This is a genomic window from Afipia sp. GW821-FHT04G03 (assembly GCF_059419985.1).
In genome coordinates, this window is the sequence record NZ_JBWKSV010000004.1 from 229,514 (window position 1) to 343,798 (window position 114,285).

The following is a 114,285-nucleotide window of genomic DNA, read 5'->3' on the forward strand; positions in this document are numbered from 1 at the left end:
GGCGTGACAAAGAAGACGGACATGCGCTCCTTCGAGGCTCGCGACAAACGTCGCTCACACCTCAGGATGACGCTGCGCGTCTTGAGTGACGCTTATTCTTTCCCGCCCAGCGAGATGTCCGGCGCGTGCGGATTCTTCATGCCGGTGACGTGATAACCGGAATCGACGTGATGCACTTCGCCGGTGACGCCGCGTGACAGGTCCGACAGCAGATACATCGCGCTGTCGCCGACCTCTTCCTGCGTGACGTTGCGGCGGAGCGGTGCATTCAGTTCGTTCCACCGGAGGATATAACGGAAATCGCCGATGCCGCTCGCCGCCAGCGTCTTGATCGGTCCCGCCGAGATCGCGTTGACGCGGATGTTCTTCTCGCCCAGATCGGCCGCGAGATAGCGCACGCTGGCTTCGAGCGCCGCCTTCGCCACGCCCATCACGTTGTAATGCGGCATCCACTTTTCCGCACCGTAATAGGTCAGTGTCAGGATCGAGCCGCCCTCGGTCATCAGGTGTTCGGCGCGCTGGGTGATCGCGGTCAGCGAGTAGCACGAGATCAGCATCGACTTGGTGAAGTTGTCCTGCGTGGTCTCGAGGTAGCGGCCGTCGAGTTCGTCCTTGTCGGAAAACGCGATGGCGTGCACGACAAAGTCGATCTTGCCCCACCGCTTCTTCAGTTCGGCGAACACCGCGTCGATGGTCGCCGGATCGGTGACATCGCAATGGCCGAGCGTGATCGCGCCGAGTTCCTTCGCCAGCGGCTCGACGCGCTTTTTCAGCGCATCGCCCTGCCAGGTGAACGCGAGTTCCGCGCCCTGGTCGCGGCACGATTTCGCGATCCCGTAGGCGATGGAGCGGTTGTTCGCCACGCCCAGGATCACGCCGCGCTTGCCGCGCATCAGGCCCACATTTTCAGCCATGAATTCACATCCAGATTGCCGGATAATAAGGACGCCCCTCATGACATAGGCGCCAAAGCGGTTCAAGCCGACAAGGGACGCAGACCCCTAACCTTAATGGCCGAAACCGCCGGAATACGTGGCCATTGGCGGTGTTTTATCGATAGAACGGCAGATGTGCCGCCAGACCACGACGACCTTCGCGGGCCATTGATGAGCAACGACTTCCGCCACAACGTCGAGACCATGATCCCGGCCCTGCGGCGCTATGCGCGGGCGCTGGCTCGGGACTCTGACATCGCGGACGATCTGGTGCAGGACACGCTGGTGCGGGCGCTGCGTTCGGAGAAGCTGTTTCTCGGCGGCGACCTGCGCGCCTGGCTCTATACGATCTTGACCAACCTCAACCGCAACCGCCGACGCTCGCTGGCGCGGCAGCCTACGTTGATGGAACTGCACGACACCACGGCGGACGCCTCCGGCACCGAAGCCGAAGGCCGCGACATCTCCCGCGCGCTTGCCACGCTCGCGGACGACCAGCGCGCGGTGCTGTTGCTGGTGGTGCTGGAAGGCCTGAGCTACCGCGATGTCGCCGACATTCAGGGCGTGCCGATCGGCACGGTGATGTCACGCCTCGCCCGCGCGCGGGCGCATGTGAAGGCGACGCTTGAGGGGGAACGTCCCGCCCTGCGGCGGGTGAAGTGAGACACGACAAGGAACGATGCGAGATGGAATCGATGCGCGACAAATGGGGAGATCCGCTTTCTTCTCCCTCTCCTTCGTGGAGAGGGTGGCGCGCTGAAAGCCATGCGATTGGCGCGCGGGGTGGAGGTGTTTGTACCTTGCGTAACCTCCACCCCACCTGTGCGAGCGGCGGGGTGCCGCGATTGCGACGAAACGACACTGGATCTGAGAGACAATGCCGATGACCGACACCAACATTCCCGTCACCGAGGACGAACTCCACGCCTACGTGGACAACGAACTCCCCGCAGAGCGGCGGGCCGCGGTCGAGGCATGGCTCGCGACCCACGCCGACGACGCCGAGCGGGTAACGTCATGGCGCGCGATGAGCGACGCGCTCCATGCCAAATACGACACGGTGATGGACGAGCCGGTGCCGGCGCGGCTGTCGGTCGACCAGTTGTCGCGTGCGCCGCGCCGCTGGATGATGGGCGCTATCGCGGCCTCCCTGCTGGCGTTCGCGGCGGGCGGCGGCGCCGGATGGATGGCGCATGGCGCCAGCGCGAAGCCGTCGATGTTCGCGAATTTCACCGGCGACGCGCTCGACGCGCACAAGCTTTACGTGGTCGAGGTGCGCCATCCGGTCGAAGTCGCAGGCAATGAGAAGGCGCACCTTCAGCAGTGGCTGACCAAGCGCTGCGGTTGGCAGGTTCGTGCGCCCGAACTCGACGCCACCGGGTTGAAACTCGTCGGCGGCCGGTTGCTGCCCGGCCCCAACGGCCCTGCGTCGTTCCTGATGTACGAGACGACATCCGGCGAGCGCTTCACGATCTACGCGTCGCGCGCAACCACCGACACGACACAGATGCGCTACGCGGCGAGCGGCAGCAACGGCGCAATGTTCTGGGCCGACCGCGGCGTGGGCTATGTCGTGAGCGGCGGCGCGGACCGCGACCGCCTCACGCAAGTCGCGCGGCTGATCTACGACCAGAACGAGAAGGCCGGACTGTAAGCCCGGCTTTTCTCCTCACTCCTTGCTCGCCAGCACCTTGTCGATGCGGCGTCCGTCGAGGTCCATGATCTCGAACCGCCAGCCATCCGCGTTGATGACTTGCCCGACCGCGGGAATTGCACCGAACTTCTCGAGCAGAAAGCCGGCAAAGGTCTGGTAAGGGCGCGACGCAGGCAGTTCGATGCCGAGCAGTTGCGCGAACTCGATCGCGGGCATCCAGCCCGCGATGAGCAACGATCCGTCATCGCGTCTGACGAAGGCCGGCTCCGCCGGACCTTCCTCGGTGTGAAAACTGCCGACGATGGATTCCAGAATATCCGCGCTGGTGACGACGCCCTGAAACGTCCCGTATTCGTCGTGAACAAGCCCCATGTGAACCGGCGAGTCGCGCAGGATGGCGACCACGTCGCGCGCGTCGACGGTTTCGGGAATGACCGGCGCTTCGCGGATCAGGTCGCGGATGTTGGGCACCTTGCCCGAGAGATACGCATCCAGCATGTCCTTTGCCTGCACGATGCCGAGCGTTTCCTCGCCGTCGAACACCGGCAGGCGGGAATGCGAACTGTCCCTGAACGCGAAGCGGATCGCCTCCGGCGGCTCCGACAGATTGATCATGCTGACTTCATGACGCGGCGTCATGACCGCGCCCACCGGAAGATCGCCGAGCCGCATCACGCCGGCGATCATTTCCTTTTCGCCGGGCTCGAGCACGCCCGCGTTTTCCGCTTCCACGACGAGCGTGCGGATTTCGTCTTCGCTGATTTTTTCCTCGGCATCGCCGCGCTGGCCGAGCAGCCAGAGCAGGCCCTTGCCCGAGCGATCGAGCAGCCAGACCAGCGGCGATGAGACTTTCGCCAGCATCACCATCGCCGGTGCGACCTTTACCGCGACCGCTTCGGGATCGCGCAACGCGATCTGCTTCGGCACCAATTCACCGATGATCAGCGAGGCGTAGGTGATCACCGTAACCACAATGCCGACACCCGCCGCATCGGCGACGCCCGGCGACAATCCAACACTTCCCAGCCACGCGCCGAGGCGCGCGCCGAGCGTAGCGCCGGAAAACGCGCCCGACAGCACGCCGACCAGCGTAATGCCGATCTGCACGGTGGACAGAAATTTTCCGGGATCGGATGCCAGGGCGAGCGCGCGACGCGAACCGCTCACTCCCTTTTCAACAAGTCCCATCAGCCGCGCGGGCCTGCTTGAGACGATGGCAAGCTCCGACATGGCGAGCAAGCCGTTGATCACGATGAGAACCGTGACGATTCCAAGTTCGAGGGATAACAAGGTGTGCCTTTTGTGACGAAACGCTCTGCCGTCGATCCCGAATACTATCGGCGTTTACAGGGTGAGGATAGGCGGCGCACCCGCGCACCTTACTCCGTGGAACCGGATCTGCGCCGACGGCGGGCGCGATTAAATCGCGCGTGATTTCAAATCTGAAATGCTGAAAAATTATCTCTCTGAAAGCGGCGGTATGCTCAGGCGCTGCTGCGAGGGCGCGACATCACGCCTCGCCGACCGCCTCCGGTTCGACAACTTCCACGAGCTTTTTCTTCGGCGCGGCCTTCTTCTTTTTCGGCTCGACCGGCGGCGGATTCAGTGCCTCTTCCGCTTCCTTCGCGAGACGCAGCGCGCGCAGGCGCTCCATGTTCTTGCGGACGTCGATCGACTGCTTGTCCACCTGGGCAAGCGCCGCCGCGCCCTCGATGCGGGCCACACGCTGCGTTTCGAGGCGGGCGAGTTGTTCGGGCGTCTGAATCTTGGGGGCTTTACTTGTCATCATCAATATATGGGTATTGGAACCCCGTTCCGCCACCGCTTGAGTGCAAATCGCAGCAGCGGCGGAACCGCGGGCGAGCGTTGACAAAATCCGGATATAAGATTATATTCCTATAATCCTGTTCGTGAGGGGCGCTTCTCGAGGGCGCTTTGAAGCGGAACAGGATGCGGCGCCTGCACGTGTGTTTCGCAAACACACGCTCGGGAGGCTGGGGTCACCGTCCGGGCCAACTACGTGGCTCTGCCGTTCGCGGCTGGACGCGGACAGGATGAAGGCGGGGAAATCCCGCCGGATAAAGACGCACCGCGTCCGTCCTGTCCCGGAAGTACGGTCCTCTCGCCCAAAATCGCCGCAATGGAGCGCCGTGAGGCGATGCGCTTTCGGAGACACGCCGCTTCGCACGCGGTGCCGGAAGCGAAACAAACACAAGGTGCGCCTCGCGGCGCTCCATGCCCCTCGTTGTTTAGAGCGGGCGAAACCAAAAACTCACCTCGCGCAACTAAAGCGCGGGAACGAACGCGCGTGCGTGAATGGACGTGGCTGTTTGAAAACTGAATCGAGAATGCGAGGTGGTGCGACACGTTCGCCACACCCACGATGTCGTCCCCGCGAACGCGGGGACCCATGCTCACTGAACTTGCGGAGAGCGGATCGCCGTCATCAACAATGTTTTCGAGGATTAATGGGTCCCCGCTTTCGCGGGGACGACGTGAAGAGAGATCAGGGACGGCGCGAAGAAAAATTGCGCGCGATGTTGCACCACCCATGATCGTCATCACCGGGCTTGACCCGGTGATCCACGCCTTGCGAACGTTAGGATAAGTCGTGGATGGCCGGGTCAAGCCCGGCCATGACGAACTTTAAGTCAGGCGAGTTCTGTGCCGCACTTGGGACGCCGCCTCGGGGACGGCGTGGAAAGATTACTCAAAATCCGTGCGCGGATTGGTCGGATGGTGGTCACGCCATTTCTCCATCAGCGCTTCCAGCTCCGCATCGTTGCCGTCGGGCAGCACGATCCGCGTGGTCGCAAACAGATCGCCAAAAGCGTCGGCCCCCTGCGCGCCCTTGATCGGCATCCCCTTGCCCTTCAGGCGAAACGTGCGCCCGCTCGACGTGTTCTTCGGGATCGAGAGCTGCACCGCGCCGTCGAGCGTCGGCACGCGGACGCGCGCGCCGAGCACGGCTTCATACAGCGTGATCGGCAGGTCGAGGCGCAGATCATTGCCGTCGACCTTGAAGTAGGGATGCGGCGCGATGTTCACGGTGATCAGCACGTCGCCCGGGCGATGGCCGGGCGCGGTCTCGCCCTGCCCCTTGAGGCGGATCTGCTGACCCGCGGTGACGCCCGCCGGAATCTTGACGTTGAGTTCCTTGCCGGTCGGCAGCCGCACGCGGCGCGTCGCGCCGTTCACCGCTTCCTCGAGCGCGACGGTCATGGTGACGGAGACATCGAGATCGGTCGCGAACGGCGTGTCGTATTCGAACGTGCCTGCACCGCCGCGCGGACCGCCGCCGCCCATGGGACCGGCGCCGGCCTGACCGCCAAACATGCTCTTGAGAATGTCCTCGAACGCGCCGCCGCCGCCAGCGCCGGCAAATCCGCCCGCGCCCGGCGCACCGCCGGTGCGGAACGAATACTCGAAGCCGCCCGGCCCCGCGCGGCGCGCGCCGCCGCCGCCGGGAAAGCCAGCGCCTTCAAAATTCTGGAACTTCGGTTTGCCCTCGGCATCGATCTCGCCGCGATCGAACTGCTTGCGCTTGTCCTCGTCACCGAGGATTTCATTCGCAGAGTTCAATTCGGCAAAGCGATCGGCCGCTTTCGGGTCGCCCTTGTTGGCATCGGGGTGGTGCTTCTTGGCGAGCTTGCGAAAAGCGCTCTTGATCGCCGCCGCACTGGCACCCCGCTGCACCCCCAGGACCTCATAGGGGTCGCGCATCCGTCAGGTCTCCTTGGAATTCAGGTGAGGACCGAGTGGCCCTTTGCCCTGATGTGGGGTTTTCGTGACAATCCCGCAACGGGTTTACCCGCGAAACTGCGATGGCCGCGGCGGTTCTGGCCACGTGTTCGATTTGTTAACCGCGCCTCAACCCTAGCTTCTTTTCCAGGGCTTCAGGTTACGGATTTCCCAAGAGCCCTTGTCCTGCTGACAGGCGGCGCCCTGCAGCCAGCCTTCATTACTGCCGCGCACATAGCTGGCAAGGAAATCCCGGCAGGTCCGGCCTTCCGCGGTGTAGGTCGAGGCCAATGGCGTGACCGAGCCGCGCGCGCCGGTCTCGGGATTCTCCCAGGGCTGGCTGACGTCCTTCTGGCCGCGGCTCAGCACGTCGGAGGCGGCGTTGCGGGCGAGCGCGAGGTCGGCGTCGGTGAGATTGGTGTCGTCGTGGGAGCGGATCACCGGCGTGATCGAGCCGGTCACGTCGGACGCATCGTCCTTCCGGGGGTCCTTGCCGAACATGGTCCCCATGCTGCACCCGCCGGCGGAGCAACCCACCGCAACCAGCGTCACCGCCGTGACAAGCCGCCCGATCGGCGATAGGCCACGGCCCCCACGTACCCTATATAGGGAACGCTCGAGAACAGACTTGGCACTGAGCGCCGCCAGGATACGCAACCGGATACTCCAGACATGAACGGTCCAGGATCCATCAAAACCCCAAGTGAGTTAATTTCAGGTGATTTCACTGCCGCGGACGAGCCTTTTGGGCTTTTTGCGGTGTGGTTTGCCGAGGCCGTGAAGTCCGAGCCGAACGATCCAAACGCCATGGCCCTGGCGACCGTGGACGGCGACGGGCTGCCCGACGTGCGCATGGTGCTGCTCAAGGGCTTCGATGCCGACGGGTTCGTGTTTTACAGCCACATCGACAGCGCCAAGGGCCGCGAACTGGCCGCGACCCCCAAGGCCGCCCTGTTGTTTCACTGGAAATCCCTGCGCCGGCAGGTCCGGATTCGCGGGACCGTCAGCCGGGTCACCGACGCCGAGGCCGACGCTTATTTCGCCACCCGGCCGAAGCAGGCCCAGATCGGCGCGTGGGCCAGCAAGCAGTCGCAGCCGCTGGAAAGCCGCATGGCGTTCGAGAAAGCCATCGCGCTCAATGCCGCGAAATATGCCATCGGCGACGTCCCCCGCCCCCCCGGCTGGAGCGGCTGGCGCATCACGCCGCAGGCCATGGAATTCTGGCATGACCGCCCCTTCCGCCTGCACGACCGCATCGAATTCCGCCGCGCCGCGCCGGATGCGCCGTGGGCCAAGGTGCGACTCTATCCATGAACGTTATTTTTTGAATGCGAACGCCGAAGGCGAGACCTCAATCCATGCCGACTTCAACTCCTCCCGATTCCAACGCGCCAAAACGCACGCTGCTGCTGACCGGCGCAAGCCGCGGCATCGGCCACGCCACCGTGATCCGCTTTTCCAGCGCAGGCTGGCGCGTCATCACCTGTTCGCGGCATCCGTTTCCCGAACAGTGCCCATGGGACGCCGGACCGGAAGACCACATCCAGGTCGATCTCGCCGACCACAAGGATACGGCGCGCGCCATTGATGAAATCCGCGAACGACTCGACGGCGGCGCACTTCATGCGCTGGTCAACAACGCGGCGATTTCACCCAAAGGAAAAGGCGGCGCGCGGATGGGCTCCATCGACACCGATGTCGATGTCTGGAGCCATGTGTTTCGCGTGAATTTCTTCGCGCCTGTGATGCTCGCGCGCGGACTGATCGAGGAACTGAAAGCCGCGAAGGGATCGGTGGTGAACGTGACGTCCATCGCGGGTTCGCGCGTGCACCCGTTTGCCGGCGCAGCTTACGCGACATCGAAGGCTGCACTCGCATCGCTGACGCGCGAGATGGCAGCGGACTTCGGCCGTGTCGGCGTGCGCGTCAATGCAATTGCACCGGGCGAAATCGATACGTCGATCCTGTCGCCGGGAACCGACAAGATCGTCCACGAGCAGATTCCCATGAACCGTCTCGGCACACCGGACGAAGTCGCAAAGATCATCTACGTGCTCTGCACGGAGACCAGTTCCTACGTGAACGGCGCGGAAATCCACATCAACGGCGGCCAGCACGTTTAACGCACTTCAAACGAAAAACGGCGAGGCCTAAGCCTCGCCGTTCGATAGGAACTAGCGTCAGCAATCAGACGACGGTGATCTTCACGTCGAGGTTGTTGCGCGTGGCATTGGAATACGGGCAGACCTGATGTGCAGTGGCGACCAGCTTCTCGGCGTCGGCGCGATCGAGACCCGGCAGCGACACCTTCAGCGCGACATCGAGACCGAAACCACCTTCCGAGCGCGGTCCAATGCCCACGTCAGCGGTGACGGTCGCATCCGCCGGAACCTTGATCCCGACCGTGCCGGAGACCGCCTTCATCGCGCCGATGAAGCAGGCCGAATAGCCAGCCGCGAAAAGCTGCTCGGGATTGTTGCCCGGCCCACCGCCACCGCCGAGTTCCTTCGGGGTCGACAGATTGACCTGAAACGTGCCGTCCGTGGTGGAGGCTTTGCCGTCACGGCCGCCGGTTGCAGTGGCCTGGGTGCGGTAGAGAACTTTTGTGGGCATGGGCTTTCTCCTTGGGTTTGAAAACCTGGGCTTGGAGCAAACAGCCTTTGGGCCGGCCCCGCCAGTATGGCTGAACGAGCGTTTTATATCGTGCACGATCTAATCGTGCAACAAGTATTTTGAATGGCAGGCCTGCAAAAATGCGTTGTGCGATTCAATCGTGCGCGCCTTAAATAACCGGCACGGGCGCAATGAGCGCCGGAAGGACAAGCCGATGGCAACCCGACCAACATCCGACGACCTTTTGAAGGTCGACAATTTCATCTGCTTTGCGCTGTATTCGGCGGGACATGCTTTCACGCGGCTGTACAAGCCTCTGCTCGATCCGCTCGGACTGACCTATCCGCAATACCTCGTCATGGCGGTGCTTTGGGAAAAGAACGGCCGGACGGTTGGCGAGATCGGCGAGAAGCTGCTGCTGGAGTCGAGCACGCTCACACCATTGCTCAAACGGCTCGAGACGGCGGGTCTGCTCAAGCGAACCCGCGATCGGGATGACGAGCGTGTTGTGCGTATCCAGCTCACGGCCGAGGGCGCAGCGCTGAAAGCGAAAGCGGTGGAAATTCCGGCGGCAATCGGTTGCGCCACCAACATCACTGTCCCCGAGGTGATGAAACTCACCGCCGAGATCAAGGCGCTTCGCAAGAAACTTCTCGACGCACAGGCCGCTTGAGGCTTCAGCTTCGTGAAGACGCTAACCGGCCTTGCGGTGCCGCGCGGTTGACCGAGCTGCTTTCTTGGGAGCGGTCCGGGGCGCGGCACGTGACGCCCGCGCCGGGCGCTGCGCAGGCGCCTTGCCCTTCAGGCTCTGCTTCAGGGCATCCATCAGACTGATGACGTTGTCAGGCTTCGCGGGACGTTCCACGGACTTGATCGTTTTGCCCGCTGCCTTTTCCTGAACCAGCTTTTTCAGGGCGTTTTCGTATTCGTCCTCGAATTTCGAGGCGTCGAAATGAGCTGCCTTGGTATCGAGAATATGCGAGGCCAGTTCGATCATGTCCTTCGAGATTTTCGGCGTCTTGATGTCCTCGAAGAAATCCTTCTCGTCGCGCACCTCGTAAGCGTAGCGCAGCGTGGTGGCGAGCAACCCCTTGCCCAGCGGTTCGATGGCGACGATGCGTTCACGGTTCGACAGCACAATGCGGGCCAGCGCCACGCGATCCTGATCCTTCATCGCATCGCGTATCACAGCGAAGGCATCGGCGCCGGTCTTGCCGTCCGGCACGAGATAGTAAGGACTGTCGAGATAGCGGCGGTCGATCTCGTCACGCGGCACAAAATTATCGATGTCGATGGTGTGATTGCTTTCGATCTGAACGGATTCCAGCTCTTCCTTTTCGATCGGGACATACTCGCCCTTGGCGACTTCGTAACCGCGACCCTTCTGCTCTTTCTCGACCACTTCGCCGGTTTCCGAATCCACCATCTGCTGCTTCAGGCGGTTGCCCGTCTCGGTGTTGATCATGTGAAACCGGGTCCGCTCAGCGCTGGTGGAGGCGGGATAAAGCGCCACGGGACAGGTGACGAGCGACAGCTTCAGCGAACCCTTCCAATACGCACGCGGCAACATCGGTAAACCTCCACTCAACACTTACATGACGAAGGAACTTCAACGAGGGTTTCAGGTTTTTGTTCCTGCCGCCCTGCCCTATGGCGCATGATACAATTATTCCGGATTTATTGCACCGTTGGGGTTTCGCTCCGTGGCCCAAAAGAAACTTAAGGTTTACCGAACAAAACGTGATTTCACGAAGACGTCGGAGCCAAGCGGCAAGGTCGCCGTGGGAACGTCGAAGGTGCGGCGCTTCGTCATCCAGAAGCATGACGCCAGCCGGCTCCACTACGACCTCCGGCTTGAGTACGGGGGCGTGTTCAAATCCTGGGCGGTGACGCGGGGACCGTCCCTCGATCCCAAGGACAAACGGCTGGCGGTCGAGGTCGAGGATCATCCGCTCGACTATGGCGATTTTGAAGGCACCATCCCCAAAGGACAGTACGGCGGCGGCACCGTCATGGTCTGGGATCGCGGCTACTGGTTGTCCGACGATCCAGAGCGCGGCTTTAAGAAAGGCGATCTCAAATTCGCGCTGGAGGGTGACAAACTCCACGGCGAATGGGTGTTGGTTCGCATGAAGAACGACCGCAACGGCGGCAAGCGCACCAACTGGCTGCTGATCAAACATCGCGACGCGTACTCACGCGAAGGCAAAAAGAACGATGTCCTCGACGACGAAAAATCCGCTGCGTCCGGCCGATCGATGGCGCAGATCGCGGCGGGCAAGGGCCGCGCGCCGAAGCCGTTCATGCTGAAGACATCGACCAAGGCAAAAGCCGATCAGGTATGGGATTCGAGCAAGGGACTTGCCGCTGTCGAACGTGAAAAGAAAAGCACGCCGGGATCGGCCCCGGCCAAGGAAGCAACCGTCGCGCAGCTGAGAAGCAAGACCGCAGCCAAGAGCACCGTGGCGAAAGCCGCCAGCAGCCGGCGCGCAGCAGAGCTTCCGGACTTCATTGCGCCACAGCTTTGCACGTCGGTCGAACGGCCGCCGGCAGGTAACGGCTGGGCGCACGAAATCAAGTTCGACGGCTATCGCGTTCAAATGCGGATCGAGGATGGTGAAGTCACGCTCAGGACTCGCAAGGGACTCGACTGGACGGAGAAATTCCCCGCCCTCGCAAAAAAAGGAGGCAACCTTCCGGACGCGATCATCGACGGCGAGATCGTTGCGCTCGATCACGAAGGCCATCCCAGTTTTGCCTCGTTGCAGGCGGCGCTGTCCGACGAGAAGACGGATGACCTGATCTTCTTCGCGTTCGATCTCCTCTTTGCAGATGGAGAAGACCTGCGGCCGTTGCCGTTGTCCGAGCGCAAGGCGCGGCTCCGGGTGCTGCTCGACGGCAAGCGAAAGCGCGATGAGGGAACCATCCGCTACGTGGAGCATTTCGAGTCCAACGGCAACGCCATCATGGAATCCGCCCGCGCGTTGTCACTCGAGGGCATCGTGTCCAAAAAACTCACAGCCCCCTATCGTTCAGGACGCTCGGAAAGCTGGACCAAGGCAAAGGTCCGCGCCGGGCACGAGGTCGTTATCGGCGGCTGGAAAAGCAACGCAGGCAAATTCCGCTCGCTGATGGTCGGCGTGCCGCACGGCGATCATCTCGCCTATGTCGGCGTGGTCGGCACCGGATACGGTCAGGCCGTCGTCAAGCGCATCATGCCCGAGTTGAAGGCTAACGCCGCCGCCAAAAACCCCTTCGGTGGCGAGAACGCACCGAAGAAAACCGCGGAAGTGCACTGGCTGAAGCCGGAACTGGTCGCTGAAATCGAATTCGCAGGCTGGACCGGCGATAACATGGTCCGGCAGGCAGCCTTCAAGGGCCTGCGCAAGGACAAGTCGGCAAGCGACGTGACAGCCGATAAACCCGCCAAGACCCATGTTGCGGCGTTGTCCGCGAAGACGAACGGCAAGTCCCCGTCAACACGCGCAGCTTCCCACAATAGCAATGTTGTCATGGGCGTCACGATCTCCAATCCAGACAAGGCGCTGTGGCCCGACAGCGGAGACGGCGAGCCCGTCACCAAGCTCGATCTGGCGCACTACATGGAGCAGGTCGGCGACTGGCTGATCGCGCATATCAAGGGCCGGCCCTGCTCGATCATCCGTGCGCCGGACGGCATCGGTGGCGAAACCTTTTTCCAGCGTCATGCCATGGCCGGCGTGTCGAAGCTGTTCGACCTCGTAAAGGTTTCGGGCGACCGCAAACCGTATGTGCAGATCGATCGCGTCGAAGGTCTCGTCGCAGCAGCCCAGATCGGCGGGCTCGAACTGCATCCGTGGAATTGCGCACCGAATGAACCCGACGTGCCGGGACGGCTGGTGTTCGACCTCGATCCCTCACCTGACGTTGCATTCTCCGCAGTGGTCGACGCCGCCCGCGAGATGCGTGAACGGCTGACGGATTTGGGGCTGGAAAGTTTTTGCAAAACAACCGGCGGCAAGGGACTTCATGTCGTCACGCCGTTGAAGGACGCGAAGAAAGACAAGATCGACTGGAAAACCGCGAAGGCATTCGCGCAGGCCGTGTGCCAGCAGATGGCAGAGGACAGCCCCGAACACTATCTCCTCAACATGTCGAAGAAGCAGCGCGAGGGAAAAATCTTCCTCGACTATCTGCGCAACGATCGAACATCGACGGCCGTCGCGCCGCTATCGCCCCGTGCGCGCGACGGTGCGCCGGTATCCATGCCAATGACATGGGCGCAGGTCCGCAGCGATCTCGATCCGATGAAATATACGTTGCGATCGGTGCCCGCGCTGCTCGCAAAAACGAAGGCTTGGGCCGATTACGATGCTGCCGCGCGATCGATCAAGGCCGCAATCGCGAAGCTCGCGAAATAATTACAGCCACCGCTTCCACTTGAAAAACATGTACGGCCCCGCCGCCGCGAGCAGCATCGCGAGCAGCGCCAGCGGATAACCCCACGGATGCTCCAGCTCGGGCATCATCTTGAAGTTCATGCCGTAGATCGAGGCGATCAGCGTCGGCGGCATCAATACAACGGCCATCACCGAGAACAGCTTGATGATGTTGTTCTGCTCGAGGTTGACCACGCCGAGCATCGCGTCCAGCACGAAGGTGATTTTGTTCGACAGATAAGACGCGTGATCGGTCAGTGATGACACGTCGCGCTGCTGGGTCTTGAACTGCGCTTTCTGTTCCTTGCTCCAGCGTCCCGTATCGGTCTCGACGAGAACGAACGAGATCAGACGCCCGATCGAGACCAGACTCTCACGCACCTTCGAGGTCAGGTCGCCCTTCTTGCCGATGGTCAGCAGGATTTGGGAATAGGTCCGTGCGTGACCGCGTTCGGCGGACGGCTCGAAGATTTGCGACGACACGCTGTCGACGTCCGCGCCGGCTCGTTCGAGGATGTCGGCGCAGCGGTCGATCACGCCATCGAGCAGTTCGAGCAGAATGCCGTCGCCAGTGATGTTCGCTGGACAGGAGCGCGCGAGCTTCGCGGCAATCAATGTGAACGGCTTCGGTTCATCATAGCGGACTGTCACGAGGCGATGGTCGGTGAGGATGAATGTCACCGGAGTGGTGCGCGGCGCCTGCGAGTCCGCGGCGCACATCAGGGTCGCGGTCATGTAGCGCGCGCCATTTTCGACGTAGAGGCGGCTGGACGCCTCGATTTCCTGCATGTCTTCGCGGGTCGGAATTTCGATACCGACCAGCCTTTCGACGGCCTTGTCCTCGCCGGGCGACGGCGTCTTCAGATCAATCCAGATCGCATCCGGGGGCAACGATTCAACGTCAATGTCGTCGATTTTCTTAAGGACAGAGGCGCTGGGAACGAAGACCGACAACATGGAGAACTCCCGGAATTTCTTTCGCGGACAACCTGTGATCCATCCGCTCTCAAAGCGCAAATGTTCTCGATTCCCGCAAGCCTTTCACGGACCGCCGCACGACATTCAACTGTCATGAAGGACGCGCCGACCATCCCGAACGATGGCATGCCGCCCGCCCGATAAGCGGGAAGCGCCCTGCCGGTGCGACGCCAAAGCCACAGTTGCGGGACCATCGCACGGGATCACAAGGGTATGACCCGAATGGCGTCCGCCCCGGCGGTTATGGGCTGGCGCTAAACAGAAGCTCGACGTAAATACCATGTGACCGAGCGACGCGCACCACGCACTGATCGGAAACCGTCGATGCCCTCTCCTGCCTCGAATCTTGCCTCTAAACTGGTTGTGCTGGCCGCCGGATTGATGCTCGCCGGCTGCATGCAAACCACCACCTACGAGGCCGCCTCGGACACGACCCTGAAGCCCCGCGACCGGGAGCTTCTCGCCAAGGTCAGTTACGACAAGGTGCCCGTTTCGACCCCGTTCCGGCGGGCGATCGTGGATTACCACCGCAAGGAAACGCCGGGATCGATCATGGTCGATTCCGACAATCACTATCTTTATTACGTTCTCGAGGGCGGCAAGGCGATCCGCTACGGCATCACCGTCGGCGAGGAGGCGATGGCCTGGTCGGGCATCGCCAAGGTCGGTGCGATGACCGAATGGCCGGACTGGCATCCGACCAAAAGCGAGATTTCCCGGCTCGGCGTCCCGACGTTCGTGAAGGGCGGTCCGGACAATCCCATGGGGTCGCGGGCGATCTACCTCTACTCCGGCGGCAAGGATACGCTGTTCCGGATTCACGGCACCAACCAGCCGGAATATATCGGCGCGTCAATTTCCTCGGGCTGCATCCGCATGACCAACGAGGACGTGATCGATCTGTATAGCCGGGTCAAAATGGGAGCGGTGGTGGTCGTGCTCGATCCCAAGCAGGGGGATTCCCCGTTCAATTCCAAGATGGCGCTACAGGGCGGCAGCGGGTCATTTTAGCGCCCGAGACCCGGCATCCGCCGGTCATTTGGGCAGCCGGTGGCGTTGAGGACGAGTCCTGAGGCGCAAATGCCACAGGTAGGATGCTGCATGGCAAAATCAGCATCGAAATGCTGGAAATACGGCACGTTTCGGCGCAGATAGAAGGTAACGGAATCGGAAGCATCTTCCGGCTAGATTCGGCGTGGAGACACGCCCAGCGCCCATTGGAACTTCGGAATGTCCTCGTTCGGCTCAAAAATTATCTTGCTCTTCGCAGGTCTTGCGCTTGCGGGCTGTATGCAGACCTCCACCAGCTTTGAGAAGGCTCCGGAAGCGAGCCTCAAGCCGCGTGACAAGGAACTGCTGGCCAAGGCCAAGTACGAAAAGGTCGCCGTCGCCGAGCCGTTCCGGCGGGCGATCGTCAACTATCATCGCAAGGAAACGCCGGGCTCCATCGTGGTGGATTCCGACAATCACTATCTTTACTACGTCCTCGAGGGCGGCAAGGCGATCCGCTACGGCATCACCGTCGGCGAAGAAGCGCTGGCGTTCTCCGGCATCGCCCGCGTCGGCAACATGCAGGAATGGCCGAAATGGACCCCGACCGCGGACATCCACAAGCGCATCGAAGGCCTGCCGCAATCGGTGCCAGGCGGCCCGGACAATCCGCTCGGCGCGCGTGCGCTGTATCTCTATCAGGGCAATCGCGACACGCTGTTCCGCATTCACGGCACCAACCAGCCGGAATATATCGGCGCGTCGATTTCCTCGGGCTGCATCCGCATGACCAATGAGGACGTGATCGATCTTTACAGCCGCGCTAAGCAGGGCAGCGTCGTTGTGGTGCTCGATCCCAAGCAGGGTGACTCGCCTTACAATTCGAAAATGGCGCTGCAAGGCGGCGGCGGAACAGCGCCGTTCTGAACGCTCGCCTCAATCGAGTTTGATTCCAAAAGCGCCGGTCGATCCGGCGCTTTTTATTTTGTGCCAGTCTGTCGAGACATCCTGCGGCGCGGCTTGGCAGGCGCTGCTGGTTTGTCACCCTCTTCCGTCGGGGTCGCCTGCGGTGCTTCCTCGCTGGATTTCGCCGGCGCAGCCTTTTCCTCTGCGGTCTGGCGTGGCGGCGCTTCCTCAGGGCGTTCCAACGGCATCAGCGGCGCAACGGCGGGCAGCGGGTCGTAGACGCCCCATTGGCACAGTTTGTAGTTGTTGCGGCGCTGGGCGAGGTCGAGATGGATATGGTCCTCATGATACCAGTCAGAGCCCGGACCCAGCACGGTGGTGAACCGCGTGCAGACGGAGGCCAGCACCTTCTCGCGGGTCTCACGCGACACCGTGCGGTCGGTGAGCGACAGCGTGTTGCCGTTCGCGAACTTCATGCCCCGGATGTCGAGCGCATTGGCGAGACCATGTTCGGATAGTTTCGCGTCCTTGACGCGGTTACGGCCACGGCATTCAAATGAATCGAAATTATCGAGTTCACTGATGGTCGTGCCAAGGCCCGCCGCCAGCGGCGCCATATCGGTACGAACCCATTCCGCCACGGCGGTTGCCATCGCGCAGCGCAAGATGGCGGCGGGTTTCAGCACCACACGCTGGGTCGGAGACAGCACGACTGCCTCCAGCCGCACGAGGTCTTCTCCGCCGCATCCGCCGGGGCCCTTGATCGACGGGATCGAGGGCGCGATCGCAATGCTCTCCGTCAACGCAAGGCGACATGCCGAAAGCTCGGGAGGCTTGGATTCCGAAGGTTTGGATTCCGGCGTCGGCTCCGCGGGCTGATCGGCTGCGCCGCCCTGCTCCGGCTGCGGACGGTAGGCAGCCGGCGCTTCTGCGGGCCGAGCCTGCGGCAGCGGCACTTTTGCGCTTGCCTCGATCGAAGCCGCACAGGTAAGGACCAGCCCGGCGGCCACAATGACGCGGGCCGGCAGCCCGCTCCTGGCATGCCAACCAGAAGGCCATTTGCTGGCCGCGTCGTCCGCGCTAGAGTTCATGCAGGTCCTTCGGGGCACACCAATCATAAAGACACAAAGTCACTTTCAGGAGGAAACAACGAATGCTCGGATTGATGCAAAATTGGCCCTTGTTGTGTCAGCGGATTATCGATCACGCAGCGGAGATTCACGGCAAGCAGGAAGTCGTGACGCGATCGGTCGAGGGACCCATTCATCGCACCAATTACGCCGAAATTCGTGCACGCGCGCTGAAAGTCGGCCAGCAACTCGACAAGCACGGTATCAAGATCGGCGACCGCGTCGCCACCATTGCCTGGAACACATGGCGTCATCTTGAAGCCTGGTACGGCATCATGGGCATCGGCGCCGTCTGCCATACCGTCAATCCCCGGCTGTTCCCCGATCAGATCGTCTGGATCGTCAATCATGCGCAGGACCGCATCATGATGACGGACCTCACCTTCGTGCCGCTGCTGGAAAAGATCGCGGACAAGATGCCTTCCGTGGAACGCTACGTCGTGTTCACGGATAAGGCGCATATGCCGCAGACCGCGCTGAAGAACGCGATCTCCTATGAAGAATGGATCGCGGAAGTCGACGGCGATTTCCAGTGGAAGGAATTCGACGAAAATACCGCAGCCGCGATGTGCTACACCTCGGGCACCACGGGCGATCCGAAGGGCGTGCTCTATTCCCACCGCTCCAATGTGCTCCATGCGCTGATGGCCAACAATACGGACGCGCTCGGCACCCGAGCCAGCGACACCATGTTGCCGGTGGTGCCGTTGTTCCACGCCAACAGCTGGGGCATCGCATTCTCGGCGCCCACCATGGGAACCAAGCTGGTGATGCCCGGCGCCAAACTTGACGGCGCATCGGTCTATGAATTGCTCTCGACCGAGAAGGTCACCTACACCGCCGGCGTGCCGACGGTGTGGCTGATGCTGCTGCAATACATGGCCGCCGAGAAGAAAACGCTGCCCGATCTGAAGGTCCTGATCTGCGGCGGCTCGGCGATGCCGCGCTCCATGATCAAGGCTTTCGTCGATCAGGGCGTCGAGGTTCGCCATGCCTGGGGCATGACGGAAATGAGCCCAATCGGCACCGTCGGCGCGCTGAAGCCTCCGTTCGCCAATCTCACCGGCGAGGCGCGGCTCGATATTCTGCAGACGCAGGGTTATCCGCCGTTCGGCGTCCAGATGAAGATCACCGATGACGCGGGCAAGAAGCTGCCGTGGGACGGCAAGACCTTCGGCCGCCTCAAGGTCAGCGGCCCCTCGGTGTCCAAAGGCTACTTCCGCATCGACACCAACATCCTCGACGACAACGGCTTCTTCGACACCGGCGATGTCGCGACCATCGATGCCGACGCCTACATGCGGATCACCGACCGCTCAAAGGACGTTATCAAGTCCGGCGGCGAATGGATTTCGTCGATCGATCTCGAGAACCTCGCCGTCGGTCACCCGAAGGTGCTGGAAGCCGCGGTCATCGGCGTCCATCATCCGAAGTGGGACGAGCGGCCGCTGCTGATCGTGCAGCTCAAGCCCGAGCAGAAGGCAAGCCGTGACGAAATCCTGCAATACATGGACGGCAAGATCGCAAAATGGTGGATGCCGGACGACGTGCAATTCGTGGACGCCATTCCGCACACCGCAACCGGCAAGATCCTGAAAACCGCGCTGCGGGATCAATTCAAGGATTACAAATTCCCGGTCGCGGCGGCCTGACGCCGCCCAGTTCATCATTCATCGAAATGCCCGGCTTGTACCGGGCATTTTTTTGCCCGTTCACCGGGTGATATTCCGCCTCGAACTGCTTCACAGCGGCCCCGGAAATGCGCTAGTTGACCGGCGCGCCCTTTCGCCCGGCGCCAGAACGGATTGACAAGGCATGGCCCGCCGGATCGCAGCCGCTTATCAGATGGAGCCCCTTTCGGCTCTTGCGTCGTGGACGCGCCGTCTTGCGGTGTTCTCACTGATCGCGACGATCGTTTCGGTCATTATCGTCCGTTTCGGATTTCTCGATTTCAAGCCCGCACTGGCGACATTCTTCGGCGCGCTCGCCTGCGCCGGACTGTCGATCCTCGTCGGCCTCGCTGCCTTTGCGGCGATCTGGCAAAACGGCTCGCGCGGCATGAGCCGCATCCTGCTGGCGTTCCTGATTGATGCCGCGATCCTCGCTTATCCGGCCTATCTCGCCTACCAGTACAACACACTGCCGGCCATTCACGATATCACCACCGATCCGATCGATCCGCCGCGCTTCGAAGCGCTGGCGCGGCTTCGAACAGGCGACGGCGCAAACCCCGCAGTCTATGCCGGTCTCTATTCGGCCGAGCAGCAGCGCACCGCTTATCCGGACATCGAGCCGATCAGCATCGACGTGCCGGTTCAAAAGGCCTACGAGTTGGCCCGGGCGCTGGTTGGACGGTACAAGTGGCTGGTCATCGACGAGCGTGCGCCACAACCGCCGCAGCGTATCGGCCGCATCGAGGCGGTGGCCCGAACGCCCATCATGGGTTTTCGAGAAGACATCGCGATCCGCATCATGCCGGATGGTGACGCCGCGCGCGTCGATCTTCGCTCGTCATCGCGTTACTTCGAGCACGATCTCGGCACCAACGCCGCGCGCATTGCCAAATTCGCCGAGCAGTTGAACGAGGCCGTGGACAACGCAAGGCCGGTGAAAAAGCTGATCACGCCGGCCAAGCCTCAGGCCAAGGGCACGACCAAACGATAATTGCCGTCGATGGTCGGATCGCCGTCGGTCGCCACGACATCGCGCGCGACGAGATCCTCGAGATGCGCGAGCACCGAATAGCCCGCTGCGCCCACCAGCCGGGGATCGATCCCGATATAACTTGCCCGCACGATGGTCGGAATGTCGGCCTCACCCTTGGCGAGACGATGCAGGATCGACGCTTCCCGCGCCTTGCGATGGCGAATGAGAAATTTCACGAACCGTACGGCGTCGGGAATCTCTGGACCGTGACCGGAGAAATAGAGCTGCTCGTCGCGCCGGGTCAGTCTTTCAAGCGATGCCATGTAATCGACCATCGATCCGTCGGGAGGCGCGACGATGGACGTCGACCAGCCCATGACGTGATCGCCGACAAACATCAGCTTGCGCTCCGGCCAGGCGAAAGCGATGTGGTTGGCCGTGTGTCCCGGCGTCGCGACGACTTCAAGCCGCCAGCCATCACCTTCCACGACATCGCCGTCCTTCAGCATCACGTCAGGACGGAAGTCCCAGTCGCCGCCGGACTCGGTGGCACGGGTCTCGCTGGCGTAAGCCGGACGCGACGCGCGATGCGGCCCTTCCGCATAGACCGTCGCGCCGGTCGCCGCCTTGATGCGAGCGACGCCGGGCGAGTGATCGTTGTGCGTGTGAGTGACAAGGATGTGTGAGACGGTTTCGCCGCGTACCGCGTCGAGCAGAGCCTGCGCATGGGCCTCGTTGACCGGGCCTGGATCGATGATGGCGACGTTGCCGCGGCCGACGATATAGCTCACCGTTCCGGTGAACGTGAACGGACTGGGGTTGTTGCACAACACCCGCCGCACGCCGGGGACAACTTCCTCCACGACACCGGGCGCGAGTGGAAAATCCCGGTTGAACGGAATGTCGTCGTTATCGCTCAAAGCCAGACCCTCAACCGGACAGATGCGCCTTACGAAAACGCCTGAATGCCGGTAATGGCGCGGCCGAGAATGAGTGCGTGGACGTCGTGCGTCCCTTCATAGGTGTTCACGGTCTCGAGGTTCTGCGCGTGGCGCATCACCTGATACTCGCTCGAAATGCCGTTGCCGCCGTGCATGTCGCGGGCGACGCGGGCGATGTCGAGCGCCTTGCCGCAATTGTTGCGCTTCATGATCGAGATCATCTCGGGCGCCATCTTGCCCTCGTCCATCAGGCGGCCGACGCGCAACGAACCTTGCAGGCCGAGCACGATTTCGGTCTCCATATCGGCGAGCTTTTTCTGCACAAGCTGGGTCGCGGCCAGCGGCCGGCCGAACTGCTTGCGGTCGAGCGTGTACTGCCGGGCGCGCTGGAAACAATCTTCCGCAGCCCCCATGACGCCCCATGAAATGCCGTAGCGGGCGCGGTTGAGACAGCCGAACGGACCGGCCAGACCGGACACGTTGGGCAGCAGCGCGCTCTCGGGCACCACGACGCCATCCATCACGATTTCACCGGTGATCGAGGCGCGCAGCGAGAGCTTGCCGCCGATCTTCGGCGCGCTCAGGCCCTTCATGCCCTTCTCGAGAATGAAACCGCGCACCTTGTTGTCGTGCGCGGCGGACTTCGCCCACACCACGAACACGTCGGCGATCGGCGCGTTGGAAATCCACATCTTGCTGCCGGTCAGGCGATAGCCGTCAGCGACCTTCTCCGCGCGGGTTTTCATGCCCTCGGGATCGGAACCGGCATCCGGTTCCGTCAGACCGAAACAGCCAACCCATTCGCCGGTGGCGAGCTTGGGCAGGTACTTCTTGCGCTGGGTCTCGTCGCCATAAGCGTAGATCGGATACATCACCAGCGACGACTGCACGCTGTTCATGGAGCGATAGCCGGAATCGACGCGCTCGATCTCGCGCGCGATCAGGCCATAGGCAACATAGCTCGCGTTGGCGCAGCCATATTCCTCAGGCAGCGTCACGCCGATCAATCCGAGTTCGCCCATCTCACGGAAAATCTCGCGGTCGGTTTTCTCTTCGAGATAAGCCTGCGTCACGCGCGGCTGCAGCTTGTCCTGGGCATAGGCGCGCGCCGTGTCGCGGATCATGCGCTCGTCTTCGGTCAACTGATCGTCGAGCAGGAACGGATCGTCCCACTGGAACGTCACCTTGGCGGGCTTGTCCTTGGTCTGCGGGCGGGCGCTCATGACAAAATCCTTTCAGCTCAAGTCCGCTGTTGTGAAATCACGATAAATCGTCGGCGTCAGGTTGCAAGCGCAAAACCAGTTCCCGCTTGCGTGAAGCCTAGCCGTCAAACGGCTCGTTGGCGACAATTTCGATGCCAAATCCGGAGAGGCCTTTGTAATCGTGCGCCGACGAAGTGAGATGCCGGATCGACGTGACGCCGAGATCACGCAGGATCTGCGCGCCGACGCCGACTTCGCGCCATTGCCGATGACGGTCGGCCTCCGCCGAATGATCTTCAGCAATCGGCGCAACAGGCACACCTGCAGCGCCGTCGCGCAGATAAACCAGAACGCCGCTGCCGTTCTTCTTGAAGTGATCGAGCGCGGCAAGGACGCGGCCCGACCCGAAGAAAATATCCTTCACGATGTTGGGCTTGTGAAAGCGGGTCAGGACGTTCTGGCCGTTGCCGACGCCCTTGTAGACGAACGCGACGTGATAGATCGGATCGAACGGCGACCGATAGGCGTAGCCGTCGAGCTGCCCGATCGGGCTGTCGACGGTGAAGGTCGATACACGTTCGATCAGTTTCTCACGCGCCTGCCGGTACGAAATCATGTCGGCGATGGTGACGTGCTTGAGATTATGCTGGGCCGCAAATTTCACGACCTGCTCGCCCTTCATGACCGTGCCGTCATCATTCATCAGTTCGCTGATGACGCCGACCGGCGGCAGGTCGCACAGCTTGCAAAGATCGACCGCAGCTTCGGTGTGGCCCGAGCGCAGCAGGACGCCGCCGTCGCGGGCGATCAACGGAAAGATATGGCCGGGCCGCGCGAAGTCGCTGGCCCCCGCGTTCGGATTGGCCAGCGCCCGGCAGCACAACATGCGCTCCTCGGCGGAAATGCCGGTGGTCATGCCGGGCTTGTAGTCGATCGACACGGTGAAGGCGGTGGTGTGGTTGGAATCGTTGTGCGCGACCATCGGATCGAGCCGCAAGCGCCGGGCATTGTCGCTCGTGATCGGCGCGCAGACGATTCCCGAGGTATGTCGAATAATGAATGCCATCTTCTCCGCTGAGCAAAGCGTGGCGGCGACAATCAGATCGCCCTCGCCCTCACGGTCATCGTCATCGGTGACGACGACGATCTCGCCGGCAGCAAAGGCTTTCAGAACTTCAGGAATGGGATGGGCCATGACGCTTACATACTCTCCGTCATCGTACACTCAATGGGACGCTGATCGTATGGCTCAGGGCGGGTTTGGGCGCAACTGCCCTGTCCACATGGCCGATATCCGCCGCCCATTATCGGCCCGGCGGCAGCTTGTTTCAAACGTTCTCCAGGCGAAATGAGCCTCGGGTGGCTGCCTTAAGGCAGGACTTCCCTGCGTTCGCTGAGCAGTTGATCCATCTCGGCGCGCTTGTCTTCGATCAGGCCGTTGTCGACCGCCTCGATGACCTTATACAGCTCCTCCGCGTCGGTGATACGGGTCACCGTCACGTAGTTTGCTCCCGCGGCGTAGAGGTCCTGGACATCCCGCAGCATATCCGCCGTCGAAATGATCTTCGCGTCCGGATTCATCGAGCGCACGTGACGAACGAGCTTTTCGTTGTTCGCACCCTTCAGCAGCGAATCCGGCACGCTCAGGATGATAATCTCCGCGTTGCCGACGCCGGCATGCATCAGCGTATCGATGTTGCTGATATCGCCGTAGATGACATGAATGCCGCGCGAGGTGAGCGTGCGGAATACATTAGGATTGAAGTCCACCACGCTGATCTGGTCGAGCAGGGATTTGTTCTGCCGCTCGATCTCGCTCAGCAACGCGCTTGCCGCCCGGAAAAACCCGAGAATAACGATGCGCCGGGCCGCGCCGTGACCGCCCTCGTGATCGGCGTCCGCGGTCTGGGTCTGGTCGAGATCGCGAAAGCCGATCCGCTTCAGAGGGCCGATGGCCCATCGGGTGATCTGGTCGCTGCGGGCGATCGCAAACGTACTGAGCACCGCAAGGATCACGAAGGCGAACGACGCCGCGCTCGATGTCTCCGGCGTGATATGACCCGCGATGATGCCGGTCTGGATGACGACCAGCGAGAATTCGCTGATCTGCGCGAGATTGATCGCCGGCAGCAAACTGGCGCGAAGACCCTGCTTCATGAAATAGAGCGGCAGGAACGTGGTCAACACCCGGCTGACGACAGTGAAAGCCGCGATGACGAGCGCCAGCGAGATGGTCGCCGAATTCGGGATGGGTATCGTCATCCCGACCGCGACGAAGAACAGCGTGATGAAGAAATCCCGCAGCGTCGTGACCTTCGCGGTCACATCCAGCGCGTAGGGGAAGGTCGAGAGCGAGACGCCCGCGACCAGCGACCCCATCTCGCGCGACAGGTGAAGCCGCTCCGCCACTTCGCCGATCAGGAAGCACCACGCCAGCGCTCCGAGCATGACGAGTTCCGGGCTTCGCGCGATCTGGTGAAAAATCTTCGGCAGCACGAAACGACTGAGCACCATTGCGGTGACAACCAGCAACCCGACACGGCCGATCGACAGCAGGACCACGCTGATCTGGAGATCCGCGAGGCTGGGCTGAACCGCGAGAAACAGGATCGCAAAGATGTCCTGAAGCACCAGCACGCCGAGCGTGATGCGTCCCGGCAGCGTGTCGAGTTCGCGCTTCTCGTAGAGCACCTTGACGATGATGACCGTGCTCGACAGCGCGCAGGCGACGGTCAGGTAAAGCGCGTCGAACTTGTTCCCGCCCATCGACAGACCGATGGCGACAAAAAAGACGATGCCGAGCAGGCAGGCGCCGATCAACTGCCCGCCGGCTGCGAACAGGATCACGCGCCCAGCGCGGATAATCTTCTTGAGGTCGATTTCCAGCCCGATCATGAACAGCATGAAAATCAGGCCCAGCTCGGAAATCGTCTTGATCGATTCCTCCGATTTGACCCACTGCATGCCGTAGGGGCCGATGAAAAATCCGGCAATCAGATAGGCAAGGATCAGCGGCTGCCGGAAAAAATGCGCGGCAAGGCCGAGTACCCAGGCAAACAGGATTGAAAACGTAATGTCGCGAATAAGCTCGTGCATGCCCTCGACCGGTTCGGCAGCATCAAAAATGATTTGAATCAGGCCTGTGTATAAGGACCAAAGAATGCTGCGAAAGCAACATCCATGGCATGCTTTACGTCACCGAAACGCCTTCACCGAACCGCGATCTGTCGTCGGAAGCGACCACCAAATGGTACCGGGGCACGACAGCGCCCTCCGGCGCGAAATGAGATGCCAGCAACCCGCCGGCGACGCGCCCCCATCGGATGGTGTCCTCGAAGTAACATCGTCCGAAAACCGGCCGATCCAAACGGATGGTCGGCTTGAATAACAGATCGGCCTGTATAGGTTCGATTCGGCGGGCCTTCAGAGCTTCACAGGTTGATCATGACTTCGAAATTGAGCTTCATTTTAACAACGGTATTTTTGCTTGGAGGCCAGACTTTCGCTGACAAGGCCTTCGCGAATGATGGATCGGTGTTCGGCACATGGCTCACGGAAAAAGGTGACGCCAGGATTCAAGTGAGCCAGTGCGGACGGGCGATTTGCGGAAAAGTCGTTTGGCTGCGTGAGGCGATCGACCCGGCAACCGGAAGACCCCAGACCGACGACAAAAATCCGAATGCGTCGCTTGCCGCACGTCCAATGGTCGGCGTGCAGCTTTTCATCGGGATGAACCCCAGCGGCCCGGGCACATGGACGGGGCGGATTTATAACGGCGACGACGGCAAGGTGTACGACAGCAAAGTGTCTCTGCTGGGACCCCAAACGCTGCGCGTCGAAGGGTGCGTCGGCGCACTTTGCGGCGGTGAAAACTGGACCAGGGTCGGCGGCCGCTGAGCCTCCCGTCAGGCTGTCGCGGCGGCAAGCGGACGCGAACCGCCGCCGGCGGCGCCGAACTCGGAATAATATGATTTTTCAGTGGGTTATGGTCGGAGTAGCAGGATTTGAACCTGCGACCCCCTGCTCCCGAAGCAGGTGCGCTACCGGGCTGCGCTATACTCCGACTTGGGCGCCGGTATAGCGGCGGCTCTCGCGGACCGCAAGAAGCTGTATAAGAGACTCCATTCAGCAAATGCGCCCGCAGGATATGCACCACGCGATGAAACTCGACCTGAATACGGCCATTGTCCCTGCCGCCGGCGCGGCGGACGCCGCCGCGCGATGTCTGGAGGACGGCGGGCTGGTCGCGTTTCCGACCGAGACAGTTTACGGGCTCGGCGCGGACGCCACCAACGCCCGCGCCGTCGCCCGGCTTTACGAAGCGAAAGGCCGGCCGTCGTTCAATCCCCTCATCGCCCATGTTAGCGATCTGCAGGCCGCACAACGTATCGCGCGTTTTGACAACAGAAGTCTTCGGCTGGCGGAAACTTTCTGGCCGGGACCGCTGACGCTGGTGCTGCCCAAGGCATCCGGCTGCCCGGTGTCCGATCTGGCCACCGCCGGACTTGAGACGCTCGCCGTGCGCGTGCCGGCGCATCCGGCGGCGCGCGAGATCCTGCGCGCGTTCGGCAAACCTGTGGTCGCACCCTCGGCCAATATTTCGGGGCATGTCTCGCCAACCACGGCTGCACATGTTTTTGGCGATCTTGCCGGACGTATCGATCTGATCGTGGATGGCGGGCCGGTCTCGGTCGGCGTCGAATCCACCATCGTCGGCTGCTTCGAGACCCCGATGCTGCTGCGCCCCGGCGGGCTTCCCCGCGACGACATCGAGCGCGTGCTCGGCGAAAAACTCGCACGAATGCCGGAAGAAGATGGAACGGACGCGAGCCATCCTCTGGCGCCCGGCATGATGGCCTCGCATTACGCACCGCGAACGCCGGTTCGGCTCGACGCGCGTCGATTGGAAGCCGGCGAATCCCTGCTGGCCTTCGGGCCTCACATGATCCCGGGTGCCGAACGCGCCAGCGTCGTGAATTTGTCGAAAGCCGGCGATCTGGTGGAGGCTGCGGCCAATCTTTTCGGTTATCTTCGCGAGCTTGACGCTGCCGGCTCCCGCGCCATCGCCGTGATGACGGTTCCAAATGAGGGGCTGGGCGAAGCCATCAACGACCGCCTGCGCCGGGCAGCCGTGCCGCGAAACTGATCACACGCTGGAATTACAACAAGAAACAGAGCACATGAACATCGTTCAGCCGCCGCCGTCTTCCGTTCTGACACCCGAATTGCTGGCGCGCTTCGCCGCCATCGTCGGTGACAAGTACGCGGTCACCGACCCGCATGAGGCCGCTCCCTATCTCACCGAGGAGCGCGGGCTGTTTCAAGGGCATTCGCCGCTCGTGCTACGGCCGGGCTCGACTGCGGAAGTGGCCGCGATCTGCAAGCTCGCCACTGAAACGAAAACCGCGCTGGTCCCGCAAGGCGGCAATACCGGGCTGGTCGGCGGGCAAACGCCGCACAACGGCGAGATCGTGATTTCCACGCGGCGACTCGACAAGATTCGTGCGGTCGATACGCAATCCAACGCGATGACCGTCGAGGCCGGCGTGATCCTCGCCAAGGCCCAGCAGTGCGCATCCGATGCCGACCGGCTGTTTCCGCTGTCGCTCGGCGCAGAAGGAAGCTGCACCATCGGCGGCAATCTTTCCACCAACGCCGGCGGCATCGCGGCGCTGGCTTACGGCGTCGCGCGCGATCTGGTGCTCGGGCTTGAAGTCGTGCTCGCGGATGGCCGCATCATGCACGGCCTGTCGAGCCTGAAAAAGGACAACACCGGCTACGACCTGCGCGATCTGTTCATCGGCGCCGAAGGCACGCTCGGCATTATTACCGCAGCGACGCTGAAGATGTTTCCGAAACCGCGATCCGTCGAGACCGCGTTCGCAGCCATCGCCTCGCCCGCCGATGCGCTGACGCTGCTGGATCTGTCGCGGAGCATCGCCGCCGGAAGCCTCACGAGTTTCGAATTGATCCCGCAGATCGCCATCGACTTCGTGGTGCAACACGGCCCGTCGATCCGCGCGCCGATGGCGGATCGCCATCCGTGGTATGTGCTGATGGAGGTTTCATCATCGCGCGACGATGCGCGCGACACCATCGAGGCGATCCTGACCAGGGGCATGGAACAAGGCATCGTCCACGACGCAGTGATCGCGGCCAATCTCGATCAACGTAACGGGTTCTGGAAATTGCGCGAGGTGATTTCGCCGGCGCAGAAGCCCGAAGGCGGGTCCATCAAGCACGACATTTCGGTTCCGGTCGCCGCCGTTCCGGATTTTCTGACCGAAGCCGACGCCGCCGTGACCAAACTTATTCCCGGCGCGCGCCCCTTTGCGTTCGGCCATCTCGGCGACGGCAACATTCACTACAATGTCAGTCAACCGGTCGGCGCCGACACCGCAGCCTATCTGGCGCGCTGGCATGATGTGAACGATGTCGTTCATGCCGTGGTGCGACGGCACGGTGGATCGATCTCCGCCGAACACGGCATCGGCGTTCTGAAGCGCGATGAGCTGCCGCATGTGAAGGACCCGGTCGCGTTCGACATCATGCGGTCGATCAAGCATCTGCTCGATCCGCTCAACATCATGAATCCGGGCAAGGTGCTGTGACCGCAACACCGGCTCCAAAAAGCAATCTGGCCGTCGCGGCCGCAGAAGACGCCGACATCCCGGCGATCGTCGCGCTGTGGGAGCGTTGCGAACTGACGCGTCCGTGGAACGAGCCGCTGGCGGACATTGCAAGAGCGCGGGGTAAGGCCAATTCAGAGGTCCTTGTCGGTCGCGACGGAAACACCATCGTTGCAACGGTCATGGTCGGGCACGACGGGCATCGCGGATATGTCTATTACGTCGCGGTCGATCCCGATCATCGCAAGGCAGGGCATGGCCGTGTGATCATTGCGGCTTCCGAGGACTGGCTGCGCGAACGCGACATCGAGAAGCTTCAACTCCTGGTGCGGCCCGGCAACACCGAGGCCCAGGCGTTTTATGAAACGCTCGATTACGAAGAGCAGGAGCGCGTCATTTATGCCAAGTGGCTCGATGGCCGCCCAATGACGCCGTGAGATACAAAAATCCTCCGCACTAAAACAAACTGCCCTGCCCGTCGTCCGGCTTCGCGGGCGGAGTCTTCGGTCGCAAGACCTTTGCTACTTGCCTCTCGTCGTCGCGCTGTTTTTTCTCGAGCAAGGCCTCGGCTTCCGCGTCTTCCGCGCTGAACGGCAGCAGCAGTTCCGCGCTGTCATTGGCGACGCGATTGACCGCCGTCGAAATCTCATGCCAGACGAACGTTCCCGGCGGCGGCGCGATCATCATGTCCATCGCGCTCTCCGCATCGGTGAGATTGCCGTCGAGCCAGCGATCGAAATCTCGCGGATCGATCGTCACCGGAACGCGATCGTGCAGCAGAGCCATTTCCGGGGCCGCCGCGGCGGTGACGATGGCGACCGTATCGACCTCCTCGCCGTTCGGCCCCGTCCAGGTTTCCGCGACACCCGCAAAACCCATCGGCGCACCGTCGCGCCGGCGAATATAGTGCGGACGTTTGCGCCCCGGCCACGCTTGCCACTCGTAGTATCCATCCGCCGGCAGCACGCAGCGCCGCCGCCTGATGGCATTCCGGAATGACGGCTTTTCAAGCACGGTTTCGGAACGCGCGTTGATGACCAGCGCGAATTTGCCGGGATCTTTCACCCATGACGGTAGGAAACCCCAGCGCATCAGTTTGAACTGGCGAATGCCGTTTTCGAGGATCACCACCGGCACGGGCTGGGTCGGCGCAACGTTATGCCGGGGCGGAAAATTCGGCTGCTCGTTATAGTCGAACAGCCGGCGCAGCGCTTCGGGGGACGAGGTAATGACGTATCGACCGCACATGAAAAGACTCAAAAAGAGCTCAAAAAATAACGTTCGGCGGCAGAAAGTGACACATAAACGGGACTTCTTCAGCCACCTTTAACCCCCAATGCCCAAACATCGGCGGTAATGTCGCATTCAGCCCTCCAAGCCGAGTCCCCTGACGACGAGATCGGCCCGGACGATGCCGCTCTGGCGGCGGACATGCGCGCGCGCCGTCTGCTCGAGGCCAACATCAATCCCCGCACCGGCCTTGCCACCGATTACCTGAATCATTTCAACGAAGCGATCATGCTGCTTGAAATGATCCCCGACATCCCCGAATGCGCCGACGACTTCCTGGAGTGGCATCCGCTGAGCTATCGCGAGCATTTCGCGGCGTCCAATTTCAAGGCCCGCGAGCTTGCCATCAGCGCCTATGATTCGAGCGATCCGGCCGTCCGCACCGAATTCGACAATATCACCGCGACGATGACCTCGATCCTGACCACTGTCGGAACGGCCATGCGTCAGGCCCGGCACACTGAAACCCGCACCATCCTCGCCGAACAGGCGGCCGGCTGGGTCAAGCCGCTGGTGACGCTGGCGGGCTCCATGATCAATGGCGGCAGCAGCGACGACGACGTCGACCGCATCATGAGCCAGTGACATGACCGCGACTCCGCACACCGGCCCGCAACTGGCCGTCAGCGCCGGCATCTTCCGTGACGGCAAGATCCTGCTGGTCCGCCGCGCCCGCGAGCCTTCGAAGGGCATCTACACCTTTCCCGGCGGCCGGGTGGAATTCGGCGAAAGCCTGACCGAAGCGCTGGCCCGCGAGATCCGGGAGGAAACCGGCCTCACGATCGAAATCGTCGGCCTGATCGGCTACCGCGAGGCGCTGCCGGCGAAAACCGGCGGCCACGGCCATTTCGTCATCCTGCCGTTTGCCGCCCGCTGGGCCGCGGGGGACGTCGTGCTCAACGACGAACTCGATGACGCCCGCTGGCTGACCCCCGGCGATCTGGGCGGCCTTCCTATTACCCACGGGCTGCAGGACACCATCCGGTCGGCCCGCGCCCTGCTCGGATTATAACAGCAACCAGCGCCTGCCTTGCTTCCGGCCCGTTGAACGGGCATATGGCGGCCTTCATGCTGAAGCATATTTTCGCGGTTTTTCTGGTGGTCGCAGTGGCTGGTTCCGGCTCGGTCCGGGCCCAGGATGCGGCTGCGCCGTTCGACGGCGACCTGCAACGGCTGGCCGAAATCCTCGGCACGCTGCATTACCTGCGGGGAATCTGCGGCACCAATGAGGGCCAGAAATGGCGCGGCGAAATGCAGGCCCTCGTCGACGCCGAAACCCCGAGCGGCGACCGCCGCAGCCGGATGATCGCGAGCTTCAACCGCGGCTATAACGGGTTCCAGCAGACCTACCGCACCTGCACGCCCGCCGCGAATGTCGCCATCCGCCGCTACCTCGAAGAAGGCTCGAAAATCTCGCGAGACCTGACGGCGCGCTACGCCAACTGAATTATCCACCGAATTTCTTGGGACGGTTTTCCGCGCTCCGAAGCGAATGCCGGAAATAACAGGTTAAGTTGAAATCCCGGCGTTAACCTTTCCTAAAGAACCGTCTCGCGGCCCTTGCCCTGCATGCTATTGCTCTGTGCAGTTCCAACCGCGCAGGCCCAACCTGCTCGCGTTCACAGGTCATTTGATTTCATGTCGCATCCTTCCCATTGGGTTTCCGCTCGCGATCTCCTGCCCGACCAGGATCAGAAGCGCGCCGCTCTCAATTACCTCAACGAGGCATGGGCGGAAGCACGTCACGATGGCGTCGACGGCGATTGCCTGGCGCAGGCCAGCCTGTTCGCCGCGTTCGCGGAACTCGTGAGCACCTACGGCGAAGACGCCGTGGCGAAGTTCGTCGAAGGCCTCGCCGGCCGCATCCGCAGCGGCGAATTCTCGGTGGTGGAATTCCGGCAGTAAGCGACTCATCCCGCGCAATCTCTCTCCACGTCGTCCCCGCGAAGGCGGGGACCCATACTCCCTGAGTCATCGATCGTCGCGATAGCGGGCCAACTCTTTCCTTCGTCATCACCACGTTTGGTGCTTATGGGTCCCCGCCTTCGCGGGGACGACATCGTGGGTGTGGCGAACGTCTCGCACCACCTCGCATTCTCGATTCTGTTTTCAAACAGCCACGTCCATTCACGCACGCGCATTTGCTCTCGCGCCATGCGCGAGGTGAGCTTTTGGTTTCGCCCCCTCAAAACAACGAGGGGCATGGAGCGCCGTAAAGCGCACCTTTGTCTTGTTTCGCTCCCGGCATCGCTTGCGAGACGATGAACTCCGGAAGCGCATCGCCTCACGGCGCTCCACTGCAGCGATTTTGGGCGAGAGGACCGTACTTCCGGGACAGGACGGACGCGGTGCGTCTTTATCCGGCGGGATTTCCCCGCCTTCATCCTGTCCGCGTCCAGCCGCGAACGGCAGAGCCACGTAGTTGGCCCGGACGGTGACCCCGCAGACAAGCTTGCGCCGTCTGCGTTTATCGCGCCTCCCGAGCGTGTGTTTGCGAAACACACGTGCAGGCGCCGCATCCTGCTCCGCTTCAAAGCGCCCTCGAGAAGCGCCCCTCACGAACAGGACGTGCTGAACATAAGAGAGGTCCGGAGCGCGGGGATGTGTATCCCCATCACGAAATGTTTCGGGCACATTCAGAGTCTCTCCACGTCGTCCCCGCGAAAGCGGGGACCCATACTCCCTGAGTTCTCGATTGAGGGAGATGCTGGAGCGGTCGTCTTGCCATCACCACGGTGCTCGGTGGTTATGGGTCCCCGCTTTCGCGGGGACGACATCGAGTGTGTGGCACTGTCATTCCGGGTCTGCGCCAAGAGCGCATCCCGGAATGACGGAGAATGGAAATCCGTACCTATAGCGGCCCGGCCACCTACGCCTTCAGCGTCTCCAGAAACCGCACCGTCTCACCGGTCGATGGCGTCGTGAGTTCACCCTGCCACATCACGCGCTTGCCGCGCACGAAGGTGCCGACCGGCCAGCCCTTGACCTTCACGCCGTCATACGGCGTCCAGCCCGCGCGCGACGCGACCCACTCGTTGGTGATGGTTTCCTCACGCTTCATGTCGACGACGGTGAAGTCGGCGTCGTAGCCCGCCGCGATCCTGCCCTTGCGGGCAATGTTGAACAGCCGCGCCGGACCGGCGCTGCTGAGATCGACAAAGCGCGCCAGCGACAGTTTCCCCGCGTTCACATGATCCAGCATGATCGGCACCAGCGTCTGCACGCCGGTCATGCCGGACGGCGATGCGGGATAGATCTTGTCTTTTTCTTCCAGCGTATGTGGCGCGTGATCCGAGCCCAGCACGTCGATGATGCCCTGCTCGATGCCGCGCCAGATACCGTCGCGGTGGGCGGCGTCGCGCACCGGCGGATTCATCTGCGCGCGGGTGCCGAGACGCTCATAGGCCTCGGGACCTGCAAGCGTGAGATGATGCGGCGTCGCTTCGCACGAGGCGACGTCCTTGTGGTCGCGCAGATATTCAATTTCCTGCCGGGTCGAGATGTGCAGCACGTGGATGCGCTTGCCGGTTTCGCGCGCGATGTTCACCAGCCGCTGGGTCGCGATCAGCGCCGCGTCCTCGTCGCGCCAGACCGGATGCGAGCGCGGATCGCCTTCGATGCGCAGATGCTTGCGGTCGTTGAGGCGATACTCGTCCTCGGCATGGAACGCGGCGCGGCGGCGGATCACCTTGAAGATGCGCCGCAAGCTGTCGTCGTCCTCCACCAGCAGCGAGCCGGTGGATGAGCCGATGAACACCTTCACCCCCGCGCAGCCCGGCGCGCGTTCGAGATCGGGCAGATGATTGACGTTGTCGCGGGTGCCGCCGATGAAGAAGGCGTAGTCGCAATGCATCCGGTGGTGCCCGGCCTTCACCTTCGCCGTGAAGGTTTCTTCCGTCACCGTTAAGGGATTCGTGTTCGGCATCTCGAACACGGCGGTGACGCCGCCCATCACCGCGCTGCGCGATCCGGTTTCCAGATCTTCCTTGTGCGTGAGACCCGGTTCGCGGAAATGCACCTGCGTATCGATCACGCCCGGCAGGATATGCAGCCCCTTGCAGTCGATGACCTCGCCGGCGCCGGCGCCGGCGAGCGAACCGATTTCCGCGATCCGGCCACTGGTAATGCCGATGTCCCGCACGCCCTCGCCATCCTGATTGACGACGGTGCCGGATTTTAGAATCACATCAAATGTCTGGGCCAATGCTCGAAACTCGTCTGGTGTTGGGACTGAATGCAGGCCGCGCAGGCCTTGTTGTCTGCACCTTAGCGCCTTACGTTGCGGTGTAACAATCGCGGGATTCATTTCCCCAAGAACTTCGAGAAATTCTGAGAAAACCTCATGAAAGCAGCGTTTCTGCCGGATCGCGGCATCGTCAAGGTCAGCGGCGAGGATGCCCGCAAATTCCTCGACGGGCTCGTGACCACGAATGTCGATCTGGTCAAACCCGGGCTCGGACGGTTCGGCGCGCTGCTGACGCCCCAGGGCAAGATCATCGCTGACTTTCTGGTGACCGAAGCGCCCGAGGCCCACGGCGGCGGCTTCGTGTTCGACGTGCCCCTGGCGCTGGCGCAAGCCTTCGCCACGAAACTCGGGTTCTACAAACTGCGCGCGAAAGTCACCGTCGAAAACCTGTCGTCGCAACTCGGCGTGCTGGCGGTGTGGGACGGCACGCCAGCGGTCAAGCCGGACCTCGCGTTTGAGGATCCCCGCGATTCGCAACTCGGCTGGCGCATTGTCGTGCCGGACGATCTCGTGGAGGAAACGGCGACCGCCATCGGCGCGGAGGTGAGCGACAGCGACGCTTATGAAGCGCATCGCATCGCCTGCGGCGTCCCGCGCGGCGGCATCGATTTCATCTATGGCGACGCCTTCCCGCACGAAACCAACATGGACCGGCTGCACGGCGTCGATTTCGACAAGGGCTGCTATGTCGGCCAGGAAGTCGTCTCACGCATGCAGCATCGCGGCACCGCGCGGACGCGAACCGTGCGCGTCCGTCTGGACGGGCCGGTTCCCGAAATCGGTCTCCCCGTGACCGCCGGCGACAAGTCCGTCGGCACCATGGGCTCGTCGGCCAACGGCCTTGGCCTCGCGCTGCTGCGGACCGACCGCGTCTCCGACGCGCTCGACGCCGGATTGCCACTGACCGCAGGCGGCCTTCCCGTCAGCATCGTGGCGCTCGACGACATCAAGCAGGCGCCCAAGAAAGCGTCCGCATGAAAAGCGCGCGGCTGCACGACGACGGATTGATCCGCTGCCCGTGGCCGGGCGAAGACCCGCTTTACATGGCCTATCACGACACCGAATGGGGCGTGCCGGAATACGACGACCGCGCGCTGTTCGAGAAGCTGATCCTCGACGGCTTTCAGGCGGGCCTGTCGTGGATCACGATTTTGCGCAAGCGCGACAATTTCCGAAAGGCGTTCGACGATTTCGAGCCTTTGAAAATCGCGCGCTACAGCGACAAGAAAGTCGCCGCGCTGATGGCCGACGCCGGCATCGTGCGCAACCGCGCCAAGATCGAGGGCACGATCAACAGCGCGAAGTCCTATCTGAAGATCATGGAAGACGGTCCGGGATTCTCAAAGTTCCTGTGGGATTTCGTCGACGGCAAGCCGAAGGTCAACCAGTTCAAGACGACCGCCTCGGTGCCTGCGTCGACGCCCGTCTCCATCAAGATGTCGAAGGCGTTGCTCGGGCACGGCTTCAAGTTCGTGGGACCCACGATCGTCTATGCGTTCATGCAGGCCACCGGCATGGTCAACGACCATCTCGTCTCGTGCCATTGCCATGAGACATGCAGCAAGTTGAAGAAGCCGAAGCGCAAGACAAGATGACCGCGAAGAAGTTCTCCCCGTCAAAGGTTGGACGCGCCTGGCAACGCATGCTGTCGGGCCGCCGCCTTGACCTGCTCGATCCCTCGCCGCTCGACATCGAGGTCGAGGACATCGCACATGGCCTGGCCCGTGTCGCGCGCTGGAACGGACAGACCCACGGCGCGCATATTTTTTCCGTCGCGCAGCACACGCTGCTGGTCGAGGCGGTGCTGCGCGCGCAGACCCCGCGTGTCGATCATCGCGTGCGGCTCGCGGCGATGCTGCACGACGCGCCGGAATACGTCATCGGCGACATGATCTCGCCGTTCAAGGCCGTGATCGGCGGCTCCTACAAGATCGTCGAGAAACGCCTCTTGTCCGCAATCCATATCCGCTTCGGGCTGCCGGCGGTCCTGCCTGCCGAGATCGAAGCGCAGATCAAGGCTGCGGACATGGGCGCGGCCTATCTCGAAGCGACCCACCTTGCGGGTTTCGGGGAGGCCGAAGCGAAGCGGCTGTTCGGCCGGGATCCGAAGCTGCCGGCCGCCACCGAGAAGGACTACGTGACGCCGTGGTCCGCCGGACGGGCCGAAAAGCAGTTTCTCGCGCGGTTCAAGGCGCTTTTGTCATAATCATCCACGGCATGTTTGCCGTGCAGCATGACGAGCGAAGTCAGCAAGCATATACTCGTGCGGAACATAAGGGACCGCCATGATTCATGTCTGCTCGCTTGCCGCCCTGCCCGCTACTGTCGAGGCTCTCGGCGCAAGCCACATCCTCACGGTGATGGCTAACGTCAATCAGGTCGTGCGTCCGGCCTCGGTTCTCGAAGCCAACCATCTGCGGATTTCGATGGACGACATCAACGAGCCTGCGGACGGGTTCACAGCACCGTCGCATGTACATGTCGAGCAGGCGCTGAACTTTATCCGCAAATGGGATCGCGCCGCGCCCATGGTGATCCACTGCTACGCCGGAATCAGCCGCTCCACCGCGAGCGCATTCATGGCGGCCTGCGCGCTCAATCCGCACCGCGACGAATCCTCCATCGCGCGGCAGATCCGCGCCGCATCGCCGACCGCGTATCCCAATCGCCTGATCGTGACGCTGGCCGATCAGGTGCTGGGCCGTGACGGGCGAATGGTCCGCGCGCTGGACGACATGGGTCCGGGCAACATGAGCATCGAGGGCCGTCCGTTCCGCGTGGAGATCGAATGAGATTGCTTCGTCGCTGCGCTCCTCGCGATGACGAGGCTCATGCGCGATGACCGATAAAGCCCTGACACCGATCGAGATCGGACTGACGGCGGCCATCGTCTCCATCGACGGCAACGAACCCTCGATCCTGACGGCGTCCGGCGGCGATGACGACAAACTCGCGGGCCTGCCGTTCGGCCCGTTCGATGCGGTCGCCCACCGCACGCTGGAGATCGGCCTGCGCGCATGGGTCGAGGAGCAGACCGGCCTGCGGCTCGGTTATGTCGAACAGCTCTACACATTCGGCGACCGCGGCCGCCATGCGCAGCGCGGCGACACCGACGCGCATGTCGCCTCGGTCGGCTATCTCGCGCTGACCCGCGCGGCCGACAACACATCGAAACCGCAGGTCGCAGGCGCGACGTTCGAGCCCTGGTATCGCTATTTCCCGTGGGAGGACTGGCGCGAGGCGCGACCGGCCATCATCGAAAAACAGATCTTGCCCGCGCTCGAGGCCTGGGCGGCGCAATCCGAAAAACCGGATGCCGCGCGCGCGCTGGCCCGCGGTGACCGCGTCCGGCTTTATTTCGGCACCCAGGGTGCGCAGTGGGACGAGGAGCGCGTGCTCGACCGTTACGAACTGCTCTATGAGGCCGGGCTGATCGAGGAATCGCGGCGCGACGGCCGTCCGGCAGCGCTGGCGCGCAAGCCGCAGCCCCCCCTCGGCACGCCGATGCGTTTCGACCACCGGCGCATTCTCGCCACCGCCATTGCGCGGTTGCGCGCCAAACTGAAATATCGTCCCGTGGTGTTTGAACTTCTGCCGCCGGAGTTCACACTAACTGAATTGCAGCGGACCGTTGAGGCCATCTCGGGGCGTCATTTGCACAAACAGAATTTTCGCCGTCTGGTGGAAAATGGCGCGCTGGTCGAACCGACCGGCGAGATGTCCACCCAGACCGGCGGACGGCCGGCTGCGCTGTTTCGCTTCCGCCGTGAAGTCTTGCAGGAACGGCCTGCACCGGGATTGCGTGTGCGCGGCCGGCGTTAGGGTGTTGTGACAGTTATTTCGCGCGATCCGATCCGCCGCCGATGCGGCAATGGATCGCGCAAGGAGGATTTATGGAATTCATTTCACTCGTTCTTGCCATTGTCGCAATTGCCATAGCGCGCAAGGCATCCATGCGCCTGAAAGAAATTCAGGCGCGGCTGACGCTGCTTGAAACCTCGCTCGCAAGCGGTGTGCGTCCCGCAACCTTGCCAACAGATGCGCCCCTCGCACCGCCGATTGTCCCCGAGACGACCGTGGATTCCGAACGGCCCGCGCCGGTGCCGCCGCCGCTTCCCGTCGATAGGCCGCGATATGAAGAGATTGCCGCCGCCACGCCGGATGTTTCGGCTTCCGCTGCCGCACAGCAGGGGCCCGGCCTTGAAGAAAGACTTGGCACCCGCTGGGTGGTATGGATCGGCGGATTGACGCTGGCGCTCGGCGGTCTGTTTCTCGTCAAATACTCCATCGAGGCGGGCCTGCTCGGCCCCGGCACGCGCATATTGCTCGGCGGCCTGTTCGCGCTGGCGCTGCTCGCCACCGGCGAATATGCGCGCCGCAAGGAAAGTCTCTTGCCGATTGCGGCGCTGCCAAAGGCCAACATTCCCGCAATCCTCACCGCCGCCGGCACCGCGGTGGCGTTCGCGACCGTCTATTCGGCATACGCGCTTTACGGCTTTCTCTCGCCTCCGGTCGCGTTCGTGCTGCTCGGCGCGGTTGCGCTCGGCACGCTCGCCGCCGCGCTGCTGCATGGACCCTCGCTCGCCGGCCTCGGCGTGGTCGGCGCATTCGTCACGCCGGTGCTGGTGTCGTCGGACAAGCCGGATTACTGGGCGCTCTACATCTATATCGCCATCGTCACCGCAGCCGCGTTCGGTCTGGCGCGGATTCGCCTGTGGCGCTGGCTGGCCGTCACCACGATCGCGTTCGGCGCGTTCTGGATGCTGTTTGACATTTTCCGTCCCAATACGTTCGGCCCTCAAGCATTCGATATCATCGCAAGCTTCGCACTTGCCGCGTTGCTGGTGGTCGCCGGATTCATGTTCGGTCCGCCGGCTGAACAGGGCCGTGTCGAGCCGGTGTCTACGATTTCGCTGGGCGTGTTCCTGTTCGGCGCAACGGCGCTGGTTCTCATCAACAACCATTCCGACCCCGCCATGATCGTGTTCACGTTGCTGGTCGCGGCCACCTTCGCCATCGCATGGCGCGCGGAAAGCGCGACCGGCACAATTGCCGCCGCAGCATTGCTGGTGTTCGCGGTGTTCGCGGAATGGGCGATCCGCGCCAATCCCGATCTCGCGGTCGCGCCCGGCGGTCCAATGCCCGGCATCGGCCCGCGCGCGGACGACGGTTCGATCACCATGCATCTGGTCACGGCGGCAGGTTTCAGCGCCGCATTCGGCGCGGCGGGTTTCCTGGCGCAGGGCCGTTCCATCGGCGCGATCATTCCCGTGATCTGGGCCGCGGCGGGTGTGTTCACGCCGCTGGCGCTGCTGATCGCGCTCTATGCCCGCATCGCGCATCTCGACCGTTCGATCCCGTTCGCGATCATCGCCATTGCGCTCGCCGCCGCATTCGCTTGGGCGACCGAGCTTCTGACCAAGCGCGATCCGCGGCCGGGACAGGCCATCGCGACTGCCCTGTTCGCCACGGGCACGCTGGCTGCGCTGGCGCTGGCGTTTACGTTCGCGCTGGAAAAGGGCTGGCTCACCATCGCGCTCGCCTTGATGTCGCTCGGCACTGCCTGGATTTCGATGAAGCGGCCGATCCCGTTCCTGCGATCGCTCGCCGCGATCCTTGCCGGCATCGTTGTGCTGCGGATCGGTTACGAACCGCGCATCGCCGGCAACGACGTCGGCACCACGCCGATCTTCAACTGGCTGCTGCTCGGCTACGGCATTCCGGCGGCGTCATTCTGGCTCGGCAGCATCTTCCTGCGCAGGCGCGGCGACGACGCGCCGCTGCGCAGCGTCGAAGCCGCGGCGATCCTGTTCACGGTGCTGCTCGCCTTCACGGAAATCCGCCACTACGTCAACAACGGCGACATCTACAGTAAATCGTCGAGCCTGATCGAGATCGGCCTGCAGGTCTGCGTCGCGCTTGCGATGGCCATCGGGCTTGAACGGCTTCGGATACGGACGGGCAGCGTCATCCACAACATCGGCGCGCTGCTGCTGACGTGCTTCGCAGGTCTCGCGGTTGTCCTTGGATTGTTCGGCATCGCCAACCCGCTGATGCGGAGCATCGAGATCACCGGACCGTTCATCAACCAGTTGATCCTCGGCTATGCGATCCCGGCCGTGCTCGCGCTGCTGTTGTCCTATGCGGTGGCGGGACGCCGCGCGGCGGCCTATGCCAACACCATCGCGGCGGGTGCGCTGATCCTTGCGCTGGCCTGGATCACGCTGGAAATCCGCAGGCTCTATCACGGCCCGTTCCTGAACAGCTTCCGCACCTTCGACGCCGAGCAATACACCTACTCGGTGGCGTGGCTGGTGTTCGGCGTGGTCCTGCTCGGGATCGGATTGCTGCTGCCGTCGCAGCGCGCACGGCTTGCCTCGGCGGTGATGATCGCCGTCACCATCCTCAAGGTGTTCCTGATCGACATGTCGAATCTGACCGGCGCCTACCGGGCGTTCTCGTTCATCGGTCTGGGATTGGTGTTGGTCGCAATCGGATGGCTGTATCAGCGCATCCTGTTCAAGCAGACGAAAGCGCCGCCGGCTCAAGGCAGCCCGGCGGCGTGATCGATATTCCAAAGTGGCGATAGATTACTCGCTGGCGGAGCGGCGCAACTCAAGCGGCGCTTCGCTTTGAACCGAAGCCGGACGCACCTCGGCACGCGACGCAGCGGCGTCGGCGGATCGGGTCACACCCGGCGCGCGAAGCGAACGCGGCTTCGAGATCGAACGCGCAAGGAAGACGCGCGCATTGCCGTGACGGCGGAAATCGCAATAGGCGAAGCCCATGCCGGACACCGAGCCGCGGAAGCTGACATTGTCGGTCTTGTTCAGGTTGAAGCACGGCTCGAACGGGATGCCCTTGATCGAGGCGCAAATCTGCTGGCCGCGTACCTGAAGCGTGTTGGACGGCAGCCGCATATGGCGAGGCTGGCCGGCGCCGCTGAACTGAACCGCACCCGCCGCGGCACCGTCGTCCGTGATCTTGCCGACGCCCTTGGTGCCGTCGAAGCAATTGAAGGAGAACATCTTGTTGGAAACGAACTTGCGCGCTTCGTCGGCATTCAGGTTTTCCGCCAGTGCCGGAACTGCGACTGAGCCGGCAAGAAGGGCTCCAAAAACGATGCGCACGAGCATGTTGCGACTCCAACTGACTGAACTTGCGGGTCTGGAAAACCGGCTCGGCTCCCGGCCGGGCGGTTTAGGCCTTAACCCGCTGATTACCATACCAACCATGGCAACATTGGCGCACCATGGTTTGTAAAGTCTGAACGTCCTCAGGAAATTCTCACCACCGTCCGGCCGCGCAACTGGCCGGCGAGAATCCTGGGGCCGGCGTCGATCACCTCGGCAAGACCGATTTCCGTAGTTATTTCAGCAAGTTTCCCATGGTCTAGATCTGTTGCGAGCCGGGCCCAGGCCGCCTTGCGCGGCCCGATCGGGCACATCACGGAATCGATGCCCAAAAGGCACACCCCGCGCAAAATGAAAGGCGCAACCGATGACGGCAGATCCATACCGGCGGCAAGCCCGCATGCGGCAATCGCACCGCCGTACTTCGTCATCGACAGCAGGTTGGCCAGCGTGATGGAGCCGACGCTGTCGATGCCGCCCGCCCAGCGTTCCTTGCCGAGCGGTTTACCCGGTGCGGACAACTCGTTCCGGTCGATGATCTCGGCGGCGCCCAGACCGCGCAGATAATCCGCCTCGGCGGCGCGGCCGGTCGAGGCGATGACATGGAAACCGAGCTTGGAGAGCAGCGCGACGGCAACCGAGCCGACGCCGCCCGCCGCGCCGGTGACCACCACCGGGCCGTCTTTCGGCGTGACGCCATGCTTCTCCAGCGCCAGCACCGACAGCATCGCTGTGAAGCCCGCGGTGCCGATCGCCATCGCCTGACGCGCGGTCATGCCGTCCGGCAGACGCACCAGCCAGTCACCCTTCACGCGCGCTTTTTCGGCATAAGCGCCGAGATGCGTTTCGCCGAGGCCCCAGCCGGTGGAAATCACCTTGTCACCGGCCTTCCAGCCCGCATGCGACGACTCCAGCACCGTGCCCGCGAAATCGATACCGGCGATCATCGGGAAACGGCGCACCACCGGCGATTTCCCGGTGAGGGCGAGCCCGTCCTTGTAGTTCACCGTGGACCACTCGACCGCGACGGTGACGTCGCCGTCCATCAGTTCAGCCTCGTCAAACTGCGTCAGCGCCGCCGTGGTGCCCTTTTCCGCCTTCTCGATCCTGATCGCCTTGAAAGTCGCCAAAGCCGTTCTCCGTGATGTCCGTATGCCGCGAGTCCGGCCCTGATTGGCTGGTCTGGTCCAATTTGCCAAGCGCATTTCCGCCATGCGGAAAATTCCGACGTCCCGTCTGGCAGAGACGCCAGCGACCTGTTATATTTGTTTTGCTCGATATGAGAATAAGCAAGAAAGGAATGCGGCTCGCCTGAGCCGTCACCTCGAAAACGGAAACAGAGTTTGGACGCCGGCCCAAAAGGCCGGATTTCTCGAAGCCCAAATATGCTCAACTTGAGTATATTTGACGACCAAGGAGGCTGCGATGCCGATTTCAGGAATTTACGGTCCCGACGATTTCGGGAATCCGGTTCACCGCCCCCCGGCGGGCGCCGTCCGCGCCCGCATCACCGATGCGGAACGTGCGCGCGCACTGCCGATGCCGTCGCTGGAATGGACGCCCGACGTGGAGCGCGCCACCGCGCATCTCTACGCCAAGGTGAAGAACGTCATTCCGGAAATCGAGTGGCCGTTCATGGCGCCTTACGTCAAGGCGATCAACGATCTCAAGGCGCAGCGCGATGCCGTGATCCTCGCGCACAACTACCAGACGCCGGAAATCTTTCACTGCGTCGCCGACATCGGCGGCGACTCGCTGCAGCTCGCGCGCGAGGCCACCAAGGTCAGGCAGAAGGTCATCGTCCAGTGCGGCGTGCACTTCATGGCCGAAACCTCGAAGATCCTGAACCCGGACAAGACCGTGCTGATCCCGGATTCACGCGCCGGCTGTTCGCTGGCCTCAAGCATCACCGGCGCGGATGTACGGCTGCTGCGCGAACGCTTCCCCGGCGTGCCGGTGGTCGCCTATGTCAACACATCTGCCGACGTGAAAGCGGAGGTTGATATCTGCTGCACCTCGTCGAACGCCGTGCAGGTGGTGGAAAGCCTGAACGCCGACACCGTGATTTTCCTGCCCGACCAGTATCTGGCGAAATATGTCGCCTCGAAAACCAGCGTGAAGATCATCGCGTGGAAGGGCGCGTGCGAGGTGCACGAGCGCTTCACGGGCGACGAGTTGCGCAGCTACCGCGAAGCCGATCCGGCCGTGCAGATCATCGCGCATCCGGAATGCCCGCCCGACGTGCTCGCGGAGGCGGATTTCACCGGCTCGACCGCGCACATGATCGACTGGGTCCGCAAGCACCAGCCCAAGCGCATCGTCATGGTCACCGAATGCTCGATGGCGGACAACGTGCAGGCCGAACTGCCGAACGTCGAGTTCGTCAAGCCGTGCAACCTGTGCCCGCACATGAAGCGCATCACGCTACCGAAGATTCTCGACAGCCTGATCCACATGCGTGAGGAAGTGACCATCGATCCCGCGATCATCGGCAACGCCCGGCAGTCGGTGGAACGCATGATCAATTTGAAGAATTGACGGCTCTCATGACCACCACCGCATTGATGCATTCTGACTCGGCCACCGACGTCATCATCGTCGGCGGCGGGCTCGCCGGTCTGTTCTGCGCGCTGAAACTCAGTCCCCGCCCCGTCACGGTGATTTCGGCAGCGCCACTCGGCGAAGGCGCGTCCAGCGCATGGGCCCAAGGTGGCATCGCAGCGGCTGTTGCAGACGGCGACAGCGCCGAAGCGCATGCGGCCGACACCATCGCGGTCGGCGGCGGCATCGTCGATGAAGTGGTCGCGCTTGGGCTGGCTCGCGAGGCCGGCGCGCGGATTCACGATCTGCTGCAATATGGCGTGCCGTTCGACCGCGACCTCGAAGGAAAACTGGCGGTGGGGCGCGAAGCCGCGCATTCGGCGCGTCGCATCGTCCACGTTCAGGGCGACAGGGCCGGCAAGGCGATCATCGCCGCGCTGATCGAGGCGGTGCGCAACACGCCCTCGATCCGCGTCATCGAGGGCTTCACCGCGGAAGCGCTGCTGACGGACGGCGGCGCGGTCACCGGATTGCAGTTGCGCAAGGCGGACGATGCGACGGCAAAGCCCGTCATGCTCGCAGCGCGCGCCATCGTGCTGGCGACCGGCGGCATCGGGCATCTCTATGCGGTCACGACGAACCCCGTGGAGGCCAGCGGGCTCGGCCTCGCCATCGCGGCGCGCGCTGGCGCGGTGATCGCCGATCCGGAATTCGTGCAGTTTCATCCCACCGCTCTCGATGTCGGACGCGACCCCGCGCCGCTGGCGACGGAAGCCTTGCGCGGCGAAGGCGCGACACTCGTCAACAGCAAGGGCGAGCGCTTCATGCTGGCGCTCGATCCATTGGGAGAACTTGCGCCGCGCGACATCGTCGCGCGTGGCGTGTTCGCCGAAATCACAGCAGGTCGCGGCGCGTTTCTCGACGCGACGAAAGCAATTGGCGCAAAGTTCCAGACAAAATTTCCGACGGTGTACGCAAGCTGCAAGGCGGCGGGCATCGATCCGGCGACACAGCCGATTCCAATCGCGCCCGCCGCGCATTATCATATGGGCGGCATCGCCGTGGACGAACACGGCCGCACATCGCTGAAGGGACTATGGGCCGGCGGCGAAGTATCCAGCACCGGCGCGCATGGCGCCAATCGCCTCGCCTCGAATTCGCTGCTCGAAGCCGTGGTCTATGCCGCGCGGATCGCGGACGATATCAACGGCGCCACGTTCGCAACACCCGCCGTGCGGATGGCGGAAACAACGCCGCGCAACTGCGCCATGCCGTCGCTGACGGAACGCAATCTCCGCGCGATGATGAGTTCGCATGTCGGCGTGGTCCGCAACGGCGGCCGGCTGATGGAAGCGGTGCAAGCGTTCGCAGCCATCGAGCGCGACACGGGCAATATCGCCTTGCGCAACATGGCGACCACAGCGCTGATCGTCGCGGCGTCCGCATGGTCGCGGCGCGAAAGCCGCGGCGCGCATGATCGATCCGACTACCCGGCGGAAGATCCGGCACAGCGGCATCGCACCATGACGACGCTCGCGGAAGCGCGTAAGATCGCGTCATCGATGACAGGCGATGAGCCTGTTGCAATATTCGCATCGGGAGCCCGCGCATGAGCATCAGCGACGTCCTCAATCCTGCGGTTCTGATGTATCCGAACGCATTCCTGTCGCCGCTTGCGATCGAGGAAGCCGTCACACGCGCGCTCGCGGAAGATCTCGGCCGCGCCGGCGACGTGACGTCGGCGGCAACAATACCCCCGGCGGTTCATGCCCACGCAGTTCTCGTCGCGCGGCAGGCCGGCGTGATCGCAGGGCTGCCGCTGGCCGTGGCCGTGTTTCAGCGGCTGTCGGCTGACATCAACATTCAGGCCCATGTCCACGACGGCAACGCCGTCGCCAGGGGCGTCCATGTGCTGACGATCTCCGGCCCGGCGCGCGCGGTGCTCGCGGGCGAACGGACCGCGCTGAATTTTGTCGGGCGTTTGTCCGGCATCGCCACGCTGACCTCGGATTATATCCGTCACGCCGGTGTGACGAAGATGCGGGTTTGCGACACCCGCAAGACCACGCCGGGACTGCGCGCGCTGGAAAAGTATGCGGTGCGCTGTGGCGGCGGTTTCAATCACCGCTTCGGCCTCGACGACGCGATCCTGATCAAGGACAATCACATCGCGGTGGCCGGCGGCGTGAAAGCCGTGCTGGAGCGCGCCCGCGCCCATGCCGGGCATCTGGTCAAGATCGAGATCGAGGTCGATACGCTCGATCAGTTGCGCGAGGTTCTGGCCACAGGCCTTGCCGATGTGGTGATGCTCGACAACATGGATATCCCGACGCTGCGCGAAGCCGTGAAGATCGCCAATCGCCGCGTGGTGCTGGAAGTGTCCGGCGGCGTGACGCTGGCGTCGATCGGCGAGATCGGGACAACCGGAGTCGATTATGTGTCGGCCGGCGCGCTCACGCATTCCGCGCCGAACTTCGACGTGGCGCTGGATATCGATGCGTAGCAACTGACAATAAGCTATCAGTTGTCATGGCCGGGCTCGTCCCGGCCATCCACGTCCTAAATCTGGATGAAAAGAAAGACGTGGATGCCCGCGACGAGCGCGGGCATGACGATAGTATTGGGAGAGCGGGTAGAGCTTTAGCTCAGGGCTTCCCGGTCATCTCGGCCGAACTCTTGGCCGCTTCGGCGAGCTTGGCGGAAATCGCCGCCGTCTCCGCCGCCGTGCCCCAGGTCGGCGCATCCTTGCCGTCGCCCCACGCGCGCGGACGATAGAAGGTATGCACGCCATACTTGTACATCTTCTTCATCTCGTTGACCCACGACGGGCGAACCCAATAGGCGTGATAGTGCGTCGACTTGCCGACTTCCGGCAGCCACAGCCGGCCGTCGAGCGTCGCCTGCGCGATCTTCTTCGCGCGCTCCCACATCTCGGGCTCTTTGACCACATCACGGATGCCATCGCAGGCGAAGGTGAACTGGCACGACAGATGGCGATGCGAATTCTGGTAGACGACGCCGCAGACCGTGGTGGGGTAGTAGCCGGAGAACGCGCGGTTCACGACAACCTGCGCCACGGCCATCTGGCCGCGCACCGCCTCGCCTCGCGCTTCAAAGTAGATCGCTTCAGTCAGGCACTTCTCGGACTTCGCGCGCGACTTGGCGTCGAGACCGAGACGCTCCGCCGGCGTTCGCGGACGCTGGCTCTCGCCGGTGACTGCACCCTTGCTAGCGACGCTTTCACCACCGGCCGACGGCGCGGCGGGATCGGCCGGCAATGCGGCAGGCTGCTTCATGTCCGGATCGACGCCGGGGATCACAATGATCGGCTCTTCGCCCGGCTGCCAACGCTCCAGCGATCCGCTCGACATGCCGAGCGAGGAGTTTCCGAAAAACAATGTGGCTGACTGGAACGAAAAACCGTCGCGGTTGAGTTCCGGCGTCACCGCGCTGGCTTCGCTGTTCGCATCCACCGGAGAGGCATTCAGGGGATGATCGGCGGGAAGCCCCTGAAGCGAGGTCGATTCGTATTGCGACAGACGTGGCGCGTTCAGTGCGGCTTCGAGTTCAGCGTCGAGCGGCGCGGCAGGATTCGTGACCGGGGCCGCGTCCGCGGTCTTCGCACCGCGCACCGAAGCGTTTGAATTCGGCTGCTCCTGCGTCGCCTGTGGCGGTGCTTCAGGTGCTGTGGGCTCCGGCGCGCGAACCGGCAGACGGTCGCCCTTCGACGAACGCACAACCTTTGGAAAATCCGATTTTTGCAGCGGCCGCAAAACCTGCCCGAGCGGCTCGTTGCCGATCGAGCCGGTGACGTCGACGCCCTGGCTGTCGAGACTGGCCAGACGATAAGGGGCGGTTTCGGACGTGTGCGTGCCCATCGGGCGCGGCAGATTGAACGACGCGACCTGCAACATGCGGCGCGAGGAGGAGAACATGTGCTGCTGCCAGCGCTCTGCGACGCCGGGCTGGCGCGCCAGCAACGAAGCGATATCCTGATAGCCGATTTCGGTCGGGCTCACTGTCAGAAGACAGAGAACAAAGCCGAAGGGCGCGAACCGCGCGCCCTTCGACCCGTTACGCAACACAGACATCGATACGCTCACGCAACTGTACGCTTATGCACACGCGATCGAACCGCACGTTCAGTACAATCCGATCAATTTCGTTGGTATCGAATTAAAGTTGCCGGGGGGTTAATCGCAGCGGCACGCGCGCCACACGCAAGAGCGCGCTTGAAATCGCATCATCACTTCGCAAGCGTTGGTAAATGGCGCGTCCAGCAATGTGGTAAAAATAACGTCAACGAAAATAATGAACGAGCGGATGCCGCAAAAGCAAATGCCGCCTCCTTGCGGAGACGGCATCCTGTCGTGAAGTGACGGTGGAACTCACGCCTGGCTGGCGACGGCCTTGCCGAGAGCCGCCTGTGCCGCGGCAAGACGCGCGATCGGCACGCGATAAGGCGAACACGACACGTAGTCGAGACCGATCTCATGGCAGAACGCGACCGATGCGGGATCGCCGCCATGCTCGCCGCAAATGCCCATCTTGAGACCGGGACGCACCTTGCGCCCGCGCTGCACGCCGATCTTCACCAGTTCGCCGACGCCGGCGCGATCCACCGAGATGAACGGATCGATCTCGAGGATGCCGCGCGCCACGTAGGTGCCGAGGAAGCTCGCCGCATCGTCGCGGCTGATGCCGTAGGTGGTCTGCGTCAGATCGTTGGTGCCGAACGAGAAGAACTCGGCGGTCTCCGCGATTTCACCGGCCAGCAGACATGCACGCGGCAGTTCGATCATCGTGCCGGTCTGATAGGCGATCTTCACGCCGGTGTCCTTGGACACGGACAGCGCGGTGGCGTCGATGCGCGCCTTGGTGATGTCGAATTCGGCGCGGGTCGCGATCAGCGGCACCATCACCTCGAGACCGACTTGCTTGCCGGTGCGCTTTCCGGCTTCGACGGCGGCCTCGAAAATCGCGCGCGCCTGCATTTCCGCGATTTCCGGATAGGCAATCGCGAGACGGCAGCCGCGGAAGCCGAGCATCGGGTTGAACTCCGCGAGTTCGCGGACGCGGTCGGCGATCCTGCGCGGGTCGGTATTCATCACACGGGCGACTTCCTCGATCTCGCTCTGCGAATGCGGCAGGAACTCGTGCAACGGCGGGTCGAGCAGACGGATCGTGACCGGCAGGCCCTTCATGATCTCGAACAGGTCGACGAAGTCGGCGCGCTGCATCGGCAGCAGCTTCGCCAGCGCCGCGCGGCGCGCGCCCTCGTCCTCGGCGAGAATCATTTCGCGCACGGTACGAATGCGCGTTTCCTCGAAGAACATATGCTCGGTGCGGCAAAGCCCGATGCCCTCGGCGCCGAACTTCAGCGCGGTGCGCGCGTCCGCCGGTGTATCCGCGTTGGTGCGGACCTTGAGCTTGCGAACCTGATCGGCCCAGCCCATCAATGTGGTGAAGTCGCCGGACAGTTCCGGCTCGATCATCGGCATACGTCCGGCCAGCACCTGGCCGAGCGAGCCGTCGATGGTGATGACATCGCCGGCCTTGAAGCTGCGATTGCCGATGGTCATCATGCCACGTCCATAGTCGACGCGGATGGTGCCGCAACCGGACACACAGGGCTTGCCCATGCCGCGCGCGACCACCGCCGCGTGGGAGGTCATGCCGCCGCGCGTGGTGAGAATGCCTTCGGCAGCGTGCATGCCGTGGATGTCTTCCGGCGAGGTCTCGACACGAACCAGAATGACTTTACGTCCATCGGCCTGGAGCTTGGCGGCTTCGTCCGACGAGAACACGATCTCGCCCGCAGCGGCGCCGGGCGAGGCCGGAAGCCCCGTGGCGATAACGTCACGCTTGGCGACCGGATCGATGGTCGGGTGGAGCAACTGATCCAGTGAAGCCGGATCGATGCGCGCGATCGCGTCCTTCTTGGTGATCAGGCCTTCGTTCGCAAGTTCGACCGCGATGCGCAGCGCAGCCTTCGCGGTGCGCTTGCCGTTGCGGGTCTGCAGCATCCACAGCTTGCCCTGCTCGACCGTGAATTCCATGTCCTGCATGTCGCGGTAGTGCTTTTCGAGCTGCGTGTAGATGCGCGTCAGCTCCTTGAACGCATCCGGCATGGCGACTTCCATCGACGCCTTGTCCGAACCGGAATCCTTGCGCGCGTATTCGGTGATGTCCTGCGGCGTGCGGATGCCCGCGACAACGTCCTCGCCCTGCGCGTTGATGAGGAATTCGCCGTAGAGGCGCTTCTCGCCGGTGGACGGGTTGCGCGTAAACGCAACGCCGGTCGCCGAGGTGTCGCCCATGTTGCCGAACACCATCGACTGAATGTTGACGGCTGTGCCCCATGACTCGGGGATATCGTGCAGGCGGCGATAGGTCACCGCGCGCGCATTCATCCATGACGAGAACACGGCGCCGACCGCGCCCCACAACTGCGCGTGCGGGTCCTGCGGAAAGTCATGGCCGGTTTCGCGAGCCACGGCGTCCTTGTATCGGCCGACCAGATCGACCCAGTCGTCCGCGGTCAGTTCGGTGTCGAGCGAATAGCCCTTGCTGTCCTTGTAGGTGTCGAGGATGTCCTCGAAGTGATGATGCTCGAAGCCGAGCACCACGTCCGAATACATCGTGATGAAACGGCGATAGCTGTCATAGGCGAAGCGGCGGTCGCCGGAGAGCGATGCCAGCGCCTCGACGGTCTTGTCGTTGAGGCCGAGGTTGAGCACGGTGTCCATCATGCCCGGCATCGACGCGCGGCCGCCGGAGCGCACCGACACCAGCAGCGGGTTCTTCGCATCGCCGAATGTCTTGCCGGCGATCTGGCCGACGGTGTCCAGCGCCTTCTCGACCTGCGCCTTCAGATCCTTCGGATAGGTTTTGTTGTTGGCGTAGAAGTACGTGCAGACCGACGTCGGGATCGTGAAGCCGGGAGGCACCGGCAATCCGAGATTGGCCATCTCGGCGAGGTTCGCGCCCTTGCCACCGAGCAGGTCGCGCATCCCGGCCTTGCCCTCGGCGCGGCCGTCACCGAATGTGTAAACCCACTTGCCGGCCTTGATGCCGGAAGCCTTGATGCCAGAAGCCTTGGACGCTGGCGCGGATGTCTTCGCGCTTGTCTTGCCAGCTTTGGCCGTTTTCGCTGCGGCTGGCTTCGCTTTCGAAGCCGGTCTGGATTTGGAAACTGATTTTGGAGAGGACTTCGCGGCGGATTTCTTCGATGAGGCTTTGGCCATGGCTTCCAGACGCTGCATGAGTGAAACGGCAGCGGCGTTACACCACGGTTGCCCGTTCGCGCGCAAGCGACTCCCGGCGGATATCCGCGTTTTCGGTCACGGACGGTTACAGATTGTTACAGATTCCGGGAAATTTCGGCTTTTGCCCCGAGAACTGTAACAATCTGTAATGTCCCGTTACTTAATTATCCCCAATCCGATGATGCCGACCAGAATGAGATAGATCGCGACGATGAAATTCAGCAGTCGCGGCATGATGAGAATCAACACGCCGGCAATCAGTGCGACGATCGGCTGAAGGTGGGTGCTGAGTGTCATCTGTTCTCTCCAGGGAGGTGGGTGGCAAGGACGATCTGAAAACGCGAATCGCAAGAAAGTTATCCTCACGCCGCGCGCAGCAACAGCTAATGGCGCAAATGACCTGTTGGTTCCCGTTGGCGCGCGCCTGCCGCTTCATCGCCTGCATTCCCATGAAAATGCCCCGGTGAAATCACATTCGCGCAGGAACGACGAGCGGCGGCATGGATTGTCAATCCGGTCGATCGGCCGTTGCCGGTTTCCAAGCGTGGCCGCATGAGCGCATCAATGCGCGCGGTTCATGCTCCTCGCATAAGGAGAACACCATGCGTACTCCCCTTCTCGCTGCAGCGCTGCTGACAGCCGCCACGGCACTGCCGCTCGCAGCGCACGCTCAGCAGCGCATTATCGTTGAGGAAGGCGTCACGACGGGCCTCGTGGGTCCGGGTGTCGGCATCATCACCGAAGACGAGCGTCCGCGCTTTCGTCAGTACATCGTTCAGGAGCGCGTGCCGTCTTACGCCATCGAGGCTCCGGTGAGGGTCGGCACCGTGCTGCCCGAAGCAGGCGTGACCTATTACGACGTGCCGCAGCAATACGGCGCGACCAGCTATCGATACACCGTTGTCAACGACCGTCCGGTTCTGGTCGAGCCGCGCACCCGCCGCGTGATGCAGGTGATCGACTAGTTGATCGACCAGGCAGTTTCGTTTGTGCGGAACAGGCTCCCCTCCCGTTTTGCACAAGCGGCATGACCCCGCTCCGGCACTCCCGGGCGGGGTTTCTTTGATCCGATGCTTACGATCCCTTCAGGATCGACAGAATGTTGCTGGTGGTCTTGTAGCTCTGGACCAGGTTATCACGGAACGCAGGGCTCCATCCCGATGCCTGACGTTCCTCATCGCTCATCGCCGAATAGCTTTGCAGAATGCCAAGGCTCAGCTGGCTGGGATCGCCGCTCTGCTGGCTCTGCTTTAGCGACGTGAGGATGCTGGCGCGCGTGCGCGAATCCAGTTCCTTCTTGGCCGCATAACTCTCAAGATTTGAGAATTTCTGATCCTGATTGAGCGCGATCGCCGACAGCGAGCGGTTGTCGATCGACGCGAAGTCCACAAGCTGGCCGGTCTTGCGCCCCGGATCGAAAACCAGTTCCTTGCCGGCGGCGGCGGCCACGGCCGCCTGCGCGTCGAGCGTGGCGCGCGCGCCGGTGGCGACATCCGCGAAACTTGCTGTCGATGTCGTGGGCGCCGAGCCGTCCGGATATTGCTTGAAGTAGGCGGCGACCGGATCGCCGGAAATGCCGGACGGCGCCATATCCGGTTTTTGCTTGGCGGCGTCGAAACCCTTCAGCACGGCGGCGCGCTGCGCAGCCCACGTCGCCGTGGCCTTTTCCTCATTGCTCGCGCCATCGAGATAATCCAGCGCGGCCTTGTAGACGACGGTGTAGTTCCTGGTCATCGACGTCGCCGCGGCAGCAGGCGCAAGCGCCGTGTCGAAGCGATTCTGCAACTCGCCGAAAGCGACTGTTTGCTCGTCGGGCGTGAACTTGCCGCCGCTGTTGGTGGCGATCGCAAACAGCGCGCGGCGATCCAGAGATGCCAGATCAATCGTGGTCTTGCCGTCGGCGCCGATCGGGCTGGTGACTTTTGCGTCGGCGTAAAGCTTGTCGAGCGTTACGCGCGCATCATTGGCGACGGTCGTGAAATCCGGAATCGCCGCATCGCTGGCGAGCCTGGCTTTCGCGGCATCCGACAGCGTGAGATTGGTTGCCGCGTTCGGATCGTATGAATTGCTGCTACTGCCTGCGTCCGCCGCGTTGAGCGCATCGGCCAACGACGGCTGCGCGGCGGCAGCCGCACGCGCATAAGCGGAGCCGTATTGGGCGTAAGGATTGGTGCCGGGATTGATCGACGTCATGGGTCGTCCGCCGTTAGCCGCTGTTAACGAAGGTTACCGGAACCTTTCAGAACATGGTTAACGGAAGGTAAACTTCTGCAAGCGTGCATCCAGCCCGCTGCTGTTTCACCTCGCCCCGCTTGCGGGGAGAGGTCGGAGCCGAAGTGCAACGAAGGCTCCGGGTGAGGGGCCAATCTGCGGTCGCGAGACGAAGTTGGCCCTCACCCCAACCCTCTCCCCGCACGCGGGGCGAGGGAGCGCATCGGAAACGCTCTCGCGCTTAATCCTGAATCTTCGAGAAATCCGCCACCGCGCGGGTTGCTTCTCGGATTTCGTTGAGCAGCTTCAGGCGGTTTTCGCGCACGGCCTTGTCGTCGTCGTTGACCTTCACCTTGTCGAAGAAGGCATCGACCGCCGGTCGCAGCTTGGCCATCGCGGTCATTGCCGATGCGAAGTCCTCCTTGGCGACGGCGGCACTGGCCTCGGTCTTCACCTGGGCGATCGCGCTGGCGAGCTTCTTCTCTTCATCGAGTTGATACAGCTTCGCATCGGGCGCGCCGTCGAACTTGCGCTTGTCCTTCTTCTCCTCGATGGCAAGGATGTTCGACGCGCGCTTGGTGCCTGCGAGCAGGTTCTTTCCGTCGTCGCTTTCCAAAAATTTGCCAAGCGCTTCGACACGGCGGACGACCATCAACAGATCATCCTGCCCGCCGAGCGCGAACACGGCGTCCACGAGATCATGGCGTGCGCCCTGTTCGCGTAACTGCGCTTTCAGGCGATCAGCGAAGAAGGTGAGCAGATCGTCGCCGTCATGCGGCTTTGCCGCTTTGGCGAAAGCAGCAAGCAATGGCACCCGGATTCCGTTATCGCTCACAAGGCGGATAACGCCGAGCGCCGCACGACGGAGTGCGAACGGGTCTTTCGATCCCGTCGGCTTCTCATCGATGGACCAGAAGCCAGTCAGAATGTCGAGTTTGTCCGCAAGCGCGACGGCAACCGAAACCGGATCGGTCGGCACGCGATCCGCAGGACCCTGCGGCTTGTAGTGATCTTCCGAGGCGCTCGCGACGGATGCATCGGCGCCCTGCGCCAACGCGTAATACTTGCCCATCAGGCCCTGAAGTTCGGGGAACTCGCCGACAACTTCAGTCAGCAAGTCGGCCTTGGCGAGTTTCGCGGCGGCTTCCACCTTCTTCGGATCAGCCTTCACCAGCGGCGCGAGTTCGACCGCGAGCCGCGTGATGCGCGCGATGCGCTCGGCCTGCGTGCCGAGCTTTTCATGAAACACGATCTGGTCGAACTTCTTCAGCAAATCGTCCGGCGACTTGTCTTTCCAGCTCTTCAGATCGCTTTCATAGAAGAACTTGGCGTCGCTCAACCGCGCGCGGATAACGCGCTCGTTGCCCGCGACGATGGCCTTGCCGCCGTCGCTCGCTTCGATGTTCGCGGTCAGAATGAACTTGTTGGCGAGCTTGCCGGTCTTCGGATCGCGAACGACAAAGCACTTCTGGTTGTTGCGGATGGTGGCGCGGATCACCTCGCCGGGGATCGACAGAAATTCTTCGTCGAACGATCCCATCAGCACCACCGGCCATTCGACCAGGCCCGCCACTTCGTCGAGCAGCACCTGATCCTCGACAAGCTCAAACCCCTGCGCGAAGGCAAGGTTCTTCGCCTCGGTCAGGATGATGTTCTTGCGGCGCTCGGGATCGAGCACGACTTTCGCCGCTTCCAGCTTCGACACGTAATCGTCGAAGCGGCGCACGCTGAATTCGGCGGGCGCCATGAAGCGATGGCCGCGCGTGGTCTGTCCGGCTTCGATGCCGGCGATGTCGAACTTCACGACTTCGGGTTCTTCGGTCTCGATGCCGAAAGTGGCGATGATCGAATGCAGCGGCCGCACCCAGGTCAGCGCGCCGTTCTTCGCGGAGCGCTCGCCCCAGCGCATCTGCTTGGGCCAGGGGAACGTGCGGATGATCAGCGGAATCATCTCCGCGATCACATCGATGGCCGGACGGCCCGGCTTCTCGATCAGCGCGATATAGAAATCGCCCTTCGGGTCGCGCTGGATCTTCGCCTCATCCAGCGACTTGAGGCCGGTCGCCTTGAGAAAGCCCTGCACGGCCGCATCGGGCGCGCCCATCTTCGGGCCCTTGCGCTCCTGCTTGAGGTCGGGCTGGCGCACAGGAATGCCGTGCACGGTCAGCGCGAGGCGGCGCGGCGTCACGAACGCTTTCGCGCCCTCATAAACGAGACCTTCGGCGACCAGCTTGTCGGTCACCATGCGGCGCAGGTCTTCCGCCGCCTTCGCCTGCATGCGCGCGGGAATTTCTTCGGAGAACAGTTCGAGGAGAAGATCAGGCATCTTACGCCACCCTGCCCGCTTCGGTGTGCATCCATGCCTGGCCGCAGGCTTTCGCAAGCTCGCGCACGCGCAGGATGTAGCTCTGGCGCTCGGTGACCGAGATCACGCCGCGCGCATCGAGCAGATTGAACACGTGGCTCGCCTTGATGCACTGGTCGTAGGCCGGCAGCGCCATCAGGTGCGCCTCGCGCTTGCCATCCTGCCAGCCCGCCTCGAGATATTTCTTGCAAGCTTCTTCCGCCATCGAGAATTGCTTGAACAGCATGTCCGCGTCGGAGTGCTCGAAATTGTGCCGCGAGTATTCCTGCTCCGCTTGCAGGAACACGTCGCCATAGGTGACCTTCTCGTCACCGTCGCGGCCGTTGAAGTTGAGATCGTAAACGCGATCGACGCCCTGCACATACATCGCGAGGCGTTCGAGGCCGTAAGTGAGTTCGCCCGCCACCGGCGCGCATTCGACGCCCGCGACCTGCTGAAAGTAAGTGAACTGCGAGACTTCCATGCCGTCGCACCAGCATTCCCAGCCGAGGCCCCACGCGCCCAGCGTCGGGCTCTCCCAGTCGTCCTCGACGAAACGCACATCGTGCAGATGCAGATCGACACCGATGGCTTCGAGCGACTTGAGATAGAGACCCTGAATGTCCGGCGGCGACGGCTTCAGGATCACCTGAAACTGATAGTAGTGCTGCAGGCGGTTCGGGTTCTCGCCGTAACGGCCGTCCTTCGGGCGGCGCGACGGCTGCACGTAAGCCGCGTTCCAGCGCTTCGGGCCGAGCGCGCGCAGCGTCGTCGCCGGATGGAACGTGCCCGCGCCCACTTCCATGTCGTAGGGCTGCAGGATGACGCAGCCATGGTCGGCCCAGTAACGCTGCAGCGTCAGGATCAGGCCCTGAAACGAGCGTTCGGGACGCATGTGCGGAGGCAGGGAATCCATCGGACGTCTTTGATCTTTGGCAGGGGGTGATTTGCGCGCGGACCGTATCGGCGCGGGCTAACGGAATCAAGGCGATAGCCTCAATTCCTGCCGGAATCGGCGCAATTTTAGCGGTCCCCCGAACGCCGGTTTAACCGCGCGAATGAACAGGCGCCCGCGCGTTCGTCTTTATTAGCAACCTCCCCTTAGCAAGGTCGCCATTGCAACCAACGGCCGGGTTTAACCGGCGGTGCTTTTGACGGGGATGGCAATGATTGTGTTTCAGGTTCTGCTTGCGGCCGCCGTGATGGCTGCGCTCTGCATCATGACCATCAACGACGTGCGCAGGCACGGCTGATCGTCTCGTACCCCGCTTTCGCGATCATGGCCTGTAGGTCCCGGTCTCGGGATCGCGGCGGAGTTTTGGAAGGCTCTCCTGCTCGGCGGGTTTGGCCTTGCGCGCATCGTCGAGTTCGCGATTGATGCGCTTGCCCTCGCGCACCGCGAAACGCACCAATGCCGCGCCACCCAGAATTCCGGCGGCAATCAGGATCAGCGGCGGCATCGTCGGTCTCCCGTTCTACAAACCGTAACGCGCCCAGACCGCGCGTTCTTCCAGCGTCGAAATCAGATCCTGTGAAAATCCCGTGAAGTCCAGCACGGACGATCCCGCGCCGGGCTTGCGGCCTGCAAGGCCCGACAGCAGTCCTGTCGGCGGCGCGATCACCGGCATCTGAACTTTCTCGCCGTATCGCGCGCGCAGCACGGTGCGCAAGTCGCCGATGGCATCGGCCAGACCGAGTTTCACCGCGCGCTCGCCCGCCCAGTATTCGCCGGTGAAAAGATAATCGCCTTCACCCTTGAGCCGCGCGCCGCGGCTGTCCTTCACCAGCGTGATGAAGGTGTCGTGGATCTCGCGCTGGATCGCCTTCAGCCGCGCGACATCCTCGGGGTTCTCCGGCAGGAACGGATCGAGCGTCGCCTTGTGATCGCCCGACGTATAGAGCCTGCGCTCGATACCGACCTTCTTGATCAGTTCGGTAAAACCGAACGTGCCGCCGACCACGCCGATCGAGCCGACGATAGACGACGGATCGCAGAAAATCTCATCGCCCGCGCACGCGATCATGTAGCCGCCGGATGCCGCCACATCCTCGACGAACACCAGCACGCGCAGTTTCTTCTCGGCGGCGAGCTGGCGGATGCGCTGATAGATCTGCCGCGACTGAACCGGCGAGCCGCCGGGCGAATTGATCACCAGCGCGACCGCTTTTGCGCCCTTGGTTGCGAAGGCGCGCTCCAGCGTCCGGGACACGCCGGACAGCGACATACCCGGCCGCAGCGGCGTCACCGCGCCGATCACACCAGACAAACGCACCACGGGCACCACCGCCCCGCCGCGCCATCGCGCCGGCAGCAGATTTCTCAATCTCGCGCCAAAGTGATCTCTGCCGTCATTCTCGGCCATGGAAAGCCCTTCATGTTCACGGTTTATTATTCGGTAACTGGCATCAGGAGCCATCAGCACATTCGACAATCGTTAAGCACGTCGTTTGTGCCGAAATTCCGTCTAAATATCTGATCGGACGGGATTTCCTTGAATTCTCCGGTTATTCGCCGGAGCGCGGCAAAACTGGAACGCACTTTGCTTTGCAACAATCACAACGGTTGCAGCAGCGCAGCCCTAAAGGTGCAAAAATGAAGATTTACCTCCTGATCTTGCTGATTAGCGTTCTCCTGACGACCATCCACTTCACCCAGGTGCCCGAAAAGGGACCAAAATCGGTAACCCAATAAGCAGACTGCTGGCCCGCTGAGCATTCAGCGGTCGGCATTCAACAGTTTATGGCGCCTTCGCCATCGGCAATGTGGCCTTTCCGCCCAGGATGGCCTGAGCTTTCGCTCCTGCTTCCCCATTCGTATCCAGAAGCACAAGGTCAGCGTGCAGCACCAGCGGCGCCCGTCCGCCTTTGACGGCGCTGACCAGCACACGGATCGCAGCCGCGCCAGGAGTGGGATGAACCGGCAGGATTTCGACGCTGCCGAATCCGCGTGCCAGCGCGGTCAACACCTCGGCCAGTCCGTCCGCCCGCCAGATCAGCGTCAGCGTCCCGCCGGATTTCAGCACGCGCCGCGCGGCATGGGTCCACTTTTCCAGCGTGTCGGCAGCCGCCACATGCGCAACCGCCCGCGCAGGGTCCGGTGAGGGCCGATGCCGACCCGCGTCGTGGAACGGCGGATTCATCAGCACCACATCGGCGCTGTCAGGACCAAGTCCAGACGCCGCGAAAGCATCGGCGCTGCCGGTGACATCGAGCATTGCGACATGCGCGTTGATGCCATTCACGTCCGCATTGGCGCGCGCCAATGACGCAAGCGCCGCATCGATCTCAACGAGCACCAGATCGACATTGGCGACGCGGCGGGCCACGCTGAGCCCCGCGGCACCGACGCCAGCGCCGAATTCCACCACGCGATGTCCGGGCCGCGCGGGCGCGGCTGCCGCGAGCAAGATCGCGTCATGACCCGCGCGATGGCCGCGCACCGGCTGACGCAGCCGCAATTGCCCGCCGAGAAACAGATCGTCCGTGACGCCAGTTGCCGGATTGGGGGCGGCGGGATCAGTCATTGTCCCGCAACTCATGGGCGAGGCCAGCATCGGAGAGCAGTTGCCGGGCTGCCATATTGTCGTCCTCATGGACGAGGATGCGCCGGGGGAGAACGCCCAGCGATCCGTCCATGATGCTCATGTTATTATCGAGAACGAGATGATGGATATTGGCCCCGTCCAGCAATGCGCCGATCGCAGACACCAGCACCACATCGTTGGTCCGCACCAGTTCCTTCAAAGCAGCCGTCTCCCGCAGTTGGAAACGATCCGGGAGGCCCGTTCGTTGCTCTTGCCGCATCGCACGGCAGTTTCTATTGTGCCCCTAAATTCATCCGGAGACCGGACGTGGCGGTTATTGTACCCTTTGAGAGCCACTCGACGCCATCGATAGATCGGCTTGTCGAGCTTGTTGCGTCCGACATGGAGCGCGTCAACAGCACCATTTTGTCGCGAACCGGCTCGGAAGTCACGATGATCCCCGAGGTCGCCAATCACCTGATTTCGTCGGGCGGCAAGCGTCTGCGTCCGATGCTGACGCTGGCGATGGCCAACCTCACCGGCTACACGGGCGAAGGCCATATCAAGCTCGCCGCGGCCGTGGAGTTCATGCACACCGCGACGCTGCTGCATGACGACGTGGTGGACGAAAGCGAATTGCGGCGGGGCAAGCTCTCCGCGCGCATGCTGTGGGGCAACGAGGCCAGCGTGCTGGTCGGCGACTTCCTGCTCGGGCAGGCATTCCGGATGATGGTCGAAGTCGGCTCGCTGCGCGCGCTCGACATCCTGTCGTCGGCGGCCGCCACCATCGCCGAGGGCGAGGTGATGCAGCTTGCGGCGGCGAAAAACACCGCCACCACCGAGGACGAATATCTCGCCGTGATCCGCGGCAAGACGGCTGAACTGTTCGCGGCGGCCTGTGAAGTCGGTCCCGTGATCGCCAACCGCCCGAAGGCCGAACAGACCGCCTGCCGCTCGGTCGGCATGAATCTCGGCATCGCGTTCCAGCTCGTCGACGACGTGCTGGATTACGGCGGCAAGGCCGCCAAGCTCGGCAAGAACCTCGGCGACGATTTCCGCGAAGGCAAGATCACGCTGCCGGTGGTGCTGGCGTTCCGCCGCGGCAACGACGTCGAGCGCGCATTCTGGATCCGCACCCTGGAGAAGGGCGAGATCGCGGACGGCGATCTCGATCACGCCATCGGCCTGATGACCAAGCATCGCACGCTCGAAGACGCGATGAACCGCGCCCAGCATTACGGCGCCATGGCCGTCGACGCGCTGGCGCTGTTTCCGTCATCGCCGATGAAGACCGCGCTCGAGCAGGTCGTCGCGTTCTGCCTCGCGCGCTCGCACTAGCTTCTTTTCAGCTCAGCACGCCGGCATGAACCCACCAGCCGGGGTGGGCTTGCGAAATGGCTTTCGCTGCCTGGCCCGCATCGCCGATGGTCTGGAAGATCGCAAAGCACGTCGCGCCCGAACCCGACATGCGCGCGAGCCGCACACCCTCCGTCGCACGCAGCGCTTCCAGCACATCACCAATGATCGGTTCGACTTTCAGCGCCGGCCGCTCCAGATCGTTGGTGCCTCTTCCAATCGCATCGAGCCACGCATCGAATGACGCACCGTCCGCCGGCCAGCCGGGTGACAGCATCACGTCGCCCGCGCCCGCAAGAAATTCGCCCTTGCCGAGCCCGAGAGCCGCGAACACATCCTTGGTCGCGACGCCGACGCGCGGATTGACCATCACGCATGGCATCGACGGCACGTCGAGCATCGACAGATTTTCGCCCACGCCGGTCATTGTGCAGGCCTTTGAAGCGAGACACACCGGAATGTCTGCGCCGGTTTCGCGCGCGACATCGACAATGCGCTGATCATCGCTTGCAATGCCGTTCGCCTGCGCCAGCAGCCGCAAGGCCGCCGCTGCGTCCGCCGAACCACCGCCGATGCCGGCCGCGACGGGCAGATGCTTGTCCAGCGTGAAGTGTCCAAGCGTCAGGCCGGGAATGCGCTCGCCGAGCAGCCGCGCCGCGCGAATGACCAGATTGTCGGCAGTATCTCCACAGGCCTCTGCTCCGGGACCGCCGGTCGAAAGATCGAGTTGCGGACCGGGCGTCAGCGTCAGCGTGTCCGCGCAGTCGGCGAACACCACGAGGCTTTCGATGTCATGATAACCGTCGGCGCGGCGGCCGAGAACGCGCAAAGTCAGGTTGACCTTGGCGCGGGCGGTTTCGGTCAGAAGGGTCATCGAGTTTCCGCCATTCCAGGCAACGACATATCGCGCACAGATTTGGCCTGCGCGCGCTCAGGAAGCTCAATGGTTATTGAGGAAGATGGATTGCCGGGTCAAGCCCGGCAATGACATGGAGGGACGCCGATCGTTGACGGCCGAAAGAACGGCCTGGATCAGCCGCCCCGGCCGTCTTCTTTCTTCTTCTCGGCGGCGGCCGCGTTCGAGGTATCCTCCGGCAGGCCGTCACGCAGCTTGGCCTCGATCTTCGGCAGCTCTTCCGCCTCGGGCTTGAGATCGCGCGCATGAGCCCACTGGAATTTCGCCTCAAGCGTCCGCCCGACGCGCCAGTAGGCGTCGCCAAGATGGTCGTTGATCGTCGGATCTTCCGGCTTGAGATCGATCGCGCGTTCGAGATTCTTCACGGCGTTCTCGTAGTCGGCGATGCGGTAGTAAGCCCAGCCCAGCGAATCCACGATGTAACCGTCATCCGGCCGCTGCTCGACCGCGCGGCGGATCATCTTCATGGCTTCATCGAGATTGATGCCCTGATCGATCCACGAATAGCCGAGATAGTTGAGAACGTGCGGCTGCTCGGGCTGCATCTCGAGCGCCTTCTTGAGATCGGCCTCGGCCTTCGACCACTGCTTCGAGCGCTCGCCGCAAATGCCGCGGAAGTAATAGAACACCCAGTTCGGCTTCTCCGTTCCGGCCTGGACCTCGATGCCCTTGCCGTAGGTCTCGCTGCAATCCTCGAACTTCTTGCGCGCACGCTCGATGTTGCCGAGCGCCATGATCGCCTCAAGGTCCTTCGGATCGTCGGCAACGACGGCCTTCAGAATCTTGATGCCTTCATCGGTGCGATCGACGGCGTCGAGATCGGTCGCAAGCTGGATCTGTGCGTTGCGCTTGAGCGGCGACGTCGCGGGGACGCGCTCATACACCTTGATCGCCATCTGCGGCTTCTTCACGGATTCATAGAGATCCGCCAGCGAAAGCAGCGCGAGAGAATGGTTCGGGTTGAGGTAAAGCGCGAGCTGAAGATAGACCAGCGCGAGATCCTCACCGCCGCGGCGCGTGAGCGACGCGCCGATGCCGTACAGCGCCTCGGCCGCGCCCTGCTGCGGCGTTTCCGCCAGCGGCGACAGCTTCTTGCCTGCCTTGGTTTCGCGGATGCCTTCCACCACCAGCGGATGGCGCGCGAGCTTCTTGTCGAAACCCTCATAGATGGCGGTCGCAGCCGCCGCGTCCTTGTTGCGCGACAGCCAGCGCGCATAGGCGTCCGACACCCGCAGCGCGGAATCGTCGAGCTTGTAGGCGCGCTCGAAGCGAACGCCCGCGTCCTTCTGCTTGTTGGCAAGCTCAAGGATCATGCCGGTGTGGAGATCCTTGAAGATCGGATACCATTCCGGTCCCGCCAGCTTGTCGATATTGGCGACCGCCGCCTGCGTGTTGCCTGCGCCGTAGCTCGCCCATCCCGACAGCAGCGTCGCAACCAGATCGGTGATCGGCCCGCGGATCGACTGATTGATGTTCTGCTGGGCGGCGGCGTACTGCTTCTGACGCAGCGAGCGCACGCCCGCGACCAGCCGCGCGACGCGATTGTTCTTGTCGATGGTCAGAATGCGATCGGCGAGCTTCACGGCCTCGTCGATGTCGCCATCGGCGAGCGACGCGATGAAGGCGCGGTCGAGCAGTTCGTTGTTCTTCGGATCGGAGCGCAGCGCCGCGCGGTAGAATGCAGCGGCTGCGGTAGCGTCGCGGTCGACGCTGGCGTGACGCGCGGCGAGATAGCTGCCGGACACGGTCAGGCCGATCAGATCACGCGAGGTCGGGAACGTTGCCTGCTTGGCGTCTTCGCTGGCGCTGGTGCGGGTTTGCGCGGCGAGCGGACCGGCATAGGCCAGCACCGACGTCAGAGCGAGTGTGGCAACGGCCACGCGACTGAAACGACCTTGGAACATCACGCTCGCCGGCTCCATGATTGGGGTGTGCGACCGGTCAGGCCAGCAGCATCGGGACAATGGCTCTTTTGGCTGTCATCCGCAAGGATTCGAGCCGTCAAACGACGAGCCCAGCCAGTGTGGCGCAATCGTGACGATCCGCCATCCTCGCGCAATCGTGCTTACATTGACTGATAATTAGGCCCGCCGCCGCCCTCGGGCGGAACCCATGTAATATTACCGTTCGGGTCTTTCACGTCGCAGGTTTTGCAGTGGACGCAGTTCTGGGCGTTGATCTGGAAACGCGGCCCGGACGATTCCTCGACCCATTCGTAAACGCCTGCGGGGCAGTAGCGATTCGAAGGACCGGCGAACACGTCGTGCTCCGAGGTCTTTTGCAGGTTCATGTCCGCCACCTTGAGATGGATCGGCTGATCCTCCTCATGGTTGGTGTTGGACAGGAAGACCGACGACAACTTGTCGAAGGTCAGCTTGCCGTCCGGCTTCGGGCCGGCAATCGGCGCATGCGCCTTGGCAGGATCCAGCGTCTTGCGATCGGGCTTGGCGTGCGACAGCGTGCCGAACAGCGAAAAGCCGAACAGTGTGTTGGTCCACATGTCGATACCGCCAAGGCCAACGCCGACGATGGTGCCGAACTTCGACCACAGCGGCTTGACGTTGCGGACCTTGAACAGGTCCTTGCCGACCGCCGAATCGCGCCAGCCGTTTTCGTATTCGACGATTTCATCGTTGGCGCGCCCGGCCGCGAGCGCCGCCGCGACATGTTCCGCCGCCTGCATCCCGGTGCCCATCGCGTTGTGGACGCCCTTGATGCGCGGCACGTTGACGAAACCGGCCGCGCAGCCGATCAGCGCGCCGCCCTTGAAGGTCAGGCGCGGCACCGACTGGTAGCCGCCTTCGGTGATCGCGCGCGCGCCATAGGCGATGCGCTTGGCGCCCTCGAAAACGCCGCTGATCTTCGGATGGGTCTTGAAGCGCTGGAATTCATCGAACGGCGAAAGGTAAGGATCGTCGTAGTTCAGATGCACGACGAAACCGACGGCGACGAGGTTCTCGTTGTAGTGATAAAGGAACGATCCGCCGCCGGTGGACATGTTCAGCGGCCAGCCGAAGGAATGCTGGATCAGCCCCTTCTTGTGTTTCGCCGGATCGATCTGCCAGACCTCCTTGAGGCCGATGCCGAACTTCGACGGCTCAGAATCCTTGTCGAGCGCGAACTTCGCGATCAGCTGCTTGGTGAGAGAACCGCGCGCACCTTCCGCGAACAGCGTGTACTTGCCGAGCAATTCCATGCCGCGCGTGTAGGACGCCTTGTGCGAACCGTCGCGCGCCACGCCCATGTCGCCGGTGGCGATGCCGCGCACCTCGCCATTTTCACCGTAGAGCACCTCGACCGCGGCGAAGCCGGGATAGATTTCAACGCCGAGCGCTTCCGCGCGCGGGCCGAGCCAGCGGCACACGTCGCCGAGCGAGCCGATGAAGCAGTGATGGTTGTTCATCAGCGGCGGCATCATGAAGTTTGGCAGCTTGATCGCGGAGCTACCCGTCATCCAGAAGAACTGGTCGTCCTTCACCTGCGTCTTCAGCGGACAGTCGGCGTCGTCGCGCCAGTCCGGGATCAGCTTGTCGAGCGAGACCGGATCGATCACAGCACCCGACAGAATATGCGCACCGACTTCCGAACCCTTCTCGACCACGACAACCGTCAGTTCCGGGTTGATCTGCTTCAGCCGGATGGCGGCCGCCAGACCCGATGGCCCTGCTCCGACGATCACAACGTCGAATTCCATGGAATCGCGCGGCGGAAGCGGCTCGGTGCTCATGATGTCATCTCGAAATGGCGTTTCAGAATGTTTCTAAGCATGGTTCTTCCCGATTTTCAGCGCAAGAACAACCCCGTTTCGCTGCAGCGCGATCCGTCCTAGATTGACGCCGTGCCGATGTCAGAACCCACGCCTACAGCCCGCGAACTTCTCGCCTTCTATCTGGAGGCCGGGGTCGATTGCGCGTTGTCGGATACCCCCGTCGATCGCCTGTCGGAAGAGCCGGCGGCGGAGGAAAAGCCGGCAGCCAAGCCCGCACTGTTCCGCACTGCGAACCCTGTTCCTCCGCCGATTCCGGCCGGGCCTGTGCCCGCGCCGGACGCCGCGATCATGTCGGCGCGCGAGATTGCGCCCCAGGCGGCATCGCTTGCGGAACTGCGCGCGTTGCTCGAGCGCTTCGACGGCTGCGCGCTGAAATCGACCGCGACGCGGCTGGTGTTCGCCGACGGCAACCCGGAAGCGAAAATCATGTTCGTCGGCGAAGCGCCAGGACGCGACGAGGATCTGGAAGGACTGCCGTTCGTCGGCCGCTCCGGCAAGCTGCTCGACCTGATGATGGCCGCCATCGGCCTCAACCGCAGCAATGCCTATATCGCCAACATCATCCCGTGGCGGCCGCCGGGCAATCGCGATCCATCGCCGCAGGAAACGCAGATCTGCCTGCCCTTCATTCGGCGGCAGATCGAACTCGTCGATCCCGATGTGCTGGTGTGTCTCGGCAAGCCGTCGTCACAGGCCGTGCTCGATCTCAAGGACGGCATCATGAAAACCCGCGGCCGATGGTTCGACTACGACACCGGCAAGCGAACGATCAAGGCGATGGCGACATTCCATCCGGCGTATCTGTTGCGGCAGCCGAGCTACAAGCGCCTGACATGGCAGGACCTGCGCGCGGTGCAAAAAGCGCTTCAGGGCTGACGGCGCTGACGCTCAGCTAACCTTCCTCATTCTTTCGATCGCGTCTTCTTTGGATCGCACCCGGGCTTTGCATGACGGCCATCACGGGATTGCACGTGGAAGAATCTCCTATTTCCATCCATAAGCATGAAAGAAATAACCAAGAAACAGCCCCGGGTGGAATGTGACGGCTAACACGGCAGAGACGACCAACGACACCCGCGCACGTGCAAACGTCAAACGGCTTGCGGCAGCGCAAGCTTTGACCGGCGCCAATGCGGCGGTCATTTTTGCAACCGGCTCGATCGTCGGCGCAACGCTCGCCCCCAGCATTTCGCTCGCGACCTTGCCGCTCTCGATCTACGTGCTGGGGCTCGCTGCCGGCACGTTGCCCACGGGCATGATCTCGCAAGCGTTTGGCCGGCGCGCCGCATTCATCGCAGGCACCGGATGTGGGGCGCTGTGCGGTGTCGTCGCCGCTGTCGCCATCCTGCAAGGCTCATTCGTCCTGTTCTGCTTCGCGACATTTCTCGGCGGACTCTATGGCGCGGTGTCGCAGTCCTACCGTTTTGCGGCGACGGACGGCGCCAGCGCCGCGTATCGCCCGAAAGCGATTTCGTGGGTGATGGCCGGCGGCGTGTTCGCCGGCGTACTCGGTCCGCAACTTGTGCAGTGGACCATGGATATCTGGCCGCCGTATCTCTTCGCCGTAAGCTTTCTGGTTCAGGCACTGGTCGCGCTGGTGGCGATGGCCGTGCTGTCGACCGTCGATGCGCCCAAACCTCCTCCTGCACATCTGGCGGGAGGACGACCGCTGCTGGAGATCGTGCGGCAACCGCGATTCATCGCGGCGGCGGTGTGCGGCGCGGTTTCCTTTACGGGCATGAACCTGCTGATGACATCCGCGCCGCTGGCGATGAAGTTCTGCGGACTGAGTCTCAGCGATTCCAATTTCGGCATCCAATGGCACATTGTCGCGATGTTCGCGCCGAGCTTCTTCACCGGTTCGCTGATCTTGCGGTTCGGCGCGGCGAAGATCGCGGCACTCGGCCTTCTGCTGGAGGCGACCGCCGCGACGATTGGATTGTCTGGCATCACCGCGCCGCATTTCTGGGCCGCCCTGTTCATGGTCGGCATGGGCTGGAATTTTTCGTTCGTCGGCGCATCGGCACTGATTGTCGAGACGCACCGTCCGCAGGAAGGCAAGAAAGTTCAGGCCTTCAACGATTTCATCGTGTTCGGGCTGGTGGCGATCGGCTCGTTCTCATCGGGCCAGTTGCTCGCCAGCTACGGCTGGTCGATGGTCAACATCGTCGTGTTCCCAGCGGTGGCCATTGCGCTCGCAGGCCTCGCTCTTTCCGCGATGATGCAGCGGCGAGTATCCGTGTAACCCCGCTCTCGCCTATCGGGATGCCTGCGGTCGCACGATGCCCCAGCCGATCCGCAGCAGCGCCTGACGGCCCCGCACCTTGTGCTCGAACGCGCGCGGCACTTCCGGCACAAGACCGGGAAACCGTTTCACGATGTCAGCGGGTGGCGTGCCAGCCGTATCCGCCGCGCGCCAGACCACCACGCCGCCGGTCTCGTTGAACGATGCCGGGGTAATCCAAGGCGTCTGTTGCGGCGTCGCATCGAGCATCACATGCGGACGCGAGGGTGCTGCGAAACCGATCAAGGTCGCGATCTGCGGATCGCCTGCGACTGCCGCAAGCGGACGGCCAGTGCGCCGCTCGAAATTCTCGCCGAAGAAAACGCCGATGTCGCGCGCGGGAAGCGATGTTCCAACGTCAGCGCTGCCAATCCACGGCTGGATGAACGTGATGCCCAGAACGACGACGACCGGCGCCGCCATGATGACGAGCCAGACCGAGCGCAGCCACTGTTGCCGGCGCAGCGGAATGAGATCGCCCGCGGTGACCACCACCGCGAGCCCGGAAAGCAGCAGCGCAATGCCGTCACCGCCGATGATCTGGTCCTTGCCGAACAACGCCGACATGAAACTGAGCGTGATCGCGGGGACCAGTACGAAAACATAGACGAACAGCCGCGCGAAGGGATCGAGCGGCGGGCGATAGATGATCGGCGCATCTTCCGCCTTGCGTTCCAGATAGCGGGAATTGGCGATCACCAGCAGCGCCACGCCAAACAGCGCGAACAGCAGGCCGGAGAGAAGCCCGATCCAGCCGAACAGCCTGTCCTGAAGTTCGGCCGCCGCGGGCAATGGCGGCAGCGCGGTCGTATCCGCGCGCAGCCACCACACCGCATAAGGCAATACCAGCACGATGACGACGACAGCCGCATAGAGCGGATCGGTCGATGCGAATGCGCGCCTGCCCCTCGCGGTCGCCGCCGCGAAAATGGCCAGCAAGGCCAGCAGCGGAATCGCCGCCGGCGTGGTCAGCACCAGCAGGCCGACCTCGACCGGCAACAGGAACCACGCGTTGCGCCGCCCCTGCCCGATGATTTGCCATGCATGAAGCAGCACCAGCGCCCACAACGGACGCGCCAGAATGAGTGGGCCGAATTCGATGCCGGGAAAGGAAAAGGCGGTGATCGTCGCCGTCAGCAACACGGCAAGCACCGCCTGCTGCGCTCCGACAATGGCGCGGCTGAGTTTGAACAGCGCCCAGAACGTCACAATGAAGCAAAGCTGCGACAGCAGGTAGACGCCGAAGATATGATTGCCGGACAGACGGAAAGCGATGTCCGCGAGCCAGAACGCGGCGGGCGGCCCAAGATGTGTGCCGACCTGATACTCCCGGCCGAAAGCCAGCACGGTCGCGACCTCACCCGGCGGGCTTCCGTACAGCAGCCACGGCAGGACCAGCCACACCGCCGCCTGCGCCAGCACCACGATCCAGAAGATCAGGCGCGGCCGGGCGCGAACCAGTTCAACGATCAGGGAGGTAAAACGCATGAAACGTATGAACCGGCATTCTGAGGGACTGCCTCACTGATAAGGCGCATCAAGCCATCCGGCAACCGAACCGCTCAGATGGCCGCAACGGCATCCTCAGCCACAACCGCCGCCTCGATTTCAACAGGCTCCGCCGCACCGTCCTGATCCGCGCCGTGTTTCTGCCGCGCGGCGGCAACAGGCGCGAAAAAGCGGCGGTGATGGACCGTCGGCCCGAGCCGGTCGAGCGCTTCGAGATGGGCCGGAACGCCGTAACCCATGTGGCGCTCGAAACCGTAGCCAGGGTGGTCGAGCGCCAGCCGGCACATCAGCCGGTCACGCGAGACCTTGGCGACGATCGAAGCCGCGGCGATCGAGATGACAATGCCGTCGCCGCCAATCACGGCCTCGCTTTCGCACGACGTATCCAGCCGGTCGCGTCCGTCGACGAACACATGCTGCGGCATTTCGGGCAAGGCATGAACAGCCCGGGCCAGCGCCCATAGCGACGCGCGAAGGATGTTGTCGCGGTCGATCCGCGATGGCGGCGCGACGGCGACCGAGACCAGCGCGGTCGCGCAAATTTCCTCGAACAGCGCCTCGCGGCGCTCCCGCGTCAGGCGCTTGGAATCGTCGATGCCTTTTGGAATCCGTTTCGGATCGAGGATCACGGCAGCGGCGACCACCGGACCTGCCAGCGGACCGCGACCGGCCTCGTCGCAGCCCGCGACCGGCCAGACGCCGCGCTTGATCAGCGCGCGCTCGCGCCGAAAGCTCGGCGGCGCCACGGCAACCACGCCGTTGCGCGGCGCGCGTTTCGCTGCCTGTGGAACCGCTGCGGATTTATCCCGAATCATGCGGCGATGCTGCGGGCGCGCGTGCCGCCCCGCAAGCCGGAATTTTCATTCTTGCCCGCTATTCAACCGAGCCGGCTTTAGAACAAATCAAGCTGCGCGTTGGCGCGCCTGGGCCGCGCGAAGTGGGCGGTCGTGAGTTTCGAGCGCCGCTTGTTGAGGCCGAGCTTCTCGCACGCGATCTCGAACCGCCGTCCGATCATCCACGCCATCGGGCCGGTGCCCTTCATGCGCGTTCCCCATTGCGAGTCGTAATCGCGGCCGTCACGCATGTCACGGATCAGCGTAAAGACATGGCGGTATCTGTCCGGATAGTTCGCCATCAGCCATTCACGGAACAGGTCGCGCACTTCAAGCGGCAGCCGCAGCAGCACGTAACTCGCTTCCTTCACGCCGGCGTGGGCGGCGGCATCGAGAATGCGCTCGATCTCGGAATCGTTCAGCGCCGGAATCACGGGCGCGACCATCACGGTCGAGGGAATGCCCGCATCGGCCAGCAGCCGCAGCGCCTCCAGCCGCTTCGGCGGCGTCGCCGCGCGCGGCTCCATGGTGCGCGCCAGCTTCGGGTCCAGCGTTGTCACCGAAATCGCGACCTTGGCGAGATTGCGCTTCGCCATCCGCGCCAGAATGTCGATGTCCCGTGTCACCAAGGCAGACTTCGTCACGATGCCGACCGGATGCCCGGTTCGCTCCAGAACCTCGAGAATGCCGCGCATGATTTTATGCTCGCGCTCGATCGGCTGATACGGATCGGTGTTGGTGCCAATCGCGATCATGCGCGGCTCGTAACCCGGTGCGGCCAGTTCCTTCTCCAGCAATTCCGGCGCATCAGGCTTGGCGAACAGTCTGGATTCGAAATCCAGCCCCGGCGAGAGCCCAAGATAGGCGTGGGTCGGGCGCGCGAAGCAATAAACACAGCCATGCTCGCACCCACGATAGGGATTGATCGAGCGGTCGAAACCGATGTCGGGCGAGTCGTTGCGGGTGATGACCTTGCGCGCGGTGTCGAGAGCGACAGTGGTCTGGAACGGCGGCAATTCTTCGAGGCTTTGCCAGCCGTCGTCGAAAACAACCCTGGCTTCGGCCTCAAACCGCCCGCTGGCGTTGGATTGCGCCCCGCGGCCCCTGCGCCGCTGGCGGTCGATGGCGACTTCGATCTCGGGAAAAGGAGAAGGAACACCCGCCGGCTCGGAGGGCGACGTGACCGGCGGGTGTTTGAGGGCATGGGATGCACGGCTCATGGGGTGAACATAGCACCGAATGAGAACAAAACAAGAACTCTCGCGCAGCGCTCACAGGAAATTTTGGAGCTGATTTTTCAGCCTGATTTTTCAGCGCCGATTTTTCGGAGCTTTTGTTTGCCTGCCGCGTTGACCGCCCGACGGACCATTGAAGGGAGACGATTATGCGAGAATTGCTTTATTCGACCGCCGCAGCCGCCGCGATTGCCGGCTCGGCTCTCTTGGCGACGCCAGCCTCCGCAGGCGCATTCTGCGCGACGCAAGCTGATGGACAGAGTTTCCGCAGTTGCGGCTATCCGACCTATGCCTCGTGCGCACGCACCGTGAGCGGCGCCGGCGGCCAGTGCGTGTCCAATCCCGGATGGCGAGGCGGTTATGGCGGATATGAGGATTCCTACGCCTATGCGCCGGGCCCTGCTTACGGCGCCGGATATTATAATGATGGACCGGGTTATTACCGCCAGCCCGGCATCGGGATCACCATCGGCGCCTACTGACCGATAGTCTCGACATCAAAAAGCCCCGGCGAACTTTCGCCGGGGCTTTCGTTTGGACCGGGCGGGTCCGCCGTTAACAAATGCCGCAAAAAGCTGCACCTGACGGGCTGTCCTGAGTGTGACAAGATGATAACGGTTCCGCACTAGGCATTGACGGACGAGCATTCCAGCCCCGGCCCATGATCAGCGTTGTCATTCCCACCGAAGGCGTCGAGCAACCTGTCGTTGCCACCCTCGCTGCCCTCGTTCCGGGGGCGGCCGCCGGAATCGTGCAGAAGGTCGTGCTGGTCGACCGGCCGGGCTCCGACACGATCGAGCGCGTGGCCGACATCGCGGGATGCGACTTCCTGAAATTCGACGGCTCGCGCGCAGCGGCCCTCGCGGCAGGGGCGGAGCAAAGCCGGTCGCCGTGGCTGCTGTTCCTGCTTCCCGGCGCCGTACTGGAAGCCGGCTGGATCGATGAGGCCGCCCAGTTCATGCAGCGGGTGTCGCTGAGCGGACGTCAGCGCGCAGGCATCTTTCGTTATGCGCGCTCGCCTTATGAGGAGGCGACGGTGCGCGACGGGATGAAATCCCTCGCCCGGTTTATTTCCGGCCCATCCGCTGACCAAGGCCTGCTGATCTCCCGCGACCATTATGAGCGCGTCGGCGGCTATGCCCCGGCTACGCGCCGCGCCGAGGCTAAACTGATCTCGAAACTTGGCCGCACCGGCCGCGCGGTGCTCAGAACCAAGATTTTCGTGGCCGCCTGAAGTAGTTGACCGCGTCAACAATAATACTTGACCGCGTCAACAATTTCATGAGAATGCCCGTCTGGACAAGACGAGGCACGTTCGCCGATGCGCGCACCTTCCAAAGACGGTCAGGACACGCGGATCGCGGCCGTCCGGCAGTTCAACCGGTTCTACACGCGCAAGATCGGCGTGCTCGAGCAGCACCTGCTGGAAAGCCCCTTCACGCTGGCCGAAGCCCGCGTGCTGTTCGAACTGGCGCATGGTGATGGCGCTCTCGCCAAGGACATCGGCGCCGAGCTGGGCCTCGACGCCGGCTACCTCAGCCGGATCGTTCAAGCGTTCACCGAACAAGGGCTGATCACACGCAAGCCGGTTCCGTCGGATCGCCGTCAGTTCAAGCTGGCATTGACCGCCAAGGGCAAGCAGGCCTTCGAGCGCCTCGACCGCACATCGCATCGGGAAGTCGGCAAGATGATCGACGCGCTTCCCGGCGATGGCGGGCAACGTCTGGTCGAGGCGATGACCACCATCGAACGATTGCTTGGCGACGAGCCGGCGGCCCGTCCGGAGGCGACGCTGCGCACGCACAGGCCCGGCGACATGGGCTGGGTCGTGCAACAGCACGGGTTTCTCTACGCGCAGGAATTTGGCTGGGATATTTCATTTGAAGGCATGGTCGCCGAGATCGTCGCGCAGTTTCTGAAAGATTTCGATCCGGCCCGCGAACGCTGCTGGATCGCCGAGATCGACGGCAAACAGGTCGGCTCGGTGTTTCTGGTCAAGCATTCCGACGACATTGCAAAGATTCGTCTGCTGCTGGTTGATCCGGCGGGACGCGGCATCGGCCTCGGCAAGCGGCTGGTCGATGAGTGCGTCGCCTTCGCGCGCCAGTCCGGCTACCGCAAAATCACGCTGTGGACGCAAAGCATGCTGCTTGCCGCACGCGGAATCTACCAAAACGCGGGGTTCAGACACGTCGCAAGCAAACCGCATCACAGCTTCGGTCATGACCTGACCGGCGAGACCTGGGAGCGCGACTTGTGATGCACGGGCGTGACGAGCGCGAATATCGCGTCACGCCCGAAATCATCGCCCTCCACACCGCCAAGGCCCGGCGGTTGCGGCTGCGCGCCTATCGCAAGGCGATGCGGATGATCCTTGCCGGCCTCTCGAAGGCCGTCAGCAAGGTTCGCCGCTGATCGGCGTCAGCTTCGCGCCTTGCCGCGCTTCAGGTGCTCGTCCAGCCGGGGCATGATCTCGACGAAGTTGCACGGCCTGGTGCGGTAGTCGAGCTGGTGCGCGAGAATGCCGTCCCATCCATCGCGGCACGCGCCCGGCGAACCGGGCAGACAGAAGATGAAGGTCGCACCGGCGACGCCCGCCGTCGCACGGCTCTGGATCGTCGACATTCCGATTTTCGCGTGACTCATCATGTGAAACGCAATCGAGAAACCGTCCATCCGTTTCTCGAACAGCGGCTCGACGGCTTCGGGCGTCACGTCGCGGCCAGTGAAGCCGGTGCCGCCGGTTGTGACGACAACGTCCACGCCTTCGTCGGCGATCCATGTTCTTAGTTTTGCGCGGATTGCCTCGACGTCGTCGGTGACGATGTCACGCGCGGCAAGGACATGCCCTGCCGCCGTGATGCGATCCGCAAGCGTGGTGCCGGACTTGTCGTCGGCAAGCGCGCGCGTATCGGAAATCGTCAGCACCGCAATATTGAGCGGGATGAACGGCGACGCGTCGTTGCTTGCAGACATGGCGGTTAAAGCTGTACGCCGGGCGCGAACGTATTGCAGGCCTGCACGCTGCCCTGCTGATAGCCGGTCATGAACCAGCGCTTGCGCTGCGCGGCCGAGCCGTGCGTGAAGGAATCCGGCACCACGCGGCCCTGCGTCTGACGTTGCAGCGTATCGTCGCCGATGGCGGAGGCGGTTTGCAACGCCGCGTCGATGTCGCCGGCTTCGAGGAAGCCCGGACGCTTCTTCTCTTCGCGGTTGACCCAGACGCCGGACAGACAATCCGCCTGCAACTCGACGCGCACCTGAATGGCGTTGGCTTCCGCCTTGCTGCTCGCCTGCTGCTGCATCTGCGTCGCCTTCGACAGGATGCCGAGCTGATTCTGGATGTGATGACCCGCTTCATGCGCGATGATGTAGGCCGCGGTGAACTTGCAGGCATTGCCCGAGCAGCCGCGGAATTTGGTCTCGATCTCGCGGAAGAATCCCGTGTCGAGGAAAATCTGCCGGTCCGGCGGACAATAGAATGGTCCCATGGCCGACTGCGCCATGCCGCAACGTCCGCCGTTGGTGGCATTACGGAACAGCACGATGCGCGGCCCGCGATAGGTCTGCCCGCTGGCCTGGAAAATTTCGGTCCAGCGGTCGTCGATTTCGCCGAGCACGCCCGCGATCATGCTGCCCATCTCGTCGGAGGGCGCGCCGGCCTTTGCGGGGCCGGTCTTGCGGTCGGTCTGGTAAGACGGTGCCTGCTGCTGGCCCCCGGTGAGAATTTCCGCGCCGCCGATCAGGATGCGCGGATCGATGCCGACCGCCCAGCCGATCAGGCCGAGAACGATCACGGTTCCAATACCGAGCCCGCCGCCGCCGCCCATCGGAAAACCGAAGCCGCCGCCTCCGCCGAAGCCGCCACCGCTGTCGTCACGGCGATCGTCAATGTTATCGCTGCGGCGGAAATCATCGTAACGCATCGGAAATCTCCTCGACGGGCGCGTCGTGATCGTAGCACGAGCGGGCCGCAACATATCCTGTTAACGATTCATACAGCGCCCGGCAAAAATTGCCTAGTGCGGCGTTTCGATGTGTTTCGGCTGAATGACATGAACGCCAGCTGAATTTCCAAACGAAATGCGCGCTGCGACAGCGTTTCCCCACAACGAGTGGATTTTTCTCCGTGCCGCGCGTCTTTCATCCGCGATGCAAGTCGGTTTCGGAATCAGTTCGAATTAATGACAAACCTGTTTTCGATTAAGCCGATTTTTACCTTGGACGATCATGGTGATCAAAGTCGGATTTGTTAGTCCCGCGTCGCCGACTGCGTCGCCTGAGTCAGGTTTTGAGTCATGGTTGTGTCGCGTCGCGGGGCGTCTGCAAGGGCGCCCCGCACTCAATTTGAAGTGCCATCCAGTTCGCATATCGTCATTGGCGATTGCGTCGCCGAGATGTCGAAGTTGCCGGCCGGTTCGGTCGATCTGGTGTTCGCAGATCCGCCGTACAACCTGCAGCTCAAGGGCGATCTGAAACGCCCCGACGAATCTCATGTCGATGCCGTCAACAACGACTGGGACAAGTTCTCATCCTTCGCCGCCTATGACGACTTCACGCGCGCATGGCTGCTGGCCTGCCGCCGCATCATGAAGCCGTCGGCAACGTTGTGGGTGATCGGCTCCTATCACAACATTTTCCGCGTCGGCGCGATCATGCAGGACCTCGGCTTCTGGGTTCTCAACGATATCGTGTGGCGCAAGACCAATCCGATGCCGAATTTCCGTGGCCGCCGCTTCACCAACGCGCACGAGACCATGATCTGGGCGGCGCGTGACGAGAACGCCAAGGGCTACACCTTCAATTACGAAGCGCTGAAGGCCGCCAACGAGGACGTGCAGGCGCGTTCCGACTGGCTGATCCCGCTTTGCACCGGCGACGAACGCCTCAAGGGCGGCGACGGCAAGAAGGTTCACCCGACGCAGAAGCCGGAAGGCCTGCTGGCGCGCGTGATCCTGTCCTCGTCGAAGCCCGGCGATCTCATCATCGACCCCTTCAACGGCACCGGCACCACCGGCGCTGTCGCAAAACGCCTCGGCCGCCGCTACATCGGCTTCGAGCGCGACAAGACCTACGCAGCCGCAGCCGAAGCGCGCATCGCCGCCATCGAACCGCTGCCGGAAGCGACGCTCGCTCCGTTCATGACCGCGCGTGGCGCACCGCGCGTCGCATTCTCCGAACTGGTCGAGCGCGGCATGATCCTGCCCGGCACCAAGCTGGTGGATTCCAAGAAGAAGCACGGCGCGCTGGTACGTGCCGACGGCGCCATCATGCTCGGCGACAAGGTCGGCTCGATCCATCGGATGGGCGCGATCGCGCAAGGCGCGGAAGCCTGCAACGGCTGGACCTTCTGGCATGTCGAGACCAAGAAGGGTCTCAAGCTGATCGACGAGCTGCGCGCTGAAATCCGCAGCGAGATGGCGGCGGTCTAAGCCGCCGCTTTCTCGCCTTTCGCAATTGCCCCCTTTCCCATTCCTGTGTCATGACGTTTCCGAACTCGGGAGCGTTCATGACAGTTCTTATTGCAGGTGGCGGGATCGGCGGGCTCACGCTCGCGCTCAGCCTTCATCAGATCGGCATTCCGTGCCGCGTGTTCGAGAGCGTGCCGGAACTGAAGCCGCTCGGCGTCGGCATCAACGTACTGCCGCACGCGGTGCGCGAACTGATCGAGCTTGGACTGCTCGACAAGCTGGACGCGGCCGGCGTTCGCACCCGGGAGTTGTCGTATTTCTCCAAACACGGCAAACCGATCTGGAGCGAGCCGCGCGGCCTTGAAGCCGGGTACAAGTGGCCGCAGTTCTCAATTCACCGTGGCACCCTGCATCAGATCCTGCTCGATGCGGTGATTGAACGCCTCGGCGCCGACAGCCTGCTGAACAGCCACCATCTGTCCGATTTCACCGACACGCCTGACGGCGTTCGCGCGAGTTTCATCGACAGGGCTACGGCTAAGGACGCCGGCACCTATGACGGCACGCTGCTGATCGCGGCCGATGGAATCCATTCCGCCGTGCGCGCGAAGCTTTATCCCGATGAAGGCCCGCCGATCTGGAACGGCCGCATTCTCTGGCGCGGCATCACCGAAAGCGACGCGTTCCTGTCCGGCCGCACCATGATCATGGCCGGTCACGAGATTCTGAAATTCGTCTGCTATCCGATTTCCAACGCGCCGCTGCCGAACGGAAAATTCCGCATCAACTGGATTGCCGAGCGCTTCATGCCGCCGACCTATTCATGGCGGCGCGAGGACTATAACCGCACCGCGAATCTCGACGAATTCCTGCCCTGGTTCGAGGACTGGACATTCGACTGGCTCGACGTCCCCGGCCTGATCCGCAACTGCCCGCACGCCTACGAATATCCGCTGGTGGACCGCGATCCGATCGACCGCTGGACCTTCGGCAACGTCACGCTGATGGGCGACGCCGCGCATCCGATGTATCCGATCGGCTCCAACGGCGCATCGCAGGCCATCCTCGATGCGCGTGTCATCACGCGCGAAATTCTCAACCACGGCGAGACGGCGGCGGCGCTTCAAGCCTTTGAAGCCGAACGCCGCCCCGCCACCACTGAACTGGTGAAGCTCAACCGCCGCAACGGCCCCGAGCAGGTCATGCAGATCGTGGAAGAGCGCGCGCCGAACGATTTCGGCGTCGTCACCGACGTGCTGTCGCGGCAGGAACTGGAAGACGTCGCCAACACCTACAAACGTGTCGCAGGCTTTCAGGTCGATGCGCTCAACGCCAAACCGCCGATCGTGCCGCGCCCCGAAACATCGGCGCTGTCGAGCGCGGGTTAATCGCCGAGCCCGTGCGCGATCACCTTGCGCATGACATTCGGCAGCGCCTCGTCTTTCAACGTCGCCACCGGCACCCAGCGCATGCCGTCCGGCGCGCGGGTGCGCGCAGTAACGTCTGCGGTGTAAATCACAAGCTCCAGCGGAAAATGCGTGAACACATGCGTCACCACGCCCGCCTTGCGATGCCAGCGTGAAACAGCTTTCAGGTCGGGCGCCTGACTGCGCGCCGCCTTGTCGTCATGTCCAGCCAGCCATTCGGATGTCGGCACCTCGGTCATGCCGCCGAGCAATCCTTTTTCGGCGCGCGTGCGGACCAGCAACTCGTTCCCGCGCGTGACCACGAACGCGGCGCCGCGCCGAAGCGCGCCGGTCTTCTTTGCGGCCTTGCGCGGGAATGTGTCCTGATCGCCGCGCGTCCGCGCCGCGCAATCGTCTTTAAGCGGGCACAGCACGCAGGCAGGCTTCTTCGGCGTGCAGATCGTGGCGCCGAGATCCATCAGCGCCTGCGCGCTGTCGCCTGCACGCACAGGCCCGAGCAATGTCGACGCAAGCGACTGGATCAGCGGCTTCGCTTTCGGCAGCGGATCTTCCACCGCGAACAAACGCGACACCACGCGCTCGATGTTGCCGTCCACCGGCATGGTCCGGCGGCCGAATGCGATCGCGGCGATCGCCGCCGCCGTATAGGGGCCGATCCCCGGCAACGCACGCAGACCGTCCTCGGTGTCGGGAAATACGCCGTCATGGTCGCGCAGCACCGTGGCAGCACACGCATGGAGATTGCGCGCGCGGGAATAGTAGCCGAGCCCGGCCCACATTCGCAGCACGTCATCCAGCGAGGCCGCACCAAGTGCTGCGACAGTCGGCCAGCGCGCGGTGAATTTCTCGAAATACGGCCCGACCGCTTTCACCGTGGTCTGCTGCAGCATGATTTCCGACAGCCACACGCGATAGGGATCGCTCGTCTGATCCGGCAGCGCACGCCAAGGCAACTGGCGGCGGTGGCGGTCGTACCAGGCGAGCAACAGCACCGGACGACCGGTTACACCGTCATCCTGAGATTTCTTTCGTCGCAGTGCTGCACCTGATAAGGTCATGGCACACTATGTACCGACGACAACCACCCATGAACAAGCCCGGTCGCATCCACGCAAAGCCGTTATCCGCGTTGCTCGGCGGCGCGATCAACGACGTCTTCGCCAAGCAGGGCTTTGCGTCGCGCGAACTCGTGACGCGCTGGGCGGATATCGCAGGGGCGGACGTCGCAGCGCATTCGGAACCGCTGAAAATCCAGTGGCCGCGGCCCGTCGAAGGTCAAGACCCGGAACCGGCCACGCTGGTGCTGCGCGTGGAGGGTCCGATGGCGCTGGAAATCCAGCACACCTCGGATGTCATTCTGGAGCGGGTCAACCGCTTCTTCGGCTGGAACGCGGTCGGGCGGATCGCGCTCCGTCAGGCCCCGCTGTCGCGCCGGCCGGCACCGAACGTCCGGAAAAAACCCGATGCCGCAGAGGTCGCCAGGATCGCGGACGGCCTTGGGACCATCGAGGACGAGGCCTTGCGCGGAGCGTTGGCGCGGCTTGGCGCATCGATCAAGCGAAGTTGAGGGTCCGGCAGCCCGCCCATGGACGGCCCGCCATTGCCACAATCATCGTTTCAAGTTAGCGAACGTGCCCGACAGGCGTTATCCGACGCCGTTCGCACGCCTTTCCGGAGCAGACCGTTGAACATCACGCGCCGCACCTTTAACGCCGCCCTTTCCCTGACCGCCGTTGCCGCAGCCATCGGCGTGTCGCCGTTGCGGCTGTTCGGAGAAGCCAGCGCCCAGTCGGCCGAGGACATCAACAAGGCAGGCGCGCTGGGCGACATGGCGCTCGGCTCCAAGGACGCCTCCGTCACCATCATCGAATACGCCTCGATGACCTGCCCGCACTGCGCGGCGTTCACCAAGGATGTCTTCCCGAAGCTGAAGACGGACTACATCGATACCGGCAAGGTGCGCTTCATCTTCCGCGAATTCCCGCTGGATCAGGTTGCGCTCGCCGGCTCCGCGCTGGCGCGCTGCGTGGCGAAGGATGATGCGCCGAAGTATTTCGCGGTCGTCGACATGCTGTTCAAGCAGCAGAACGATCTGGCGTCCGATGCGCTCGGCACCATCAACCGCGTCGGCAAGCAGGCCGGCTTCAGCGAGCAGATGATCAAGGATTGCGTACAGGGCGATCCGGCGATCCAGAAGGGCATCCTGGACGTGCGCGAGCACGCCTATACCAAGCTCAAGGTCAACTCGACGCCGTTCTTCTTCGTCAACGGCACGCCGGTGAAGGGCGAGACCTCGTTCGAGGGCTTCGAGAAGCTGATCAAGCCGCTGCTCAAGAGCTGAGAGTGGTTCGGGAACTCCGCGAATATCCGGGAACGCCCGCCCGAACGCTCTGAAATCCCTTATAAACGCCCGAAATCCCTTGGGAAAAGCCCCGAGGGCCGGTTGCCCTCGGCAGCCAGCATCGCCATTGTGCGGACAGTCCGAGGCGCATCCCGCGACTCAGCTATACTGGCACAGGGCTGCTATGACCTTGCCCCGGCTGAAGATTTCAGCCCGGCCAACAGAGCATCAGTTGCATGAAACTCACGCGTCTTCGCCTTCACGGCTTCAAGTCCTTCGTTGAGCCGACCGATTTCCTGATCGAGCCGGGTCTGACCGGCGTTGTCGGTCCGAATGGTTGCGGCAAATCGAACCTGGTCGAAGCACTGCGCTGGGCGATGGGTGAAACCTCACACAAGTCGCTGCGTGCCGCCGACATGGACGCCGTGATCTTTGCCGGCTCCGGCAACCGGCCCGCGCGCAACCACGCCGAAGTGGCGATGACCATCGACAATTCCGATCGCTCCGCGCCGTCCGCGATGAACGATCAGGAATTTCTTGAAATCTCGCGCCGGATCGAGCGCGAAGCGGGCTCGGTCTATCGCATCAACGGCCGCGACGTGCGCGCGCGCGACGTGCAGATCCTTTTCGCGGACGCCGCGACCGGTGCGCGTTCACCGGCTCTCGTCCACCAGGGCAAGATCGGCGAAATCATTCAGGCGCGGCCCGACCAGCGCCGCCGCGTGCTGGAAGACGCAGCCGGTGTCGCTGGACTTCACGCCCGCCGCCATGAAGCCGAACTGCGCCTCAAGGCAGCCGAAACCAATCTGACCCGTGTCGAAGACGTTATCGGCCAGCTGGCCGGTCAGATCGACGGCCTCAAGAAGCAGGCGCGTCAGGCGATCCGCTATCGCGAAGTCGCCGCCAAGGTCCGCAAGGCCGAGGCCATGTTGTTTCACCTGCGCTGGGTTCAGTCGCACGCCGATGTCGCGGAAGCGGGCCAGACCCATGACCTCAACGTTCGCGAACATGCAGAACGCGTCCAGCACCAGGCAGAATCCGCGCGCATTCAGGCAATCCGTGCGTCCGAACTGCCGGGCCTGCGCGAGAACGAAGCGCGTGCCGCCGCCGGATTGCAGCGGCTGACCAGCGCCCGCGAAATGCTCGATCGCGAGGAAGCGCGCGCCAAGGAACGCGTGACCGAACTCGACCGCCGCCTCACCCAGTTCGCCGCCGATATCGAGCGCGAACAGCGTCAGTTGTCCGACGCCGACGTGGCGCTGGCGCGGCTCGAGTCCGAAGACACCGAGCTCAAGGACGAGATCAAGTCGCGCGTCGAGAAGCGCAGCGGCGCGGATGAGCGTGTGGCCGAGGCCGAGGCGACGCTTGCCGCTGCCGAACGCACCTTCTCCGAATTGACCACCGCGCTGGCCGACCTCACCGCCAAGCGTAACCAGTTCGAAGCCAATGTCCGCACCCATCGCGACCGTCTCGCACGGCTCGATCAGGACATCGCCAATGTCGAAAGCGAAGTCGCAAAGCTCGCCGCGGAAACCGGCGGTCTCGGCGATCTGAACGAACTCGCGGCGGCCATGGAAACCGCGCAAGAGACGCTGTTGGAGTCCGAGGCGGCCACGCAGGCCAGCGAATCCGCTCATGTCGCCGCGCGTGCCACGCTGGAATCCTCGCGTGCTCCGCTCGCGGACGCGGAGAAGCGCGTGCAGCGGCTGGAAACCGAAGCCAAGACGATCTCCAAGCTCGTCAACGGCGAAACCAAGAATCTGTGGCCGCCGATCATCGATGGGGTGAGTGTCGCCAAGGGTTTCGAGAAGGCGCTTGGCGCAGCGCTCGGCGACGATCTCGACGCACCGGTCGATCCGACCGCGCCGATGCGCTGGTCGAGCATTGGCATCGTCGCGGGCGATCCGTCGCTGCCGGCGGGCGTCGAAGCGCTGGCCGAGCATGTCATGGCTCCGCCGGAACTGGCGCGGCGGCTGGCGCAGATCGGCGTCGTCAGCCGCGAGCGCGGCGCGCAGCTTGCCTCGCAGTTGAAGACCGGCCAGCGGCTGGTATCGCGCGAGGGTGATCTCTGGCGCTGGGACGGCTTCGTCGCGGCAGCCCATGCCCCGACCGGCGCCGCGCGCCGGCTGGCGGAGCGCGCACGTCTCAAGGACATCGAAACCGAAATCGAACAGGCCCGCGCCGATGCCGCCGCAAAGCGTCAGGCGCTCGAAACTGCCGACGCCGAACTCAAGGCAGCTTCCGCCGCCGAGAGCACCGCGCGCGAAGCCGCGCGCAACGCCCAGCGCGAAGCCAACACCGCGCGCGAGCGTCATGCTGCCGCCGAGCGCGAGATCAACCGCCACGCGTCGCACCGTTCCGCTCTCGATGAACGCGGAACACGACTCGCTGCGGATCGCGCTGAAGCTCACAGCGCGCATGAAAGCGCCATCAGCACGCTCAGCGAATTGCCCGGCAGCGCGGAGAACGAAGAAAAGCTCGCCGCCGTGCGCGCCGACATGGACGGTCACCGCCGTCTTGCGGCTCAGGTGCGCGCCGAAGCGCAGGCCCTGGCCCGTGAAGCCGAACTGGCCGACCGTCGCGTGCAGGCGATTGTCGCCGAGCGCAACGAATGGCAAAGCCGCAAGGAAAACGCCGCATCGCAGATCGCGACCGTTGAAACCCGTATCGGTGAAGTCAAGACCGAGCGCGCCGAGCTTGAAAACGCGCCGGCCGTGTTCGCCGAAAAGCGCAGCGCGATCATCAGCGAAATCGAGTTCGCGGAAGGCGAACGCCGGACCGCCGCCGACGCGCTCGCAACCGCCGAAACCCTGATGGCGGAAACCGACCGGGCGGCGCGCGCCTCGCTCGACGCATTGTCCGCCGCACGTGAGGCCTGCGCCCGCTCCGAGGAGCGCATGGACGGCACGCGGCGTCGCCTCGAAGACATCGAACGCGAAATCCGCGACATGCTCGAAGTCGAGCCGCAGGGCGTTGCGGCACTGGCGGAGATTGCGCCCGACACCGAGCTTCCCGCCGTCGGCGACATCGAAACCGATCTGGAGAAACTGCGGCGCGACCGCGAGCGTCTCGGCGCCGTCAACCTGCGCGCCGAAGAAGAACTCCGCGAAGTCGAGGCCCAGCATCTCACGCTCACCACCGAGCGCGACGATCTGGTCGAAGCCATCAAGCGGCTGCGGCAGGGCATCCAGAGCCTCAACAAGGAAGCGCGCGAGCGCCTGCTGACTTCGTTCGAGGTGGTCAATGGTCACTTCAAGCGGATGTTCACCGAACTGTTCGGCGGCGGCCAGGCAGAGCTGACCCTGATCGAGAGCGAAGACCCGCTCGAAGCAGGTCTCGAAATCATCGCCAAGCCACCCGGCAAGAAGCCGCAGACGCTATCGCTGCTTTCCGGCGGCGAGCAGGCGCTGACCGCGCTGGCGCTGATCTTCGCGGTGTTCCTGACCAATCCGTCGCCGATCTGCGTGCTGGACGAAGTCGACGCGCCGCTGGACGACCATAACGTCGAGCGGTTCTGCAACCTGCTGCATGAGATGACCTCGTCCACCGAGACGCGCTTCATCATCATCACCCACAATCCGATCACCATGGCGCGCATGAACCGGCTGTTCGGCGTCACCATGGCGGAGCGAGGTGTGTCGCAGCTCGTCTCCGTCGACCTCGACGGCGCGATGAAGGTTCTCGACCAGAACGTGGCATAATGCCCCTCAGGCCGGACCGGCCTGAGGACTCCCATGACGCCTGATCTCCCCTCCGAGCTGAAAGCCGCGTTAGCCCGCAAGGCCGAAGGCCTGTCGCGCAACGATGCTGCGCAGCGCGCGGACGCGATCTCGCAGACCTATCGCAGCGGCGGCGGATCCGCCCGCATCAGGACCGGTGAGGATGCGCTGGCCTATGCGCTGGCGCGGATGCCGGCGACCTATGCCGCCGTCACCGCAAGCCTCAATGCGCTGGTGGAGATCAATCCAAACTTTGCCCCGCAGAGCCTGCTCGACATTGGCGCGGGACCCGGAACGGCGACATGGGCTGCGAGCGAAGCTTTCGCATCCATCGCAACCTTCACGCTGCTGGACGCCAACACGGCGCTGCGCCATCTCGCCATTGATCTCGCGCAATCCGACCCGCGCCTTGCCGCCATGCGCTACGACACAGGCGATGCACGCAAACTGCTCGCCGCGGCGCCGGATGCCGATCTCGTCATCGCGAGCTATGTGATCAACGAACTCGGCGACGGCGAACGCGCGGCATTCGCCGATGCGCTATGGACGAAGACGCGCGATACGCTGCTGGTCGTCGAGCCCGGCACGCCGGCGGGATATGTACGGATCATCGACCTGCGAGCCCGCCTGATCGCGGCGGGTGCGCACGTGATCGCACCCTGCCCGCACGACGCGGCATGTCCGCTGACCGCACGTGACTGGTGTCATTTTTCACAGCGACTGGCGCGGTCGCGCGCGCATAAACACCTCAAGGGCGCAGACCTTCCCTATGAAGATGAAAAATTCAGCTACGTCGCCTTGTCGCGCACGCCGCCCGCACGACGCCCTGACCGCGTGCTGGCGCAGCCGCTCATCACCAAGATCGCCGTGACCGCAAAAATTTGCACGACCGATGGAATAGAAGCCGCAAGCGTCCCGCATCGGGACAAACTCGAATACAAGCGCGCGAAAAAATGGAGTTGGGGCGATGCTGTTTTTCGCGACGGGAGCGCGGAACCGGAATAATTCTCAGCTGCCGGAGTTTGTCCTGATGACGCGTTCGCGTCCGACACAGATTCATCAGGAGTAAACTGCGATGTCCAAAACATTCGCCGCGATTGCGGCTGTGACCTTCATGCTCGCATCATCCGCCGCCTTCGCGCAGGCCGCGAAGGTCGCAGACACGCCGAAGGGCAAGGTCTATGTCGATGCCAAGGGCATGACGCTCTATACGTTCGACAAGGATACGGGCGGCAAATCGGCCTGCAACGGTCCTTGCGCCACCAACTGGCCACCGCTGATGGCCGCCGCTGACGCCAAGGCGTCGGGCGACTGGACCATCGTCACGCGCGACGACGGCAGCAAGATGTGGGCTCTCAAGGGCAAGCCGCTCTATACGTTCGCGAAAGATACCAAGCCCGGCGACACCACGGGCGACGGCTTCCTCAACGGCGCATGGCATATGGCCAAGCCTTGATCGGCTGAACGGCTTCGATCAGAAATCCCGCTCCTGCGCTCAGGGGCGGGATTTTTCATGAATTCCATCAAATCATTGAACCATTTTACCTTGAGGACGATCTAACGGTAATCGGGCCGCCCCTGCCGTGCGGGCGGTTTTTCGTCTACGGTGCATCTCTTCGTTGTCCTCAAGGAGTTTCCCCCTCATGTCTTCCGGCTGGATTTTACTCGGTGTCCTCGTCGTCATCGCCCTGTTCGTGTTCGGCGCCTACAACCGCCTGGTCGCACTGGCGCAGCGCGTCAGCCAAGCCTTCGCCGACATCGACGTGCAGCTCAAGCAGCGCCACGATCTGATCCCGAACCTCGTCGAAACCGTCAAGGGCTACGCGACGCACGAGAAGGGCACGCTGGAAGACGTGGTGAAGGCGCGCAACGCCGCAATGTCCGCGCAGGGACCGGCGCAGGTATCCGCAGCCGAAGGGCAGCTCGGCGCAGCACTGGGCCGGTTGATCGCCCTGTCGGAGGCCTATCCGGACCTCAAGGCCAACGCCAACTTCCAGCAGTTGCAGTCCGAACTGTCCGACATCGAAAACAAGCTCGCGGCCAGCCGCCGCTTCTTCAACAACGCCGTGCAGGAATACAACACCGGCATCCAGCAATTGCCGGCCGCCCTGTTCGCGGGCGCGCTCGGGTTCACGAAGAAGGACTTCTTCGACCTCGGCGAAAGCCGCGGCCAGCTCGAGCAGGCGCCGTCGGTCAAATTCTGACCGTCTGACCGGGCCTCAGGAACGGGCAGCGCATCATGGCCGCGTATGGTCTTTACACGCATATCGCATCGAACAAGTTTCGTTCGGTGCTGCTGCTCGGCGGCCTGTTCGTGCTCGTCTATGTCATGGTGTTCGCCGGCGCGCTGCTGGCGGAAGTGGCGCTCAACAGCAACCGTCCGTTCGAGGTGTACATCAGCCTCGCGGCGCGCGACCTCATCAAGGCGTTTCCCCTCGCCACGATAGGCGCGGCGGTGTGGATCGTGATCGCCTACTTCTTCCACCAGAAGCTCATCGATGCCGTGACAGGCGGACACGACGTCACGCGGCAGGAACAGCCGCGACTGTACAATCTGCTTGAAAATCTCTGCATCTCGCGCGGCATCCCGATGCCGAAGCTCAAGATCGTGGACAGCCCGGCGCTCAACGCCTTCGCGACCGGCCTGAACCGCAAGCAATACGCCATCAGTGTCACCACCGGACTGATGAACGCGCTCAACGACCGCGAGATGGAGGCGGTGCTCGGCCACGAGCTAACCCATATCCGCAACGGGGACGTGCAATTGCTCGTGGTCGCCGTCGTCATCGCGGGCGTGGTCGGCTTTTTCGCCGAACTGTTTTTCCGCATCTTCTTCAACTCCAACTGGAGTTTCGGGGGCGGTAGTAGCGGCGGACGGTCCTCGTCGTCCTCGGACGGCGACAAGAAGGGCGGCGGCGCATTCGCTATCGTGCTTCTGGCAATCGCCCTGATCGGCCTCGCATGGGGCCTGTCGCTGGTGGTGCGCTTTGCCCTGTCGCGGTCGCGCGAATTGCTGGCAGACGCGGGCTCCGTCGAACTCACAAAAGACCCGGATGCCATGATCTCGGCGCTGCGCAAGATTGAGGGCCGCGGCGAACTGCCGGGCGCAACCTCCGCGGTGATGGAAATGTGCATCGACAATCCGCGCGAGGGCTTCGCCGACCTGTTCGCCACCCACCCGTCGGTCGATTCCCGCGTCAAGGCGCTGGTGAAGTATGCCGGCGGTCGCGACCCCGGCCCACTGCCACTGCCACTGCCACTGCCACTGCCACTGCCACTGCCACTGCCGGGCTCCAGCGGCGCCGAGCGGGAGAATGCGCCGGGTAGGTCAGAGGACGATCCCGCACCATCTCAATTGCCGCCAACCGGCGCGCAATCGGACCCACAATCCGGCCCCTGGGGCAGTTCCCCCCAACCGTCGCCCTCTTCCATCGGTCCGTGGAGCCGCAGGTAGCCGCCGGTATTAACAAAGCCGGTAGTTATTAAGCATAACCGCGAGGTCAAGAATTGAATTATCCCTCGTTTCTGCCATGTTCCGGCAGAAAGCAGGCTAAGCTTTCGTCGTCAGACGGATGTGTTTAGCGCGTAAAAGGGGTCTTATGGCGAAACCGGCAGTCATCGTGGTAGGCGCAGACAAGGGTGGGGTCGGCAAGACCACCGTTTCGCGCACCGTTCTCGACTATTTCAGCGCAAACAACATCCCGACCCGCGCCTTCGATACCGAATCGCCGCGCGGTACGCTGATGCGCTTTCATCCGGACATCACCGAGATCGTCGACGTGACCTCGACGTCCGATCAGATGAAAATCTTCGACACCCTGAACACATCCGGCACCAGCGTCACCGTCATCGACGTCCGCGCCGGACTGCTGTCCCCCACCCTCGCAGCGCTCCGCGACATCGGCTTTCTCGATGCCGCGCGCTCCGGCCAGATCACCTTCGCCGTGTTCCATATTCTCGGACCCTCGATCGCCTCGCTCGACGAGATCGCCGAGACCGCGAACTTCATGGACGGCGCGAAGTACTTCCTGGTGAAGAACTTCATCAACAACACCAGCTTCTTCGAGTGGGATCAGGCGACCTACAATTCGTATTTCCATCGCATCAAGAACGCGACCGAGATTACCATTCCGAAGCTGAACGAAATGGCCTACGAGCAGGTCGAAGTCGCCTCCGTGCCGTTCCTGAAGTTCGTCGCCAACAAGGGCACCAAGGATGAAGCCGCCAACTACTCGTTCGTGCTGCGCGGCTATGTCCGCCACTGGCTCGGCAACGTCTGGGGCGAATTCGACCGCATCAAGCTGACCGAAATCGTCGGCTCCAAGGACAAGCCGCGGACGCCCACAAGCGAGATCTGATCCGGTGGTCCGGTCCTGACATTCGGACATCGCACAGATGCGCCGCACGCCGCTCTATATCGTCTGCTCTCCCCGTCCCGCGGTCGGCAAGACGTTGATCGCGAGGTTGCTGACCGAGTTCTTGCTGCTCAAGCACGGGGCAGTGTCCGCCTTCGACATCAACCTGCGCGAGCCGTCGCTGCTCAACTATCTGCCCGGCGTCACCGAAACCGCTGTCATCAACGACACCTTCGGGCAGATGGCGCTGATGGATCGGCTGATCGTGAATGACGGCGTTCCGAAGGTCATCGACCTCGGCTTCCATGCATTCGACGATTTCTTCAAGATCATCGCCGAGATCGGCCTGATGAAGGAAGCGGAGCGCCGCGGCATCGATCCCGTCGTTCTTTTCATCCCGGATCGCGACCGCGCTTCGGCTGTCGCCTGGACCATGCTGCGTGAAACGTTTCCGAATGCCGCGCTGGTGCTGGTGGAAAACGAGCATGTACTGTGGGGCGAACTGCCGAAGACATTCGGCCGCGTCCGGACGTTCAGGATCGCGGCGCTGCCGGGTTTCCTGAAATCGATCATCACGCGGCTGAATTTTTCGTTCACGCATTATCTGCGCAGCAACAGGGATCAGTCATCCGAACTGCATCAGTGGGTGCGCGACAACTACACGCGCTTCCGCGAGCTGGAGCTTACCCTGATCCTGCACAGGTCATGACGGCTCAGTAGTAGATGCTTCCGGGGACGCCGCCGCCCGCCGCGATGGCGTCGCCATTGATGGCGATAGATTTCGGCGACGCGAGAAACGCGACGATATGGCCGATCTCCTCCGCCGTCACAAGACGGCGGATCGTATTGAGATCGTTCATCGCCTTCTCGACCTCCTCCTTCGTCTTCTTCTGGGTGCTGGCGCGCCATTCGATGACGCCAGCCGTCTTCTCGGTGCGCGTGAGACCCGGATGAACGCAGGTCACGTTGATGCCGCCCGGCCCGAGTTCGTCGGCGAGGTTCTTGGTCAGCGCCGCGACACCGACATTGCGGATGCTGCCGACGGTCACGCCGGTCTGCCGCGCGCCGAGCCCACTGATATTGATGATACGGCCCCAGCCCTGCTTCATCATCAGGGGTGCCACTTCCCGCGCCATGCGCAGATAGCCCATCACCTTGACGTTGACGTCGCTCCAGAAGATGTCGTCGGTAATCTCGCTCAGGGTCGGCGGCTTCGCCTGCCCGCTCGGCTGCGCGGCGCTGTTCACCAGTACGTCGATCCGGCCGAAATCCGAATGGATAGCGGCGACTGCGGCGCGAACCGCGTCATCCTTGCCGGTGTCGGCTGAATAGGCGCGTACGGTACGGCCCGTCTCGCCCGCAATCTCCGAAGCTGTGGCGGTCGCAGCGGACAGATCGCGCCCGACAATCGCAACATCCATGCCTTCGCCGGCGAGCGAGCGCGCGATGGCCTTGCCGATCCCACGTGTCCCGCCGGTGACGACCGCGATCTTTCCCGTGAGCTGAAGATCCATCTGTCAGTGTCCGTCGAATGTCATCAGCGTGCGCACCGGCACGTCCATCGCGCGCAGCTTGGCTGCTCCGCCGAGTTCCGGCAGGTCGATGATGAAACACGCCGCCACAACATCCGCGCCGATCTGGCGCAGCAGTTTCACGGCGCCCTCCGCTGTACCGCCCGTGGCGATCAGATCGTCGATCAGGATCACTCGCTCGCCGGGCTTGATGGCGTCGGCGTGCATTTCCATTTCATCCAGACCGTATTCAAGCGAGTAAGCGATCCGGACGGTGGTGTGCGGCAGCTTGCCCTTCTTGCGGATCGGCACGAAACCCGCCGACACCTGATGCGCCACCGCACCGCCGAGAATGAAGCCGCGCGCTTCCATGCCCGCAACCTTGTCGATCTTGGAGCCAGCCCACGGCTGCACCAGTTCGTCCACCGCGCGGCGGAACGCCCACGCGTTGCCGAGCAGTGTGGTGATATCCCGGAATATGATTCCGGGCTTCGGATAGTCCGGAATGGCGCGGACCGTCGCTTTCAAATCATCTTCAAGTGTCATATGGCGTCTTTCAAAATTCCATCATCACAGATCGTTCAGGCATTGGCCTGCCGGCCGAGCTTGAACGCGTTTTCCACGATCCTCAATCCGACATTGCCTTCGAGCGACATCAGCGATTCCGGGTGAAACTGCACGCCGCCGACGGGTAAAGTCTTGTGCTCGATCGCCATGGCGATGCCGTCCTCAGTGCTGGCGGTGATCTCCAACACATCCGGCATCCCGTCGCGCTCGACATAGAGCGAATGATAGCGGCCGATGACGACCTCATTGGGAAGATTGCCCATCAGCGTACCGCCGCGTACCTGAACCCGCGAGGGACGGCCATGCGCCGGCATCGCAAGTTGTCCGAGCTTGCCCCCGAAGTATTCGCCGATGGCCTGCACACCGAGGCAGACGCCGAACACCGGAAGCTTTTTCTCCAATGCCGCCCCGATAAACTTCGAGATGCCGAAATCTTCAGGCCGGCCGGGCCCCGGTGACAGCACCAGCAGATCGTATGTTTCGGTCTTCAGCAGTTCGAGCGCATGATTATGCCGGGTGACGCTGACAGTCGCGCCGACCTGACGGAAATAATCCGCCAGCATGTGCACGAACGAGTCTTCGTGGTCGATCAGCAACACCTTCTTGCCGGAGCCTGTCGCATCCGGCGCCAGCGCCGACAGCGGCTTCGGCGGATCGCCGCGCAACGCCTGAAACAGCGCCGCGGCCTTGGTCTGGCATTCCTTCTCTTCCGCAACCGGATCGCTATCGAACAGCAGCGTCGCTCCGACTCGCACTTCCGCGAGGCCATCCTTCATGCGGATGGTGCGGATGGTGAGGCCCGTGTTGATGCTGCCGTCGAACCCCAGAAAGCCCAGCGCGCCGGCGTACCAGCGTCGCGACGAGCGTTCATTGTCCTCGACGAACTGCATCGCCCACAGCTTCGGCGCGCCGGTGACGGTCACGGCCCATGCGTGGGTCAAGAAACCGTCGAGCGCATCGAAGCCCGGACGCAACATGCCCTCGACATGATCGACGGTGTGGAACAGCTTGGAATAGGTCTCGATCTGCCGCCGCGCCAGAACCTTGATCGAGCCCGGCACGCAGACGCGCGCCTTGTCGTTGCGGTCGACGTCGGTGCACATGTTGAGTTCGAATTCGTCTTTTTGCGAATTCAGCAATTCCTGAATCTGTTTCGCGTCGCTGATGGCATCGACACCGCGCGCGATGGTGCCCGAAATCGGACACGTCTCGATCCGCCGCCCGTCGGAGCGCACGAACATTTCCGGCGACGCCGCCACGAGGAATTCACCGTCGCCGAGATTGATCAATGCGCCGTAAGGCGACGGATTGATCTTGCACAGGCGCTGGAACACTTCGGCTGGCGTGCGTTCGCACGGCTCAGCGAACAACTGCCCCGGCACCGCCTCGAACAGATCACCGCGCGCGAACGCCTTGCGTGCGGTTTCGACGGTGGCCTGATAAACGCCGGGCGCGTGATCGGCAAAGCCTTCGCGCTTTGTCCTGGCGTAGACGCTTTCCGGAGTTTCGCGCTCAAGACCTTTGGTCGATTGACCGTTCCACGCGAACTCGTAACTCAGGATAACGCCGCGTCCGGTGGCGCGGTCGTAAGCCAGGATGCGATCAGGAATGAACAGCACGATATCGCGTTGATCTTTTTCTCGCGCGCGCTTCTGCTTGAGATCCTCGAACTGAAAGACGAGGTCGTAGGCGAACGCGCCGAACAGGCCGAGCAGCCCGTCATTCGGAGAATTGAGCGCCGCGATAATGTCCCGCACCAGCGACACCACCGAGGCGCGCCGCGTGCGCTGGTCCTCGTCCACCGGTGCATCGCCGCGCACGATATGACCTACGAGGCGCGTCGCGCTCTTCTCCGTAATGACCGCGCAGGGCTCGTTCAGGGTCGCGCCGAGAAACGCCACCAGCACCTTGCCGCGCGCATTCAACGCCTCGATGACAAAATCCGTGCCCGTGGATTCCAGCCGCAGCGGCGGATCGGAAAAGCCGAGATCGAAGCTCTCATAGCGGCCCGGCACCGTGGTGCCCGACGACAGCACCACACCGCGGCGGGTATCGAGTTGCTCGATCAGCCGGTCGAGCGCCGTGCCCCCGGTGAAATGCGCCACCGAACGCGCCACATCGAGGCCCCGGGCGGTCCGGTATTCACTCTCGGCGGGAAGGGAAAAAAGCGTCCTGTTCATCTGGTCCTCTTACGAAACTTGCTGGAGGAACGCCACACAGGACAAACGAAAAGGCCGTCGCTCTGCGATGACGGCCTCGACGATTGTGATAAAAGAAATCGCACCGGCCACCTTCAGAAGGTGCGCCACCAAAGACGGTTCGGGAGGGCCAGGGTGCTCATGGCGGGCAAATCATCACCCGCGGGGGATGATGTCAAGGCCCGGCTTGCTTGACAAAAACCGTGACCTTCCGCTCCCCGACATTCTCCTCGATCGGGGCCCACCCCTGCCGGGTATAGAAGCGCCGTCTTTCCTTCTGGGCGCAAAGATAGACCCGCCGGACATTGAGCGCGAAAGCGTCCTCCGCCGCGCGCCCGACCAGCGCCGTTCCGATCTCCTGCATCCGGAATTTCGGGTCGACCCAGACCGCCGCCACCCATGGCGAATATTGCGGAAGATCCTCAAGGTCGGACGTGATGACCGACGCCGTGCCCAGAAACGTATCGCCCCGATGCGCCACCAGCGCGAACGGGATCGGCGACGGGGTCATGTTTTCCTTCAGGCGGCCGGTGATGTAATCCGCCGGAAATCCCCGCTCCTTCCACCATGCCCGCCAGATGCGATCGGCAACCGCGTCGAAGAACGCAGGCTGCCGGCGCAGGTCGGAGATGGTGAACATTTACCCCAGATGCTTCTTGAAAAAGTCCGTGGCGCGGCCCCAGGCGAGTTCGGCGGCTTGGCGGTCATGCACCGAGGCACGTTCCTCGTTCACGAAGGCATGATCGGCGTCATAACGAAACGCCTCGAACTCATGTCCGACGTTTCGCATCGCCTTCTCGAACGCGTCCACCGCCGCCGGCGTGCACCAGTCATCCTTGTTGGCGAAGTGGCCCTGGAGCGGAATCTTGATATCGGCAGGCTTCGCGGCCTGCTCCGGCGGAATGCCGTAGAACGCGACGCCTGCGCTCAGTTCAGGAATTTTCGCAGCACCGATGATGGTCACCGCGCCGCCCATGCAGAAGCCGGTGAGGCCGACCTTGGCCCCGTTGCGCTTCAGATACTGCACCGCGCCGCGCACGTTCTGCTCCGTCGCCTCGATGAAATTCAGCGAGTTCATCTCTTTGCCTGCCGCGTCCGCATCGTGATACGGCACGACGACGCCGTCATAGAGATCGGGCGCAAGGGCATCGAAACCGGCAACGGCGAAGCGGTCGACAAGTCCCTTGATGTTCTCGGACAGGCCCCACCACTCCTGGATGACGACAACGCCCGGCGCATTGCCGCGCGCGGCATTGGCGAGATAACCCTTGGCATCCTTGCCGTCGGGACGCTTGAAAGTGATGGTGGTGCCCATGATGTCCTCCGGAACGCTTTGATTGTCTTATACCGCGGGCGAAGCGACGCTCAAGCTCGCGATGGCCTTCTCGAGATCACGTTTGTATTGCAGGAAGTCGACAAAAATCCCGTGTTCCCCGCGGTTCTTGTTCGGCGGCCTTGCGTAAAATGCGGCGATCCTGTCGCGGAAATCCGCGGTTGTATCGGCGCTTTCCTTCTGCGCCTTGATATAGGCGGCAATCAGATCGGCCTGCAATGCGCGGCCCGGCCAGCCGACGCCCGCGCCTTCAAGCAATCCCGCGACGAAAAGCCCGTTCTCGCGTGACGGGAAGATGTTGAGATACAGGCGCGGCGCGTTGCTCTCCGGCTGCCAGTTCAGTTCGCTGAGGTCTTCCAGAAATGGAAACGTGATCTCGTAACCCGTCGCAAGCAGCACGAGATCGACCTGATCTTCCTGACCGTCACTGAAAACAACGGTATCGCCGCGAAACTCCCGGATCGGCTTGCGCAAGGCGACATCGCCCTGCCCGAGATGCTGGAGCACCAGCGAATTGACGATCGGCGTCTTGTCGTACAGCCGGTGTTCCGGCTTCGGCAGACCGAAGCGTTCCGGCGGTCCGACCATAAACCGCAGGATCGGCTCATGCAGCATCGAGCGCAAACGCTTCGGAATGATGAAACGTTTCGGCTTGTGGTTACCTTCGTCGGCGGGTTTTCCGGCGAGGAACTTCGGCACGAAATGATTGCCTCCGCGCACGCTCCACAGCACCTTCTTCGCCCGGTGAATGGCATCGACCACGATATCGCAGCCGGTGTTGCCCATGCCGACCACCAGCACGCGCTTGCCCTCGAAAATGTCGGCGGTCTTGTAGTCCTTCGCGTGTATCAGCGTGCCGCTGAACTCACCGGGAATTTTCGGCTTCAGCGGATCGCTGAGATGGCCGTTGGCGAAAATGACGCTTTCATAGTCGTCCGCAGTGCCGTCACTGAGTGTCGCGCGCCAGCTCCCGTCGCGCTGCTCAATCTTCTGCACATCCGTGTTGAGGCTGATCGAAGGGTAAAGATCGAAATGCCTGGCGAAGGATTTGAAATATTCCGACACCTGCGCATGTCCGGGATAGGCCGGCCAGTCCTCCGGCATCGGGAAATCCGCATAGGCCGTGGTGCGCTTCGAGGAAATCAGATGGGTCGAGGCATAAACCGCGCTAGGTGCTGCGCCGTAGAGCCACTGCCCGCCAACGTCCGCGTTCTTCTCGACGCACTTCACCGGCAGACCGGCTGCTTTAAGGCTTTTGACGGCGGCGAGGCCCGCCGGACCTGCGCCAATGACAAGCGTGGTCATTTCACATGCTCCGCGCGTCCGGCGCGATACCGCTCGAATACTTCGAGCGCGTTGTAGCGTGGCGCGAATCCGAACTCCGTCTTGAGCTTCTCGTTGGAGAGCACCGGACGGTACTGGATGAACTTGGCGTGCCCGGGACCGAGTTTCGTGACGCGAAGAAGATGCAGCAGCCACAGCGCCGCTTTCAGAACCACGGGCGGAATGGCAACATACGGCTTGTTGTTCAGTTTCGCGATGTCCCGCAGGCTCAGCGTGCCGTCCCCGGCAAGATTGTAGGTGCCTGGTCTCGGATGGCGCACGGCCTGCACCAGTGCTGCGACCACGTCCGCATCGGAAATCAGCGAGAACGGCGTCACGGTGCCGCCGACACCCACCACCACGGGACGCTCGAAGATCGCAGTGATCTGGTTGTTCGTCGTGGGACCCAGCACCGTGCAGGGCCGGAACACGGTCTGCTGGAGATGCGCATGCAGATCGTGCCATTCAATCAGCATTTCCTCCACTTCGAGCTTGTTGCGCGCGTAAGGGAAATCCGGATTGCCGCGCAGCGGATCGTCCTCGTGCAACGGCACCGGATTGTCGGCGTGATAGCCGTAGGCCGAGCCGCTCGACGTGACGATCAGATGCTCGACGCTGGCGTCGAGCGACGATTGCAGCACATTCTTGGTGCCGAGCACGTCGATTTCCCAGTCGCGTTGCTCGTCGCCGCCGACCGCAACCACCGAGGCCAGATGCACCACGGTTTGCGGACGATATTTCAGGAAAATCTCCCTGAGCGCCGGATCGCGAATGTCCGCGGTCACATAGGTGACATTCGGCAGCCGCTCATGGGCGACCACTTCGCGCATGTCCAGCGCAATGACTTCCGAGTTCGCGCCGCCCCGTGCCAGTTCGGCGATCAGCGATTTGCCGATGAAACCCGCCGCGCCGGTAACCAGCACGCCGCCTTTCATGGCTTCAAATCCCACATCCGCCTCGCTCATGCCACCGTGTCCGTGCGTTGACTCATGTACCCGGCCGGATGCGGATCGCGGCGCTTCCACCACGCCGCCAGCGCCCATCCGGAAATCAGATGCCAGACGCCCCACCCTGCCGCGACCAGCGCCGCGCCGCCGACACCCTCGAACTGGTTGAGGATCAGTGCGAGGCCGAGCCCCGAATTGTGCATGCTGACTTCAATGGTCATGGCGCGCGTGTCGTAGTTGCTCAGGCCGAGCACGCGCGCGGTGCCCCACCCGAGCGCAATCGCAATGGCGTTGTGAAGCACAACGAACGGCAGGATCGACGTCACGAAGGTTGTGAGATAGCGCGCGTTGGTGAAGATCGCGCCGCCGATGAACGCCACCAGAAACAGGAAGGACAAGATCTGCAACGGACGTCGCAGCAGATGGCCGAGGCGCGGCCAGTAGTGCACCGTCGCGAGACCGAGAGCCATCGGCAGCCCGAGGATCGCCATCGTCGAGCCCAGGAACGACAGCGGCTCGATGCTGACCTGCCGCAGCAGTGCTGCGGTATCCGGATTGAGCGCAGCCCAGAACAGGATGTTGAGCGGCGTGGTCACGATCGCCAGCAGGCTGGAGACGCCGGTCATGCTGATCGACAGCGCGGTGTTGCCGCGCGCCATGTGGGTGATGAGGTTGGAGATGTTTCCGCCGGGGCACGCGGCCACCACCATCATTCCAAGCGCGATGCTCGGCTGCGGTTTCAGCAGCATGGTGATCGCCCATGTCACCGCCGGAAGGATCGCAAGCTGAGCAAGAAGCCCGGCCAGCGGTGCGACCGGCTTGCGAAATACCTCGATGAAGTCGTCGATCCGCAGATCGAGCGCTACGCCGTAGATGATGAGCGCAAGCACGCCGCCGAGCACAAGCTGGCCCGTCGGATTGATATTCAGCAGAATGTCGTCGATCGGTGCGCCCGTCATGTGCCCCCCAGCCCGGCCCCGGATTGCCAAGGTTAGTGGAGCGGATCGCGGGACGCCAGCCTTGCGGATTGCCTTGGAGTGTCATGCTGCATCGAAGCATTGGCGCAGCAAAAAGGCCCCTCGTGAGGGGCCTTTCGCAATTCAGATTTCAAGAAAGATCAGTGGGCGTCGGCCCAGACTTTCTTCTTGGTGAAGTAGAGCAGACCCGACAGCACGATCAGGAAGATCATGACCTGCAGTCCGAGGCGCTTGCGGGCCTCGAGATGCGGCTCGGCGGTCCACATCAGGAACGCGGAAACATCCTTGGCGTACTGCTGCACGGTCGCCGGCGATCCGTCATCGAACGTCACCTGACCGTCATTGAGCGGCTTCGGCATCTTGATCGCGTGGCCGGGGAAATACTTGTTGTAGTACGACCCCTCCGGCAGCGCGAAGCCGGCCGGCGCCTTGTCCTCATAGCCCTGCATCAGAGCGTCGATGTAGTTCGGTCCCTTCTCCTGAAACTGGATGAAGGCGTCGAAAATGAACTGCGGAAATCCACGCTCATATCCACGGGCCTTGGCGATCAGCGACAGGTCCGGCGGATAGGCGCCGCCGTTGGCTGCGCGGGCCGCCTGTTCGTTCGGGAACGGCGACGGGAAGTAGTCGGCCGGACGGCCGGGGCGCTCGAACATATCGCCCGCATCGTTCGGGCCGTCCTTGACCTTGTACTCGGAGGCGAAGGCGGCGGCCTGCGCCGGCGAATAGCCCGGACCGCCCGCGTCGCTCAGGTTGCGAAAGGCGACATAAGACAGGCCGTGGCAGGAGGCGCAGACTTCCTTGTAGATCTTCAGGCCGCGCTGCAGCTGGCCCTGGTCGAACTTGCCGCGAGGACCGGCAAACGACCACTTCAGCGAGGGCGGCGTCAGTCCATGCGAATCGTCCGCCGCGCGCGCCGTGCCGGCAGCCCCCAGCAGCAGTGCGCCGCCGACCGCAATCGCGATCATGCTGGAGACCATCGGCGCTTTCGTCGAGCCGGTTTTCCGCAGCACGTCTTCGGCGATCGAGTTCGGCAAGGGACGCGCCTTCTCGATGCGGCTGAGGACAGGCAGCACGATCAGGAAGTAGGCAAAGTAGCAGAACGTCAGGACGCGGCCGGCAATGACGTAGATGCCTTCCGCGGGCTTGGCGCCGAGCCAGCCGAGCAGCAGGCAGACCAGCACGAAGATCCAGAAGAACTGCTTGGCGAGCGGGCGATACTTCGACGAGCGCGTCCGTGCGCTGTCGAGCCATGGCAGGAACGCCAGCACAAGGATCGCCGAGAACATCGCGATAACGCCGGCGAGCTTGTTCGGGATCGAGCGCAGGATCGCGTAGAACGGCAGGTAGTACCACTCAGGCACGATGTGCGCCGGGGTCACCGCAGGATTGGCGGGGATGTAGTTGTCCGGATCGCCGAGATAGTTCGGAATGTAGAAAATGAACCAGGCGAAGAACAGCAGGAAGCAGGACATGCCGAACGCGTCCTTAAGGGTCGCGTAAGGCGTGAACGGCACAACGTCCTTCTCGGTCTTCGGCTCGACGCCGGCCGGATTGTTCTGACCAGCAACGTGCAGCGCCCAGATGTGCAGCACCACAACGCCCGCGATCACGAACGGCAGCAGGTAGTGCAGCGAGAAGAAGCGGTTCAGCGTCGGGTTGCCGACCGAGTAGCCGCCCCACAGCAGCGTCACGATGCTGTCGCCGACATAAGGAATGGCGCCGAACAGGTTGGTGATGACGGTGGCGCCCCAGAAGCTCATCTGGCCCCATGGCAGCACGTAGCCCATGAAGCCAGTCGCCATCATCAAGAGATAGATGATGACGCCGAGGATCCAGAGAACCTCGCGCGGCTCCTTGTATGACCCGTAATAAAGGCCGCGGAACATGTGGATGTAGACGGCGATGAAGAACATCGACGCGCCGTTGGAATGCAGATAGCGCAGCAGCCATCCGTAGTTGACGTCGCGGACCAGCAGCTCGACCGACTTGAAGGCCAGATCGACATGCGGCGTGTAATGCATCGCCAGGATGATGCCGGTGATGATCTGGACGCCCAGCATCATCGAAAGGATCGCGCCGAACGTCCACCAGTAGTTGAGATTGCGGGGAGTCGGATAGGCGACGAATGACGAGTGGATCAGTCCCCCGAGAGGGAGACGCCGCTCAACCCATTTCAAGACTGGATTTTGCGGCTGGTAGCTGGATGGTCCGCTCATGATGCGATCCTGACAAAGAAGAAGCGACGCAATCGGTTCAACGAAAGTTAGCCGATTTTGATTTTGGTATCGGAGACGAAGGCGTAAGGCGGCACCGGCAGGTTCGACGGCGCCGGACCCGAGCGGATGCGGCCGGAACTGTCGTACTGCGAGCCGTGGCACGGGCAGAAGAAGCCATCATAGTTGCCTTCATGCGCGATCGGGATACAGCCCAGATGCGTGCAGATGCCGATCACCACGAGCCACTGATCGTGGCCTTCCTTGACGCGCGACTGGTCGCTCTGCGGATCGGGAAGGCTCGCGGTGGGAACAGCGCGCGCCTCGTCGACCTGCTTCTTGGTGCGATTCATGATGTAGATCGGCTTGCCGCGCCAGAACACCTTGATGTCCTGTCCGGAGGCGATCGGAGCCAGATCGACTTCGATCGGGGCGCCGGCGGCGATGGTCGAGGCGTCCGGATTCATCTGAGAGATCAGCGGCCAGGCCACTGCGGCGGCGCCGACGGCGGCCACGGATCCTGTCGCTACATATAGAAAATCACGGCGTGTCGGCTCGGCCGAGGATGAAGACGTCACGATTGCAAACCCTTTCCGAACTGCAACCGGTGGAACCATCCCTTCGACGCAATGCACTCGCCGGGAGAGGAAGCCGGTGCCCGCGGGCCCCCGCGGTGGCAGAATGACCACTTGTCCCACTCAACCGGGCGGAACATACGATCTAGAATCGATCTATTGGCACCCTTGCCGAGAGAGCGCAAGCCCGCTATCGGGCACATTTAGTGCGACGCACTAAAACCGCCCATCGCAGGGATTTTTCCTCACGTTGTCCACCGGGGCCAAGGGCCGTTTTCCGATGCGCGTCGTTCTTTTTCAACCTGACATCCCGCAAAATACCGGGACGATTCTGCGGCTCTGCGCCTGCCTCGGCGTGGAGGCACATATCATCGAGCCCGCCGGATTCCCCATTTCAGACCGGCATTTTCGCCGTGCCGGGATGGACTATCTGGACCAGGTCACCATCGTGCGGCACGATTCCTGGGCCGCCTTCGAGACATGGCGGGCCAAATCGGGCAGCCGCCTGGTTCTTTTTTCGACAAAGGCGGCAACGCCCTATCTCGATCATATCTACCGGGACGACGACATCCTGCTGTTCGGCCGGGAATCCGCTGGCGTTCCGGACGACGTGGTAAACGCAGCGGACGAACGGCTGGTTATCCCGATTGCGCCGGGAATGCGCTCCCTGAATGTCGCCATGACGGTGGCGATGGCGCTTGGCGAGGCACTCAGACAAACGCGCAGCGTGTTTTCAAGCGAAGTGGGGACCGGTTCGCGTTAAGAAACACGCCAAACCAGAAGGAACGAAGGCTTGAGCTACGCGGTCAAAGAAATCTTTCTGACATTGCAGGGAGAAGGCGCCCACGCCGGGCGCACGGCCGTGTTCTGCCGATTCAGCGGGTGCAACCTCTGGACCGGCCGCGAGCAGGATCGCGCTACCGCCGTGTGCAAATTCTGCGACACCGATTTTGTCGGAACCGACGGCACGCTCGGCGGGCGGTATGCGGACGCTCAGGACCTCGCCGCGGCCATCGCCGCGCAGTGGATCGGTCCGCATGATCATCGCTATGCCGTTCTGACCGGCGGCGAGCCGCTGCTGCAGGTCGATATCGCGCTGATCGACGCCCTTCACGCGCACGGATTCACCATCGCGATCGAGACCAATGGCACCATCGAACCGCCGCCCGGGCTCGACTGGATCTGCGTCAGCCCCAAGGCCGGATCGGACCTTGTCGTCCGCAAGGGCCACGAGCTGAAACTGGTTTATCCGCAGCCAGAAAACACCCCCGAGGATTTCGCGGGTCTGGAATTCGAGCGGTTCTCGTTGCAGCCGATGGATGGACCTGACATCACGCAAAGCACGCAGGCGGCGATTGATTATTGTTTGCGTCATCCGCAGTGGCGACTCAGCGTCCAGACGCACAAGACGCTTGGCATCAGATAAAACCGGATACGACCAATGTGGGAATTGACGAAATCGTTTCGTTTCGAGGCCGCGCACGCGCTGCCCGGTACGACGCTGGGCGAATCCAGCGACGAAATTCACGGTCATTCGTTCCGCGCCGAGGTCTCAATTCGCGGCAGGCCGGACCCCACGACGGGAATGGTGATGGATCTCGGCGTACTTGAACAGCGGATGACCGAGGTGCAGAAAATGCTCGACCACAAGCTGCTCAACAAGGTCGAAGCGCTGGGACCGCCGACGCTGGAGAATCTGACGCGCTTTATCTGGGAGCGCGTTCAGCATACCGGGCACGTGACCCGCGTCAGCGTCCACCGCGACAGTTGCAACGAAAGCTGCACATATTTCGGCCCGCAGAGTTAGGCGCGCATAACGGAGGCATTCCCTTGGAAAAGCCCGTCACGATGCTCGAAGAGCGCAAGCAAACTTCCCGCGCGTGGTTTGAAAACCTGCGTGACGAGATTTGCGCGACACTGGAACAGCTTGAGGCCGATGCGCCGGCAGCACTTTATCCCGGCCATGCCGGACATTTCGTTCGCACGCCCTGGGATCGCACCGATCATTCGGGAAAGCCCGGCGGCGGCGGCGTGATGTCGGTCTTGCGCGGGCGGCTGTTCGAAAAAGCCGGCGTGCATTGCTCGACTGTGCATGGCGAATTCGCGCCCGAATTCCGCGCGCAGATTCCGGGGGCTGCGGACGATCCACGGTTCTGGGCTTCGGGGATTTCGCTGATCGCGCATCCGCGCAACCCGAATGTGCCAGCGGTTCACATGAACACCCGCTTCGTGGTGACAACCAAGGCGTGGTTCGGCGGCGGCGCGGACCTGACGCCGGTGCTCGACCGGCGGCGAAACCAGGATGACCCCGACGCTGCAGCCTTCCACGCCGCCATGAAATCGGCCTGCGACGCTCACGCAGCGGTCGCGCCTTACGAGAAATACAAAACCTGGTGCGACGAGTATTTCTACCTGCCCCATCGCAAGGAAGCCCGCGGCATCGGCGGGATCTTCTACGACTGGCTCGATTCGGGCGACTGGAGTGCCGATCTGGCCTTCACCCAGGAGGTGGGCCGGACTTTTGCCAAGGCCTATCCGGAGCTTGTGCGGCGGAATTTCGGGGACGCCTGGACGGCCCAGGACCGCGAGGAACAGCTCGTGCGCCGGGGGCGCTATGTCGAGTTCAACCTGCTTTACGACCGGGGCACCATTTTCGGCCTCAAAACCGGCGGCAATGTCGACTCCATCCTGTCCTCCATGCCCCCCGAGGTGAAATGGCCGTAAAGCCGTCCCGCGGGCCGATAAAGTCCGGAAAGCTCAGGAAATAGGCAGGCTTTTTGGCGAGCTCGACCTGTCACCGAGAGAACACACCCGCCAAATAACGGTTCCGGACACCGTCCAGCCAACTTAAATCCATTTGAGACTATCCCTGTCCCGACGTACTTTCCCTGCCATAGGTGTGGCGGAATCGTGCCGTCACCGATGTTTTTTAAGGGGCTTCGATGCGCAAGATTGCTGTTCTCCTTCTCGCTGCCGCAGGCATCAGCCTGGCAGGCGCGGCTTCCGCGGCCGATCTCGGCACCGCCCCGATCTATCGCAAGGCTCCTCCCGTCGAAGTCTTCACCTGGACCGGATCCTACGTCGGTCTCTACATCGGTGGTGCTTCGGGCAACACGGTCAGAACGACGGACTCGTTCCTCGGCGCAACCACATCGTATGACCTCGGCTCGAGCGTCATCGGTGGTTACACCGGCGGCTACAACCTGCAGCTCTCACCCAGCTGGCTGATCGGTTACGAAAGTGAAACCGGTTACATGAAGCTGAAGGGTTCGGCCCTTTATCCTGGCACGGCCCTGAATGCGGCAACCGAAACCGGAAGCCTCTACAGCGTCTGGGCTGCCCGCCTCGGCTACGTCATGGACAAGTCGCTGCTGTACGTGAAGGGCGGCGCGGTTCTGACCCGCTTCGACAGCTCGTCGCGCAACGGCACGGTCAGCGATCACGAGTTTGAGTTCGGCTACGCCGTCGGCGGCGGCTGGGAATATGCTTTCGCTCCGAAGTGGAGCGTCAAGGCCGAGTATCTCTACCTCGGCTTCGACAAGGATCTGTCGTTTGGACCTCCGGGCCTGGTGGCGACCAGCCACTTCGGCGGCGTCCACACCGGCAAGGTCGGCGTGAACTACAAGTTCGACTGGTTCAGCCTGCTGCGCTGATCTCAGCGCACGGCGCAAAAAGTTCAAAACCCCGGACACAGTCCGGGGTTTTTCTTTTTCCGCAGATCTTTGTCAGCCTCGCTTTGTCGGCATGTCATGTCGCGCGGCTAGGTTGCGGCTCCTCACCCCACCAAGGAGCCGATCATGGAACTGAAAGCAGGCGACGTCGTCATTCTCAAATCCGGCGGTCCGGCTTTGACCGTTGCCGAAGTCACCGACGAGTTGGTCGAATGCGTCTGGATCGGCGAAGAAGGCGATCTGTTCCGCGAAAAACTTCCCGCCTCCGTTCTCGAAGTCGCTCACATCGACACCTCCGACGATGAGGATGAGCAGGACGAAGACGAGGAGAGTGAAGACGAGGACGAAGACGAGGATCACCACGCGAAAAAAACGGCGGAACTCGCCTAAGTCGCGGCGGCAACCGTCACATCAAAGCCGATGATCCCGCGTGAATCGCCCGACGGTGTCATCGGCGATGGTTTTCAGCGCCGACTCGTCGAGCGGAAACTGCATCGCCAGCCAGGCGTCCTCGGCGAGTGTCAGAACATGACCGAGCGCCGGTCCCTCGGCGATACCGCGCGCGATGAAATCGGCCGCCTTCAGCGGGAACGCCGGAGCCATCCAGCGATCCGGCAGCGTCGCAAACTCACGCCATGACGGCGAAGCTGCGTCACGCCCCGCCCGTGCCCAGGCCAGCATGATCCGGTCCCGATAACGCGCGTCACCGAGGCGATACAACCGCCGCTGGGCGACGGTCTCATCCATGCCGACAAGCCGCCACCAGCGGTGGCCCATCGAATCCAGCCGCTTGGTCTCGATATTGGACAACCGCCAGCGCTGCGACAGGCGTTTCGCATCTTCGGTCACCGCAATCGTCAGCGCGCCGAGGCGACGCACCGGATCCGCCTCGAGACCGAGTTCGCGTTCCGCGGCGATCATCCCGGCGAACGCGCCGTGATAAACGACACCCGCCGTCAGCCGCAGCAGCAAACCGGCATCGTCCATCATCACCAGCGCCGATGCGGCCTCCTTCGCGACCACGAGCTTCAGCATTTCCATGCGGATGCGCTCGGCGGAAAGACCGGCAAGACCGTCGCGTCCGGCGATACAGGCCTCGTATCCGGCACGATCCGGCGCGCCCTCGCCGTAAGCCGCATGAATGCGGAAAAACCGCAGGATGCGCAGATAGTCCTCGGCGATACGCTGCGACGGCTCGCCGATGAAGCGCACGCGCCGCGCCTCGATGTCCGCCAACCCACCGACCTCGTCATGAACCGCACCGTCCTGCGTCACCGACAATCCGTTGATGGTGAAGTCGCGGCGCAGCGCGTCGCGTTTCCAGTCGCGCCCGAATGCGACCTTGGCCTTGCGCCCAAAGGTCTCGATATCTTCGCGCAGCGTCGTGACTTCAAAAGGCTGGCCATCGATCACCAGCGTGACCGTGCCATGCTCCACACCGGTCGGAACACTTTTGATATGCGCGAGCCTGGCGCGGCGGATCACTTCCTCGGGTAGCGCCGTGGTTGCAATGTCGATCTCGCCCACCGGCAGTCCAAACAGCGCATTACGAACCGCGCCGCCGACCACGCGGGCTTCCTCACCATCTGCGTTGAGAAGCGCGAGCACGCTCGCGGCCGGGCCGGACGTCAGCCACGCAGCGTCACGCAGCACGCGGGCGGCGCTCATTTCTCGGTCCCCGGAACAAGCTTGCCGTTCTCGATGCGTGCCGGAGTGTAGGTCGCGCCCGGAGGCGCGCCGGAGAAATGCGCCAGCAGCACCAGACTGACGATCACGAGCACGAACGCTCCGACCGCCAGCTTGCCGACGACATGCAGCGGCCATGACGACTTGACCCAGACGTTCGATCGGCTCGCGAAAAGAAACACCGCATAGACCGCGAATGGAATGAGGAAAATCGCGATCTCGGTGAGAACAGGACGGATCATGAAAGATAGATCCGTTCGTAAAGCGCGCGCAGCATGCCAGCGGTCGCGCCCCAGATGTAGCGCTCCTCGAACGGCATCTCGTAGAACGAGCGTTGCATCCCGCGGAATTCCTTGCTGCCGAGCTTGTGATTGACCGGGTCCATCAGAAACGCCAGCGGCACCTCGAACACATCGTCCACTTCATTCGGGCTGATGGTGAGATCGAATCCCGGCCGCACCCTCGCCAGCGTCGGCAATATCCGGAAGCCGAAACCGGTCGCGTAGACATCGAGATACCCGACAGGATCGATGAAGTCGCGCTTGAGTCCGATTTCCTCATCGGCCTCGCGCAACGCCGCGTCCATCGGCGAGGCGTCGGTTGCGTCGATCTTGCCGCCTGGAAACGATATCTGCCCGGCATGTTCGTTGAGATGTTCGGCGCGTTTGGTCAGCAGCACGGTCGGCACATCCCGCTCCACGATCGGTATCAGCACCGCCGCGGGACGCACCGGGCGCTCCTTCGCGATAATCTGCAGCATGGCGTCGGTGCCGAAATCGCCGGTCGGCGCGAGCACGTCGGCATCGGTCAGTCCCGGCGGCACATCGAAGTTCAGCCGGGCGCGGGCCCGGCGGAAGAATTCGCCGGAGCTCATATCGAGCGGAGCGATGCTGGCGGATGCAGCGTCCTTCAAAACACTTTTCGTCAACCCAAACCCTCGTTCGTCAAACCGGATCTCTTGCTTGCGCCGCGTCGGCCATCGAAAAGAACTCGCCGCCGGACATGACCCCGAACATCTCGTGGCCGTCCACGACTCGCACCTCACCCATCTCGACCAGATCATAATAGAGCGCGCGCGTGACCTTTGCCCACAAATCGGCGCGAACGTGAAGATAGGGCGTCAGTCCGCCACCGGCGGCTGCCTCGAATCGCAGGCGATGATCGCTGTCACATGACACCCAGTCCTCGACATTGGTGCGAAAGCGCAACGTCCGCGCCGCACCCTCGCCGTCCTTCTCCATTTCCACCGCGAGAAACGGCGCGTCATCGACGCGGATGCCGACCTTCTCAACCGGCGTCACCAGAAAATACTTGCCGTCCTCGCGCTTGAGAATTGTGGAAAACAGCTTCACCAGCGCCGGCCGGCCGATCGGCGTGCCGAGATAGAACCAGGTGCCGTCGGTTGCAATCCGCATGTCGAGATCGCCGCAGAACGGCGGATTCCACAGATGGACCGGCGGCAGACCTTTTGTCGCAGCACCACGCGCCGCCTGGGTCAGGCCGTCGAGGCGCTGAACCGGATTCGGTTCCTGTTTCTGCCCTTGGTTCGCCATTGTTTACCCTGACCGTTGACGCTTCTGTTTGGCACGTTTGCCGCTGTTTGGCACGGATGGTGCAAGTCCGAACCAGACGTGGAACGGTGAAAACAACGGGCAAATTCTCAACACTGCCCTGCGGGATTACTCGCCACATCGTGATGAGTTTCAAGTCCCCCGGCCGGTAAGGTGGGGACAGCCTGAATCCGGGAATACATAAGAGAATACATGGCCTTTGCATCGGTTTAGCATGGGTCAACACGAAGCAAGGAGCGACCAATATGTCTGGCGCAGACGGTGTCGAGAAACTGGAAGACGTGATCGTACGCTCGGCCGAGCAGATCGCGGGCAACATCAGGACGGCCCGCGAAGCGGTCTCGACCGTCATCTTCGGTCAGGAACGTGTCATCGAAAATGCGCTGGTCACGATCCTGTCAGGCGGACACGCCTTGCTGATCGGCGTCCCCGGTCTCGCAAAAACCAAGCTGGTCGAAACGCTGGGTATCACGCTCGGCCTCGACGCCAAGCGCGTGCAGTTCACGCCAGACCTGATGCCGTCAGATATTCTCGGCGCGGAAGTGCTGGACGAAAGCGCGACCGGCAAACGCTCGTTCCGCTTCATCGCGGGACCGGTGTTCGCACAACTCCTGATGGCGGACGAAATCAACCGTGCCAGCCCGCGCACGCAGTCCGCGTTGTTGCAGGCGATGCAGGAGCAGCACATCACGGTGGCCGGCGCGCGGCACGATCTGCCGAAACCATTCCATGTGCTCGCGACCCAGAACCCGCTGGAACAGGAAGGCACCTACCCGCTGCCGGAAGCCCAGCTCGATCGCTTCCTGATGGAAATCGACGTCGAATATCCCGACCGCGATGCCGAGCGCCGTATCCTGTTTGAAACGACAGGCGCCGAGCAGGCAGTGGCGAAAGCCGCAATGACGGCAGACACACTACTCACCGCGCAGCGGCTGGTGCGCCGTCTGCCGGTCGGCGACTCCGTGGTTGAAGCCATTCTGTCGCTCGTGCGGTCCGCGCGTCCGGGCGACGACAATGGCGACATCGGCAAATCGATCGCATGGGGACCCGGTCCCCGCGCCAGCCAGGCGCTGATGCTCGCCGTCCGTGCCCGCGCGCTGCTCGACGGCAGGCTCGCCCCGTCGATCGACGACGTGCTGGATCTGGCGGAACCCGTACTGAAGCACCGCATGGCGCTGACCTTCTCGGCGCGCGCCGAAGGCCGCACCATTCCCGAAGTCATCAAGCAGTTGAAGGCACGGATCGGCTGATGGCAGCACGGCCGCAACCAGCACTCCAGGAGATCGAAGCAGTCCGACGTGCCGATGGTGAAAGCCGTTCGCTCGCCGCGTCCCTGCCGCGTCTCGTGCTGGAAGCGCGCCGCATCTCGGCCAACGTCATCCACGGCCTGCATGGACGCCGCCGCGCCGGCACCGGCGAGAGTTTCTGGCAATACCGCCGCTTCGTCTCCGGCGAAGCCTCGCAGAACGTCGACTGGCGGCGTTCGGCACGCGACGATCACCTGTATGTTCGCGAGCAGGAATGGGAAGCCGCGCACACGGTGTGGCTGTGGCCGGATCGCTCGAAGTCGATGGCGTTCGCATCGAAGACCGCGCGCGACAGCAAACTCGAACGCGCGCTGGTGGTGACCTTCGCACTGGCGGACCTGCTGGTGGCCGGCGGCGAGCGCGTCGGCATTCCCGGCCTGATGAATCCGAGTTCGAGCAGCAACATCGTCGACAAGATGGCGCAGGCGATCCTGCACGACACCGTCACACGGTCGAGCCTGCCGCCCGCGTTCGTGCCGTCCGCGCTGTCGGAAGTCGTGGTGCTGTCGGACTTCTGGTCGCCGATTGGCGAGATCCGAACCATGCTCGGCGGGCTGTCATCGTCGGGCACGCATGGTACGCTGTTGCAGGTCGTCGATCCCGCTGAAGAAACATTTCCCTATTCGGGCCGCGTCGAATTCGTCGAACCCGAAGGCGGCGAGGTCATCACCGCGGGCCGCGCCGAAGCCTGGGCCAAGGATTATGTCGCGCGGGTCGATGCCCATCGCACCGCCATCCGCGAGGAAACCAACAAGCTCGGCTGGCTGTTCTCGACCCACACCACGGATCGCTCGGCTGCCGAACTGCTGCTCTATCTTCACAGCGGCATGATGGTCGCCAAAGGAAGTGGAGGCCGCGTTGCCACCACCGCGGGGCGCTCCGCATGATGGGCCTGCCGCTGTCCTTCGCCGAACCTTGGCTGCTGGCTGGCCTCCTGAGCCTTCCCGCTTTGTGGTGGCTGCTGCGCGTCATGCCGCCGCGCCCGCGCCGCATCGATTTTCCGCCGACGCGGCTGCTGTTCGACATCGCACCGAAGGAAGAAACCCCGTCCCGCACGCCGTGGTGGCTGACACTGCTACGCCTGCTTGCGGCCGCACTCGTGATCCTCGCCGCGGCGGGACCGATCTGGAATCCGAGCGAAGGCGTGACGCGCTCCAGCGCGCCGCTGGTGTTGCTGCTCGACGACGGATGGAGCGCCGCCGCCAGCTGGGAGGCGCGCATCAAGAGCGCCGACGAACTGATGTCCAACGCGGAGTCCGACCGGCGCGCCGTCGCCATCGTGCCGCTGTCGGAGAGCACCCGCGACATCACGCTGATGCCGGCCGGAACCGCGCGCGTCGCGCTGCGCCAGCTTGCGCCGAAGCCTTACGCCGTCGAGCGCGTGGAAACCCTGCCGGCGCTGGCGCGTTTTCTCGCCAAGACCGGCGACGGCGAGATCGTCTGGCTCAGCGACGGCATCGATACCGGACGCGGCAGCGAGTTCACCGAAGGATTGACCAAAACGATTCAGGATCGCGTCTTGACAATCGTCGAGGGCGGCACGCCGCCGGCGCATGCGCTGGTCGCAGCCGAGAACGCCGCAGCGAAGATGACGGTGAAGGTCTTGCGCGCCAACGGTAGTGGCGGCGACACGGGTCTGGTGCGCGCGCTCGACCAGAAAGGCTCGCCGATCGGCGAGGCGAAGTTCGCATTCGGCTCGCAGGATCGCGAGGTCGAGGCGAGCTTCGATCTGCCGGTCGAACTGCGCAACGACATCGCGCGGCTTGAAGTGAGCGGCGAGCGCTCGGCCGGTGCTGTTCAACTGCTTGACAAGCGCTGGCGGCGGCGCGCCATCGGCATCGTCTCCGGTGCGACCAGCGACACCGCGCAGCCGTTGCTCGCCTCGACATTCTATCTCACGCGCGCGCTGGCGCCGTTCGCCGATGTGCGACTCGGTGAGCGCGGCGCGCCCGCCGTGGCCATTGGACAATTCCTCGATCAGAAGCTGCCGATGATCGTGCTGGCCGATGTCGGCACACTATCGCCGGACATTCGCGACCGCCTCAACGCATGGATCGCGCAGGGCGGCGTGCTGGTGCGCTTCGCCGGGCCACGTCTCGCGGCGGGCGATGACGATCTGGTACCGGTCAAATTGCGCCGCGGCGGACGCAGCCTCGGCGGCAGCCTCACATGGGAGAAGCCGCAACCCCTCGCCTCCTTCGCTGCCGATGGGCCTTTCGCCGGCCTTGCCGTGCCGAAGGACATCACCGTGACCCGTCAGGTCCTGGCCGAACCGGACCCGGCGCTCGCATCGCGAAGCTGGGCTTCGCTGGCCGACGGCACGCCGCTGGTCACCGGCGAGCACCGCGACAAGGGCGTGGTCGCGCTGTTCCATATCAGCGCCGATATGCGCTGGTCGGATTTGCCGATGTCTGGCACCTTCGTCGAGATGCTGCGACGAATCGTCGATATGTCCGGCTATACGGCCAACGCAGGCGCAGGCGTCGCCACCGAGGGCAGTGCGGAGACTGTTGCGCCGATCCGCACCCTCGACGGCTTCGGCGCGTTCGGGCCGCCGCCGTCCACCGCGAAGCCGCTGCGCGCGGACTATCGCGACCGCGCCACCCTCGATCATCCGCCCGGCTTCTACGGACCCGCCGACGGTCCGCTCGCGGTGAATACGCTCGCAGCAGCAGACCGGCTCGCACCGCTCGACACGTCCGCATTGAAGGCGCAGCGCGCGACTTACACCAATGCCGAACCGCGCGACCTGCGCGGCATCCTGCTCTCGACCGCGCTGGCGCTGTTTCTGATCGATGCGATCATTGTCGCTATTCTCGGCGGCGGGCTCGCAGCGTTAATGAGACGCCGTGCCGCGACAGCGGCGCTCGCGCTCGCATTCGCGCTCGCCTCCGTCGCGGGCATGCCTGCACCGTCTCATGCGCAAGCGCCGAAAGCTCCGCCCGCAACTGCGCCGGCAAGCAAGTCCGCGCCTGCAAGCAATCCCGCTGCGGATGACTTCGCGATCAAGGCCGTGGCCCAGACCCGCCTCGCCTATGTCGTCACCGGCAACGCTGACGTTGATTCCATCGTCAAGGCGGGCCTCTCCGGACTGACGCTGTTCCTCGCGCAGCGCACCGCGCTGGAGGCCGGCGAGCCGGTCGGCGTCGATCCGGCGCGCGACGAACTCGCCTTCTTTCCGCTGATCTACTGGCCGGTGGTCACCGGCGCACCGAAGCCGTCGCAGGACGCCATCAACAAACTCGACGCCTATATGAAACAGGGCGGCACCGTGTTGTTCGACACCCGTGACGCGGTCGAAGCGCCGCCGGGTCCGGGCGGTGAATCGCAGACGCCGGGCATGTTGACACTGCGCGAAATTCTTTCCTCGCTCGATATTCCCGAACTCGAGCCGGTGCCGCGCGAGCACGTGCTGACCAAAACGTTCTATCTGCTGCGCGACTTCCCCGGCCGGTTCAACGCCGGGCAAACCTGGGTCGAGACCCTGCCGCGCGTCGAGGACGAGGATGCCGCCGACCGGCCCGCACGCGGCGGCGACGGCGTCTCCCCGATCATCATTACCTCCAACGATCTCGCCGGCGCATGGGCGATGCGGGCCGACGGCCAGCCGATGCTGCCGCTAACGCCAGGCGATCCGCGCCAGCGTGAGTTCGCGTTCCGCGCCGGCGTCAACATCGTGATGTACACGCTCACCGGCAACTACAAGGCCGATCAGGTGCACGCTCCGGCGCTGATCGAACGGCTCGGGCAGTAATATGCAGTACGGTATCGCTTTCGCTCCCCTCGTCCCGACGCTCGTGCTGTGGATCGGCCTTGGCGCGATCCTTGTCATCGCGGCCGTACTTCTGTTGGCGCGGGCGCGCGGGGCTGCGGTGCGCGTTGCAGCGCTGGCGCTCATCCTGCTGGCGCTGGCCAATCCGTCGTTCACGCGCGAGGAGCGCGAGCCGCTAACCTCGGTCGCGGCCGTCGTGGTCGACAAGAGCCCGAGCCAGAATTTTGGCGAACGCACCAAGGAGACCAACGAGGCACGCGAGGCGCTGGTCGCCCGGCTCAAAGACGTCAAGGGACTTGAGGTCCGCGTGGTCGAGGCAGGTCAGGCCGACGGCGAAACCGACGGCACGAAACTGTTTTCCGCCGTTCAATCTGCACTGTCCGACGTACCCACCGATCGCGTCGCCGGTGCGTTTCTCGTCACCGACGGCCGGGTGCATGACATTCCCGCCAATGCCGCGGCCATCGGCTTCAACGCGCCGGTCCATGCGCTGGTCACCGGCCGCAGCAACGAGCGCGACCGCCGCATCGCTATCGTCGCCGCACCTCGTTTCGGCATCGTCGGACAGACCCAGTCCATCACCTATCGCCTCGACGATCAGGGCGTGACCAACCAGAGCGCACGCGTTGTCGTGCGCCGCGACGGCGATGTGCTCAGCGAGCGCGCGGTGCGCAGCGGCGAGCAAGTCAGCGTCACCATCGACATTCCCCATGCCGGCCCGAACATCGTCGAGATCGAAGCCTCGAAACTCGAGGGTGAACTGACGCCGGTGAACAACCGCGCCGTGGTGTCCATCGACGGCGTGCGCGACAAGCTGCGCGTGCTGCTGGTGTCGGGCGAGCCACATTCCGGCGAGCGCACCTGGCGCAATCTTCTGAAGTCCGACGCCAGCGTCGATCTGGTGCATTTCACGATTTTGCGTCCGCCCGAAAAACAGGACGGCACGCCGATCAACGAACTGTCGCTGATCGCTTTCCCGACGCGCGAACTGTTCCAGCAGAAGATCAACGAGTTTCAGCTCATTATCTTCGACCGCTACGCGCGGCAGGGGGTGCTGCCGATCTCGTATTTCGACAACATCGCGCGCTATGTACGCGGCGGCGGCGCTGTGCTGGTCTCGGCTGGTCCTGACTATGCCAGCCCCACCAGCATCTGGCGCACGCCGCTGGATACAATCTTGCCAGCCGAGCCGGTTGGCGTCAGCGAAAAGGCCTTTACGGCGCGGCTCAGCGACATCGGCAAGCGTCACCCAGTGACACGCGGACTGGAAGGCGCCAACAGCGAGCCGCCGCACTGGAGCCGCTTCTTCCGCCTGATCGACACCCGCAATCCGACCAACCCGCCGATCATGGAAGGCGCCGACGGCAAGCCGCTGCTGCTGCTCTCGCGGCAAGGCGAAGGCCGCGTCGCGCTGCTCCTGTCCGATCACATCTGGCTGTGGGCGCGTGGTTATGAAGGCGGCGGCCCGCATCTCGACCTGTTGCGGCGGATGTCGCACTGGCTGATGAAACAGCCCGAACTCGATGAAGAAGCGCTGCGGCTGAAAGTCGAAGGCCACGATCTCGTCGTGGTGCGTCAGACCATGGCGGACACCGTGCAGCCCGTCACAGTCACCTCACCATCGGGCACCACGCGGCAAGTGACACTCGCGGCCGGCGACCCCGGCGAGTGGCGCGCGTCAGTCAATGCCGACGAACTCGGCCTGTGGCAGGCCACCGATGGCGCACTGAAGGCGCTGATCAACGTCGGTCCGGTGAACCCGAAGGAATTCGCCGAAGTGACGTCGACGACCGAAGCACTGCGTCCGCTGTTGCAGACCACGGGCGGCGATGTGCGCCGCGTGGCCGACAGCGGAAGCATTGATTTGCCGCGCGTGTTGCCGGTCCGCGCCTCGACGGTGTTTCGCGGCGAAGGCTGGCTTGGCGTCAAGATGCGCGACGCCAGTGTCGTGCGCGGCATCGGCGTGCTGCCGATTTTCGCCGGCCTGATCGGACTGCTGCTGCTGCTCGGCGCGTTCGCAAGCACGTGGTTGCGTGAGGGACGCTGAGCCGCTCGACATCAGCCATTGACCGACTGGGCCAATGGCCGGGCAGCGTGGATTGGTGACGGCAAAACCACACCCGCCGGTCGCTGAAC

General features: G+C 63.1%; 106 protein-coding genes and 1 tRNA gene. 56 read left to right on the forward strand and 51 right to left on the reverse strand.

The window, feature by feature from the left end:
* Positions 1-92: 92 nt before the first annotated feature.
* Positions 93-914, reverse strand: coding sequence for an enoyl-ACP reductase FabI (gene fabI, locus AC07UB_RS19220; protein WP_494654003.1), 822 nt, complete (start codon positions 912-914; stop codon positions 93-95).
* Between the two features lie 192 nt (positions 915-1,106).
* On the opposite strand from fabI, the gene AC07UB_RS19225 reads away from it, so the two are divergent.
* Complete coding sequence (locus AC07UB_RS19225; protein WP_492792191.1) at positions 1,107-1,598, forward strand: sigma-70 family RNA polymerase sigma factor; 492 nt, start codon at positions 1,107-1,109, stop codon at positions 1,596-1,598.
* A gap of 220 nt (positions 1,599-1,818) precedes the next feature.
* Positions 1,819-2,589 (forward strand): anti-sigma factor family protein, encoded by a 771-nt coding sequence (locus tag AC07UB_RS19230; protein WP_492792190.1) that lies wholly within the window; start codon positions 1,819-1,821, stop codon positions 2,587-2,589.
* Between the two features lie 15 nt (positions 2,590-2,604).
* Here AC07UB_RS19230 and AC07UB_RS19235 read toward each other — a convergent pair whose 3' ends face one another.
* From AC07UB_RS19235 to AC07UB_RS19250, 4 genes are all read right to left on the reverse strand, one after another.
* Positions 2,605-3,879 carry a hemolysin family protein gene (locus AC07UB_RS19235; RefSeq protein WP_492792189.1) on the reverse strand — a complete coding sequence of 425 codons (1,275 nt, stop codon included), beginning with the start codon at positions 3,877-3,879 and terminating at the stop codon, positions 2,605-2,607.
* A 220-nt stretch (positions 3,880-4,099) separates the two neighbouring features.
* A complete protein-coding gene (locus tag AC07UB_RS19240; protein WP_494655285.1) occupies positions 4,100-4,378 on the reverse strand; it encodes a hypothetical protein in 279 nt (92 codons plus the stop codon).
* 917 nt (positions 4,379-5,295) lie between these two features.
* Positions 5,296-6,312, reverse strand: coding sequence for a DnaJ C-terminal domain-containing protein (locus tag AC07UB_RS19245; protein ID WP_494653999.1), 1,017 nt, complete (start codon positions 6,310-6,312; stop codon positions 5,296-5,298).
* A 153-nt stretch (positions 6,313-6,465) separates the two neighbouring features.
* Positions 6,466-6,987, reverse strand: coding sequence for an RT0821/Lpp0805 family surface protein (locus tag AC07UB_RS19250; protein ID WP_494653997.1), 522 nt, complete (start codon positions 6,985-6,987; stop codon positions 6,466-6,468).
* 15 nt (positions 6,988-7,002) lie between these two features.
* Here AC07UB_RS19250 and pdxH point away from each other — a divergent pair, with 15 nt between their 5' ends.
* Both pdxH and AC07UB_RS19260 read left to right on the forward strand, forming a co-directional pair.
* Positions 7,003-7,644, forward strand: coding sequence for a pyridoxamine 5'-phosphate oxidase (gene pdxH, locus AC07UB_RS19255; protein WP_494653996.1), 642 nt, complete (start codon positions 7,003-7,005; stop codon positions 7,642-7,644).
* A gap of 44 nt (positions 7,645-7,688) precedes the next feature.
* Complete coding sequence (locus tag AC07UB_RS19260) at positions 7,689-8,453, forward strand: SDR family NAD(P)-dependent oxidoreductase (RefSeq protein ID WP_492792184.1); 765 nt, start codon at positions 7,689-7,691, stop codon at positions 8,451-8,453.
* Between the two features lie 64 nt (positions 8,454-8,517).
* Here the strand turns inward: AC07UB_RS19260 and AC07UB_RS19265 are convergent, their stop codons facing one another.
* Positions 8,518-8,943, reverse strand: coding sequence for an organic hydroperoxide resistance protein (locus AC07UB_RS19265; protein WP_492792183.1), 426 nt, complete (start codon positions 8,941-8,943; stop codon positions 8,518-8,520).
* A 214-nt stretch (positions 8,944-9,157) separates the two neighbouring features.
* On the opposite strand from AC07UB_RS19265, the gene AC07UB_RS19270 reads away from it, so the two are divergent.
* The gene (locus AC07UB_RS19270) at positions 9,158-9,616 is read left to right on the forward strand and encodes a MarR family winged helix-turn-helix transcriptional regulator (RefSeq protein WP_492792182.1); all 459 of its coding nucleotides are present in this window, start codon (positions 9,158-9,160) and stop codon (positions 9,614-9,616) included.
* A gap of 21 nt (positions 9,617-9,637) precedes the next feature.
* Here AC07UB_RS19270 and ku read toward each other — a convergent pair whose 3' ends face one another.
* A complete protein-coding gene (gene ku, locus AC07UB_RS19275) occupies positions 9,638-10,513 on the reverse strand; it encodes a non-homologous end joining protein Ku (protein WP_494653994.1) in 876 nt (291 codons plus the stop codon).
* A 133-nt stretch (positions 10,514-10,646) separates the two neighbouring features.
* On the opposite strand from ku, the gene ligD reads away from it, so the two are divergent.
* A complete protein-coding gene (gene ligD / locus AC07UB_RS19280; RefSeq protein ID WP_492792180.1) occupies positions 10,647-13,343 on the forward strand; it encodes a DNA ligase D in 2,697 nt (898 codons plus the stop codon).
* Here the strand turns inward: ligD and AC07UB_RS19285 are convergent, their stop codons facing one another.
* Positions 13,344-14,318 carry a magnesium transporter CorA family protein gene (locus AC07UB_RS19285; RefSeq protein ID WP_492792179.1) on the reverse strand — a complete coding sequence of 325 codons (975 nt, stop codon included), beginning with the start codon at positions 14,316-14,318 and terminating at the stop codon, positions 13,344-13,346.
* Between the two features lie 345 nt (positions 14,319-14,663).
* Here AC07UB_RS19285 and AC07UB_RS19290 point away from each other — a divergent pair, with 345 nt between their 5' ends.
* A complete protein-coding gene (locus AC07UB_RS19290; RefSeq protein ID WP_492792178.1) occupies positions 14,664-15,350 on the forward strand; it encodes a L,D-transpeptidase in 687 nt (228 codons plus the stop codon).
* Between the two features lie 219 nt (positions 15,351-15,569).
* A complete protein-coding gene (locus AC07UB_RS19295; RefSeq protein WP_494653991.1) occupies positions 15,570-16,256 on the forward strand; it encodes a L,D-transpeptidase in 687 nt (228 codons plus the stop codon).
* Positions 16,257-16,309: 53 nt separating this feature from the next.
* On the opposite strand, the gene AC07UB_RS19300 is transcribed toward AC07UB_RS19295, so the two are convergent.
* Positions 16,310-17,326, reverse strand: a complete 1,017-nt coding sequence (locus AC07UB_RS19300) for an extensin family protein (protein ID WP_492792176.1) — start codon at positions 17,324-17,326, stop codon at positions 16,310-16,312.
* Positions 17,327-17,388: 62 nt separating this feature from the next.
* Between AC07UB_RS19300 and AC07UB_RS19305 the strand changes: the two genes are divergently transcribed.
* Positions 17,389-19,017, forward strand: coding sequence for a fatty-acid--CoA ligase (locus tag AC07UB_RS19305; RefSeq protein ID WP_492792175.1), 1,629 nt, complete (start codon positions 17,389-17,391; stop codon positions 19,015-19,017).
* A 163-nt stretch (positions 19,018-19,180) separates the two neighbouring features.
* Complete coding sequence (locus AC07UB_RS19310) at positions 19,181-20,029, forward strand: DUF1499 domain-containing protein (RefSeq protein ID WP_492792174.1); 849 nt, start codon at positions 19,181-19,183, stop codon at positions 20,027-20,029.
* Here the strand turns inward: AC07UB_RS19310 and AC07UB_RS19315 are convergent.
* The 4 genes from AC07UB_RS19315 to AC07UB_RS19330 form a co-directional block, all read right to left on the reverse strand.
* The gene (locus AC07UB_RS19315) at positions 20,002-20,931 is read right to left on the reverse strand and encodes an MBL fold metallo-hydrolase (RefSeq protein ID WP_492792173.1); all 930 of its coding nucleotides are present in this window, start codon (positions 20,929-20,931) and stop codon (positions 20,002-20,004) included. The genes AC07UB_RS19310 and AC07UB_RS19315 overlap by 28 nt on opposite strands.
* A gap of 29 nt (positions 20,932-20,960) precedes the next feature.
* Positions 20,961-22,175: an acyl-CoA dehydrogenase gene (locus AC07UB_RS19320; RefSeq protein ID WP_492792172.1), complete on the reverse strand. Its 1,215-nt coding sequence runs from the start codon at positions 22,173-22,175 to the stop codon at positions 20,961-20,963.
* A 97-nt stretch (positions 22,176-22,272) separates the two neighbouring features.
* The gene (gene ribB / locus AC07UB_RS19325) at positions 22,273-23,349 is read right to left on the reverse strand and encodes a 3,4-dihydroxy-2-butanone-4-phosphate synthase (protein WP_492792171.1); all 1,077 of its coding nucleotides are present in this window, start codon (positions 23,347-23,349) and stop codon (positions 22,273-22,275) included.
* A 173-nt stretch (positions 23,350-23,522) separates the two neighbouring features.
* Complete coding sequence (locus tag AC07UB_RS19330) at positions 23,523-25,250, reverse strand: cation:proton antiporter (RefSeq protein WP_492792170.1); 1,728 nt, start codon at positions 25,248-25,250, stop codon at positions 23,523-23,525.
* A gap of 348 nt (positions 25,251-25,598) precedes the next feature.
* On the opposite strand from AC07UB_RS19330, the gene AC07UB_RS19335 reads away from it, so the two are divergent.
* Positions 25,599-26,051, forward strand: coding sequence for a DUF2147 domain-containing protein (locus AC07UB_RS19335; protein ID WP_492792169.1), 453 nt, complete (start codon positions 25,599-25,601; stop codon positions 26,049-26,051).
* An 89-nt stretch (positions 26,052-26,140) separates the two neighbouring features.
* Here AC07UB_RS19335 and AC07UB_RS19340 read toward each other — a convergent pair.
* Positions 26,141-26,217, reverse strand: a tRNA-Pro gene (locus tag AC07UB_RS19340).
* Positions 26,218-26,313: 96 nt separating this feature from the next.
* Here AC07UB_RS19340 and AC07UB_RS19345 point away from each other — a divergent pair.
* The 3 genes from AC07UB_RS19345 to AC07UB_RS19355 are packed head-to-tail and all read left to right on the forward strand — an operon-like array spanning position 26,314 to position 29,220.
* Positions 26,314-27,300, forward strand: a complete 987-nt coding sequence (locus AC07UB_RS19345; protein WP_492792168.1) for an L-threonylcarbamoyladenylate synthase — start codon at positions 26,314-26,316, stop codon at positions 27,298-27,300.
* 34 nt (positions 27,301-27,334) lie between these two features.
* Complete coding sequence (locus tag AC07UB_RS19350; RefSeq protein WP_492792167.1) at positions 27,335-28,765, forward strand: FAD-binding oxidoreductase; 1,431 nt, start codon at positions 27,335-27,337, stop codon at positions 28,763-28,765.
* On the forward strand, positions 28,762-29,220 hold the full coding sequence (locus tag AC07UB_RS19355; RefSeq protein ID WP_492792166.1) for a GNAT family acetyltransferase: 459 nt from the start codon (positions 28,762-28,764) through the stop codon (positions 29,218-29,220). Before AC07UB_RS19350 ends, AC07UB_RS19355 begins: the two co-directional genes overlap by 4 nt.
* Before the next feature lie 19 nt (positions 29,221-29,239).
* Here AC07UB_RS19355 and AC07UB_RS19360 read toward each other — a convergent pair whose 3' ends face one another.
* Positions 29,240-30,031 (reverse strand): SOS response-associated peptidase, encoded by a 792-nt coding sequence (locus tag AC07UB_RS19360; RefSeq protein ID WP_492792165.1) that lies wholly within the window; start codon positions 30,029-30,031, stop codon positions 29,240-29,242.
* Positions 30,032-30,139: 108 nt separating this feature from the next.
* Between AC07UB_RS19360 and AC07UB_RS19365 the strand changes: the two genes are divergently transcribed.
* The 4 genes from AC07UB_RS19365 to AC07UB_RS19380 all read left to right on the forward strand — a co-directional run bounded on the left by AC07UB_RS19365 (position 30,140) and on the right by AC07UB_RS19380 (position 31,978).
* Positions 30,140-30,658 (forward strand): hypothetical protein, encoded by a 519-nt coding sequence (locus AC07UB_RS19365; RefSeq protein WP_492792164.1) that lies wholly within the window; start codon positions 30,140-30,142, stop codon positions 30,656-30,658.
* Between the two features lies 1 nt (position 30,659).
* Positions 30,660-31,085 (forward strand): NUDIX hydrolase, encoded by a 426-nt coding sequence (locus tag AC07UB_RS19370; RefSeq protein WP_492792163.1) that lies wholly within the window; start codon positions 30,660-30,662, stop codon positions 31,083-31,085.
* Positions 31,086-31,141: 56 nt separating this feature from the next.
* Entirely contained in the window at positions 31,142-31,519 is a 378-nt protein-coding gene (locus AC07UB_RS19375; RefSeq protein ID WP_492792786.1) for a TIGR02301 family protein, read from the forward strand.
* Positions 31,520-31,711: 192 nt separating this feature from the next.
* A complete protein-coding gene (locus AC07UB_RS19380; RefSeq protein ID WP_492792162.1) occupies positions 31,712-31,978 on the forward strand; it encodes a hypothetical protein in 267 nt (88 codons plus the stop codon).
* A gap of 964 nt (positions 31,979-32,942) precedes the next feature.
* Here AC07UB_RS19380 and AC07UB_RS19385 read toward each other — a convergent pair.
* Complete coding sequence (locus tag AC07UB_RS19385) at positions 32,943-34,277, reverse strand: dihydroorotase (RefSeq protein WP_492792161.1); 1,335 nt, start codon at positions 34,275-34,277, stop codon at positions 32,943-32,945.
* 138 nt (positions 34,278-34,415) lie between these two features.
* Here AC07UB_RS19385 and ygfZ point away from each other — a divergent pair, with 138 nt between their 5' ends.
* From ygfZ to AC07UB_RS19415, 6 genes are all read left to right on the forward strand, one after another.
* Entirely contained in the window at positions 34,416-35,297 is an 882-nt protein-coding gene (ygfZ, locus tag AC07UB_RS19390) for a CAF17-like 4Fe-4S cluster assembly/insertion protein YgfZ (protein WP_492792160.1), read from the forward strand.
* On the forward strand, positions 35,294-35,914 hold the full coding sequence (locus tag AC07UB_RS19395; RefSeq protein ID WP_492792159.1) for a DNA-3-methyladenine glycosylase I: 621 nt from the start codon (positions 35,294-35,296) through the stop codon (positions 35,912-35,914). Before ygfZ ends, AC07UB_RS19395 begins: the two co-directional genes overlap by 4 nt.
* The gene (locus AC07UB_RS19400; RefSeq protein ID WP_492792785.1) at positions 35,911-36,525 is read left to right on the forward strand and encodes a YfbR-like 5'-deoxynucleotidase; all 615 of its coding nucleotides are present in this window, start codon (positions 35,911-35,913) and stop codon (positions 36,523-36,525) included. Before AC07UB_RS19395 ends, AC07UB_RS19400 begins: the two co-directional genes overlap by 4 nt.
* A 79-nt stretch (positions 36,526-36,604) precedes the next feature.
* Positions 36,605-37,111, forward strand: coding sequence for a tyrosine phosphatase family protein (locus AC07UB_RS19405; protein WP_492792158.1), 507 nt, complete (start codon positions 36,605-36,607; stop codon positions 37,109-37,111).
* Between the two features lie 46 nt (positions 37,112-37,157).
* Positions 37,158-38,141 (forward strand): NUDIX hydrolase, encoded by a 984-nt coding sequence (locus tag AC07UB_RS19410; RefSeq protein ID WP_494653983.1) that lies wholly within the window; start codon positions 37,158-37,160, stop codon positions 38,139-38,141.
* Positions 38,142-38,212: 71 nt separating this feature from the next.
* Positions 38,213-40,885, forward strand: coding sequence for a DUF2339 domain-containing protein (locus AC07UB_RS19415; RefSeq protein WP_494653981.1), 2,673 nt, complete (start codon positions 38,213-38,215; stop codon positions 40,883-40,885).
* Between the two features lie 24 nt (positions 40,886-40,909).
* Here the strand turns inward: AC07UB_RS19415 and AC07UB_RS19420 are convergent, their stop codons facing one another.
* Positions 40,910-41,455, reverse strand: coding sequence for a hypothetical protein (locus AC07UB_RS19420; protein ID WP_492792155.1), 546 nt, complete (start codon positions 41,453-41,455; stop codon positions 40,910-40,912).
* 140 nt (positions 41,456-41,595) lie between these two features.
* The gene (gene acuI / locus AC07UB_RS19425; protein ID WP_494653979.1) at positions 41,596-42,582 is read right to left on the reverse strand and encodes an acrylyl-CoA reductase (NADPH); all 987 of its coding nucleotides are present in this window, start codon (positions 42,580-42,582) and stop codon (positions 41,596-41,598) included.
* 295 nt (positions 42,583-42,877) lie between these two features.
* Here acuI and nadA point away from each other — a divergent pair, with 295 nt between their 5' ends.
* The 3 genes from nadA to nadC are packed head-to-tail and all read left to right on the forward strand — an operon-like array spanning position 42,878 to position 46,496.
* Positions 42,878-43,990, forward strand: coding sequence for a quinolinate synthase NadA (gene nadA / locus AC07UB_RS19430; protein ID WP_492792153.1), 1,113 nt, complete (start codon positions 42,878-42,880; stop codon positions 43,988-43,990).
* A gap of 8 nt (positions 43,991-43,998) precedes the next feature.
* Positions 43,999-45,606, forward strand: coding sequence for an L-aspartate oxidase (locus AC07UB_RS19435; RefSeq protein ID WP_494653977.1), 1,608 nt, complete (start codon positions 43,999-44,001; stop codon positions 45,604-45,606).
* Positions 45,603-46,496, forward strand: coding sequence for a carboxylating nicotinate-nucleotide diphosphorylase (gene nadC, locus AC07UB_RS19440; RefSeq protein WP_492792151.1), 894 nt, complete (start codon positions 45,603-45,605; stop codon positions 46,494-46,496). The genes AC07UB_RS19435 and nadC overlap by 4 nt, the downstream gene beginning before the upstream one ends.
* 142 nt (positions 46,497-46,638) lie before the next feature.
* Here nadC and AC07UB_RS19445 read toward each other — a convergent pair whose 3' ends face one another.
* The 3 genes from AC07UB_RS19445 to AC07UB_RS19455 all read right to left on the reverse strand — a co-directional run bounded on the left by AC07UB_RS19445 (position 46,639) and on the right by AC07UB_RS19455 (position 51,558).
* The gene (locus AC07UB_RS19445) at positions 46,639-48,084 is read right to left on the reverse strand and encodes a cell wall hydrolase (protein ID WP_494653976.1); all 1,446 of its coding nucleotides are present in this window, start codon (positions 48,082-48,084) and stop codon (positions 46,639-46,641) included.
* 297 nt (positions 48,085-48,381) lie between these two features.
* Complete coding sequence (gene ppdK / locus AC07UB_RS19450; protein ID WP_492792149.1) at positions 48,382-51,258, reverse strand: pyruvate, phosphate dikinase; 2,877 nt, start codon at positions 51,256-51,258, stop codon at positions 48,382-48,384.
* Positions 51,259-51,417: 159 nt separating this feature from the next.
* Entirely contained in the window at positions 51,418-51,558 is a 141-nt protein-coding gene (locus AC07UB_RS19455; protein WP_492792148.1) for a DUF3096 domain-containing protein, read from the reverse strand.
* Positions 51,559-51,863: 305 nt separating this feature from the next.
* On the opposite strand from AC07UB_RS19455, the gene AC07UB_RS19460 reads away from it, so the two are divergent.
* Entirely contained in the window at positions 51,864-52,226 is a 363-nt protein-coding gene (locus tag AC07UB_RS19460; RefSeq protein WP_492792147.1) for a DUF1236 domain-containing protein, read from the forward strand.
* Positions 52,227-52,335: 109 nt separating this feature from the next.
* Here the strand turns inward: AC07UB_RS19460 and AC07UB_RS19465 are convergent, their stop codons facing one another.
* The 7 genes from AC07UB_RS19465 to AC07UB_RS19495 form a co-directional block, all read right to left on the reverse strand.
* A complete protein-coding gene (locus tag AC07UB_RS19465; protein ID WP_492792146.1) occupies positions 52,336-53,454 on the reverse strand; it encodes a hypothetical protein in 1,119 nt (372 codons plus the stop codon).
* Positions 53,455-53,713: 259 nt separating this feature from the next.
* The gene (gene glyS / locus AC07UB_RS19470; RefSeq protein ID WP_492792145.1) at positions 53,714-55,798 is read right to left on the reverse strand and encodes a glycine--tRNA ligase subunit beta; all 2,085 of its coding nucleotides are present in this window, start codon (positions 55,796-55,798) and stop codon (positions 53,714-53,716) included.
* Between the two features lies 1 nt (position 55,799).
* Positions 55,800-56,732 (reverse strand): glycine--tRNA ligase subunit alpha, encoded by a 933-nt coding sequence (locus AC07UB_RS19475; protein WP_492792144.1) that lies wholly within the window; start codon positions 56,730-56,732, stop codon positions 55,800-55,802.
* A gap of 361 nt (positions 56,733-57,093) precedes the next feature.
* A complete protein-coding gene (locus tag AC07UB_RS19480) occupies positions 57,094-57,276 on the reverse strand; it encodes a hypothetical protein (protein ID WP_492792143.1) in 183 nt (60 codons plus the stop codon).
* 15 nt (positions 57,277-57,291) lie between these two features.
* Positions 57,292-58,179 (reverse strand): S49 family peptidase, encoded by an 888-nt coding sequence (locus AC07UB_RS19485; protein ID WP_492792142.1) that lies wholly within the window; start codon positions 58,177-58,179, stop codon positions 57,292-57,294.
* A gap of 375 nt (positions 58,180-58,554) precedes the next feature.
* Positions 58,555-59,340 (reverse strand): tRNA1(Val) (adenine(37)-N6)-methyltransferase, encoded by a 786-nt coding sequence (locus tag AC07UB_RS19490; protein WP_494653972.1) that lies wholly within the window; start codon positions 59,338-59,340, stop codon positions 58,555-58,557.
* Positions 59,333-59,560 carry a putative signal transducing protein gene (locus AC07UB_RS19495; protein WP_492792140.1) on the reverse strand — a complete coding sequence of 76 codons (228 nt, stop codon included), beginning with the start codon at positions 59,558-59,560 and terminating at the stop codon, positions 59,333-59,335. The genes AC07UB_RS19490 and AC07UB_RS19495 overlap by 8 nt, the downstream gene beginning before the upstream one ends.
* A gap of 107 nt (positions 59,561-59,667) precedes the next feature.
* Between AC07UB_RS19495 and AC07UB_RS19500 the strand changes: the two genes are divergently transcribed.
* Positions 59,668-60,678, forward strand: a complete 1,011-nt coding sequence (locus AC07UB_RS19500; RefSeq protein ID WP_492792139.1) for a polyprenyl synthetase family protein — start codon at positions 59,668-59,670, stop codon at positions 60,676-60,678.
* Between the two features lie 7 nt (positions 60,679-60,685).
* Here the strand turns inward: AC07UB_RS19500 and AC07UB_RS19505 are convergent, their stop codons facing one another.
* The 3 genes from AC07UB_RS19505 to AC07UB_RS19515 all read right to left on the reverse strand — a co-directional run bounded on the left by AC07UB_RS19505 (position 60,686) and on the right by AC07UB_RS19515 (position 65,339).
* Positions 60,686-61,570: a 4-(cytidine 5'-diphospho)-2-C-methyl-D-erythritol kinase gene (locus AC07UB_RS19505; RefSeq protein WP_492792138.1), complete on the reverse strand. Its 885-nt coding sequence runs from the start codon at positions 61,568-61,570 to the stop codon at positions 60,686-60,688.
* A 158-nt stretch (positions 61,571-61,728) separates the two neighbouring features.
* Positions 61,729-63,516 carry a tetratricopeptide repeat protein gene (locus AC07UB_RS19510; protein WP_492792137.1) on the reverse strand — a complete coding sequence of 596 codons (1,788 nt, stop codon included), beginning with the start codon at positions 63,514-63,516 and terminating at the stop codon, positions 61,729-61,731.
* A 161-nt stretch (positions 63,517-63,677) separates the two neighbouring features.
* Complete coding sequence (locus tag AC07UB_RS19515; RefSeq protein ID WP_494653968.1) at positions 63,678-65,339, reverse strand: electron transfer flavoprotein-ubiquinone oxidoreductase; 1,662 nt, start codon at positions 65,337-65,339, stop codon at positions 63,678-63,680.
* Positions 65,340-65,456: 117 nt separating this feature from the next.
* Here AC07UB_RS19515 and AC07UB_RS19520 point away from each other — a divergent pair, with 117 nt between their 5' ends.
* Both AC07UB_RS19520 and AC07UB_RS19525 read left to right on the forward strand, forming a co-directional pair.
* Positions 65,457-66,257, forward strand: a complete 801-nt coding sequence (locus AC07UB_RS19520) for a uracil-DNA glycosylase (RefSeq protein ID WP_492792135.1) — start codon at positions 65,457-65,459, stop codon at positions 66,255-66,257.
* Between the two features lie 163 nt (positions 66,258-66,420).
* On the forward strand, positions 66,421-67,626 hold the full coding sequence (locus AC07UB_RS19525; protein WP_492792134.1) for an MFS transporter: 1,206 nt from the start codon (positions 66,421-66,423) through the stop codon (positions 67,624-67,626).
* A gap of 12 nt (positions 67,627-67,638) precedes the next feature.
* On the opposite strand, the gene AC07UB_RS19530 is transcribed toward AC07UB_RS19525, so the two are convergent.
* From AC07UB_RS19530 to AC07UB_RS19540, 3 genes are all read right to left on the reverse strand, one after another.
* On the reverse strand, positions 67,639-69,153 hold the full coding sequence (locus tag AC07UB_RS19530) for a glycosyltransferase family 39 protein (RefSeq protein WP_494653966.1): 1,515 nt from the start codon (positions 69,151-69,153) through the stop codon (positions 67,639-67,641).
* 74 nt (positions 69,154-69,227) lie between these two features.
* Positions 69,228-69,989, reverse strand: coding sequence for a ribonuclease HII (gene rnhB / locus AC07UB_RS19535; RefSeq protein ID WP_494653964.1), 762 nt, complete (start codon positions 69,987-69,989; stop codon positions 69,228-69,230).
* Positions 69,990-70,066: 77 nt separating this feature from the next.
* Positions 70,067-71,227, reverse strand: a complete 1,161-nt coding sequence (locus AC07UB_RS19540; RefSeq protein ID WP_494653962.1) for a PA0069 family radical SAM protein — start codon at positions 71,225-71,227, stop codon at positions 70,067-70,069.
* Between the two features lie 164 nt (positions 71,228-71,391).
* Here AC07UB_RS19540 and AC07UB_RS19545 point away from each other — a divergent pair, with 164 nt between their 5' ends.
* From AC07UB_RS19545 to AC07UB_RS19560, 4 genes are all read left to right on the forward strand, one after another.
* Positions 71,392-71,724, forward strand: a complete 333-nt coding sequence (locus tag AC07UB_RS19545) for a DUF3551 domain-containing protein (RefSeq protein WP_492792130.1) — start codon at positions 71,392-71,394, stop codon at positions 71,722-71,724.
* 179 nt (positions 71,725-71,903) lie between these two features.
* The gene (locus AC07UB_RS19550) at positions 71,904-72,476 is read left to right on the forward strand and encodes a glycosyltransferase family protein (protein ID WP_492792129.1); all 573 of its coding nucleotides are present in this window, start codon (positions 71,904-71,906) and stop codon (positions 72,474-72,476) included.
* 87 nt (positions 72,477-72,563) lie between these two features.
* Complete coding sequence (locus AC07UB_RS19555; protein WP_492792128.1) at positions 72,564-73,502, forward strand: bifunctional helix-turn-helix transcriptional regulator/GNAT family N-acetyltransferase; 939 nt, start codon at positions 72,564-72,566, stop codon at positions 73,500-73,502.
* The gene (locus tag AC07UB_RS19560) at positions 73,502-73,657 is read left to right on the forward strand and encodes a hypothetical protein (protein WP_492792127.1); all 156 of its coding nucleotides are present in this window, start codon (positions 73,502-73,504) and stop codon (positions 73,655-73,657) included. Before AC07UB_RS19555 ends, AC07UB_RS19560 begins: the two co-directional genes overlap by 1 nt.
* 6 nt (positions 73,658-73,663) lie before the next feature.
* Here the strand turns inward: AC07UB_RS19560 and moaB are convergent, their stop codons facing one another.
* Together moaB and ypfJ are read right to left on the reverse strand one after the other, a co-directional pair.
* Entirely contained in the window at positions 73,664-74,218 is a 555-nt protein-coding gene (gene moaB, locus AC07UB_RS19565; RefSeq protein WP_492792126.1) for a molybdenum cofactor biosynthesis protein B, read from the reverse strand.
* Positions 74,219-74,223: 5 nt separating this feature from the next.
* Positions 74,224-75,168, reverse strand: a complete 945-nt coding sequence (ypfJ, locus tag AC07UB_RS19570; protein ID WP_492792125.1) for a KPN_02809 family neutral zinc metallopeptidase — start codon at positions 75,166-75,168, stop codon at positions 74,224-74,226.
* A 372-nt stretch (positions 75,169-75,540) separates the two neighbouring features.
* On the opposite strand from ypfJ, the gene AC07UB_RS19575 reads away from it, so the two are divergent.
* Together AC07UB_RS19575 and AC07UB_RS19580 are read left to right on the forward strand one after the other, a co-directional pair.
* A complete protein-coding gene (locus AC07UB_RS19575; RefSeq protein WP_492792124.1) occupies positions 75,541-76,674 on the forward strand; it encodes a site-specific DNA-methyltransferase in 1,134 nt (377 codons plus the stop codon).
* Between the two features lie 77 nt (positions 76,675-76,751).
* Positions 76,752-78,041 carry a flavin-dependent oxidoreductase gene (locus AC07UB_RS19580; RefSeq protein WP_494653957.1) on the forward strand — a complete coding sequence of 430 codons (1,290 nt, stop codon included), beginning with the start codon at positions 76,752-76,754 and terminating at the stop codon, positions 78,039-78,041.
* Here the strand turns inward: AC07UB_RS19580 and mutY are convergent.
* Positions 78,038-79,138 carry an A/G-specific adenine glycosylase gene (gene mutY, locus AC07UB_RS19585; protein WP_492792122.1) on the reverse strand — a complete coding sequence of 367 codons (1,101 nt, stop codon included), beginning with the start codon at positions 79,136-79,138 and terminating at the stop codon, positions 78,038-78,040. The two genes, AC07UB_RS19580 and mutY, sit on opposite strands and share 4 nt — an antisense overlap.
* Positions 79,139-79,167: 29 nt before the next feature.
* Here mutY and AC07UB_RS19590 point away from each other — a divergent pair, with 29 nt between their 5' ends.
* From AC07UB_RS19590 to AC07UB_RS19630, 9 genes are all read left to right on the forward strand, one after another.
* Positions 79,168-79,647 carry a DUF721 domain-containing protein gene (locus tag AC07UB_RS19590; RefSeq protein WP_492792121.1) on the forward strand — a complete coding sequence of 160 codons (480 nt, stop codon included), beginning with the start codon at positions 79,168-79,170 and terminating at the stop codon, positions 79,645-79,647.
* A gap of 117 nt (positions 79,648-79,764) precedes the next feature.
* On the forward strand, positions 79,765-80,421 hold the full coding sequence (locus AC07UB_RS19595; RefSeq protein WP_492792120.1) for a DsbA family protein: 657 nt from the start codon (positions 79,765-79,767) through the stop codon (positions 80,419-80,421).
* Between the two features lie 236 nt (positions 80,422-80,657).
* Entirely contained in the window at positions 80,658-84,122 is a 3,465-nt protein-coding gene (gene smc / locus AC07UB_RS19600; protein ID WP_494653954.1) for a chromosome segregation protein SMC, read from the forward strand.
* 33 nt (positions 84,123-84,155) lie between these two features.
* Complete coding sequence (locus AC07UB_RS19605; RefSeq protein WP_494653952.1) at positions 84,156-85,145, forward strand: small ribosomal subunit Rsm22 family protein; 990 nt, start codon at positions 84,156-84,158, stop codon at positions 85,143-85,145.
* Between the two features lie 70 nt (positions 85,146-85,215).
* A complete protein-coding gene (locus AC07UB_RS19610; protein WP_492792117.1) occupies positions 85,216-85,596 on the forward strand; it encodes a COG4315 family predicted lipoprotein in 381 nt (126 codons plus the stop codon).
* A 187-nt stretch (positions 85,597-85,783) separates the two neighbouring features.
* Positions 85,784-86,344 carry a LemA family protein gene (locus AC07UB_RS19615; protein WP_492792116.1) on the forward strand — a complete coding sequence of 187 codons (561 nt, stop codon included), beginning with the start codon at positions 85,784-85,786 and terminating at the stop codon, positions 86,342-86,344.
* A gap of 35 nt (positions 86,345-86,379) precedes the next feature.
* Positions 86,380-87,594 carry a M48 family metallopeptidase gene (locus tag AC07UB_RS19620; protein ID WP_494653950.1) on the forward strand — a complete coding sequence of 405 codons (1,215 nt, stop codon included), beginning with the start codon at positions 86,380-86,382 and terminating at the stop codon, positions 87,592-87,594.
* Between the two features lie 145 nt (positions 87,595-87,739).
* Complete coding sequence (locus tag AC07UB_RS19625) at positions 87,740-88,498, forward strand: P-loop NTPase family protein (protein WP_492792114.1); 759 nt, start codon at positions 87,740-87,742, stop codon at positions 88,496-88,498.
* A gap of 37 nt (positions 88,499-88,535) precedes the next feature.
* On the forward strand, positions 88,536-89,204 hold the full coding sequence (locus AC07UB_RS19630; protein ID WP_492792113.1) for a P-loop NTPase family protein: 669 nt from the start codon (positions 88,536-88,538) through the stop codon (positions 89,202-89,204).
* 4 nt (positions 89,205-89,208) lie between these two features.
* Here AC07UB_RS19630 and AC07UB_RS19635 read toward each other — a convergent pair whose 3' ends face one another.
* The 10 genes from AC07UB_RS19635 to petA form a co-directional block, all read right to left on the reverse strand.
* Entirely contained in the window at positions 89,209-90,009 is an 801-nt protein-coding gene (locus AC07UB_RS19635) for an SDR family NAD(P)-dependent oxidoreductase (protein WP_494653947.1), read from the reverse strand.
* Positions 90,010-90,012: 3 nt separating this feature from the next.
* On the reverse strand, positions 90,013-90,552 hold the full coding sequence (locus AC07UB_RS19640) for an adenine phosphoribosyltransferase (RefSeq protein ID WP_492792111.1): 540 nt from the start codon (positions 90,550-90,552) through the stop codon (positions 90,013-90,015).
* A 35-nt stretch (positions 90,553-90,587) separates the two neighbouring features.
* Positions 90,588-92,753 (reverse strand): anthranilate synthase component I, encoded by a 2,166-nt coding sequence (locus AC07UB_RS19645; RefSeq protein ID WP_494653944.1) that lies wholly within the window; start codon positions 92,751-92,753, stop codon positions 90,588-90,590.
* 193 nt (positions 92,754-92,946) lie between these two features.
* A complete protein-coding gene (locus tag AC07UB_RS19650; RefSeq protein ID WP_492792109.1) occupies positions 92,947-93,411 on the reverse strand; it encodes a GNAT family N-acetyltransferase in 465 nt (154 codons plus the stop codon).
* Positions 93,412-94,086, reverse strand: coding sequence for a dienelactone hydrolase family protein (locus AC07UB_RS19655; RefSeq protein WP_492792108.1), 675 nt, complete (start codon positions 94,084-94,086; stop codon positions 93,412-93,414).
* A gap of 27 nt (positions 94,087-94,113) precedes the next feature.
* Positions 94,114-95,409, reverse strand: coding sequence for a flavin-containing monooxygenase (locus AC07UB_RS19660; protein WP_492792107.1), 1,296 nt, complete (start codon positions 95,407-95,409; stop codon positions 94,114-94,116).
* Positions 95,406-96,392, reverse strand: a complete 987-nt coding sequence (locus AC07UB_RS19665; RefSeq protein ID WP_492792106.1) for an NAD-dependent epimerase/dehydratase family protein — start codon at positions 96,390-96,392, stop codon at positions 95,406-95,408. Before AC07UB_RS19665 ends, AC07UB_RS19660 begins: the two co-directional genes overlap by 4 nt.
* Complete coding sequence (locus tag AC07UB_RS19670) at positions 96,389-97,333, reverse strand: bile acid:sodium symporter family protein (RefSeq protein ID WP_492792105.1); 945 nt, start codon at positions 97,331-97,333, stop codon at positions 96,389-96,391. Before AC07UB_RS19670 ends, AC07UB_RS19665 begins: the two co-directional genes overlap by 4 nt.
* Before the next feature lie 158 nt (positions 97,334-97,491).
* Positions 97,492-99,570: a cytochrome c1 gene (locus AC07UB_RS19675; protein ID WP_492792104.1), complete on the reverse strand. Its 2,079-nt coding sequence runs from the start codon at positions 99,568-99,570 to the stop codon at positions 97,492-97,494.
* Between the two features lie 47 nt (positions 99,571-99,617).
* Positions 99,618-100,148 carry a ubiquinol-cytochrome c reductase iron-sulfur subunit gene (gene petA, locus AC07UB_RS19680; protein ID WP_492792784.1) on the reverse strand — a complete coding sequence of 177 codons (531 nt, stop codon included), beginning with the start codon at positions 100,146-100,148 and terminating at the stop codon, positions 99,618-99,620.
* A 274-nt stretch (positions 100,149-100,422) separates the two neighbouring features.
* On the opposite strand from petA, the gene AC07UB_RS19685 reads away from it, so the two are divergent.
* The 6 genes from AC07UB_RS19685 to AC07UB_RS19710 all read left to right on the forward strand — a co-directional run bounded on the left by AC07UB_RS19685 (position 100,423) and on the right by AC07UB_RS19710 (position 104,203).
* On the forward strand, positions 100,423-100,905 hold the full coding sequence (locus AC07UB_RS19685) for a tRNA (cytidine(34)-2'-O)-methyltransferase (protein WP_494654208.1): 483 nt from the start codon (positions 100,423-100,425) through the stop codon (positions 100,903-100,905).
* A 30-nt stretch (positions 100,906-100,935) separates the two neighbouring features.
* A complete protein-coding gene (gene queE / locus AC07UB_RS19690; RefSeq protein WP_494653940.1) occupies positions 100,936-101,568 on the forward strand; it encodes a 7-carboxy-7-deazaguanine synthase in 633 nt (210 codons plus the stop codon).
* Positions 101,569-101,583: 15 nt separating this feature from the next.
* Entirely contained in the window at positions 101,584-101,949 is a 366-nt protein-coding gene (locus AC07UB_RS19695) for a 6-pyruvoyl trahydropterin synthase family protein (RefSeq protein ID WP_494653939.1), read from the forward strand.
* A 41-nt stretch (positions 101,950-101,990) separates the two neighbouring features.
* Positions 101,991-102,866, forward strand: a complete 876-nt coding sequence (hemF, locus tag AC07UB_RS19700) for an oxygen-dependent coproporphyrinogen oxidase (RefSeq protein WP_494654206.1) — start codon at positions 101,991-101,993, stop codon at positions 102,864-102,866.
* Between the two features lie 218 nt (positions 102,867-103,084).
* Positions 103,085-103,795, forward strand: coding sequence for an outer membrane protein (locus AC07UB_RS19705; protein WP_492792101.1), 711 nt, complete (start codon positions 103,085-103,087; stop codon positions 103,793-103,795).
* A 144-nt stretch (positions 103,796-103,939) separates the two neighbouring features.
* Complete coding sequence (locus tag AC07UB_RS19710) at positions 103,940-104,203, forward strand: YodC family protein (RefSeq protein ID WP_492792100.1); 264 nt, start codon at positions 103,940-103,942, stop codon at positions 104,201-104,203.
* A gap of 21 nt (positions 104,204-104,224) precedes the next feature.
* On the opposite strand, the gene AC07UB_RS19715 is transcribed toward AC07UB_RS19710, so the two are convergent.
* The 4 genes from AC07UB_RS19715 to AC07UB_RS19730 all read right to left on the reverse strand — a co-directional run bounded on the left by AC07UB_RS19715 (position 104,225) and on the right by AC07UB_RS19730 (position 107,052).
* Complete coding sequence (locus AC07UB_RS19715) at positions 104,225-105,481, reverse strand: CCA tRNA nucleotidyltransferase (protein WP_492792099.1); 1,257 nt, start codon at positions 105,479-105,481, stop codon at positions 104,225-104,227.
* Positions 105,478-105,741, reverse strand: coding sequence for a DUF6111 family protein (locus AC07UB_RS19720; protein ID WP_492792098.1), 264 nt, complete (start codon positions 105,739-105,741; stop codon positions 105,478-105,480). The genes AC07UB_RS19715 and AC07UB_RS19720 overlap by 4 nt, the downstream gene beginning before the upstream one ends.
* Positions 105,738-106,373, reverse strand: coding sequence for a CoA pyrophosphatase (locus tag AC07UB_RS19725; RefSeq protein ID WP_492792781.1), 636 nt, complete (start codon positions 106,371-106,373; stop codon positions 105,738-105,740). Before AC07UB_RS19725 ends, AC07UB_RS19720 begins: the two co-directional genes overlap by 4 nt.
* A 70-nt stretch (positions 106,374-106,443) precedes the next feature.
* Positions 106,444-107,052 (reverse strand): DUF1285 domain-containing protein, encoded by a 609-nt coding sequence (locus AC07UB_RS19730; RefSeq protein WP_492792097.1) that lies wholly within the window; start codon positions 107,050-107,052, stop codon positions 106,444-106,446.
* Between the two features lie 263 nt (positions 107,053-107,315).
* Between AC07UB_RS19730 and AC07UB_RS19735 the strand changes: the two genes are divergently transcribed.
* The 4 genes from AC07UB_RS19735 to AC07UB_RS19750 are packed head-to-tail and all read left to right on the forward strand — an operon-like array spanning position 107,316 to position 114,196.
* Complete coding sequence (locus tag AC07UB_RS19735) at positions 107,316-108,320, forward strand: AAA family ATPase (protein WP_492792096.1); 1,005 nt, start codon at positions 107,316-107,318, stop codon at positions 108,318-108,320.
* On the forward strand, positions 108,320-109,264 hold the full coding sequence (locus AC07UB_RS19740) for a DUF58 domain-containing protein (protein ID WP_492792095.1): 945 nt from the start codon (positions 108,320-108,322) through the stop codon (positions 109,262-109,264). The genes AC07UB_RS19735 and AC07UB_RS19740 overlap by 1 nt, the downstream gene beginning before the upstream one ends.
* Complete coding sequence (locus tag AC07UB_RS19745) at positions 109,261-112,131, forward strand: DUF4159 domain-containing protein (protein WP_492792094.1); 2,871 nt, start codon at positions 109,261-109,263, stop codon at positions 112,129-112,131. Before AC07UB_RS19740 ends, AC07UB_RS19745 begins: the two co-directional genes overlap by 4 nt.
* A gap of 1 nt (position 112,132) precedes the next feature.
* The gene (locus AC07UB_RS19750; protein ID WP_492792093.1) at positions 112,133-114,196 is read left to right on the forward strand and encodes a hypothetical protein; all 2,064 of its coding nucleotides are present in this window, start codon (positions 112,133-112,135) and stop codon (positions 114,194-114,196) included.
* Positions 114,197-114,285 lie beyond the last annotated feature (89 nt).

Bases quoted from the DNA above. Each gene is read 5' to 3' on its own strand.
- AC07UB_RS19240 (WP_494655285.1), bottom strand. From the start codon at position 4,378: ATGATGACAAGTAAAGCCCCCAAGATTCAGACGCCCGAACAACTCGCC.
- AC07UB_RS19575 (WP_492792124.1), top strand. From the start codon at position 75,541: ATGGTTGTGTCGCGTCGCGGGGCGTCTGCAAGGGCGCCCCGCACTCAA.
- AC07UB_RS19375 (WP_492792786.1), top strand. From the start codon at position 31,142: ATGCTGAAGCATATTTTCGCGGTTTTTCTGGTGGTCGCAGTGGCTGGT.
- AC07UB_RS19645 (WP_494653944.1), bottom strand. From the start codon at position 92,753: ATGAACAGGACGCTTTTTTCCCTTCCCGCCGAGAGTGAATACCGGACC.
- AC07UB_RS19295 (WP_494653991.1), top strand. From the start codon at position 15,570: ATGTCCTCGTTCGGCTCAAAAATTATCTTGCTCTTCGCAGGTCTTGCG.
- nadA (WP_492792153.1), top strand. From the start codon at position 42,878: ATGCCGATTTCAGGAATTTACGGTCCCGACGATTTCGGGAATCCGGTT.
- AC07UB_RS19640 (WP_492792111.1), bottom strand. From the start codon at position 90,552: ATGACACTTGAAGATGATTTGAAAGCGACGGTCCGCGCCATTCCGGAC.
- ypfJ (WP_492792125.1), bottom strand. From the start codon at position 75,168: ATGCGTTACGATGATTTCCGCCGCAGCGATAACATTGACGATCGCCGT.
- AC07UB_RS19670 (WP_492792105.1), bottom strand. From the start codon at position 97,333: ATGACGGGCGCACCGATCGACGACATTCTGCTGAATATCAATCCGACG.
- AC07UB_RS19225 (WP_492792191.1), top strand. From the start codon at position 1,107: ATGAGCAACGACTTCCGCCACAACGTCGAGACCATGATCCCGGCCCTG.
- AC07UB_RS19720 (WP_492792098.1), bottom strand. From the start codon at position 105,741: ATGATCCGTCCTGTTCTCACCGAGATCGCGATTTTCCTCATTCCATTC.
- AC07UB_RS19715 (WP_492792099.1), bottom strand. From the start codon at position 105,481: ATGAGCGCCGCCCGCGTGCTGCGTGACGCTGCGTGGCTGACGTCCGGC.
- ppdK (WP_492792149.1), bottom strand. From the start codon at position 51,258: ATGCAGCGTCTGGAAGCCATGGCCAAAGCCTCATCGAAGAAATCCGCC.
- AC07UB_RS19695 (WP_494653939.1), top strand. From the start codon at position 101,584: ATGTGGGAATTGACGAAATCGTTTCGTTTCGAGGCCGCGCACGCGCTG.
- AC07UB_RS19335 (WP_492792169.1), top strand. From the start codon at position 25,599: ATGACTTCGAAATTGAGCTTCATTTTAACAACGGTATTTTTGCTTGGA.
- AC07UB_RS19345 (WP_492792168.1), top strand. From the start codon at position 26,314: ATGAAACTCGACCTGAATACGGCCATTGTCCCTGCCGCCGGCGCGGCG.
- ku (WP_494653994.1), bottom strand. From the start codon at position 10,513: ATGTTGCCGCGTGCGTATTGGAAGGGTTCGCTGAAGCTGTCGCTCGTC.
- AC07UB_RS19735 (WP_492792096.1), top strand. From the start codon at position 107,316: ATGTCTGGCGCAGACGGTGTCGAGAAACTGGAAGACGTGATCGTACGC.
- AC07UB_RS19480 (WP_492792143.1), bottom strand. From the start codon at position 57,276: ATGCCGCCGCTGATCCTGATTGCCGCCGGAATTCTGGGTGGCGCGGCA.
- AC07UB_RS19395 (WP_492792159.1), top strand. From the start codon at position 35,294: ATGAAAAGCGCGCGGCTGCACGACGACGGATTGATCCGCTGCCCGTGG.
- AC07UB_RS19435 (WP_494653977.1), top strand. From the start codon at position 43,999: ATGACCACCACCGCATTGATGCATTCTGACTCGGCCACCGACGTCATC.
- AC07UB_RS19740 (WP_492792095.1), top strand. From the start codon at position 108,320: ATGGCAGCACGGCCGCAACCAGCACTCCAGGAGATCGAAGCAGTCCGA.
- AC07UB_RS19420 (WP_492792155.1), bottom strand. From the start codon at position 41,455: ATGCTCGTGCGCATCGTTTTTGGAGCCCTTCTTGCCGGCTCAGTCGCA.
- AC07UB_RS19445 (WP_494653976.1), bottom strand. From the start codon at position 48,084: ATGTCTGTGTTGCGTAACGGGTCGAAGGGCGCGCGGTTCGCGCCCTTC.
- AC07UB_RS19545 (WP_492792130.1), top strand. From the start codon at position 71,392: ATGCGAGAATTGCTTTATTCGACCGCCGCAGCCGCCGCGATTGCCGGC.
- AC07UB_RS19540 (WP_494653962.1), bottom strand. From the start codon at position 71,227: ATGAGCCGTGCATCCCATGCCCTCAAACACCCGCCGGTCACGTCGCCC.
- AC07UB_RS19270 (WP_492792182.1), top strand. From the start codon at position 9,158: ATGGCAACCCGACCAACATCCGACGACCTTTTGAAGGTCGACAATTTC.
- AC07UB_RS19260 (WP_492792184.1), top strand. From the start codon at position 7,689: ATGCCGACTTCAACTCCTCCCGATTCCAACGCGCCAAAACGCACGCTG.
- AC07UB_RS19485 (WP_492792142.1), bottom strand. From the start codon at position 58,179: ATGGCCGAGAATGACGGCAGAGATCACTTTGGCGCGAGATTGAGAAAT.
- AC07UB_RS19360 (WP_492792165.1), bottom strand. From the start codon at position 30,031: ATGTGCGGTCGATACGTCATTACCTCGTCCCCCGAAGCGCTGCGCCGG.
- AC07UB_RS19400 (WP_492792785.1), top strand. From the start codon at position 35,911: ATGACCGCGAAGAAGTTCTCCCCGTCAAAGGTTGGACGCGCCTGGCAA.
- AC07UB_RS19350 (WP_492792167.1), top strand. From the start codon at position 27,335: ATGAACATCGTTCAGCCGCCGCCGTCTTCCGTTCTGACACCCGAATTG.
- AC07UB_RS19555 (WP_492792128.1), top strand. From the start codon at position 72,564: ATGCGCGCACCTTCCAAAGACGGTCAGGACACGCGGATCGCGGCCGTC.
- AC07UB_RS19650 (WP_492792109.1), bottom strand. From the start codon at position 93,411: ATGTTCACCATCTCCGACCTGCGCCGGCAGCCTGCGTTCTTCGACGCG.
- AC07UB_RS19560 (WP_492792127.1), top strand. From the start codon at position 73,502: ATGCACGGGCGTGACGAGCGCGAATATCGCGTCACGCCCGAAATCATC.
- AC07UB_RS19630 (WP_492792113.1), top strand. From the start codon at position 88,536: ATGCGCCGCACGCCGCTCTATATCGTCTGCTCTCCCCGTCCCGCGGTC.
- AC07UB_RS19710 (WP_492792100.1), top strand. From the start codon at position 103,940: ATGGAACTGAAAGCAGGCGACGTCGTCATTCTCAAATCCGGCGGTCCG.
- AC07UB_RS19370 (WP_492792163.1), top strand. From the start codon at position 30,660: ATGACCGCGACTCCGCACACCGGCCCGCAACTGGCCGTCAGCGCCGGC.
- AC07UB_RS19265 (WP_492792183.1), bottom strand. From the start codon at position 8,943: ATGCCCACAAAAGTTCTCTACCGCACCCAGGCCACTGCAACCGGCGGC.
- ribB (WP_492792171.1), bottom strand. From the start codon at position 23,349: ATGGCCCATCCCATTCCTGAAGTTCTGAAAGCCTTTGCTGCCGGCGAG.
- AC07UB_RS19615 (WP_492792116.1), top strand. From the start codon at position 85,784: ATGTCTTCCGGCTGGATTTTACTCGGTGTCCTCGTCGTCATCGCCCTG.
- fabI (WP_494654003.1), bottom strand. From the start codon at position 914: ATGGCTGAAAATGTGGGCCTGATGCGCGGCAAGCGCGGCGTGATCCTG.
- AC07UB_RS19610 (WP_492792117.1), top strand. From the start codon at position 85,216: ATGTCCAAAACATTCGCCGCGATTGCGGCTGTGACCTTCATGCTCGCA.
- smc (WP_494653954.1), top strand. From the start codon at position 80,658: ATGAAACTCACGCGTCTTCGCCTTCACGGCTTCAAGTCCTTCGTTGAG.
- AC07UB_RS19245 (WP_494653999.1), bottom strand. From the start codon at position 6,312: ATGCGCGACCCCTATGAGGTCCTGGGGGTGCAGCGGGGTGCCAGTGCG.
- AC07UB_RS19750 (WP_492792093.1), top strand. From the start codon at position 112,133: ATGCAGTACGGTATCGCTTTCGCTCCCCTCGTCCCGACGCTCGTGCTG.
- AC07UB_RS19300 (WP_492792176.1), bottom strand. From the start codon at position 17,326: ATGAACTCTAGCGCGGACGACGCGGCCAGCAAATGGCCTTCTGGTTGG.
- AC07UB_RS19465 (WP_492792146.1), bottom strand. From the start codon at position 53,454: ATGACGTCGATCAATCCCGGCACCAATCCTTACGCCCAATACGGCTCC.
- AC07UB_RS19730 (WP_492792097.1), bottom strand. From the start codon at position 107,052: ATGGCGAACCAAGGGCAGAAACAGGAACCGAATCCGGTTCAGCGCCTC.
- AC07UB_RS19580 (WP_494653957.1), top strand. From the start codon at position 76,752: ATGACAGTTCTTATTGCAGGTGGCGGGATCGGCGGGCTCACGCTCGCG.
- rnhB (WP_494653964.1), bottom strand. From the start codon at position 69,989: ATGATTCGGGATAAATCCGCAGCGGTTCCACAGGCAGCGAAACGCGCG.
- moaB (WP_492792126.1), bottom strand. From the start codon at position 74,218: ATGTCTGCAAGCAACGACGCGTCGCCGTTCATCCCGCTCAATATTGCG.
- mutY (WP_492792122.1), bottom strand. From the start codon at position 79,138: ATGACCTTATCAGGTGCAGCACTGCGACGAAAGAAATCTCAGGATGAC.
- AC07UB_RS19520 (WP_492792135.1), top strand. From the start codon at position 65,457: ATGTCAGAACCCACGCCTACAGCCCGCGAACTTCTCGCCTTCTATCTG.
- nadC (WP_492792151.1), top strand. From the start codon at position 45,603: ATGAGCATCAGCGACGTCCTCAATCCTGCGGTTCTGATGTATCCGAAC.
- AC07UB_RS19475 (WP_492792144.1), bottom strand. From the start codon at position 56,732: ATGGATTCCCTGCCTCCGCACATGCGTCCCGAACGCTCGTTTCAGGGC.
- AC07UB_RS19290 (WP_492792178.1), top strand. From the start codon at position 14,664: ATGCCCTCTCCTGCCTCGAATCTTGCCTCTAAACTGGTTGTGCTGGCC.
- AC07UB_RS19515 (WP_494653968.1), bottom strand. From the start codon at position 65,339: ATGAGCACCGAGCCGCTTCCGCCGCGCGATTCCATGGAATTCGACGTT.
- AC07UB_RS19590 (WP_492792121.1), top strand. From the start codon at position 79,168: ATGAACAAGCCCGGTCGCATCCACGCAAAGCCGTTATCCGCGTTGCTC.
- AC07UB_RS19660 (WP_492792107.1), bottom strand. From the start codon at position 95,409: ATGACCACGCTTGTCATTGGCGCAGGTCCGGCGGGCCTCGCCGCCGTC.
- AC07UB_RS19725 (WP_492792781.1), bottom strand. From the start codon at position 106,373: ATGAGCTCCGGCGAATTCTTCCGCCGGGCCCGCGCCCGGCTGAACTTC.
- AC07UB_RS19455 (WP_492792148.1), bottom strand. From the start codon at position 51,558: ATGACACTCAGCACCCACCTTCAGCCGATCGTCGCACTGATTGCCGGC.
- AC07UB_RS19410 (WP_494653983.1), top strand. From the start codon at position 37,158: ATGACCGATAAAGCCCTGACACCGATCGAGATCGGACTGACGGCGGCC.
- AC07UB_RS19415 (WP_494653981.1), top strand. From the start codon at position 38,213: ATGGAATTCATTTCACTCGTTCTTGCCATTGTCGCAATTGCCATAGCG.
- AC07UB_RS19705 (WP_492792101.1), top strand. From the start codon at position 103,085: ATGCGCAAGATTGCTGTTCTCCTTCTCGCTGCCGCAGGCATCAGCCTG.
- AC07UB_RS19675 (WP_492792104.1), bottom strand. From the start codon at position 99,570: ATGAGCGGACCATCCAGCTACCAGCCGCAAAATCCAGTCTTGAAATGG.
- AC07UB_RS19665 (WP_492792106.1), bottom strand. From the start codon at position 96,392: ATGAGCGAGGCGGATGTGGGATTTGAAGCCATGAAAGGCGGCGTGCTG.
- AC07UB_RS19655 (WP_492792108.1), bottom strand. From the start codon at position 94,086: ATGGGCACCACCATCACTTTCAAGCGTCCCGACGGCAAGGATGCCAAG.
- AC07UB_RS19530 (WP_494653966.1), bottom strand. From the start codon at position 69,153: ATGCGTTTTACCTCCCTGATCGTTGAACTGGTTCGCGCCCGGCCGCGC.
- AC07UB_RS19320 (WP_492792172.1), bottom strand. From the start codon at position 22,175: ATGAGCGCCCGCCCGCAGACCAAGGACAAGCCCGCCAAGGTGACGTTC.
- AC07UB_RS19625 (WP_492792114.1), top strand. From the start codon at position 87,740: ATGGCGAAACCGGCAGTCATCGTGGTAGGCGCAGACAAGGGTGGGGTC.
- AC07UB_RS19685 (WP_494654208.1), top strand. From the start codon at position 100,423: ATGCGCGTCGTTCTTTTTCAACCTGACATCCCGCAAAATACCGGGACG.
- AC07UB_RS19305 (WP_492792175.1), top strand. From the start codon at position 17,389: ATGCTCGGATTGATGCAAAATTGGCCCTTGTTGTGTCAGCGGATTATC.
- AC07UB_RS19285 (WP_492792179.1), bottom strand. From the start codon at position 14,318: ATGTTGTCGGTCTTCGTTCCCAGCGCCTCTGTCCTTAAGAAAATCGAC.
- ygfZ (WP_492792160.1), top strand. From the start codon at position 34,416: ATGAAAGCAGCGTTTCTGCCGGATCGCGGCATCGTCAAGGTCAGCGGC.
- AC07UB_RS19505 (WP_492792138.1), bottom strand. From the start codon at position 61,570: ATGACCCTTCTGACCGAAACCGCCCGCGCCAAGGTCAACCTGACTTTG.
- AC07UB_RS19620 (WP_494653950.1), top strand. From the start codon at position 86,380: ATGGCCGCGTATGGTCTTTACACGCATATCGCATCGAACAAGTTTCGT.
- AC07UB_RS19330 (WP_492792170.1), bottom strand. From the start codon at position 25,250: ATGCACGAGCTTATTCGCGACATTACGTTTTCAATCCTGTTTGCCTGG.
- AC07UB_RS19380 (WP_492792162.1), top strand. From the start codon at position 31,712: ATGTCGCATCCTTCCCATTGGGTTTCCGCTCGCGATCTCCTGCCCGAC.
- AC07UB_RS19310 (WP_492792174.1), top strand. From the start codon at position 19,181: ATGGCCCGCCGGATCGCAGCCGCTTATCAGATGGAGCCCCTTTCGGCT.
- pdxH (WP_494653996.1), top strand. From the start codon at position 7,003: ATGAACGGTCCAGGATCCATCAAAACCCCAAGTGAGTTAATTTCAGGT.
- AC07UB_RS19405 (WP_492792158.1), top strand. From the start codon at position 36,605: ATGATTCATGTCTGCTCGCTTGCCGCCCTGCCCGCTACTGTCGAGGCT.
- AC07UB_RS19365 (WP_492792164.1), top strand. From the start codon at position 30,140: ATGTCGCATTCAGCCCTCCAAGCCGAGTCCCCTGACGACGAGATCGGC.
- AC07UB_RS19230 (WP_492792190.1), top strand. From the start codon at position 1,819: ATGACCGACACCAACATTCCCGTCACCGAGGACGAACTCCACGCCTAC.
- AC07UB_RS19635 (WP_494653947.1), bottom strand. From the start codon at position 90,009: ATGGATCTTCAGCTCACGGGAAAGATCGCGGTCGTCACCGGCGGGACA.
- AC07UB_RS19510 (WP_492792137.1), bottom strand. From the start codon at position 63,516: ATGTTCCAAGGTCGTTTCAGTCGCGTGGCCGTTGCCACACTCGCTCTG.
- AC07UB_RS19550 (WP_492792129.1), top strand. From the start codon at position 71,904: ATGATCAGCGTTGTCATTCCCACCGAAGGCGTCGAGCAACCTGTCGTT.
- AC07UB_RS19605 (WP_494653952.1), top strand. From the start codon at position 84,156: ATGACGCCTGATCTCCCCTCCGAGCTGAAAGCCGCGTTAGCCCGCAAG.
- hemF (WP_494654206.1), top strand. From the start codon at position 101,991: ATGCTCGAAGAGCGCAAGCAAACTTCCCGCGCGTGGTTTGAAAACCTG.
- AC07UB_RS19745 (WP_492792094.1), top strand. From the start codon at position 109,261: ATGATGGGCCTGCCGCTGTCCTTCGCCGAACCTTGGCTGCTGGCTGGC.
- glyS (WP_492792145.1), bottom strand. From the start codon at position 55,798: ATGCCTGATCTTCTCCTCGAACTGTTCTCCGAAGAAATTCCCGCGCGC.
- AC07UB_RS19460 (WP_492792147.1), top strand. From the start codon at position 51,864: ATGCGTACTCCCCTTCTCGCTGCAGCGCTGCTGACAGCCGCCACGGCA.
- AC07UB_RS19490 (WP_494653972.1), bottom strand. From the start codon at position 59,340: ATGACTGATCCCGCCGCCCCCAATCCGGCAACTGGCGTCACGGACGAT.